The sequence below is a fragment of the Pseudomonas sp. G34 genome, from assembly GCF_031119625.1.
Classification (GTDB): Bacteria; Pseudomonadota; Gammaproteobacteria; order Pseudomonadales; family Pseudomonadaceae; genus Aquipseudomonas.
In genome coordinates, this window is record NZ_JAVHZV010000009.1 from 113,812 (window position 1) to 224,609 (window position 110,798).

At 64.3% G+C, this 110,798-nt stretch carries 109 protein-coding genes and 2 tRNA genes (2 of these 111 only partly in view); 63 read left to right on the forward strand and 48 right to left on the reverse strand.

From position 1 onward, the window contains the following. The 3 genes from QYS36_RS05955 to QYS36_RS05965 all read left to right on the forward strand — a co-directional run. Positions 1–50, forward strand: partial view of a 3-phosphoglycerate kinase gene (locus QYS36_RS05955; RefSeq protein ID WP_308838610.1) — the final stretch only. Its footprint begins 265 nt before the window's first position; the window shows 50 of its 315 coding nt (coding positions 266–315); its start codon lies beyond the left edge, outside the window; it ends in the stop codon at positions 48–50. Positions 51–322: 272 nt separating this feature from the next. Then, a complete protein-coding gene (rarD, locus tag QYS36_RS05960; RefSeq protein ID WP_308838611.1) occupies positions 323–1,225 on the forward strand; it encodes an EamA family transporter RarD in 903 nt (300 codons plus the stop codon). A gap of 95 nt (positions 1,226–1,320) precedes the next feature. Next, positions 1,321–2,673 (forward strand): DEAD/DEAH box helicase, encoded by a 1,353-nt coding sequence (locus QYS36_RS05965; protein ID WP_308838612.1) that lies wholly within the window; start codon positions 1,321–1,323, stop codon positions 2,671–2,673. A gap of 42 nt (positions 2,674–2,715) precedes the next feature. On the opposite strand, the gene QYS36_RS05970 is transcribed toward QYS36_RS05965, so the two are convergent. Beyond that, positions 2,716–3,003 (reverse strand): hypothetical protein, encoded by a 288-nt coding sequence (locus QYS36_RS05970; protein WP_308838613.1) that lies wholly within the window; start codon positions 3,001–3,003, stop codon positions 2,716–2,718. A gap of 74 nt (positions 3,004–3,077) precedes the next feature. Continuing rightward, positions 3,078–4,853, reverse strand: coding sequence for a S8/S53 family peptidase (locus QYS36_RS05975; protein ID WP_308838614.1), 1,776 nt, complete (start codon positions 4,851–4,853; stop codon positions 3,078–3,080). A 154-nt stretch (positions 4,854–5,007) separates the two neighbouring features. Here QYS36_RS05975 and QYS36_RS05980 point away from each other — a divergent pair, with 154 nt between their 5' ends. Together QYS36_RS05980 and QYS36_RS05985 are read left to right on the forward strand one after the other, a co-directional pair. Next, entirely contained in the window at positions 5,008–5,415 is a 408-nt protein-coding gene (locus QYS36_RS05980) for a transcriptional regulator (RefSeq protein ID WP_308838615.1), read from the forward strand. 91 nt (positions 5,416–5,506) lie between these two features. Continuing rightward, positions 5,507–6,229 carry a transporter substrate-binding domain-containing protein gene (locus QYS36_RS05985; protein WP_308838616.1) on the forward strand — a complete coding sequence of 241 codons (723 nt, stop codon included), beginning with the start codon at positions 5,507–5,509 and terminating at the stop codon, positions 6,227–6,229. 9 nt (positions 6,230–6,238) lie between these two features. Here QYS36_RS05985 and QYS36_RS05990 read toward each other — a convergent pair whose 3' ends face one another. Continuing rightward, positions 6,239–8,449 (reverse strand): LTA synthase family protein, encoded by a 2,211-nt coding sequence (locus QYS36_RS05990; RefSeq protein WP_308838617.1) that lies wholly within the window; start codon positions 8,447–8,449, stop codon positions 6,239–6,241. Positions 8,450–8,680: 231 nt separating this feature from the next. Further along, positions 8,681–8,872: a hypothetical protein gene (locus QYS36_RS05995; RefSeq protein WP_170833962.1), complete on the reverse strand. Its 192-nt coding sequence runs from the start codon at positions 8,870–8,872 to the stop codon at positions 8,681–8,683. Positions 8,873–9,028: 156 nt separating this feature from the next. On the opposite strand from QYS36_RS05995, the gene QYS36_RS06000 reads away from it, so the two are divergent. Both QYS36_RS06000 and QYS36_RS06005 read left to right on the forward strand, forming a co-directional pair. After that, a complete protein-coding gene (locus QYS36_RS06000) occupies positions 9,029–9,868 on the forward strand; it encodes a S1-like domain-containing RNA-binding protein (RefSeq protein ID WP_308838618.1) in 840 nt (279 codons plus the stop codon). A gap of 70 nt (positions 9,869–9,938) precedes the next feature. Then, positions 9,939–10,014: transfer RNA gene (locus tag QYS36_RS06005), tRNA-Thr, on the forward strand. A 108-nt stretch (positions 10,015–10,122) separates the two neighbouring features. Here QYS36_RS06005 and QYS36_RS06010 read toward each other — a convergent pair. From QYS36_RS06010 to QYS36_RS06025, 4 genes are all read right to left on the reverse strand, one after another. Then, positions 10,123–11,049 (reverse strand): cation transporter, encoded by a 927-nt coding sequence (locus tag QYS36_RS06010; RefSeq protein ID WP_308838619.1) that lies wholly within the window; start codon positions 11,047–11,049, stop codon positions 10,123–10,125. Between the two features lie 241 nt (positions 11,050–11,290). Continuing rightward, positions 11,291–11,605: an AzlD domain-containing protein gene (locus QYS36_RS06015; protein WP_308838620.1), complete on the reverse strand. Its 315-nt coding sequence runs from the start codon at positions 11,603–11,605 to the stop codon at positions 11,291–11,293. Continuing rightward, positions 11,602–12,315, reverse strand: coding sequence for an AzlC family ABC transporter permease (locus QYS36_RS06020; protein ID WP_308838621.1), 714 nt, complete (start codon positions 12,313–12,315; stop codon positions 11,602–11,604). Before QYS36_RS06020 ends, QYS36_RS06015 begins: the two co-directional genes overlap by 4 nt. Before the next feature lie 137 nt (positions 12,316–12,452). Next, entirely contained in the window at positions 12,453–14,153 is a 1,701-nt protein-coding gene (locus tag QYS36_RS06025; RefSeq protein WP_308838622.1) for an amidase, read from the reverse strand. Between the two features lie 191 nt (positions 14,154–14,344). On the opposite strand from QYS36_RS06025, the gene QYS36_RS06030 reads away from it, so the two are divergent. The 4 genes from QYS36_RS06030 to QYS36_RS06045 all read left to right on the forward strand — a co-directional run bounded on the left by QYS36_RS06030 (position 14,345) and on the right by QYS36_RS06045 (position 17,415). Continuing rightward, a complete protein-coding gene (locus QYS36_RS06030; RefSeq protein WP_308838623.1) occupies positions 14,345–14,917 on the forward strand; it encodes a flavin reductase family protein in 573 nt (190 codons plus the stop codon). Positions 14,918–14,985: 68 nt separating this feature from the next. Continuing rightward, complete coding sequence (locus QYS36_RS06035; protein WP_308838624.1) at positions 14,986–15,330, forward strand: hypothetical protein; 345 nt, start codon at positions 14,986–14,988, stop codon at positions 15,328–15,330. 121 nt (positions 15,331–15,451) lie between these two features. After that, a complete protein-coding gene (locus QYS36_RS06040) occupies positions 15,452–15,763 on the forward strand; it encodes a DUF485 domain-containing protein (RefSeq protein WP_308838625.1) in 312 nt (103 codons plus the stop codon). After that, positions 15,760–17,415 carry a cation acetate symporter gene (locus QYS36_RS06045; protein ID WP_308838626.1) on the forward strand — a complete coding sequence of 552 codons (1,656 nt, stop codon included), beginning with the start codon at positions 15,760–15,762 and terminating at the stop codon, positions 17,413–17,415. Before QYS36_RS06040 ends, QYS36_RS06045 begins: the two co-directional genes overlap by 4 nt. A 962-nt stretch (positions 17,416–18,377) precedes the next feature. Here QYS36_RS06045 and QYS36_RS06050 read toward each other — a convergent pair. The 9 genes from QYS36_RS06050 to QYS36_RS06090 form a co-directional block, all read right to left on the reverse strand. Further along, complete coding sequence (locus QYS36_RS06050) at positions 18,378–19,409, reverse strand: GGDEF domain-containing protein (protein ID WP_308838627.1); 1,032 nt, start codon at positions 19,407–19,409, stop codon at positions 18,378–18,380. 152 nt (positions 19,410–19,561) lie between these two features. Continuing rightward, positions 19,562–19,960, reverse strand: coding sequence for a GNAT family N-acetyltransferase (locus QYS36_RS06055; protein WP_308838628.1), 399 nt, complete (start codon positions 19,958–19,960; stop codon positions 19,562–19,564). 39 nt (positions 19,961–19,999) lie between these two features. Then, entirely contained in the window at positions 20,000–20,332 is a 333-nt protein-coding gene (locus QYS36_RS06060) for a DUF2025 family protein (RefSeq protein WP_308838629.1), read from the reverse strand. A gap of 117 nt (positions 20,333–20,449) precedes the next feature. Beyond that, positions 20,450–20,704, reverse strand: a complete 255-nt coding sequence (locus tag QYS36_RS06065; RefSeq protein WP_308838630.1) for a hypothetical protein — start codon at positions 20,702–20,704, stop codon at positions 20,450–20,452. Positions 20,705–20,818: 114 nt separating this feature from the next. Next, positions 20,819–21,220 (reverse strand): NUDIX domain-containing protein, encoded by a 402-nt coding sequence (locus QYS36_RS06070; RefSeq protein ID WP_308838631.1) that lies wholly within the window; start codon positions 21,218–21,220, stop codon positions 20,819–20,821. Positions 21,221–21,222: 2 nt separating this feature from the next. Beyond that, positions 21,223–21,810 (reverse strand): hypothetical protein, encoded by a 588-nt coding sequence (locus QYS36_RS06075; protein ID WP_308838632.1) that lies wholly within the window; start codon positions 21,808–21,810, stop codon positions 21,223–21,225. Positions 21,811–21,934: 124 nt separating this feature from the next. After that, positions 21,935–22,636, reverse strand: coding sequence for a YebC/PmpR family DNA-binding transcriptional regulator (locus QYS36_RS06080; protein ID WP_308838633.1), 702 nt, complete (start codon positions 22,634–22,636; stop codon positions 21,935–21,937). A 225-nt stretch (positions 22,637–22,861) separates the two neighbouring features. Beyond that, positions 22,862–23,371: a hypothetical protein gene (locus QYS36_RS06085; RefSeq protein WP_308838634.1), complete on the reverse strand. Its 510-nt coding sequence runs from the start codon at positions 23,369–23,371 to the stop codon at positions 22,862–22,864. A gap of 75 nt (positions 23,372–23,446) precedes the next feature. Next, positions 23,447–24,703 (reverse strand): serine hydrolase, encoded by a 1,257-nt coding sequence (locus QYS36_RS06090; protein WP_308838635.1) that lies wholly within the window; start codon positions 24,701–24,703, stop codon positions 23,447–23,449. A 138-nt stretch (positions 24,704–24,841) separates the two neighbouring features. Here QYS36_RS06090 and QYS36_RS06095 point away from each other — a divergent pair, with 138 nt between their 5' ends. Further along, complete coding sequence (locus QYS36_RS06095) at positions 24,842–25,087, forward strand: DUF2789 domain-containing protein (RefSeq protein ID WP_308838636.1); 246 nt, start codon at positions 24,842–24,844, stop codon at positions 25,085–25,087. Between the two features lie 6 nt (positions 25,088–25,093). Here the strand turns inward: QYS36_RS06095 and QYS36_RS06100 are convergent, their stop codons facing one another. Beyond that, positions 25,094–25,282, reverse strand: coding sequence for a hypothetical protein (locus QYS36_RS06100; protein WP_308838637.1), 189 nt, complete (start codon positions 25,280–25,282; stop codon positions 25,094–25,096). A gap of 114 nt (positions 25,283–25,396) precedes the next feature. On the opposite strand from QYS36_RS06100, the gene dgt reads away from it, so the two are divergent. Continuing rightward, the gene (gene dgt, locus QYS36_RS06105; RefSeq protein ID WP_308838638.1) at positions 25,397–26,863 is read left to right on the forward strand and encodes a dGTPase; all 1,467 of its coding nucleotides are present in this window, start codon (positions 25,397–25,399) and stop codon (positions 26,861–26,863) included. A gap of 208 nt (positions 26,864–27,071) precedes the next feature. On the opposite strand, the gene QYS36_RS06110 is transcribed toward dgt, so the two are convergent. Beyond that, positions 27,072–27,806 carry a sulfite exporter TauE/SafE family protein gene (locus tag QYS36_RS06110; protein WP_308838639.1) on the reverse strand — a complete coding sequence of 245 codons (735 nt, stop codon included), beginning with the start codon at positions 27,804–27,806 and terminating at the stop codon, positions 27,072–27,074. Between the two features lie 99 nt (positions 27,807–27,905). Between QYS36_RS06110 and QYS36_RS06115 the strand changes: the two genes are divergently transcribed. Further along, the gene (locus tag QYS36_RS06115) at positions 27,906–28,736 is read left to right on the forward strand and encodes an inositol monophosphatase family protein (protein ID WP_308838640.1); all 831 of its coding nucleotides are present in this window, start codon (positions 27,906–27,908) and stop codon (positions 28,734–28,736) included. A gap of 1 nt (position 28,737) precedes the next feature. Here QYS36_RS06115 and QYS36_RS06120 read toward each other — a convergent pair whose 3' ends face one another. The 4 genes from QYS36_RS06120 to QYS36_RS06135 form a co-directional block, all read right to left on the reverse strand. Continuing rightward, entirely contained in the window at positions 28,738–29,154 is a 417-nt protein-coding gene (locus QYS36_RS06120) for a GFA family protein (protein ID WP_308838641.1), read from the reverse strand. Between the two features lie 33 nt (positions 29,155–29,187). Further along, a complete protein-coding gene (locus tag QYS36_RS06125; protein WP_308838642.1) occupies positions 29,188–30,327 on the reverse strand; it encodes a putative zinc-binding peptidase in 1,140 nt (379 codons plus the stop codon). 139 nt (positions 30,328–30,466) lie between these two features. Next, complete coding sequence (locus tag QYS36_RS06130; RefSeq protein ID WP_070886824.1) at positions 30,467–30,748, reverse strand: peptidylprolyl isomerase; 282 nt, start codon at positions 30,746–30,748, stop codon at positions 30,467–30,469. Positions 30,749–30,863: 115 nt separating this feature from the next. Further along, on the reverse strand, positions 30,864–31,787 hold the full coding sequence (locus tag QYS36_RS06135) for a LysR substrate-binding domain-containing protein (protein WP_308838643.1): 924 nt from the start codon (positions 31,785–31,787) through the stop codon (positions 30,864–30,866). Positions 31,788–31,931: 144 nt separating this feature from the next. Between QYS36_RS06135 and QYS36_RS06140 the strand changes: the two genes are divergently transcribed. Next, positions 31,932–32,195, forward strand: coding sequence for a DUF2798 domain-containing protein (locus QYS36_RS06140; RefSeq protein ID WP_308838644.1), 264 nt, complete (start codon positions 31,932–31,934; stop codon positions 32,193–32,195). A 112-nt stretch (positions 32,196–32,307) separates the two neighbouring features. Further along, positions 32,308–33,351 carry a DUF2167 domain-containing protein gene (locus QYS36_RS06145; protein ID WP_308838645.1) on the forward strand — a complete coding sequence of 348 codons (1,044 nt, stop codon included), beginning with the start codon at positions 32,308–32,310 and terminating at the stop codon, positions 33,349–33,351. Positions 33,352–33,412: 61 nt separating this feature from the next. On the opposite strand, the gene QYS36_RS06150 is transcribed toward QYS36_RS06145, so the two are convergent. From QYS36_RS06150 to stpA, 4 genes are all read right to left on the reverse strand, one after another. Further along, on the reverse strand, positions 33,413–33,973 hold the full coding sequence (locus QYS36_RS06150; protein ID WP_308838646.1) for an MFS transporter permease: 561 nt from the start codon (positions 33,971–33,973) through the stop codon (positions 33,413–33,415). A 145-nt stretch (positions 33,974–34,118) separates the two neighbouring features. Beyond that, a complete protein-coding gene (locus QYS36_RS06155) occupies positions 34,119–34,445 on the reverse strand; it encodes a hypothetical protein (protein WP_308838647.1) in 327 nt (108 codons plus the stop codon). Positions 34,446–34,920: 475 nt separating this feature from the next. After that, positions 34,921–35,820 carry a bestrophin family ion channel gene (locus tag QYS36_RS06160; RefSeq protein ID WP_308838648.1) on the reverse strand — a complete coding sequence of 300 codons (900 nt, stop codon included), beginning with the start codon at positions 35,818–35,820 and terminating at the stop codon, positions 34,921–34,923. An 83-nt stretch (positions 35,821–35,903) separates the two neighbouring features. Then, a complete protein-coding gene (gene stpA, locus QYS36_RS06165; RefSeq protein WP_308838649.1) occupies positions 35,904–37,172 on the reverse strand; it encodes a glucosylglycerol 3-phosphatase in 1,269 nt (422 codons plus the stop codon). Between the two features lie 104 nt (positions 37,173–37,276). On the opposite strand from stpA, the gene QYS36_RS06170 reads away from it, so the two are divergent. Then, complete coding sequence (locus QYS36_RS06170; protein WP_308838650.1) at positions 37,277–38,155, forward strand: CAP domain-containing protein; 879 nt, start codon at positions 37,277–37,279, stop codon at positions 38,153–38,155. 173 nt (positions 38,156–38,328) lie between these two features. Here QYS36_RS06170 and QYS36_RS06175 read toward each other — a convergent pair whose 3' ends face one another. From QYS36_RS06175 to QYS36_RS06195, 5 genes are all read right to left on the reverse strand, one after another. After that, on the reverse strand, positions 38,329–40,215 hold the full coding sequence (locus QYS36_RS06175; protein WP_308838651.1) for a M48 family metallopeptidase: 1,887 nt from the start codon (positions 40,213–40,215) through the stop codon (positions 38,329–38,331). Positions 40,216–40,232: 17 nt separating this feature from the next. Continuing rightward, a complete protein-coding gene (locus QYS36_RS06180) occupies positions 40,233–40,829 on the reverse strand; it encodes a LemA family protein (protein ID WP_308838652.1) in 597 nt (198 codons plus the stop codon). A 104-nt stretch (positions 40,830–40,933) separates the two neighbouring features. Further along, positions 40,934–43,111: a mechanosensitive ion channel family protein gene (locus QYS36_RS06185; RefSeq protein WP_308838940.1), complete on the reverse strand. Its 2,178-nt coding sequence runs from the start codon at positions 43,109–43,111 to the stop codon at positions 40,934–40,936. A gap of 46 nt (positions 43,112–43,157) precedes the next feature. Then, positions 43,158–43,745, reverse strand: a complete 588-nt coding sequence (gene lpcA, locus QYS36_RS06190; protein ID WP_308838653.1) for a D-sedoheptulose 7-phosphate isomerase — start codon at positions 43,743–43,745, stop codon at positions 43,158–43,160. Between the two features lie 7 nt (positions 43,746–43,752). Next, positions 43,753–45,042, reverse strand: a complete 1,290-nt coding sequence (locus QYS36_RS06195; protein ID WP_308838654.1) for a M18 family aminopeptidase — start codon at positions 45,040–45,042, stop codon at positions 43,753–43,755. Between the two features lie 266 nt (positions 45,043–45,308). On the opposite strand from QYS36_RS06195, the gene QYS36_RS06200 reads away from it, so the two are divergent. Both QYS36_RS06200 and QYS36_RS06205 read left to right on the forward strand, forming a co-directional pair. Next, a complete protein-coding gene (locus tag QYS36_RS06200) occupies positions 45,309–45,569 on the forward strand; it encodes a DUF4212 domain-containing protein (RefSeq protein WP_374990422.1) in 261 nt (86 codons plus the stop codon). A gap of 10 nt (positions 45,570–45,579) precedes the next feature. Further along, positions 45,580–47,346 (forward strand): sodium:solute symporter family protein, encoded by a 1,767-nt coding sequence (locus tag QYS36_RS06205; protein WP_308838656.1) that lies wholly within the window; start codon positions 45,580–45,582, stop codon positions 47,344–47,346. A 56-nt stretch (positions 47,347–47,402) separates the two neighbouring features. Here QYS36_RS06205 and QYS36_RS06210 read toward each other — a convergent pair whose 3' ends face one another. Beyond that, positions 47,403–48,116, reverse strand: coding sequence for a 4'-phosphopantetheinyl transferase superfamily protein (locus tag QYS36_RS06210; protein WP_308838657.1), 714 nt, complete (start codon positions 48,114–48,116; stop codon positions 47,403–47,405). A gap of 232 nt (positions 48,117–48,348) precedes the next feature. Here QYS36_RS06210 and QYS36_RS06215 point away from each other — a divergent pair, with 232 nt between their 5' ends. From QYS36_RS06215 to QYS36_RS06235, 5 genes are all read left to right on the forward strand, one after another. Beyond that, the gene (locus QYS36_RS06215) at positions 48,349–48,957 is read left to right on the forward strand and encodes a hypothetical protein (RefSeq protein ID WP_308838658.1); all 609 of its coding nucleotides are present in this window, start codon (positions 48,349–48,351) and stop codon (positions 48,955–48,957) included. Positions 48,958–49,207: 250 nt separating this feature from the next. Beyond that, positions 49,208–49,885: a response regulator gene (locus QYS36_RS06220; RefSeq protein ID WP_308838659.1), complete on the forward strand. Its 678-nt coding sequence runs from the start codon at positions 49,208–49,210 to the stop codon at positions 49,883–49,885. Positions 49,886–49,941: 56 nt separating this feature from the next. Beyond that, on the forward strand, positions 49,942–51,252 hold the full coding sequence (locus tag QYS36_RS06225) for an ATP-binding protein (protein ID WP_308838941.1): 1,311 nt from the start codon (positions 49,942–49,944) through the stop codon (positions 51,250–51,252). Positions 51,253–51,537: 285 nt separating this feature from the next. After that, positions 51,538–52,866 carry a dicarboxylate/amino acid:cation symporter gene (locus QYS36_RS06230; RefSeq protein ID WP_308838660.1) on the forward strand — a complete coding sequence of 443 codons (1,329 nt, stop codon included), beginning with the start codon at positions 51,538–51,540 and terminating at the stop codon, positions 52,864–52,866. A gap of 244 nt (positions 52,867–53,110) precedes the next feature. After that, a complete protein-coding gene (locus QYS36_RS06235) occupies positions 53,111–53,284 on the forward strand; it encodes a hypothetical protein (protein WP_308838661.1) in 174 nt (57 codons plus the stop codon). Positions 53,285–53,493: 209 nt separating this feature from the next. On the opposite strand, the gene QYS36_RS06240 is transcribed toward QYS36_RS06235, so the two are convergent. From QYS36_RS06240 to mobA, 3 genes are all read right to left on the reverse strand, one after another. Continuing rightward, a tRNA-Pro gene (locus tag QYS36_RS06240) sits at positions 53,494–53,570 on the reverse strand. Positions 53,571–53,674: 104 nt separating this feature from the next. Then, positions 53,675–53,896: a YgdI/YgdR family lipoprotein gene (locus tag QYS36_RS06245; protein WP_070886848.1), complete on the reverse strand. Its 222-nt coding sequence runs from the start codon at positions 53,894–53,896 to the stop codon at positions 53,675–53,677. Positions 53,897–54,004: 108 nt separating this feature from the next. Further along, positions 54,005–54,577 (reverse strand): molybdenum cofactor guanylyltransferase MobA, encoded by a 573-nt coding sequence (gene mobA / locus QYS36_RS06250; RefSeq protein WP_308838662.1) that lies wholly within the window; start codon positions 54,575–54,577, stop codon positions 54,005–54,007. Positions 54,578–54,646: 69 nt separating this feature from the next. On the opposite strand from mobA, the gene moaB reads away from it, so the two are divergent. From moaB to QYS36_RS06275, 5 genes are all read left to right on the forward strand, one after another. Beyond that, positions 54,647–55,186 carry a molybdenum cofactor biosynthesis protein B gene (gene moaB, locus QYS36_RS06255; protein ID WP_308838663.1) on the forward strand — a complete coding sequence of 180 codons (540 nt, stop codon included), beginning with the start codon at positions 54,647–54,649 and terminating at the stop codon, positions 55,184–55,186. Continuing rightward, a complete protein-coding gene (gene glp / locus QYS36_RS06260; protein ID WP_308838664.1) occupies positions 55,183–56,394 on the forward strand; it encodes a gephyrin-like molybdotransferase Glp in 1,212 nt (403 codons plus the stop codon). Before moaB ends, glp begins: the two co-directional genes overlap by 4 nt. A gap of 106 nt (positions 56,395–56,500) precedes the next feature. Further along, positions 56,501–57,397, forward strand: a complete 897-nt coding sequence (gene yegS, locus QYS36_RS06265; RefSeq protein WP_308838665.1) for a lipid kinase YegS — start codon at positions 56,501–56,503, stop codon at positions 57,395–57,397. Positions 57,398–57,518: 121 nt separating this feature from the next. Next, a complete protein-coding gene (locus QYS36_RS06270; RefSeq protein WP_308838666.1) occupies positions 57,519–58,448 on the forward strand; it encodes a chemotaxis protein CheV in 930 nt (309 codons plus the stop codon). A gap of 72 nt (positions 58,449–58,520) precedes the next feature. Further along, positions 58,521–59,321, forward strand: a complete 801-nt coding sequence (locus tag QYS36_RS06275) for an MOSC domain-containing protein (protein WP_308838667.1) — start codon at positions 58,521–58,523, stop codon at positions 59,319–59,321. Positions 59,322–59,408: 87 nt separating this feature from the next. Here QYS36_RS06275 and QYS36_RS06280 read toward each other — a convergent pair whose 3' ends face one another. Then, the gene (locus QYS36_RS06280; RefSeq protein ID WP_308838668.1) at positions 59,409–61,334 is read right to left on the reverse strand and encodes a transglycosylase SLT domain-containing protein; all 1,926 of its coding nucleotides are present in this window, start codon (positions 61,332–61,334) and stop codon (positions 59,409–59,411) included. Positions 61,335–61,710: 376 nt separating this feature from the next. On the opposite strand from QYS36_RS06280, the gene QYS36_RS06285 reads away from it, so the two are divergent. Beyond that, on the forward strand, positions 61,711–63,639 hold the full coding sequence (locus QYS36_RS06285; protein WP_308838669.1) for an ATP-binding cassette domain-containing protein: 1,929 nt from the start codon (positions 61,711–61,713) through the stop codon (positions 63,637–63,639). 64 nt (positions 63,640–63,703) lie between these two features. Here the strand turns inward: QYS36_RS06285 and QYS36_RS06290 are convergent, their stop codons facing one another. After that, positions 63,704–64,147, reverse strand: coding sequence for a universal stress protein (locus QYS36_RS06290; RefSeq protein WP_308838670.1), 444 nt, complete (start codon positions 64,145–64,147; stop codon positions 63,704–63,706). An 87-nt stretch (positions 64,148–64,234) separates the two neighbouring features. Here QYS36_RS06290 and QYS36_RS06295 point away from each other — a divergent pair, with 87 nt between their 5' ends. Further along, a complete protein-coding gene (locus QYS36_RS06295; RefSeq protein ID WP_308838671.1) occupies positions 64,235–64,672 on the forward strand; it encodes a hypothetical protein in 438 nt (145 codons plus the stop codon). Between the two features lie 29 nt (positions 64,673–64,701). On the opposite strand, the gene QYS36_RS06300 is transcribed toward QYS36_RS06295, so the two are convergent. After that, on the reverse strand, positions 64,702–65,520 hold the full coding sequence (locus QYS36_RS06300; protein ID WP_308838672.1) for a hypothetical protein: 819 nt from the start codon (positions 65,518–65,520) through the stop codon (positions 64,702–64,704). A gap of 435 nt (positions 65,521–65,955) precedes the next feature. Between QYS36_RS06300 and fadB the strand changes: the two genes are divergently transcribed. From fadB to QYS36_RS06330, 6 genes are all read left to right on the forward strand, one after another. Then, positions 65,956–68,103, forward strand: a complete 2,148-nt coding sequence (gene fadB, locus QYS36_RS06305) for a fatty acid oxidation complex subunit alpha FadB (RefSeq protein ID WP_308838673.1) — start codon at positions 65,956–65,958, stop codon at positions 68,101–68,103. Positions 68,104–68,133: 30 nt separating this feature from the next. Then, a complete protein-coding gene (gene fadA / locus QYS36_RS06310) occupies positions 68,134–69,309 on the forward strand; it encodes an acetyl-CoA C-acyltransferase FadA (RefSeq protein WP_308838674.1) in 1,176 nt (391 codons plus the stop codon). 176 nt (positions 69,310–69,485) lie between these two features. After that, positions 69,486–69,722 carry a DUF1653 domain-containing protein gene (locus QYS36_RS06315; RefSeq protein WP_308838942.1) on the forward strand — a complete coding sequence of 79 codons (237 nt, stop codon included), beginning with the start codon at positions 69,486–69,488 and terminating at the stop codon, positions 69,720–69,722. A 255-nt stretch (positions 69,723–69,977) separates the two neighbouring features. Next, a complete protein-coding gene (gene topA, locus QYS36_RS06320) occupies positions 69,978–72,584 on the forward strand; it encodes a type I DNA topoisomerase (protein WP_308838675.1) in 2,607 nt (868 codons plus the stop codon). A gap of 54 nt (positions 72,585–72,638) precedes the next feature. Beyond that, positions 72,639–73,160, forward strand: a complete 522-nt coding sequence (locus QYS36_RS06325) for a DUF6586 family protein (RefSeq protein WP_308838676.1) — start codon at positions 72,639–72,641, stop codon at positions 73,158–73,160. 106 nt (positions 73,161–73,266) lie between these two features. Continuing rightward, complete coding sequence (locus QYS36_RS06330; protein WP_027910358.1) at positions 73,267–73,506, forward strand: hypothetical protein; 240 nt, start codon at positions 73,267–73,269, stop codon at positions 73,504–73,506. Positions 73,507–73,599: 93 nt separating this feature from the next. Here the strand turns inward: QYS36_RS06330 and sulA are convergent, their stop codons facing one another. Then, positions 73,600–74,055 carry an SOS-induced cell division inhibitor SulA gene (sulA, locus tag QYS36_RS06335; RefSeq protein ID WP_308838677.1) on the reverse strand — a complete coding sequence of 152 codons (456 nt, stop codon included), beginning with the start codon at positions 74,053–74,055 and terminating at the stop codon, positions 73,600–73,602. An 11-nt stretch (positions 74,056–74,066) separates the two neighbouring features. Next, positions 74,067–74,678 carry a transcriptional repressor LexA gene (lexA, locus tag QYS36_RS06340; RefSeq protein WP_192423334.1) on the reverse strand — a complete coding sequence of 204 codons (612 nt, stop codon included), beginning with the start codon at positions 74,676–74,678 and terminating at the stop codon, positions 74,067–74,069. A gap of 260 nt (positions 74,679–74,938) precedes the next feature. Between lexA and QYS36_RS06345 the strand changes: the two genes are divergently transcribed. Continuing rightward, complete coding sequence (locus tag QYS36_RS06345; RefSeq protein WP_308838678.1) at positions 74,939–75,643, forward strand: TetR family transcriptional regulator; 705 nt, start codon at positions 74,939–74,941, stop codon at positions 75,641–75,643. A 177-nt stretch (positions 75,644–75,820) separates the two neighbouring features. Then, a complete protein-coding gene (nagZ, locus tag QYS36_RS06350; RefSeq protein WP_308838943.1) occupies positions 75,821–76,819 on the forward strand; it encodes a beta-N-acetylhexosaminidase in 999 nt (332 codons plus the stop codon). Positions 76,820–77,392: 573 nt separating this feature from the next. On the opposite strand, the gene mfd is transcribed toward nagZ, so the two are convergent. Then, positions 77,393–80,836: a transcription-repair coupling factor gene (gene mfd / locus QYS36_RS06355; protein WP_308838679.1), complete on the reverse strand. Its 3,444-nt coding sequence runs from the start codon at positions 80,834–80,836 to the stop codon at positions 77,393–77,395. Between the two features lie 152 nt (positions 80,837–80,988). Between mfd and QYS36_RS06360 the strand changes: the two genes are divergently transcribed. Next, positions 80,989–82,437: a glyceraldehyde-3-phosphate dehydrogenase gene (locus tag QYS36_RS06360; protein WP_308838680.1), complete on the forward strand. Its 1,449-nt coding sequence runs from the start codon at positions 80,989–80,991 to the stop codon at positions 82,435–82,437. On the opposite strand, the gene QYS36_RS06365 is transcribed toward QYS36_RS06360, so the two are convergent. Further along, positions 82,412–82,690, reverse strand: coding sequence for a hypothetical protein (locus tag QYS36_RS06365; RefSeq protein WP_308838681.1), 279 nt, complete (start codon positions 82,688–82,690; stop codon positions 82,412–82,414). The two genes, QYS36_RS06360 and QYS36_RS06365, sit on opposite strands and share 26 nt — an antisense overlap. Before the next feature lie 139 nt (positions 82,691–82,829). Between QYS36_RS06365 and QYS36_RS06370 the strand changes: the two genes are divergently transcribed. The 9 genes from QYS36_RS06370 (at position 82,830) to sthA (ending at position 91,465) form a co-directional block, all read left to right on the forward strand. Beyond that, entirely contained in the window at positions 82,830–84,167 is a 1,338-nt protein-coding gene (locus tag QYS36_RS06370; RefSeq protein ID WP_308838682.1) for a Na(+)-translocating NADH-quinone reductase subunit A, read from the forward strand. Between the two features lie 3 nt (positions 84,168–84,170). After that, positions 84,171–85,382: an NADH:ubiquinone reductase (Na(+)-transporting) subunit B gene (locus QYS36_RS06375; protein WP_308838683.1), complete on the forward strand. Its 1,212-nt coding sequence runs from the start codon at positions 84,171–84,173 to the stop codon at positions 85,380–85,382. Further along, on the forward strand, positions 85,375–86,163 hold the full coding sequence (locus tag QYS36_RS06380) for a Na(+)-translocating NADH-quinone reductase subunit C (RefSeq protein ID WP_308838684.1): 789 nt from the start codon (positions 85,375–85,377) through the stop codon (positions 86,161–86,163). Before QYS36_RS06375 ends, QYS36_RS06380 begins: the two co-directional genes overlap by 8 nt. A gap of 1 nt (position 86,164) precedes the next feature. Continuing rightward, positions 86,165–86,833, forward strand: coding sequence for an NADH:ubiquinone reductase (Na(+)-transporting) subunit D (locus QYS36_RS06385; RefSeq protein ID WP_274123963.1), 669 nt, complete (start codon positions 86,165–86,167; stop codon positions 86,831–86,833). Next, the gene (gene nqrE / locus QYS36_RS06390) at positions 86,833–87,441 is read left to right on the forward strand and encodes an NADH:ubiquinone reductase (Na(+)-transporting) subunit E (RefSeq protein ID WP_308838685.1); all 609 of its coding nucleotides are present in this window, start codon (positions 86,833–86,835) and stop codon (positions 87,439–87,441) included. Before QYS36_RS06385 ends, nqrE begins: the two co-directional genes overlap by 1 nt. 15 nt (positions 87,442–87,456) lie before the next feature. Beyond that, positions 87,457–88,680: an NADH:ubiquinone reductase (Na(+)-transporting) subunit F gene (gene nqrF, locus QYS36_RS06395; RefSeq protein ID WP_308838686.1), complete on the forward strand. Its 1,224-nt coding sequence runs from the start codon at positions 87,457–87,459 to the stop codon at positions 88,678–88,680. Between the two features lie 2 nt (positions 88,681–88,682). Then, on the forward strand, positions 88,683–89,708 hold the full coding sequence (locus QYS36_RS06400; protein ID WP_308838687.1) for an FAD:protein FMN transferase: 1,026 nt from the start codon (positions 88,683–88,685) through the stop codon (positions 89,706–89,708). A 2-nt stretch (positions 89,709–89,710) separates the two neighbouring features. Beyond that, entirely contained in the window at positions 89,711–89,944 is a 234-nt protein-coding gene (gene nqrM / locus QYS36_RS06405) for a (Na+)-NQR maturation NqrM (protein WP_308838688.1), read from the forward strand. 126 nt (positions 89,945–90,070) lie between these two features. Continuing rightward, the gene (sthA, locus tag QYS36_RS06410; RefSeq protein ID WP_308838689.1) at positions 90,071–91,465 is read left to right on the forward strand and encodes a Si-specific NAD(P)(+) transhydrogenase; all 1,395 of its coding nucleotides are present in this window, start codon (positions 90,071–90,073) and stop codon (positions 91,463–91,465) included. Positions 91,466–91,611: 146 nt separating this feature from the next. Here the strand turns inward: sthA and QYS36_RS06415 are convergent, their stop codons facing one another. From QYS36_RS06415 to QYS36_RS06430, 4 genes are all read right to left on the reverse strand, one after another. Further along, positions 91,612–92,130: an AAA family ATPase gene (locus QYS36_RS06415; protein ID WP_308838690.1), complete on the reverse strand. Its 519-nt coding sequence runs from the start codon at positions 92,128–92,130 to the stop codon at positions 91,612–91,614. Between the two features lie 116 nt (positions 92,131–92,246). Next, entirely contained in the window at positions 92,247–92,966 is a 720-nt protein-coding gene (locus tag QYS36_RS06420; protein ID WP_093501775.1) for a glycerophosphodiester phosphodiesterase, read from the reverse strand. Positions 92,967–92,975: 9 nt separating this feature from the next. Next, positions 92,976–93,272: a phosphodiesterase gene (locus tag QYS36_RS06425; protein ID WP_308838691.1), complete on the reverse strand. Its 297-nt coding sequence runs from the start codon at positions 93,270–93,272 to the stop codon at positions 92,976–92,978. After that, on the reverse strand, positions 93,269–93,841 hold the full coding sequence (locus tag QYS36_RS06430) for a PilZ domain-containing protein (protein ID WP_308838692.1): 573 nt from the start codon (positions 93,839–93,841) through the stop codon (positions 93,269–93,271). Before QYS36_RS06430 ends, QYS36_RS06425 begins: the two co-directional genes overlap by 4 nt. A 95-nt stretch (positions 93,842–93,936) precedes the next feature. Between QYS36_RS06430 and QYS36_RS06435 the strand changes: the two genes are divergently transcribed. The 11 genes from QYS36_RS06435 (at position 93,937) to murB (ending at position 104,106) form a co-directional block, all read left to right on the forward strand. Then, on the forward strand, positions 93,937–95,187 hold the full coding sequence (locus QYS36_RS06435) for a lipoprotein-releasing ABC transporter permease subunit (protein ID WP_308838693.1): 1,251 nt from the start codon (positions 93,937–93,939) through the stop codon (positions 95,185–95,187). Beyond that, complete coding sequence (gene lolD / locus QYS36_RS06440) at positions 95,180–95,884, forward strand: lipoprotein-releasing ABC transporter ATP-binding protein LolD (RefSeq protein WP_308838694.1); 705 nt, start codon at positions 95,180–95,182, stop codon at positions 95,882–95,884. The genes QYS36_RS06435 and lolD overlap by 8 nt, the downstream gene beginning before the upstream one ends. Next, on the forward strand, positions 95,884–97,128 hold the full coding sequence (locus QYS36_RS06445; RefSeq protein WP_308838695.1) for a lipoprotein-releasing ABC transporter permease subunit: 1,245 nt from the start codon (positions 95,884–95,886) through the stop codon (positions 97,126–97,128). Before lolD ends, QYS36_RS06445 begins: the two co-directional genes overlap by 1 nt. Positions 97,129–97,251: 123 nt before the next feature. Further along, positions 97,252–99,474, forward strand: a complete 2,223-nt coding sequence (locus tag QYS36_RS06450) for a DNA internalization-related competence protein ComEC/Rec2 (protein WP_308838696.1) — start codon at positions 97,252–97,254, stop codon at positions 99,472–99,474. Between the two features lie 72 nt (positions 99,475–99,546). Next, the gene (locus QYS36_RS06455) at positions 99,547–100,203 is read left to right on the forward strand and encodes a MotA/TolQ/ExbB proton channel family protein (protein ID WP_308838697.1); all 657 of its coding nucleotides are present in this window, start codon (positions 99,547–99,549) and stop codon (positions 100,201–100,203) included. Beyond that, positions 100,200–100,628, forward strand: a complete 429-nt coding sequence (locus tag QYS36_RS06460) for a biopolymer transporter ExbD (RefSeq protein WP_308838698.1) — start codon at positions 100,200–100,202, stop codon at positions 100,626–100,628. The genes QYS36_RS06455 and QYS36_RS06460 overlap by 4 nt, the downstream gene beginning before the upstream one ends. After that, positions 100,628–101,635 (forward strand): tetraacyldisaccharide 4'-kinase, encoded by a 1,008-nt coding sequence (gene lpxK / locus QYS36_RS06465; RefSeq protein ID WP_308838699.1) that lies wholly within the window; start codon positions 100,628–100,630, stop codon positions 101,633–101,635. The genes QYS36_RS06460 and lpxK overlap by 1 nt, the downstream gene beginning before the upstream one ends. Positions 101,636–101,674: 39 nt before the next feature. Further along, positions 101,675–101,860, forward strand: coding sequence for a Trm112 family protein (locus QYS36_RS06470; protein ID WP_073264637.1), 186 nt, complete (start codon positions 101,675–101,677; stop codon positions 101,858–101,860). Between the two features lies 1 nt (position 101,861). Continuing rightward, the gene (gene kdsB, locus QYS36_RS06475) at positions 101,862–102,626 is read left to right on the forward strand and encodes a 3-deoxy-manno-octulosonate cytidylyltransferase (protein WP_308838700.1); all 765 of its coding nucleotides are present in this window, start codon (positions 101,862–101,864) and stop codon (positions 102,624–102,626) included. After that, positions 102,626–103,090, forward strand: coding sequence for a low molecular weight protein-tyrosine-phosphatase (locus QYS36_RS06480; protein ID WP_308838701.1), 465 nt, complete (start codon positions 102,626–102,628; stop codon positions 103,088–103,090). Before kdsB ends, QYS36_RS06480 begins: the two co-directional genes overlap by 1 nt. Then, the gene (gene murB, locus QYS36_RS06485; RefSeq protein WP_308838702.1) at positions 103,087–104,106 is read left to right on the forward strand and encodes a UDP-N-acetylmuramate dehydrogenase; all 1,020 of its coding nucleotides are present in this window, start codon (positions 103,087–103,089) and stop codon (positions 104,104–104,106) included. The genes QYS36_RS06480 and murB overlap by 4 nt, the downstream gene beginning before the upstream one ends. A 231-nt stretch (positions 104,107–104,337) precedes the next feature. Here murB and rne read toward each other — a convergent pair whose 3' ends face one another. Continuing rightward, complete coding sequence (rne, locus tag QYS36_RS06490; protein WP_308838703.1) at positions 104,338–107,577, reverse strand: ribonuclease E; 3,240 nt, start codon at positions 107,575–107,577, stop codon at positions 104,338–104,340. A gap of 740 nt (positions 107,578–108,317) precedes the next feature. Between rne and rluC the strand changes: the two genes are divergently transcribed. The 3 genes in view from rluC to sppA are tightly spaced (each overlapping or abutting the next) and all read left to right on the forward strand, a layout consistent with a single transcriptional unit that may run on beyond the window. Next, positions 108,318–109,271 (forward strand): 23S rRNA pseudouridine(955/2504/2580) synthase RluC, encoded by a 954-nt coding sequence (gene rluC / locus QYS36_RS06495; RefSeq protein ID WP_308838704.1) that lies wholly within the window; start codon positions 108,318–108,320, stop codon positions 109,269–109,271. Continuing rightward, positions 109,264–109,959: an HAD-IA family hydrolase gene (locus QYS36_RS06500; RefSeq protein ID WP_308838705.1), complete on the forward strand. Its 696-nt coding sequence runs from the start codon at positions 109,264–109,266 to the stop codon at positions 109,957–109,959. Before rluC ends, QYS36_RS06500 begins: the two co-directional genes overlap by 8 nt. Further along, positions 109,949–110,798, forward strand: the 5' portion of a protein-coding gene (sppA, locus tag QYS36_RS06505) for a signal peptide peptidase SppA (protein WP_308838706.1). Its footprint extends 125 nt past the window's final position; the window shows 850 of its 975 coding nt (coding positions 1–850); its start codon is at positions 109,949–109,951; the stop codon falls past the right edge of the window. Before QYS36_RS06500 ends, sppA begins: the two co-directional genes overlap by 11 nt.

Here is a 110,798-nt window from a genome sequence, read left to right on the forward strand (position 1 = left end):
CGCGCAGCATCATCCGCCTGCGCGTGCAGCTTGATTGCCAGCCCCAATAGGCTGATCAGACTAGGGTCAGCCGCCGGACAAATCAACTTAATCGATAGATAAGCGCTGATAATCATCGCTTTTTATCAAGATGCATCCCGCCGGCTCATGAGCCGGCCAGCCGTCACGGCGGCGGCGTGCCGGGTGGATTGTCTAGCGGCCGGCGAACCGTTATGGTGCGCCGCCCATCCGTGCAGCGCCGCGTGGCCCGCGCCGTCGCCGCAGCCCGAACGCCTTGGCGGCTGAACGGCACAGGGCGACTTTCCTAGTTTCGAGGTGCGCGATGACGCTTTCCGGACCCGGCGTGCTGTTCTCTGTCAGCGCCTCGATCCTTTTTGCCCTGATTCCCGGCTACGTACAGATGCTCACGCCGCTGGACGGCTTTCAGGTGTTCGCCCAGCGCGTGCTGTGGTCGATTCCGGCCGTGCTGCTGTTGCTCACCCTGCTGCGCCAATGGCCATTGTTGCTCAGTGCCCTGCAGCGCCTGCGCCGTGAGCCGCTGCTGCTGGCCGCCTTGCCAGTGACGGCGGCGCTGCTCGGCGTGCAGTGGTTCCTGTTCGTTTGGGCGCCGCTGACCGGGCATATGCTCGACGTGTCCCTGGGTTACTTCCTGCTGCCGCTGGCCATGGTGCTGGCTGGCCGGGTGTTCTACGGCGAACGCCTGCGCCCGCTGCAGAGGCTCGCCGTGGCCTGCGCCTTGGCCGGGGTGCTGCATGAGTTGTGGCAGTCCCAGGCATTTTCCTGGGTCACCCTGGTCACCGCGCTGGGCTACCCGCCGTATTTCATGCTGCGCCGCTGGATGCGCCTGGACGCACTGCCGGGGCTGATTCTGGAGATGCTGGTGATGGCGCCCCTGGCGATCTGGCTGATCGTCTACTGGGCGCCGGCCGGCATGTTCGCCGAGTACCCGCGCCTGTGGTGGCTGGTGCCCGGTATGGCGCTGCTGGGCACCATCGCCCTGGCGGTGATGATGGTCTCGTCGCGGCTGCTGCCGCTGGGCCTGTTCGGCATTCTCAGCTATGTGGAGCCGGTGCTGCTGTTTATGGTCAGCCTGGTATTTCTCGGTGAGCAGTTCGATTCCAAGCAGTTCCTCACCTACCTGCCAATCTGGTTGGCGGTGCTGCTGGTGGGCTGGGACAGCGCTCGCCTGCTGATCAAACAGCGGCGCATGCAACGGGCGGCCTGACGGCTTTCGCTGCTTATGCAGAGAAAGCATTCGGCCCCGAGGCGCGAACGCGGTAACCTATGCGGCTGATTTAGCATTTGCATCGAGGTTGCCCCGTGTTTGCCCAATTTGCCCTGCATGAACGCCTGCTCAAAGCCGTCGACGAGCTCAAATTCACCGAGCCCACCCCCGTACAGGCCGCTGCGATTCCTCTGGCGCTGGAAGGCAAGGACCTGCGGGTGATCGCCCAGACGGGGAGCGGCAAGACCGCGGCCTTCGTGCTGCCGATGCTCAACCGCCTGCTCGGTAACGGTAGCTCCAACGCCCGGGTCAGCGTGCGTGCGCTGATTCTGCTGCCGACCCGCGAACTGGCCCAGCAGACCCTCAAGGAAGTCGAGCGCTTCGCCCAGTTCACCTTTCTCAAGGGCGGGCTGATCACCGGCGGCGAAGACTTCAAGGTGCAGGCTGCCATGCTGCGCAAGATCGATATCGTCATCGGCACCCCTGGCCGGCTGATCGAGCATGCCAATGCCGGCAACCTGTTGTTCGACGATGTCGAGGTGCTGGTGCTCGATGAGGCCGACCGCATGCTCGACATGGGGTTTGCCGAAGACGTGCAGCGCCTGGCCGAGATGTGCGGTCGTGAACACCAGACCCTGCTGTTCTCCGCCACCAGCGGTGGCGCGGGCCTGCGTGAAGTGGTCGCCAAGGTATTGCGCGACCCCGAGCACCTGCAGCTCAACCGGGTCAGCGAGCTGGCCGAAGGCACCCGCCAGCAGATCATCACCGCCGACCACAACTACCACAAGGAACAGCTGGTCGAGTGGTTGCTGAGCAACGAGACCTACGACAAGGCGATCATCTTCACCAACACCCGTGCCCAGGCCGACCGCCTGTACGGCAAGCTGGTGGCCAAGGAATTCAAGACCTTCGTGCTGCACGGCGAGAAGGATCAGAAGGACCGCAAGCTGGCCATCGACCGCCTGCGCCAGGGCGCGGTGAAAGTGCTGGTTGCCACTGACGTCGCGGCACGCGGCCTGGATGTCGACGGTCTGGATCTGGTGATCAACTTCGATATGCCGCGCTCGGGCGACGATTACGTGCACCGCACCGGGCGTACCGGCCGGGCCGGTAACGAGGGGCTGGCGATCTCGCTGATCACCCACAACGACTGGAACCTGATGTCGAGTATCGAGCGCTACCTCAAGCAGCGTTTCGAGAAGCGTACCATCAAGGAACACAAGGGCATTTATCAGGGGCCGAAGAACCTCAAGGCCTCGGGCAAGGCCGTGGGTGCCAAGAAGAAAAAGATCGACCCGAAAACCGGCAAGAAGATCGCCAAGAAGCCCGCAGCGAAAACCCCGGCCAAGCGCAACACGGTGAACAAGCCGAAGAGCGATGCGCCGACCCTGGTCAGCCAGGACGGGCTGGCGCCGCTCAAGCGCAAGGCGCCGTCGACCGACGCCTGATCCCGGCAGCGCTTATCGACGGCCACGGCCGTCGGCAAGCGCTCAATCCATCCGTTCCTCCACCTCGCCACCAATCTCTTCCAGTTCCAGCAGGCGCTGATCATAGGCGTCGCAATCGCTGGTGTGCTCGCCGGCGCCTTGCGGCGGCGCCTGCTTGAGCTCCTGGCGCAGCAGCGCCGCCCGCTGCGGGTCGCGCTGGGTGATTTCCTCGATCTTGGCCGCCAGTTCCTGGGCCTTGGCCGTCGCCTCGTCGGCCGTGCAGGCTTGCGCCTGGCCCATCCCGTAGAGGGCCAGAGCCAGGCCGCAAAGCGCTGCGAGGTGTCTGCTCATGCTCGAATCCTCACGTTTGGCAGGGTCAGGTGTGGGCGGTTGAGTGCCTGCCGGTGGTGAAGGTTCAGGGCTTCTTACGGCTTGCTGTCCAGGCTTCTGACGGTCAGATCCAGGGCCTTCTGCATGTCCAGCCGGGCGGAGCGGCCGATGTCCTTGTCGTTCAGGTCGAAGCCGCGCTCCGAGGGCAGGATCGGTGCGGTCAGGTCGTCGGCGTCAGTGGGCTCGAAGTCGAACTCCTCACCGATGGTCATGGCGCTGCGGCGCAGCAGCATGCGCAGCTGATCGGGGTGCAGGTCCGGGTTGATCGACATCAACGCGGCCACCACCCCGGCTACCAGCGGGGTGGCGTAGGAGGTGCCGCAATGCACGCTGCCCTGCTGATTTTCCTCGGCGGTGGAGGCACGCACGCAGGCGGCGGCGGTGATGTCCACGCGGGTGTCGACGTTCGAGGAACTGCGCCGTTTGACGTAGGCCGGGTCGTCCACGGCCACGTCCTTGCGCTCGCTGCGCTGGTGGCCACCGACCACGAACAGCTGCTCGGTGACGAACGAGGAGGGCAGGCGATAGTCGTCGGCACCCGAGAACGAGGCGCCATTGCCGGCGGAGTTGACCACCACCACATCCGGGTGCTCGCGGCGCAGCCACAGGAAGAATTCCTCCAGCAGCTCTTCGTAGCCGCTCATCGCCACGCCGGAGCGCACCAGCGAATCGATTTCGTCGCCATGAATGTTCTTCGCGCCGATGCGGTGAATGCCCCAGCTCCAGTTCAGCACCCGCACGCCGTCCTCGACCAGGTTGACCGAGGCGGCGATGTTGGCGGTGATGCCGGCATCGGAGTTGCGGTCGACGATCACCTCGAAGCCCGGGCCGGCGCCGTCCAGGCCGCGCAGGAAGCCGGTGTTGCCGCCATCGTTCCAGCGCGCGGCGAGGATGCCGGCCACGGTTGAGCCATGGCCATCCGGCTTGTCGGCGTCGCGGCTGTACAGGCGGGTATGTGGCGTGTGGCCCTGGCGCTCGGCGGCGCCGAGGTAGTCCCGGAAGTCCGGGGCATCGAAGTCGACGTTGCGTTCGATCAGGCCGATACGCACCGGCTTGGTGTCGATAGGGGCGCGCTTGGAGGGAATGCGCCGCTGGTAATAGTTGACCGCATCGACGAAGCGGTTGGCCGCCCATTCTTCTTCGCCCAGCTGTTGGTCTGCCGTCGCGCCCGCTGGCGCTTCCTGTTCCTCGGCGGAGGATTCCTCGATCACCACGGCATCGACGCCCAGCTCGCTGCCCAGGCGCAGCACCATGGCGTCACGCTGGATCAGATCCTTGGCCGGCAGCCGTAGCTGATAGGTATTGAGCGGCGCAATCGCGCCGACCACCTCGGCGCCATACTTCCTGGCCAGCGCCTTGGCGGTATCCAGGCCGTGGGCATCTTCCTCGATGACCACACTGACCAGGTCGACATAGGTGTTGAGGCCGTCCATGTTCTCTGCCACTTCGCCTGGCTTGGCGGCCACTACGTGGCTGCCCGCCATCGACAGCCATACCGGGTTGCTCACCTCGTCGCCCTGTTGCAGCCACAGCGGGCCGCTCTGGTAGCGCTTGCTGTCGAGGGTGATGCGCAGCCCATCTCCACGCTTCACGGCGCTGGCGGGCAGCGCCTTGCCATCGAGCAGTACCTGCAGCTGGCCGTCGGATACGCCGCGTGCCGAGAGGCAGAAGGTCTGGCGCTGGGTGTCGAGCACATCTTCGCAGCGATACAGGTGCTTGAGCCGCAGCGGCTCGGCCGCCAGTGCCGATGGTGCGAGGCTCGCCACGAGCAGAGCGCTGAAGACGGGGCGCAGCAGGGGCCGGCGAAGCATGGCGAAGATCCTTTGTGCAGGGGGATGCGCCTCAGACTGGCGGCGCAGGCCTTGGTTCAGGCGGCATTCGGCAGATAGCCCGAACCTTGTTCACGGCGCAGGCGTCACAGCTTGACAGGCGCGCTGAGCGCCGACGATAAAAGGAGACGAGGCGATGACGACTCACCAGCAAACCCACAACTGGGATCTTGTCGAGCGCATGCTCCACGAGGTGCAAAATGGTGCCGGCCAGCCATTCATGCCACGGCGCTGCGCCGAGGAACTGGCAGACGCGCTGCAGCAGGCCGGCAGGCCGATCGACAACCTCGATTCGCTCAAGGCCCAGGCCGATGACTACGAGGCCACGCTGCTCGACGGCGGGTTCATCGCCCCACGCCCCGAGGCCGAGGGCGGCAATGGCGAGAACTTCGTGCTCACCCCGCGCGGGGCTCAGCTGCTGAGCATGATCGACAGTACCTTCCCGGGCGAGGAACACCCCCGTGAAGTGCTCGACCGCCATGGCCTGGCGGCGTTGACCCCCGAGGTGTTCGACGGGCTGGCGCCACGGGCGACGCTGGTCTGATACCCTCCTGCGCCCTGGCTGCCAACTGTGCATGCACGAGCTGACCTGCCAGGCTTATGGGTAGGGTCAGCGCGGCGAGGGCAGGTTTGCAATGAAAGGCTGGGTAATCGGGCTGTTGCTGGTGGTGGCGATCAATGCCAGCGCCGATGAGCTGCGGATCGGCTTCGGAACGCACAAGCCGCCCTATATCTTCGAGGGCGAGCGCAAGGGGCTCGAGTACGACATCGTGGTGGCCGCTGCCCGTGCGGCCGGCATCAGGGTGGTGCCGTCCTACGCGCCGATGGAGCGCCTGCACCGGGCGCTGGGCCGTGGCGAGCTCGACGGCATTGCCACCACGCGCAGCCAGAGCGGGGTGACGAGCTTCTATTCCCAGCCCTATATCCGCTACGACAACGTGGCCGTGGCCTTGAAATCCCGAGGTTACCGGATCGAGCGGATTGCCGATCTGGGCAGCTATTCGGTGCGTGCCTTCCAGCGTGCGCGGGTGCTGCTGGGCGAGGAATTCCAGCGCATGGCCGAGGCCAACCCGCGCTATCACGAAGAAGCCCAGCAGATCGCCCGTAACCGCCTCCTGTACGCCGGCCGGGTAGAGGTGGTGGTCGCCGACCGGCGGATCCTTCGCTACTTCAATCGGGACGTGTATCGCCAGGTGGATGTCAGCCAGCCGCTCACCGAGTACCCACTGTTCCCGCCAACCCCTTACCAGCTGGGGCTGCGTGATCGCTCGATGCGTGATCGTTTCGACCGGGGGCTTGCCGACATCATCGCCAGCGGCGAGTACCAGGCAATCGAACGCCGCTACGCCATGTACTGAACCGCCCCGTCACTGGGTCAGTTCTTCGGGTTCTTCTTCGACCTTGGCAGCCAGCATCTCGGTCTCGATGGGGCGCGTCTCGACGCTGAAATCGCTAATTTCGATGGAGCCCTTGCCTTCGCCGACCAGGTGGAAGGAGAACGCCTTGCGGGTGTCCAGGTTGTCGAAGGCGAAGCTCAGCTGCACTGGCTGGCCTTTCTTCAAGCGCGGTATCTCCGGGACGTTGATCAGCACGTCACGGTCGAATTCCTTGGTCTTCAGGCGCAGCGTGGCGCCGGCTTCACTCATGGACAGCGCATTGATCTTCAGGGTCACGCGGGTTTGCGTGCCCTTGGGCAATTCCAGGTACTGGGCGCCGATCAGGTTGTCGGCCCAGTCATCGCCTGGCGTGGTGCGCAGGCGAATGCGCTCGTTGCTGGCGAACTGCAGCACCTGGTTGCCCTGGCCATCGCTCAGCGAGCGATCCAGCAGCTCGGCGCGCAGGCTCACCTGGCGCGCCGGCTTGCCGCTGACGCGGCCCAGGTACTCGGCGTGCTCGGCGATAAACCCCGGGCTGGCGTAGCGTCGGCAGACCTGCTGGAAGTTGCACTCGGTCAGCGTGCCCTGGCCGTCGTGCTCGCGCAGCAGGCCATTGGTGTAGGAGATGATCTGGCGGCCATGGGCGTAGTCACGCAGCATCGAGCGCCCGGCGATGTCGGCCGGCAACGGCAGGGCCAGGTAGTCGAGAATCGAGGCGGTCAGGTCGATATGCCCATAGACGCCGCCCTTGAGCGACGGCAACTGGGCCTGCTCGGGCGCCAGCATGAGATTGAAACCCCAGGCCGACGCCAGGCGCACGTTCTCGATACCGTGGGATTCGTCGGAGGTCACCACCACCAGGGTGTCGTCGAGCACGCCGCGCTGTTGCAGGCCGTCGAGGAAGTCGCCGATGGCGTCGTCGAGGTAGGCGATGGCGGCTTGCTTGGCACTGCCATGGCGCTCCAGGTAGTCGGCTGGTGCGGAATAGGGCTGGTGCGTGCCGACGGTCAGCAGGGTCAGCATCCATGGGGTCTTCTGCTTGCGCAGGCCATCGACGTAGCTCAGTGCGCCTTCGAAGTACGACCTGTCGTCCATGCCCCAGGCGAAGTCGAGGTACGGCGTGTTGCGGAACCAGTCGCGGCCCAGGGTCTTGTCGAAACCCATGCGCGGCATGATCTGATCCTTGGCCATGAAACGCAGCCCGGCGCCCTGCAGAAAATGCGTGCTGAAACCGTTGTCGCGCAGCTGGGCCGGCAGGCACTGGGCGGCGCGTTCGGCATTGCCCAGCAGCTCAAGGCCCTTGGGCGTTCCCGAGGCCAGCTTGTCGTAGTCGCCACAGAGCATCGCGTAGAGGCCACGAATGGTCTGGTGGGCGTGCAGCACGTAATCGCTGGTGAGCATGCCGCGCTCGGCCCAGGCGCTCAGGCGCGGCATGAGATCAGCCTGATAACCGCTACCGATAGCCTTGCGGCTGGCGTCGATATAGGCGCCGGGAATGCCTTCCAGGGTAATGATCAGCACGTTGCGCGCGCGGCCTGGTTCGCCCAGCAGCGGTGTGCCGTCCATATCCAGGCGGGTCAGGCCGCTGACATCCGGTGGGCTGTTGGGCTGGCCGCGGCTCAGCCAGTCCTCGACGCCCAGCTGGGCGAGGCTGACCCCTTCGGCCAGCCATTTGTGCGGCAGGTTGAACTGCACCCACTGGTCCGCTTCGCTGGGGCTGCGGTACTGGTAGACGGCGTGGGTGGCGAGCAGCGCCAGGGGCGCCAGCAGCCAGGCCAACGAGGGTTTGCGCACCGGCGGCCGAGCGCCGAGCACCAGGAGGAACGCCAGGACCGCCAGGATCGACGCGCCTGCCAGCCAGGGATGGGTAAGGCCGCCGCCCTGGGTCGAGTGGCTGAGGAACTGGGCGTCGGTCAGGTAATGCAGGTCGGCGGGCTCGGGCATGCGGCCCACGGCGCTGACCAGCTCGACGGTGCCGAGGTTGAGCATCACCCAGCCCACCGCCAGCGGAATACCCAGCAACAGCCGGCAACGCAGGGCCAGCCAGAGCAGCAGGCTGCCAATCGCCAGGTCGGAGAGGTAACCGAACGGGTGGGACCAGCCCAGCGAGTAGCGACCGAGCAGTGGCAATGCAATGAACAACACAACCAGTGCCAGCAGAACGCTGGTCGGCCGCTGCAGCCAGGGGCTGAGAGAACGCACGTGTCTTCCTTAAACGATGATCGAGACGATTGCTTTCAGCCGGCCTTCACATCGACGAAGGACGCAGGTGCTGAAAAATCACTGACATCATTTTGAAACATGCGTGTGCTCATCGCCAGCAACAAGCGCTGAAGACGGCGAATAAGTCATTCAAATCATTGCCCGGACGGGCGAGGGGAGGGACTGCCGACCTGGCGCCCGTGGTCAGGCGCTGCAGGTCGATACAGAAAATTACTTTTTGGAAATGGTGATGTGCCGGCTGGCGGGGCCATTGGTCTGGCCGCTGACGCCTTTGGCGATCTCTTGGATCTTGCCGCCAGACTTGAGAAACGCCGCTACTTGAGCGTCGATCGATTCACTGGTTTCCACCGCGGGGGCAGGTTTGGCTTTGCTGTGGGATGCTTTGACGCGCATGACGGTCATATTGCCTACTCGAGTCATCAAGATGGCCGCCCATTGTATCACCGCTGCGCGCTTTACTGTTCATTCGATGACCAATGGGCGAAGCGGCTGGTAGCCGGTCGGGTTTCGCGGCGGCGAGTCGGGTACACTGCCGGCCTGAAAACGAGGGTAGGTACCATGGCTGTTATCGGACGTATGAATTCCTTGCAGGTCGTCAAGCACACCGACTTCGGTCTGTACCTGGACGGCGGGGCGGACGGCGAGATTCTATTGCCCAAGCGTTACATCCCCAAGGACACGCCGAGTGAGGTGGAAGACTGGCTCAACGTCTTCATTTACCTGGACAGTGAAGACAAACTGATCGCCACCACCGACAAGCCCAAGGTGCAGGTCGGCGAGTTCGCCAGCCTCAAGGTCGTCGACATCAACCGTGTCGGCCTGTTTCTCGACTGGGGCCTGCCCAAGGACCTGCTGCTGCCGCACTCGGAAGAAAAGCGCCCGCTGCAGATCGGCGACTACTGCGTGGTGCACGTGTTCGTCGACAAGCGCAGCCGCCGCATCACCGCCACCGCACGGCTGGATCGCTACCTGGACAAGCTGCCGGCCACTTACACGGCAGGCGAAGAAGTTGACCTGCTGGTGGTCGAGCCCACCGACATGGGTTTCAAGGCGATCATCAACGGCAAGCACTGGGGCCTGATCCACAAGAACGAAGTGATCGGCTTCATGCGGCCCGGCATCCGCCAGCCGGGGTTCATCAAGGAAATGCGCAGCGACGGCAAGATCAGCCTCAGCCTGCAACCGGTCGGTCAGCAGGTTGCCGACGGCCTCGGCGAGCAGATCCTGCAGCGCCTGCGTGACAGCGGCGGCGTGCTGGAGTTGAGCGACAAGAGTTCGCCGGAACGCATCAGCGCCATGTTCCGGGTCAGCAAGGGCAACTTCAAGAAAGCCATCGGCGGCCTGTACAAACAGGGTTTGATCAGCATCCATGAAGAACGCATCGAACTGATCAAGTGAGCGGCCGGCGCTGGAGCGGCCAAAAAGCACTTGAGTGGCACGCTTGGGCTGCTGAATAATGCGGCGTCCCGCCGGTGTAGCTCAGTCGGTAGAGCAGCGCACTCGTAACGCGAAGGTCGTAGGTTCGATTCCTATCCCCGGCACCAGTAATGAAGAGCCCGCATCGATTGATGCGGGCTTTTTTTGCGCGGCGAGAACGTCTCTGAACCCCGCAGGCGGCGCCTGTGGCAGCGAACGCAGGGGCAGGCGCGTCGTTACCGAGCCCATTGCGGATCGGTGGTGAAGGCGATGGTCAGCCAGCGGTTGGGGCCGGCGTCGCCAATCGCTTCGCCAATGGCGTCGCGTAGCCGGTCCCAGTCGTCCAGGGTGCGTGCCGGCCAGTCGGCGGGCACGATGAAGTACAGCTCGACCTGCAGCGCGCGCCCCACCTTGGCCACATAGGCTTCGTAGCCGATGAACCCCTCCTGTGCCACCACGGCCTCAGCCACCTCATCGACGTGCAGCTTCAACGCCGGCGGCGTGGCGAGCAGAATATCGGCCAGCGCCTGGCGGATGGTCAGCAGCGGCAAGGGCAGGATCACCAGGCAGATGATCGCCAGCACCGCCGGGTCGACGTAGGGGGCCAGCCAGGCGTACTCGGTACTGGCACTCAGCTCCCCGAGCAAGAAGGCGATCAACAGCGCCAGGGAGATACTGCCGGACATCACCCAGGCTTTGGCATCCAGGGCCACGAAGTCGGAACGGATCGCCCGGTTGGCCCGGAACTCCAGAGCCGCCAGGCTGAAGCAGGCGATGGTCGCCACCAGCGCGTAGATGATCGCAAAGCCGAAATCCAGGGATTTGCCGCCGGCCAGCAGACTGCCGAGCGCATTGATCAGGGCATACAGGGTGACCCCGCAGAGCAGCGTGCCGTTGAGCGCGAGAACCATGGGTTCCAGGTGCCAGAAGCCCATGTTGAAACGTTCGGCAAGGCGGCGGCTGCTTTCGCCCGCAGCGGTGTGCTTGCTGATCAGCGTGGCGACGATCAGCGCCAGGCCGCTCATGCTGGCATCGGCGAGCGAATAGACCCCATCGAAGACGATCGAAAACGACCCCGACAACAGGCCAAAGAGGATACCGCCCCCCGCCAGCAGCAGGGTGACGGCGATTGATAGGCGCAGAATGCCTTGTTCGGTTGCCATGATCACTCACCAGGTACAGGAGCTCGATGCCCGCAGCCGCGCCGCCGCTGGCGTTTCGCAAGGGTAGCGCCCGGCTGCTCGGCCAGGTGCGCAGGCGCCCGGGCATCGGCTGGTTGATAGCTGACGGCCAGTATAGGTTAGTGTTCGTGCATGAAAAATCGGCGAAATAGCAAGCCTTCATTGCGTTTGCGCAATGTATGACCTTGCTCGGGCGATCCTGCGCGGGGCCAGAATGCCGTTACTAGAATCCGGTTTGCCGCACCAGCGCTGCCACCAGGATCCCGGCCGCAATCGCGGCAAGCGGCTTCTTGACCAGCAGCATGACGATGGCGGTGCTCAGCAACGCCAGCCTGGCGCCGTTGTCGCCCTCCAGGGCCAGCGGTGCGAGCAGGGCCACCAGCACCGAGCCGGACATGGCGCTGATGAAGTTCTGGGTTCTCAGGTTGATCGGCACGAAGGACATGACGAACACGCCGCCCCAACGGGTGGCCAGCGTGACCACGGCCATGACGAGCACGACGATCAGGGCGCCGGAACCAGCGGTCTCGAGCATCATGCTTTTTTCTCCATCCACAGTGCGCCGAGCGCACCACCGACCAGGGCGCCGACCACCACATGGCTGTTGCTGGGCAGGTACCAGTAGGCCAGCAGCGACGCGCTGGCGGCGACTGCCCAGATGATCAGGATGCGCAGGTTCTTCTGGCCGCCGACCACCATGGCCAGCAGGAAGCAGCCCATGACCATGTCGAGGCCGAAGCCCACCGGGTCGTCGATGGCGCTACCGAAATAGATGCCCAGCCAGGTACCCAGCAACCAGGCCAGCCAAAGCGCCAGGCCGCCGCCAAGCAGCAGGCCGAGCCCGGGTTTGCCCGCGCCAAAGGCCTGCATCGACATTGCCCAGTTGGCATCGGACGCCACCAGCATGACGCCGTAGCGCTTGGCCGGCGGCAGGCTGCTCAGCCAGGGATAAAGGGTGGCGCCCATCAGCAGGTGGCGGGCGTTGATGGCGAAAACCGTCAGCGCCAGGGGCACCAGCGGTATGTGCGTGCCCCACATATCCAGCGCGGCGAACTGCGAGGCGCCGGCAAATACCAGCGCGCTCATCACCAGGCTGGTTTCGCTGCTGAGCCCGGTTTGCGTGGCGGCCAGGCCGAACGCCAAGCCGAACAGCACAACGAACGCCGAGATCGGCAGGAACTGGCGAAAGCCGTCCCAGGTAAGTGCGGCAGTGAGTGCTTGCAGCTGCTTTTCATCGTGAACGGGCATAACGATCCTGATTGTTGCATTAACACCGCCGGTCGACGGCTTTCCCTATCCATGGTGCAGGTTTCGACAGCTGTTGATCGCCTGCTGGAAGGCACCGGGATTGGCATAGTCTACCAATCCCGTGTGCGCTCGCGCGCTTACAGTGGCGGGGTGCGCGGCGGAATCTGCCGCTTGTTGCCGGTTGCTTCGAAGGCCGCGCCCAGTTGCAGCAGGGCGTTGTCGGCGTAGGCGCGGCCGGCGAAGGTCAGCCCGACCGGCATGCCGATATCGGCCATCACGCCCATCGGTACGGTGACCGTCGGCACGCCCAGGTGGCGAATGGCGAGGTTGCCGTTGGCGACCCAGATGCCGTTGCTCCAGGCGATATCTGCGGACTGCGGATTCACATCCGCATCGGCCGGGCCCACGTCGGCAACGGTGGGGAACAGCACCGCGTCGAGCTTGAGCTCATCCATCCATTGTTCGAGGTCGAGCTGGCGGGTCTTTTCCAGGCCGCGCAGGCCGTCCGGTACGCTGGCGATCTCGTTCCACGGGGTGATGCCGCGTTGGGCCATGCGTACGTACTCGTCCATGCCAGCGGCCAGGTCGTCTTCACGGTTGGGCAGGGTGCCGGGGTCGTGAGGGAAGATCTGCGGGCCGTCGACGTCGGCCAGGCGATTGAGTTGCGGGTCGTTATTGGCGCGCAGGAAGTCATCGAAGGCCCAGCCCGACAGCTCCCACAGCTCGTCATGCAGGAATTGGCGGGAGACCAGGCCGCGGTTGTACACCGTCGGCGCACCGGGGCGGTCGCCCTCGCAGTTGGAGACCAGCGGGAAATCCACCTCGACCACCGTGGCGCCAGCCTGTTCCAGCGCGGCGCGGGCCTGTTCCCACAGCGCGATCACCGAGGCGCGGGTGTGGATGCGTTGCCCGGTCGGGCCGCCGATGCCAGGCTTTTCGCTGCTGCCGGCCAGTTCATCCTTGTTGATGTACATGCGTGGCACGCCAAAGCGCTTGCCCTTGAGCGCATCAGCCCCTGCGGCCAGTTCGAGGTAGGAGGCGGGCCGCACGTCGGACGCTTTCGGGATCGGCACCCAGGGCTGCAGGCGCCACAGATCGCCACGGGTGTCCGGATCGTCGGCCACGACAACGTCGAGGATCTCCAGCAGGTCCGCCATGGTGCGGGCGAAGGGCACGACCACGTCCATGGTCGGGGTCAGCGGCCAGTTGCCGCGCACCGAGATCACCCCACGCGAGGGCGTGTAGGCGCACAGGCCGTTGTTGGAAGCCGGGCCACGACCGCTCGACCAGGTTTCCTCGGCCAGACCAAAGGCAGCAAAGCTCGCCGCGGTGGCGGTGCCAGCCCCGTTGGAGGAGCCCGAGGCGAACGGTGCGGTGAGGTAATTGGCGTTGTAGGGGCTTTCGGCGCGGCCATACACGCCGCGCTGCATGCCGCCATTGGCCATCGGCGGCATATTGGTCTTGCCCAGGCAGATGGCACCGGCGGCGCGCAGGCGCTCGATGGTGAAGGCGTCACGCTGGGCGACCAGGTCCTTGAATGCCGGGCTGCCGGAGGCGGCGGTCAGGCCCTTGACCAGGTAGCTGTCCTTGGCGGTATAGGGAATGCCGTCCAGCGGGCTCAGGGTTTCGCCGCGAGCGCGACGGGCATCGGAGGCTTCGGCCTCCTGCAGTGCATCCGGGTTGCGCACCACCACGGCGTTGAGCCTGGTGTGCGTATCGGCGCCATCATAGGCGTCGACCCGCGCCAGGTAGGCCTTGACCAGTTCGACCGCCGTGGTGCGGCCGCCCTCGAGCGCAGCGCGCAGCTCGGCGATGGAGACTTCGGTTACCTCGAACATGCTGTCACCCCTGATGGCTCGCGGGCAGGCGACGTTGTTTGCGTGCCTCGTGCCCGTTCGAATGGCGGCTCTGGAGCCGGTTCGCGGTCGATTCTAGTGCTACTCGTGCAGAAGAGGCAGCCCCGGGCGTTCAATTTTTTGCACAGCCACGATGTTGTACATTGACGCCTGGATTCCAGTGAGGTGCCGCGATGCACGATTCGATCAAGCCCGTAAGCCTGGACAAGGCTTACCGACTGCTCAGCCACGGCCCGACCGTGCTTGTTTCTGCCCGTCATGCCGGTGTCGATGGGGTGATGGCCGCTGCCTGGGCCTGTGCCCTGGATTTCGAGCCGCCCAAGCTCACCGTGGTGCTCGATAAAAGCACCGCTACACGCGTACTGGTCGAGCGCAGCGGGCAGTTCGTGATCCAGGTGCCCACGGCCGCGCAGCTGGAACTGACCTATCAGGTCGGCTCGCGTAGCCTCAATGATGAGCCCAGCAAGCTGGCCGATAGCGGTGTCGAGCTGATCGCCCTGGGGGATCTGGATCTGCCGTTCGTTGCCGGCTGCTCGGCGTGGCTGGCCTGTCGGCTGATCGACGAGCCGCATAACCAGCAGGCGTACGACTTATTCATCGGCGAGGTCACCGCGGCCTGGGCGGATGAGCGAGTGTTCCGCGACGGCCGCTGGCACTTCGAGGATGCCGAGCCAAGCTGGCGCAGCATTCATCATGTGGCCGGCGGTCACTTTTACGGCATAGGCGAGGTGCTGACCCGCAAATGATCCGTGTCTGGCGTTGTCTCAGGCAGACATGCAGCGCAGGCGCATCGGCGCCGTGATTGGAGTTCGCGATGAAAACAATGATTGGTCTTACCCTGGCGCTGGCCGTTCTGGCCTGTGGCGCTGCAGCGGTGGCGGACGAGCGGGCGCCGCAAACCATCCGGGTGATTCCCAAGGCTTATGTAAGCCCAGGGGCGAGTGGCAGCGTCGACACTTATGAGCGCCAGGAGCGCTACAACCTCTATGGCGGCCAGCGCATACCGCAGGGCATCGATTCGCGCCGCTATGAAAGCGGGCAACGCAGCTCGACGTTCGAGACCCGTGGCGGTATTCGCCAGAGCACCGAATACCCGAATGGCTACGAAGTGCAGCGTTATCCGGGGCAGGGCACGCAGCAGTACCAGCAGCGGCGCTAGACGCCAAGCATTAGACTTTGGTCTAGAAAGCCGGGGGCTTCGACTAAGGTCGTCTGTTGCAAGTTGAGCGCTGACATAGAGTTATCCGTACCAGCATCCTGCTGTGGAGGATAACAATAAAATGAACGACAGCATTTACCGGCGGATCGAGCAAAGTCCGCGCTTCCGGGAGCTAGTAGCCAAGCGCGAGCGATTCGCCTGGATACTCTCCGCCATCATGCTCGGCATCTACGTCGGCTTCATTCTGCTCATCGCTTTCGTGCCCGGTTGGCTCGGTACCCGCATCAACCCGGATTCGCCGATCACCTGGGGTATCCCCGTCGGCGTCGGCGTGATCCTTTCCGCCTTCGTGCTGACCGGCATCTACGTGCGCCGCGCCAACAGCGAATTCGACAACCTGAACCAGGCGATCCTGGACGAGGTGGGCAAATGATCGGCCGTATTCTCTCCACGTTGGCCTTGATGGCCCTGGCCCCCGCATTGTGGGCCGATGCGCTGGCCGGCGAAGTGCAGAAGCAGGCGGTCAATACGCCTGCCATCCTGATGTTCCTGGCCTTCGTCGGTGGCACCCTGTGCATCACCTACTGGGCCTCCAAGCGCAGCAAGTCGACGTCCGATTTCTATACCGCAGGCGGCGGTATCACCGGCTTCCAGAATGGTCTGGCGATCGCTGGCGATTACATGTCGGCAGCTTCCTTCCTGGGTATTTCCGCGCTGGTGTTCACCTCCGGCTACGACGGCCTGATCTACTCGATCGGCTTCCTGGTCGGCTGGCCGGTGATCCTCTTCCTGATCGCCGAGCGCCTGCGCAACCTGGGCAAATACACCTTCGCCGACGTGGCGTCCTATCGCCTCAAGCAGAAGGAAATCCGCACCCTGTCGGCCAGTGGCTCGCTGGTGGTGGTGGCCTTCTACCTGATCGCGCAAATGGTCGGCGCCGGCAAGCTGATCCAGTTGCTGTTCGGCCTCGACTACCACGTGGCGGTGGTGCTGGTCGGCATCCTGATGGTGATGTACGTGCTGTTCGGCGGCATGTTGGCCACCACCTGGGTGCAGATCATCAAGGCGGTGCTGCTGCTCTCCGGCGCCTCGTTCATGGCCTTCATGGTGATGAAGCACGTCGGCTTCAACTTCAACACGCTGTTCACCGAAGCGATCAAGGTTCACGCCAACGGCGAAGCCATCATGAGCCCGGGCGGCCTGGTCAAGGATCCGATCTCGGCGATTTCCCTCGGCCTCGCGCTGATGTTTGGTACGGCTGGTCTGCCGCACATCCTCATGCGCTTCTTCACCGTGGGTGATGCCAAGGAAGCCCGCAAATCGGTGTTCTACGCCACCGGTTTCATCGGCTACTTCTACATCCTGACCTTCATCATCGGCTTTGGCGCGATTCTGCTGGTGAGCACCAACCCGGCCTTCAAGGACGCTGCCGGCGCGCTGCTGGGCGGCAACAACATGGCGGCGGTGCACCTGGCCAACGCGGTGGGTGGCAGCATCTTCCTGGGCTTCATCTCGGCCGTGGCCTTCGCCACCATCCTTGCGGTGGTAGCCGGCCTGACCCTGGCGGGCGCCTCGGCGGTATCCCACGACCTGTATGCCAGCGTGATCAAGAAGGGCAACGTCAACGAGAAGGATGAGCTGCGGGTTTCGAAGATCACCACCGTGTGCCTGGGTGTCCTGGCCATCGGCCTGGGCATTCTCTTCGAGAAGCAGAACATCGCCTTCATGGTGGGCCTGGCCTTCTCCATCGCAGCGAGCTGTAACTTCCCGGTGCTGTTCCTTTCCATGTACTGGAAAAACCTGACCACCCGCGGGGCGATGATCGGCGGCTGGCTGGGCCTGATCACGGCCGTGGTGTTGATGGTGCTCGGCCCGACCATCTGGGTCTCGGTACTCGGCCACGAGAAGGCGATCTTCCCGTACGAATACCCGGCGCTGTTCTCGATCGCCGTTGCCTTCATCGGTATCTGGTTCTTCTCGATCACCGACAAGTCCAAGGCGGCCGAAGGGGAGCGCGCGTTGTTCCTGCCGCAATTCGTGCGTTCGCACACCGGCCTGGGGGCCAGTGGCGCTTCGGCTCACTGATTGCGCACCGGGTAAACGAAGGGGCGGCCTGCGGGTCGCCCCTTTTTTTTGGTTATTCGCATTTGCGCATGGAGGATGCACTTGATACCGGACTGGCAAGTTTGTGTGCGTATCACTTACTGGCTTGGCGCTATCCATTACCGCGTCTACTGAACCATTGTGTTTCGCCCCTTACGGGCGCCACACCTTGATTCGCTTCGCTCACCCTTCGGGCCAGCCTGCGGCTGTTACTGCGCTTCGCTACGTCTCTTTGCTTGCCCAAGAAAGGTGTGCCAAAGAAGGGCACCCCGACATCCGGGGTTCGCTGCGCGAAACTTGATTCGCTGTGCTCACCCTACGGGCCAGCCTTTCGGCTGTTACTCCGCTTCGCTGCGTTTCCTCGCTCCGGCGCCGCTCCGGGGGGCGGCTTACATGGACCATCCTTGGCCCATTAAGCCTCTCGCCGCATCCATGCGGCTCGCTCCCCTACGCAACACCTCCACTCGGCCTCCTGAAGGGGACTTGGGCGTCGTCTGCGAGATCGGGCTTCAAGAGCAAAAGCCAAACGCTACCGACTTTGATCTTGCGCAGATGTCGCAAGCTCGCGACATGGTCCCCTTCAGGAGGCCGAGTGGAATCACCGTGGAAGGGGTTGAGCGACATGGATGTCGCGAGAGCCGCGATGGGCCAGGGATGGCCCTTCGCGGCGTGCCCCTGGAGCGGTGATGGAAGGAGGGAACCCCGGCGCAGCCGGGGCCGTATGTAGGGGTGTGTTTCTTTGCTTACTTTCTTTGCACAAGCAAAGAAAGTGAGTCGCCCGTAAGGGGCGAAACCCACCCAGCCAGGCGGCGTGCTGATGGAGAGTGCCAAGTCATCGACAGCGAACACTTATTTGCCAGTCCCGGGGGCGGGCTGATGGCCTGGCCGGACAGGCTCGCCGGGCTTGGGGGCGGCGTGGAGTGGAGAGTCTGCTGCCGCCTTCGCTAGGCCAATGCCGCCACCTGGTAGGTGTCGATATGGATGCGGTTGCGCCCGGCGCGCTTGGCTTCGTAAAGCTGATGGTCAGCGCGTTGCAGCCAGTCCTGCCAGCGTTCGTTGGCGTACAGCACGGCGCCGCCCATCGACACCGTGACCGGCCCGCCCGGGCTCTTCAGATGCTCGGCGATCTGCGCCTGCAACTGCAGGGCAGCGGCGCGCAGGCCCTTTTCGTTGGTGTTGCTCAGCAGCAGCAGAAACTCTTCACCGCCAAAGCGGAACAGCCGGTCTTCATGGCGGAAACAGCGATTGGTCAGCGCGACGAAACTCACCAGCACCTGGTCGCCCACCGCATGGCCGAAGCGGTCGTTGACCTGCTTGAAATGGTCCATGTCGATGACCAGCACGGCGCTGCTGATCTGATGGCGACGCTTGTTGGCGACGGCGATCTTCAGCTCCTGATCCATCATCCGGCGGTTACGGGCGCCGGTGAGTGCGTCGCGGGTTGCCCAGGACTGCAGCTGCTTGCGCTGGTAGCTCGCGCGCTGGGCGAAGATGAAACTGAGGATACTGGATAGCATCGCGGTGACGATGAACGACAGCATCTGGTAATCGCTTTCGAATACCGTGCCCGGTATCAGCCGCGAATAGGCCACCAAGGCGACCAGTACCGCGGCGGTCGCCAGCAGCGCCAGCAGCGGTGGCACCATGAAGAAGTTGAGAAGGATCAGTGGATAGATCCAGAACAGGCCGTTGATGCCCAGCTTGATGACGATCAGCGTGGCGCACAGGGAGGCGACGACCATCAGGCACAGGCCAGGCTTGCGCGTGTCGCCGGTTCGCCAGGCGTAGCCCATGGCAAACAGGGTCGACAGCACGATGATGGTGTCGGCGATACCGACCGCGTAGCTGCCTTGCGACAGGCGATAGACGGCGTAAGGCGAGATACCGAGTACCCCGAAGAACCCCGTCAGGGTGATGATGGAGAGCTGGAAGTCCTTGCGCAAACGCGCCAGTACACGCTTGAAACGTCTGCCCATGGCCTATTGTTCTCATTGGTCGCGCGGTCGCCTGGCAGCAGTGCTCGCTTGTCGATAGCGCTCGCGTCCATTGTAGTGGGCCATGGGTGCGGCAAGGGCTAGCGCGAAGCGAGGTGGCTTGAATACCCCGTCACATTACCCCTTATGAGATATCAACGTGCCATGACGTTCAATATCTTTTTCATTTTGTAACGCCGCAAACGTTGCGCCAGGGCTTCTGGCGGTTGATCGCAGGGTTCGAAGCCCTGGCGCTGGTAGAACGGCTGCAGATCCGGGTGGCAGAACAGCCAGACCGGTGTGTCGATGGCTTGCAGGGCGCGCTCGATCAGCGCGCTGGCCACGCCCTGGCGGCGCTGCTCGGCATCGACCAGCAGGCTGGTCAGCCACTGGCCGTGAGCCATGGGCTGCAGGCACAGGGCGGCGATGATCTGGGGGCGTTCGGCCACCCATACCTGGTGGGCCGCCCGGGTGCGCATGGCCGAGCGCTGGCTGCGGTAGAACTTGTCGGCCAGGGGGCGCAGGTGGTCGGGCAGGCAGCGAAACTCGGTCATCGAAGGGCGGCAGTGGCGGGCGGGGCGCCAGTCTACGTTTCAGGCGCGGCGTTGCAACAGGCGTACGGCACTGATTTCCGGCAGGTCATCACGGCGCAGGTAAACCCGCAGCGGTTCGCTGATGGCCAGGCGCTCGTCGATGCGCAGCTCGACCAGCAGGCGCAGGCGCTCGCGCTTGAGCGTCATCAGCGCGCTGTTGTCCGCGGCATGCCAAACGAACTCGCTGGCCGGGGTGATGCTGTCTTCGGCGACGTCCAGGCCAAACGAGTCCTCGCTGAAACGGACGATATGCCGACCGCTCTTGCGGTTGAAGCCGACGAAACCTTGCAACTGGTCGGCAGCGGCGCAGATGCCGGCAGAGGTGATAGCCATGGTGAGCCCTCGCGAGAATGGAGCGGCTCAGGCTAAGGGTTGGGTTGGCAACGGCGTTGCCGTGGATCAATGAATCGGTGACAGGCGCGCTGCGCTGCTGCCGCAGGGGCTGGCTGATCAGCCTTCCGGCAATACGCGCGGCTGCGGGCCGACATCGCGGATCGAATTCGACACCCGGTAATTGGGCGCCTGCAGGGCGCTGCGAATCTTCTCGTAATCCTCGTACGGCAGGCCGCTGCGGCTGAGCATCTCCAGGGCGAACTGCTTGATCTCGGCGTCGGTATAGGGGCGTTCGGCGGCCGACTGCGGGGTGGCGCAGCCGGCAAGCGCGAGGGTAACAAGGGTGAGCAGAACGAGCAGTGAACGTTGCATGGCGGGCACCTGTAAGCGAGACCTTTGATAGCTCATAGGCTATTGGCTGGCCGCGTGGCGCAGAAATCATTCACTTCGATAGTGGCTATCGGTGCCCGAGAGGCCGAGATGTGCTCAGTCGTGCGGCCAGAGCAGCGGCAGTACATGCAGGCGCAGCAGCGGCGCCAGGTCGTCACCGCGCGGGTCTTCAGCTGCCAGCCAGCGCAGCTCCTCGAGCTCGGCCGCTGGCGCAACCGGGTGGCAGAGGGCGGCGCGAAAGATATCGGCCTCGACGCGGGTATCGGCTTCGTTGGCGGCCGTTTCGTTGAAGTGGCCCAGGGGCGTGAACGCCGCCTGGGGTAGCTGCAGGTTGAGCTCTTCATCGAGCTCGCGGGCCAGGGTCTGCAGGGCGCTTTCGGCGGCTTCGCGTTTGCCGCCCGGCAGCATGAACATCCGGGTGCCGCGTTTGCGCACCAGCAGCAGGCGGCCCGCATCGTCGAGCAGGCAGGCGGCTGCGATGTTCAGGGTGCGCGACATGCTCAGCGCAGGTGGCGGGGCGGGGTGTCGAGCAGGCCGACCTTGACTGCCATCAGCGGCGAGTTGTTGATCCACACGTCGTCGATGACGATGGTGCGGCCAATGTCTTCCTTGTCGGCGGCTACCAGCAGGTAGTAGGTGCCGTCTTCCGGCGCCTCACCATCCCAGCCCATGCTGGTCATGCCGATCACCGTGGAGGGGCGGGCCGGCTTGTTGGGGATTACCGTGCCGTAGGCGTCCATCAGCACCGCACGGGGCTTCAGGGCGAACTTGTTGATACCCAGGCAGGTGTGGTCACACAGCGAGTTGACATTGAGGCGGTAGCGCTCACCCTGCTTGAGCTTCAGGGAGTAGACGCGGTAATTGGACAGCGAGCTGCCGAACTGCATGTTGGCATCGCTGGCCAGGCCACGAGGCACTTTGCTGTTCGGGTCGAGGGGCAGCGGCACGACCTGGGCGTTGTGAATCGCCTCCAGGTTGCTGCGCACGATGCTGTCCTGGTCGGCCGGGAGTGGTGCCGGCGACGGTTGTGGGGCGCTGCTGCAAGCTCCGAGCATAAGGCAGGCGGCGAGAATGAGGGACTTGTGCACGATGAAGCTCCTGTAAGGCTGTGTTCCGCTTTGCCATTGATCGGCAAAGAAGGAAGCCGGACAGTATACCGGGTTATTGCGGCAATACCGTGATCGATTGCCGCAATTCGCCGCTTCGGCCCGATTAGCCGGCGAGCCCCACGTAGACGTTCTGTACGTCGTCGTGGTTGTCGATGGCTTCCAGGAAGGCTTCGACTTCTTCGCGTTGTTCGGGGGTCAGGCTGGTAACCGGGTTCTTCGGGCGGTAGCCCAGGTTGGCCGAGTTGACGGTAAAGCCTTGCTCGGGCAGGGCGCGGCTGACCAGGTCGAGGTCGGTCGCCTCGGTGATGAACAGGGTGTTGCCTTCGTCGGCCTCGTCGAAGTCCTGGGCGCCGGCTTCGATGGCGGCAAGCTCAGGGTCGGCGGCGCTGTCGCTGGAGGCTTCGATCAGCCCGACATGGTCGAAATCCCAGGCCACCGAGCCGCTGCCGCCCAGCTGGCCCTTGCGGAACAGCACACGGATCTCGGCCACGGTGCGGTTGACGTTGTCGGTCAGGCACTCGACGATCAGCGGCACCTGATGGGGGGCGAACCCTTCATAGGTGGTGCGCTCGAAGTTGACCGTCTCGCCGCTCAGGCCGGCGCCTTTCTTGATGGCGCGATCGAGGGTGTCCTTGGGCATCGAGGCTTTCTTGGCCTGGTGGATGGCCAGACGCAGCTTGGGGTTCATGTCCGGATCGGCGCCATTGCGCGCGGCGACCATGATCTCCTTGACCAGGCGACCGAAAATCTTGCCCCTGGCGTTGGCGGCGGCTTCTTTAGGTTTGGCTTTCCACTGGGCGCCCATGTCTGTTCTCTCGGCTGTGCGGATGATGGCGTGGCGCAGCCTTCAGGTGACCGGAACAGGCTGTGCGACGAATTAGGGTGGCAGATTTTAATGCCTTGGCGCGCTGCTGGCACCGACAAATCACATTTTACTGCTACCCGGCACCCATCGCGCAGGGCCGTGCTGCCACAAAACGCTCGGCGCGGGCCGGCTGCGGCGCAATCGCCACGACGCGCCGAGAGCCGCTCAGGGCATCTGCACCAGTTGGTCGACCAGTTCCAGGGCTTTCTCGAACGAGGGGTAGCCACTCTTGGCGACATCCAGTTCGGCGTAGTCGGCGCGGTATTCTTCGGCGCGGATCGGGTCGGCTTCATCGACCAGGTAGGGCTGCGACCAGATCCGATAGAGCAGCGCCACGGCGTAGGGCTGCTGCTTGTCGGCGGCGGCTTCCAGCTTGCCGAGCACCTCCTCGGTCTGCGGGCCCTCGCGGATCATCAGAATCGCCTGGTAGAACTCCACCTCGCCACGCTCGTCCTCGCTTGCGGCACGGCGCAGCAGGGCATTGGCCAGCTCATGGCTCTCCAGGTCGCCGGACATCACCAGCATCTTGGCCTGCAACATGTCGTTCTGGTACAGCAGCTGACGTTCGCGGCAGCTGTCGCCGCTCAGCGGCTCGTCGCAGGTGGTCGGTGAGGCACAGCCCGCGAGCATCAGGCTCAGCAGCAGGCAGCCAACGCCGTGTCGGCGATCAATCATAGGTATCCCCCAGGCAAATCTGATGTATCGACCCGCGTGCCGCCTTCAGGTTCGGCTCGCCGGTGTTTTTCGGTTTCAGCGCAGCGCATCGACCGCGGCGCCGATGAAGGCGTAGGTTTCCATTTCCCGTTTGTCCATCTCGGGTTTCGGCCAGGTGCTCCACACCACCGCCACCACCTTCTCCCTGGGGTTGATGTACAGGAACTGGCCAAAGATGCCCTGGGCCTCGAAGGCGCCACCGCCGTGGTTCGGCAAAGCGCCAGCGCCAACCGGAAACAGCCACCACTGGTAGCCATAGCCCAGCGCGTATTCGCCGTCGTACAGCTTGCCCGGCTCCAGGTGCGAGCCTGGTGCGGCGCGGGTGGCACGTTGCAGCCAGCCGGCCGGCAGAATGCGTTCACCGTCGATCACCCCGTCAGCGAGGATGAACTGGCCGAAGCGGCCGTAATCGCGCAGGGTCGCCGACAGGCCGCTGCTGCCGATCTCCTGACCGGCGCGGCTGTCGAGCTGCCAGAAGGCGTCACGCTCCATGCCCAGGCGCGCCCAGATGCGCTCGGAGAGATAATCGCTGGCGGTCATGCCGGTCGCCGCGCGCACCAGTTCGCTCTGCAGGTGCGATTCGCCGGTGCTGTAGTTGAACGTGGTGCCCGGCGCTTGTGCCCGCTTCAGGCCGGACATCTGCTTGAGCAGGGCGCCAGGGTTGTTGGCCAACTGCAGCTCGAACATGCGGCGCCGGTCCGATTGCGGGTCGCGGTAGGTTTCGTCCCAGGCCACCCCGGAGCTCATCTGCAGCACCTGTTCGATGCTCACGCCATCGTAGGCGCCGCCCTTGAGCTGCGGCAGATAGCGGGTGATCGGTTCGTTCACGCTGGCGATCTTGCCCTGCTGCACGGCGGCGCCGATCAGCGTCGAGGAGATCGACTTGACCACGCTGAAGGACGTCCAGCGCGTACTCGCGTCGTTGCCCATGGCGTAGCGTTCCAGCGCCACCTGGCCGTCCTTGAGAATCAGCAGGCCGCTGACCTGGTTGCGCCGCATGAATGCATCGACGCCCAGGCGCTGGCCGTCAGCCTGGTACTCGACGGCCACTTCACTGCGCGTCGGCAGCGGATAGACCTGTGGCCCGCGGGGCACGGTGCGGGTGAAGAAGAGCTCGTCCATATGCCGGTAGGTGCCGGCCTGGTAAGCCTGGGGCAGCTCGTAGAGATCCTGCGCCCGACCCATGCGCTCCGGCTTGTCGGCAGGCGGCGTCGGTGCGCTGCTGCAGGCGCCGAGCAGCAGGGCGATGGCGGTTGGGATAAAGGCGCTGCGGCAGTATTGGACGGTGCTCATGGGGCGTCCCCAGGGAATGGTCGATCGCTCAACCATAGCCGATAACCGCCTCACGCAGCGCGCTTGCCTTGCGGCCGAGAGGTTGAACTGTCGTTTGCGGGCGCGGCTCTACACAGCACCTACCTGATGGAGAACCCCATGGAACTGCCCAACAAAGACCTTGGTACCCTGTTCGAGCAACTGGGACTGCCGTCCGACCCCGCCAGTATCGATGCCTTCATCGCCAAGCATTACCCGCTGCCCGACGATGTGAAGGTGTCCGAGGCGCAATTCTGGAACCAGGCCCAGGCCACCTTCCTCAAGGACGAACTGCTGGAAGATGCCGAATGGGCGCCAGTGGTCGACGAGCTCAACGTGCGCCTGCACCAGAACAAGCCCGCCTGAGGCGCATCACGACGTCGTCAGGCGCTGCAGTTCGCGCCTGACCATGGCCGCATACTCCGGCGGCGAGAGCCGGTACAGCTCGCTGGCCACCCAGGTCAGCCAGCCTGCGCCAAGGCTGGCCTGGCGATCCAGCAGGCGCTGGGCTTCGGCGCTAGCCTGCGCAGCATGGTGCTGGTGGAAGTCGGCGCGCTTCATGAAAGTCTCTTGCTGATTGGCACGATGCGCCCATTGTCCCCGGCCTCGGGTGCTTGGTAAACCGGGCGCTGCGCGTTAGGCTCGCGGCTTGGATGCCAGATCGAGAGCCGGACGATGCCTGCAGCGGTGAATTTCAAACAGCGAATCTGCGCGTTGCGCCCTGGTGATCAGGCCGGCGGCGATATCGATCTGCTGTATGCCTTCGAAAGTGACCGCGGGCGGATCATCAACTCCGCGGCCATTCGCCGCCTGCAGCAGCGCACCCAGGTGTTTCCCCTGGAACGTAATGCCGCGGTGCGCAGCCGCCTGACCCATTCCATGGAGGTGCAGCAGACCGGGCGCTTCATCGTCCGCACGCTGTACGCCCAACTGGGCGAGCGAGCCGCCGACTACGGCCTGGATGGCCTGCAGGGCGCCCTGGAAAGCCTGGTGGAAATGACCTGCCTGATGCACGACATCGGCAACCCGCCGTTCGGGCATTTTGGCGAGTTCGCCATCGGCGAGTGGTTCGAGCGAGCCCTCGACGGGCTGTTCGCCATCGCCGTGCCGCAACACGTGGCCGACCCCGAGCTGCAGGCACGCATGCGCGCCGATCTGCGCAACTTCGAGGGCAACGCCCAGGCCGTACGTCTGGTGGTAAGCCTGCAGCGCCTGCGGCTGACCTACACCCAGACCGCCGGCCTGCTCAAGTACCTGCGCCCGGCCTATCAGCCCAGGCCCGGCAAGGGCACGGCCGGTGCCTACCTGAACAAGAAGCCCGGTTTCTATCTCTGCGAAGAGGGCTTCGTTGCCGAGTTGCAGCAGGTGCTCGGCCAGGCGCCCGGTACCCGCCATCCGGTGGCCTACATCATGGAGGCGGCCGATGACATCTCCTATTGCCTGGCCGATATCGAGGATTCGGTAGAGAAGGGCATTCTCAGCGTCACCGAGCTGGCGCCGCTGCTGGTGTCGACCTTCGCGAAGCTGCAATCCCCGGACACGCCGATTCCCGGCTCGCCGCAGTCCTTTCGCGGTCTGGTCGAGCAGGCCCTGCAACGCTATGACCAGGAAGAGATCAACAAGGCCGGCGAGTTCTTCGTCAAGCTGCGGGTCAGCATGATCCACCCGCTGGTGCAGCACGCCGCGCGGCAGTTCATCGACAATATCGAAGCGGTGCATGCCGGCACCCTGGATCGTGCGCTGATCGAGGATGACAGCCTGCCCCACGCCATCGTGCAGACCTTCAAGGATGTGGCGATGGCCCGGGTGTTCTGCCACCGCGAGGTGGAAACCCTGCAGTTGCAGGGTCACCGCATCATCCAGGGCTTGCTGGACAGCTACGGTGCCTTGCTACGGGTCGATGCCCAGACCTTCACCGAACTGACCGAAGGCAACTGCCGTCGTGAGGCCTATTTGCAGATGCTGGTGCGCCGCCTGCCCAGCCAGCTGATCAAGGCCTATCGCCAGGCCGTGCGCGAGTGCGGCGAAGCGGATCGCGCGGCCTGGGAGTTCTACCACCGTTGCCGGCTGGTGCAGGATTTCATCAGCGGCATGACCGACCAGCATGCCCATGACGAGTACCGCACGCTGTTCGCGCTGTAGGCGCGATTTGGCTAGAGCCTGTTCTTGATCTTTCCAGGTTCGTTGATTTTGGCAGTTAGGTGGCGGGAGCGGTCATCGGCGCAGTGCCTGTGGGAGCGGGCCATGCCCGCGATTTTTCGCGCGCATGGCGCGCTCCCACAGTGGATCGGCGAACGGCTGCTATTGCCTTGTACCTGCCTCTTTTAGGCTAATAACCGTTAACAGGTTCTTAGATGTTCTTCCAGATCAGCTGCAGCCCGGCCAGCAGCATGCCCAGCCGGGCGATGCGGTAGAACCAGGTGTGGTTGATCCGCGATTGCAGCCACAGGCCCGTCCATACGCCCAGCGGCACGACGGGAGCGAGCATCAGGCTGAGCAGCAGGTTTTCCCGGCTGAACTGGCCGAGCCAGGTGTAGGGAATCAGCTTCATGGCGTTGGTCAGCAAGAAGAACAGGTTGATGGTCGCCACGTAGCGTAGCTTGTCCAGCTGCTGGGGTAGCAGGTGCATCATCACCGGCGGCCCGCCGGCGTGGGCGACGAAGCTGGTGAAGCCGGCAATCGAGGAGAGGATGAGGCCGCGTTTGGGTTGCAACGGGCGCGGTTTGCTGTCGGCCCTGAATAGGCCCAGGAGCACGAAGGATATGGCGATGACGCCGATCAGCAGGCCGATCAGGTTCTCGTTGAGCAACTCGAAGGTCAGCGAGCCGATGACGATGCCGATCAGTGCGCCTGGCAGCATGACCCTGAGGTTGGCCACATCCCATTTGCCCCAGTAGGCCTTGAGCCCGACCACGTCAGCCAGGCAAAGGATCGGCAGCATCACCGCCACCGCCTGCATCGGCGAGGTGGCCAGGGCCAGCAGCGGTACGGCGATGCCGCCCAGGGCACCGCCAAAGCCGCCCTTGGACAGGCCGGTGAGAAACACGGCAGGAATGGCGAACAACAGCAGGTCGGCGAGGGTCATTGCAACAGCGCTCATTCAGCGAGTGCGCAGGGTAGAGGCTGTGGCCGCTGCCTCGCAAGCCAGCCGATCACCTCATCTGATTCGGGAGCATCTACCCCCATGGCCGATTTCCAGCAGCCCAGCCTCGACGGTGAACAGCTCGACGCCCGCTATGCGTTCGCCAAACGGGTGGCGAAGGAGGCGGCCGAACGGGCCATGGCCTTCTACGTTCGGCGCGCCAGCCTCGCCGTGGCGCACAAGGGCGACGATCTTCAGGATGTGGTGAGCATCGCCGATCAGCAGGTGGAGGCGTTCATTCGTGGCGAGCTGGCCCGCCACTTTCCAGACGACGGCATCGTCGGCGAGGAGGGCGGCAGTGATGGGCTGCAGGCGCGCTGCATCTGGGTTATCGACCCCATCGACGGTACTGCCTGTTTTCTCAATGGCCTGCACAACTGGTGCGTGTCCATCGGCCTGCTGGTGGACGGTGAGCCCCTGCTCGGCGCGATAGCCGATCCCAACCACGACGAGCTGTTCCATGGCGTGGTCGGGCGCGGCGCCTTCGTCAACGACACCCCGTTGCAGGCCCACGCCGCCAACCATGTGCGTGAAGGGCTGGTCGGCGTCGGCACCACCCATCGCCCCGGCAAGGAGCACTTTCTGCCATTCATCAGCCGCCTGCTCGACGAGGGCGGCATGTTCGTGCGCAACGGCTCCGGCGCACTGATGACCGCCTACGTGGCTGCCGGGCGCCTGATCGGCTACTACGAAACCCACCTGAAAAGCTGGGACTGCCTGGCCGGCCTGGTACTGGTACGCGAGGCCGGAGGGCGCTGCAACGATTTCCTGCGTGGCGATGGTCTACTCGGCGGCAATCCGTACCTGGTCGCCGCCCCTGGCGTCTATGAGCAACTGGCGGCGATGATCGGGCCGTCCCTGGACGCGCCGTGAATCAACCCTGCTCGAACTCGGCGAACACCTGCTCGCCGGTCAGCTCGCGGGTCTGGTTGGCGAAGCAGTAGTACGCCGGTCTGGATTCGACGAAGATCTGGCTGTCGAACTGCCAGTCGTCATACCCATCGAGCAGGCCGACCGGCACCGCATGGTGGCCATTGCTTTTCAAACGATAGAACAGGTGGCTGCCGCACTGGCCGCAGAAGCCGCGCTCGGCCCAGTCCGAGGAGTCATGGATGCGCACCTGCTGCTCGCCGCGCAGCTGCGTCAATTGTCCTTCGGCCACCAGCAGCGGGCCGCCGCCCCATTTGCGGCAGGTGGCGCAGTGGCAGGCGCTGACGCTTGGGTTGGTGATGCGCAGGGTCAGGCTGACGGCGCCACACAGGCAGCTGCCGTGTCTGTCTAGATGAGTCATACAGGGTTCTCCTTGAACGTGGCCGTCAGGCCATCACGTGATGGGCGAGGCCGCCTCGACGACCCGATGAATGAACTGCAGTTTGCCGACTACCGCGGCGGACAACACGAAAGGATAGACATCCTTGTGGCCCATGCTGCGCGCCAGCTCGTTGAGCATGGCGGCGAGCTCGATCCAGGCATTGATGAACTGCAAGAACTCTTGCGCCTGGGGATCGTCCGGGTCGTACAGCGCAGCCTTGGTGAAGGGGCGGAACTCCAGCTCCACGTCGCCGGCACGCATGCCGAAGCTCAGGGCGGTATCCAGGGTATCCATCATGTGCAGGTAGTGGGCCCAGGTTTCGGCCCAGTCTTCCCAGGGATGCATGGTGGCGTAGGCACTGACGAACGACGCCTGCCAGTCGGCCGGCGCGCCCCGTTCATAGTGGCGTTGCAGGGCCGCGCGGTAATCGGCGCGTTCGTCACCGAACAGCCGGCGGTAATCGTCGAGCCAGGCGCTGCCGGCGATCAGCCGGTCCCAATAGTAGTGGCCGACTTCGTGGCGGAAGTGCCCGAGCAGGGTGCGATAGGGTTCGTGCAGCTGGATGCGCGTCTGCTCGCGCACATCATCGTCGGCTTCGGCGATGTTCAGGGTGATCAGGCCGCTGGCATGCCCGGTCATCGGTGGCTGGCCGTTGAGATCCGGGCCGAGGAAGTCGAAGGCCAGGCCGCGGTTGAAATCGGCGTATTTGCTGAGCAGCGGCAGGCCCAGGTTGAGCAGTTGCGCGACCAGCCGGCGCTTGGCCATTTCCAGGCGCGCCCAGCGTTGTTCATTGCCGGGGATCGACAAGTCGGGAATGGTGCGGTTGAGCTGGCAGGCGATGCACAGCTGCGCATCGCTGGCGTGCGGCAGCAGCCAGTTGCAGCCGGCGGCGGTATGCAGGTTGGCGCAGCGTCGGTAGGCTCGGGCGTCGCCTTCGATACGCCAGCTTTGCGCATCGCCCTGGCTCAGGGTCACCACCCGGCCGCGTTCGGGCTCGTAGCCCAATGGCGATTGGCACGCCAGGCACTGGCTGTTGCGAAAAAAGATCGGTTGGCCGCAGGTGCATCTGCCCAGGGCTTTCTGACTGGGCGTGCGAGTTTGCTTGGCCGAGTCGCCAATGCGCAGGCCAAGGGCCTGGAAGAACCGGTTCATGTGAGGGCCTCGCCCACGCGGATTGACGCAGCGATAGAGTGTAGGCAACGCCGGGGGTTCAGGGCTTTTCGACAGCAGGTGAGCAGACGTGCTGCGATGCAAGCGCCTGATGCCATTGCGGCACCAGGCGCGGCGTGAATCAGTCCTGGCGGCTGGTCACTTCGAGCAGGTGATAGCCGAACTGGGTCTTCACCGGGCCCTGCACCACGTTGACCGGGGCGCTGAACACGACAGTGTCGAATTCCTTGACCATCTGGCCGGGGCCGAACGAGCCGAGGTTGCCGCCGTCACGGCTGGACGGGCAGCTGGAGTTGTCCTTGGCGACCTGGGCGAAATCGGCACCGCCTTCGATGGCAGCTTTCAGTTCGTTGCACTTCTCTTCGGTGGCAACCAGGATGTGGCGGGCAGTGGCTTTGGCCATGGGAAAACACTCCGTTCAAATGAGCTGCCGAGCCTACCGGATTCGCCCTGCGATTCAAATCACTTGAGCCTCGACGAGAGCTCGGCAGCGAGTGCCGATTGCACCGCAGCCTGGGCTAAGGCCGCCAGTCGTCCCGCAGGTTCTGGGCTACATGGTCGACGAACGCGCGCACCTTGGGCGTCAGCTCGTAGCGGTCGCGCACGCACAGGTAGTAGTCGAGTGGTTCGATCAGGGCCTGGCCATCGGCTCTCCCAGACTCGACGAACAGCTGCTGCAACTGCCCGCTGGCCAGCAGCGGTTCGGCGACGAAGGCAGCCAGGCGGGTGATGCCGCCACCGTTGACCGCCGCTCTGGCGAGCACATCGATATCGTCGCTGATCAGGGCGACGCGAATCGGCGCCTCGAAACGCACGCCGTCACGTACGAAGCGCCAGGGCATCAGGCGGCCATCCACCGCGACCTTGAAGGCCAGGCAGGCGTGCTCGCGCAGTGCTTCGGGGGAGTCCGGCACGCCGGCCTTGTGCAGGTAAGCGGGCGAGGCGCAGTAGATCGACGGCACGCTGGCGATATGTCGCGCCACCAGGCCGTCCTCGAGCTGCTGAGGAATGCGGATGCTGATATCCACCGATTCCTGGATGTGGTTGACGCTGCGGTCCGTGGTGCTGAGTTCGCAGGCGATGCGCGGATAACGGGCAGTGAAGGCCGGTAGCATCGGCGCCAGCACATAGCGCCCGAAGGCGGCGCTGGCGGCAATGCGCAGGCGGCCCTGGGGATGGTCATGCTGCAGGGTGGCGTTGCTGCGCGCCAGTTCCAGGTCGCGCAGCACGTTGCGCACCTGGGCGAAGTACAGCTCGCCGCTTTCGGTCAGTGCCAGGCTGCGGGTGGTACGGGTGAGCAGGCGAATGCCCAGGGAGGCCTCCAGCCGGGCGATGTTCTGGCTCGCCGCCGCCGCGCTGATGCCCAGCAGGCGCGCACCAGCGGCAATGCTGCCGCTTTCCACCGCCTTCACGAAGCTCTCGATGCCGCGCAGGGTATCCATGCTCAATCTTTCTACTGATCATTGAATTGATAAGTTTTGCTTGGTACTGACCTTATCCGCAGTGCGCTACACAGGGCAACGGGGTGCCGGGATAATCGCCGCTCTCGCCGTATGCCAACGGCGCTCAATCAAAGGACTTTGCCAATGCCCGAATCCATATTCAGCCCCAGCCGAACACGCTGGAAACTGCCGGCCAAGCTAGCGCCGGTGGCATTCGCCTTTTTCATGTCGAGCATCATGGCGTTTCTCATGTGCCTGGTGATCACTGCCACCAACCGCGGCCTGAGTGACGGGTACCTGAGCGCGGTGTTGGAGGCTTACCGCCTGGCCATGCCGGTGGCATTCGTCTGCGTGATGGGCGTTCGCCCGGTGGTCATCTGGTTGGTGCGGCTCACCGTCAGGGTATGAATGAGCGTGCGGAATGTGAGATGTATCCAAAAATTACAGTGAGTTACTAAATAATTCCGCGATGAATGCTAGGCTGGCGCACCGAAATTCAGCCGCTCTCATGGAGTTACAGATGTTCTACAAGGAATTGTTACTGGCCGGCATGCTGTCGGCCGTCGCCCCGTTGAGCTGGGCCACTCAGGCGTCAGACGCCCAGGACGTGCAGGAAACCACGGCCTCGCAAGTGGCTGAAGGTGAGCCCCTCAGCGAGGCGCAATTTCTCGACAGCCTCAATTTCCGCTCCGGCAAGGTGGTGGTCGGCGATAACCTGGCAACCCTGAACCTGCCCGACAACATGGTGTTTCTCAATGGCGACGATGCCGAGCGCGTGTTGGTCGAAGCCTGGGGCAACCCGCCGGATGAACAGCTGCCGCTGGGCATGATTCTGCCCAAGGGGGTGTCGCCCCTGGCCGATGAGTCCTGGGCGGTGACCGTCGAGTACGAGGAAAGCGGCTATGTGTCCGACGAGGACGCTGCGGATATCGATTACAGCGACATGCTCAAGGACCTGCAGGACGGCGCCAAGGCCGACAACGAGTGGCGCGCCGAAAACGGCTACGAGCCCATCGCCATCGTCGGTTGGGCCTCGGCGCCGCACTACGATGCCGCGGGCAAGAAACTGCACTGGGCCAAGGAAGTGAAGTTCGGCGACAGTGACGAGCACATCCTCAACTACAACATCCGCGTGCTGGGCCGCAAAGGCGTGCTGGTGCTCAACTTCATCGCCGGCATGCACCAGCTGCCACAGATCGAGCAGAACGTTCCGGCGGTGCTGGCCATGACCGACTTCAACGATGGCAATCGCTACGCCGACTTCAACCCGGACCTCGATGAGGTTGCCGCCTATGGCCTCGGCGCGTTGATCGCCGGCAAGGCCGCTGCCAAGGTTGGCCTGTTCGCCGCGGCCCTGGTGCTGCTGAAAAAACTGTGGATTCTGCCCGTGTTGCTGATCGGCTGGGTATGGCGACGCATCACCAGCAAGAAATCCGAGCCGCAGCCGGCGCCGATCGAGCCTCGGGTGCAGCCGCAGGCCCCGGCCGAGCGTGCCGCGAACGAGCCGCCGCCGCCGGTATCCAGCGTGATGGATCTCAACAACCCGCCTGACGACAAGAAATAGCCTCGTTGGGCCCCGGCATCGACCGGGGCCTTTGCATTTCAGCGCCCGGGCTGTCCGCCGCTTACAGGAACATGGCGATGGCGATGAACAGCCAGAGCAGGATGCCGGGCAGCATGCACAGCCAGTTGGCCAGGCTCAAGCGGTTGTTCTCTTCGCCCGCGCTGTCGCCACTGGCCAGGTTGGCCTGGTGCTGGATGGTTGCCAGCGGCCAGGCGGTCACCAGGGTGGTCGCGGCCAGCAGCACGATGTCCATCAGCGGATTGCCAAAGCTCTCGACGCGGGAAAGCCCGTTGCCGACGAAGACCAGCACGATGTACGCCCAGGCGATGGCACTGTATTTCCACTCCCCGAGACCCTTGGCCAGCAGCTGACCCTGGATCAGCCGGCACAGCGAATGGATGAAGAAGATATGAAAGATCGAGCGCGCGGCCGGGCTGATCTTCTTCGGTAGCATGCTGGCGCGCTGGCGATCCCAGTGCTTGTATGCCCAATAGATCGAGTAGAAACCAAGGGTGAAGAAATACAGCAGGTACAACTTGCCGGTGGCGGTGACGAAGAAGGTGTTGCTGGCGCGCTCCCGGGGCAGGAGATCGGCGCTGGGGGGCTGATAGATATTGTCCATTCTGGTGTCTCGCAGGCACTGTCAGGGTGAGTTCGCCAGGCGAACGGCTCCTCCAGGAGCGCGAGCGATTTTACCGGGTGTTTGCAGAATGTGACATGTCACCAGCCTGGGAAGGTGGGCCATGGCGGCCCACCGGGTGAGGTGCTCAGCAGTAGGTGTCGAGCAGTTCCTGCTTCTGGGCGCGAGGGCGGGCCCAGTCGTGTTGCAGGGTGTTCAATACGTTGCCGATGAAGTGGCGGTCGGCGGCAGCGCGGCGGCCAACGTAGCCCTGGCCGCGGCGGTAGGTGCGCAGGCGGGTGCGCATGTTCGGCCGTTGGCTGACGAACTCCTGTTCCGGCTGATCCGCCGGCAGGCGGTCGATACGTACTTCACCCGATTCGCATACCCACAGGATGTGGTTGTGCAGGCTGTCCTTGTGCTGGGAGAACAGCTGGGCGAGCTCGTCGATGGTCGGTTGCTGATTCAGGTTCATGGCGTTACCCCTTCATTCTCTGATCTGTCTAGGGCGACCGCTGCAGTGCGGCCGTCATTGCCCGTGGCGTTTGAGTGCTGCCAGCTGCCGTGTAGTGATGCGTGAGTATCGCTACGCAGCGGCGGCCAACCGAGGTCGAGGTTGCCGGAGGGAGATCAGCGAAGACGGGGCCGGATGCAGGTGATCCGCAGGATCAGCCACAGGCATCATGACAATGTCTCGCTAACGCTCTCGTCCTGGCAGGACGCTCGACTTCATCAATCTGCCTTGTGGGCAGTACATATCGTGGAACGCTCGGCTGGTATTACCGAGCTTGCCCAAGTGCCCTTGTCAGGGCTCCCGTCAGGGGAGGCAAGTCCATCATGCAAAAGCGCGGAGGGGGCGTCAATAGTTTTGTAGTGATTTTTTTATAGCACTACAAAAAAGCTTCGGATCCCTTGCAAGGCGTCTGGCACGCCGAAAAATGACCCTCTGGTCACTCGGCGAGAAGACGTCCGTCGCGCTCGCGCTGAGCATCGCGTTGCATCGATTCGAGGTTCTTTTCGATGGTTTCGCACAGCGCGTCCATCTGGATCTGGTGCTCGCTGGCCTGGAACGGGCTCTGCAGGTCGCTGCCTACCCGCTCGATCGCCAGCAGCATGAAGCCGACTACCGTCGAGGCCAGCGGCGTGTACCACTCCAGGCTCTCCACCAGGCCGATCGGGACGATCACGCAGAACATGGTGATGAACAGGCGCGGGAAGTACACGTAGGGGTAGGGCAGCGGGGTGTTGGCAATACGTTCCAGACCGCCCTGGCAGTTGGACACGTCGACCAGCGTCGACTCCAGGCGGGTAAGGCGAATGCTGTCCAGGCGGCCCGCCTTGTATTCGCTGGCCAGCATGGCCGCGGAGCCGTTGAGAATATCGTTGGGAAAATTGTTGGTGGTGCCGCGTCGCTCGAACTCCTCGGCCGCGACGAAGGCGCGCACCTCGTCGTCGCAGGGCTGGTTACGCAAGCTGGCGGACAGGCTTCGGATGTAGGCGACATGGCGGCGCAGCAGCACCACTTTGACGGGGTTGCTGCCTTCATGGTCGTCGATCAGGGTCAGCACCTGGCGGGCCAGGCTGCGCGAGCTGTTGATCAGCGCACCCCAGATGGTGCGTGCCTCCCACCAACGGTTGTAGGCGCTGCTGTTGCGAAAACTGATCAGCACCACCAGGGCCGAGCCGAGCAGGGTCAGCGGCATGGAGGGCAGGCTGATCTTGCGTTCGAGAAACAGCATGTAGTCGACCGTGACGATGATGTCCCAGATCAGCAGCCAGAACAGCGACCAGCCGACATAGCCGAAGGTCTTGAGAAGGTAGCGATAACCACGGGTAAAAGATCGCGTCACGTGGAGTTCTCCGCGAGCAAGGAAGGCGAAAGCGCAGAAGTTCGAACGTGGGGGCGGATGAAAGGTTCGCCGGGGCCGGTGAATCAGCCTCGTTGGCGCGCCGTTGCCAACGCGCCGAAGAACGCGACGTACTGGCGCGGGCCATCGGTGAAGAGGGTGCTCAGGCGCAGCGGATCATCGGCATCGCTGATCCCGGCCAGTGCCGGCCAGGGGGCGTCTGGGTGGTCGCGCAGGTAGTCGGCGTCGACGCCGGGGCGCTGCACTTCGCCGCGGCTGCTGTCGACGTACAGCACCAGGTTGTGCTGCCCGAAGGCCTTGCCCAGTTCCTGCACCAGGGTAAGGAAACCGCGGTCGCTGCCGCCGCGCAGCCAGTGGCTGCTGCCATCAGCGGCCGTGGCGGGCGAGCTGGTCAGGGTGTCGCCAACGCCGACCAGGCGCGGCATGTGGCGGGGCTCGAAACGCTCGACCGCCAGTTGCAGCAGTGCCTCGAGGCTGGCCGGTGCCTGGCGCACGTTGAAGTCTCGGCCCAACGGATAGGTGCCGGTACGCTGCCCGTAGTAGCGGTTGAGGATCACCAGCACCCCGGCTTCCTTGACGGCGCCGCGCAGCATCAGTTGCAGGTCGGTAGTGCCGGCCGCGCTGCCTTGCGCCGGCCGCAGGCGTTCGCGGCCGTCGCCGTCACGGCCGAGATTGGGGGCGTAGTGGACGAAGAACGACTGCGCCAGTCCCTGCGCAGCCGCGTTGTCGAGCAACGCTTGCAGGAGCGCGGCGCCGTCGGCCTGCAGGTGCGCATACAGCGCCGGCTGGTCGCGCCAGTGGTGGTGGAAGGCGTTGAGGTTGAGCGTGGGCGACACCGGGTTGTCGAGTACGCTGCTGGCCAATAGCCGATCGATAGCGCTGGCGGCCAGGTTGTAGGGCGCCTGTTGCAGCAGCGTCTGCAGTGATGCGTTCAGGTGGGCGGGCGCCGCGGCGAGAAACGCCAGTTCGGCGGCGCTGACACCCGGATGGGCGATCCGCCCGTAACGGTCCTGCACCTGCACGCCACCGGCTGCCAGCCCGGGCAGATACAGGCCCTGTTGCTGGCAGCGCTGGGCGTTGCCGATGGCGCGCTCGACCAGGCCGTTCACCCCGCGGCTGCCGATGTGTTCACCATTGGTCAGCACCTGGAAGTGGCCATCCAGGGCGCGGGCGGCCTGCAGGTAGACGGTCTCCAGGGTGCGGCTGAGGGGATCGCGCACCAGGTCCATGCACACGCCATCCAGATCCTGGATGATCAGCAGGTTTTCGCTGCCGGCGAGGGTGTCGAGTAGAGAACTGGGGTCGAGCGAGTACGCGGTTTCGGTCACAATCATGGGCCCGAGTCTAACGCGGTTCCACCCGCTGGGGCGATTGGCTGAAGCATTTGGCCCAAGTGGTTGTCCATCAGATTGGCAGAGCGGATTGAGAGGAAGCACGGATGAATGATTCACCCAAGCGGGTTCGGCAGATCGTCGCGGCAGCGTTGCTGCTTTGCGCGAGTGCCGCAGGGACTGCGAGGGGCGATGAAGCCACGCAATTGACCAAGTTGATCAACAGCTATCGCGAGGCGGGGCAGGGCTGTGGTGGGCAAGCCAGCCCGGCGGCCGGCCCCTTGGCGCCCGACCGGCGCCTGGCCGGGCAGCAGGTCAATTCATCCGAGCAGCTGCAGCAGGCCCTGCAACAGGCCGGCTACCAGGCCGCGGCCGTGCAGCTGATCCGTGTCACCGGCCCCGATACGCCCGAGGCGGCCATGGCCATGCTGCAGCAGTCGTACTGCAAGCAGCTGCAGGATGCACAATTCGCCGATATCGGCGTGCTGCACGAAGGCAACAGCTGGCAGGTGGTGCTTGGTCGCGCGCTGCTACCGGCGCGCCTGGGTGACTGGCAGGAGGAGGGCAAGGCGATTCTCGAGGCGGTCAACCAGGCCCGGGGTACGCCGCGCCAATGCGGCGATCAGCCGTTCGATGCGGCCGAGCCGTTGAGCTGGAGCGATGCCCTCGGCCAGGCAGCCCTGGCCCACAGCCGCGACATGGCGATGAACAGCCTGTTCAGCCACCAGGGCAGTGATCGCAGCCTGGTCGGCGCCCGTGCGACCGCAGCCGGCTACACCTGGACGGTGATTGGCGAGAACATCGCCGCCGGCCAGGGGCGTGCCCAGCAGGTGGTCGAGGGCTGGCTGGCCAGCCCGTCGCACTGCTACAACCTGATGAACCCGGACTTCCACGAAATGGGCGCGGCCTATGCCAGCAACCCGCAGAGCCAGGCGACCATCTACTGGACCCAGGTGTTTGGCGCGGCAGGGCGCTCGGGGCTCTAGGCGGGTTTGATCTTGTGTTGTTGATGGGCTGGCGTAGATCTGCGCCCAGCCACATTACCTGTGGGAGCGGGCGGGAACGCCCCGGATGAACAACCTACTGAGAGATCACACCTAGTCCATGCCCGCGATTTCGCGCGCATGGCGCGCTCCCACAATAGATTTCCCTTAAAACCTTAAGCCTGACGATCACTCAACAGTGGCGGCATCGGGCAATCCAGGGTGTCGGCGACGGCGCGCATCAATTCCGCTTCGCTGGCACTGATACGCCCGTCGTGCTCGATGCAGCGAGCCATGGCCTTGAGCAATTGAGGCTTTTGCAGCGGGCGCATCTGGTTGAGGCGGTTGAGCGCGTCGTTCAGCTCGCTGATCCCGGCGCGGGGCTGTTCAACAAACGGTCGGGCGCTGAACGGCAGGGTACTCCAGGCCGCCAGGAAGGCCTCGCTGGCCGCCTGCTCGGAGGTATTGCCCGCACGCGCCAGCGCCGTCAGTAGCACGCAGCTCTCATTACCCAGCGCGGCCAACGGCAGGCGACCCTGCACGGAGCGCTGCATGCCCAGGTTGCGTTCGACGATGCGCAGCAGCGCCCATTCCATGAAGCCCAGTTGCCCGGTGCTGATCAGCAGGGTGCCGACATCGCGCTTGAGGCTGACGAAGTCCTGAGGCTCGAGTTGCTTGAGCGCGGGAATGATCAATTCCAGCAGCGGCAGGCGGCGCCCGGCGGGCAACTGTTGCAGCGGCGCGGCAAGTTCCAGCAAGCGGTCGGCCAGCAGTGGCGGCAGGTTGGCCTGCATCCAGGTCATGCGCTGCTGGCGGGTGCCGTCGTCGGTGCCGAGCAAAAGGCCGTAGAGAATCGCCAGGGCGCCATGCGGGTCGTGGGCGGCGCTACGCAGGTGCTCATCGATCTGCGCCAGGCTTTCGCGGGCTTCTTCCAGGTGCACGGGTTGTGGCTCGCCGATGCTGGCGATGGCGGCGTTTGCGGCGGCGGCGCTGAAGCCTGCGACAGCCTCCTGCCGAGGCGCGGTGGGCGCCGCCGGTGATTCGAACACTTCGTCGCCGAGCACCACGCCTTGCCAGTCCGGGTCGATGCGGCGGATGCGCTCTTCCAGCGGTGGGTGGGTGGCCATCATCTTGCTCAGGGCCAGGCCCTGGCCGAAGTACATGTGGCTGTATTCGGCGGCGTGGCTGGCTTCCAGGCGCGAGCCGGCGCCCAGTTTCTTCAACGCACCGGCAATGCCATTGGGGTTGCGGGTGTACTGCACGGCCGAGGCGTCGGCGAGGAATTCACGCTGGCGGCTGACCGCGGCCTTGATCAGATTGCCGAAAAAGGTCCCGGCGTAGCCGATCACCAGCAGCGCCAGGCCGACCACCATCACCAGTGCGACGACATTGCCACGGCCCTTGTCGTCCGAACGGCTGGAGGCGCGGGCTCCTCCGCTATGGCCGACGCCGCGCATCAGCAGTTCGCCGATCAGGCCGAGCAGCAGGATGCCGTTCAGCACCGCCACCAGGCGGGTATTGAGGCGCATGTCGCCATGCAGGATGTGGCTGAATTCGTGGGCGATCACCCCCTGCAGCTCATCGCGGTTGAGCCGTTCGATGGCGCCGCGGGTCACGCCGATCACCGCGTTCTGGGGGCGCAGCCCGGCGGCGAAGGCGTTGATGCCAGGTTCTTCGAGCAGGTAAACCGGCGGTACCGGCACGCCGGCGGCCAGGGCCATCTCCTCAACCACATTGAGCACACGCTGTTCGTGCAGGCCCTCGGGCTTGAGGTTGAGCAGGCGCCCGCCCAGGCGCTCGGCGACCACCTTGCCACCGGCGCGCAATTGCACGGCCTTGAATGCCCAGCCGAGGATCACCACGCCGACCACCACCGCGGCCACGCTGAACAGCAGTTCCTTGCTCAGCGCCTCAAGGCTGTAGTTGCCGTATTGGTAAACCTGCCAGGCAACGGCGATCACCAGCGTGGTGCTGAGCACCAGGGTCACCACCGCCAGAATCAGCAGGATCACCAGGCGTGAGGTATTACGCCTGGCGCGATCCTGATGCTCGAAGAAATCCATCCGCTAGGCCCCTGTGCTCAGAAGGCGACTTTGGGCGCGTCCTGAATCGCCGCGCTGTCGGCGAACTCCAGCAGTGCCGCATCGCTGCCGTGGCCGAAGGCGCCTGCCAGCACCACCGGCGGGAAGCTCTGGCGGTAAGCGTTGTAGGCGGTGACCGCATCGTTGTAGGCCTGGCGGGCGAAGGCCACCTTGTTCTCGGTGCTGGAGAGTTCTTCGCTGAGTTGCTGCATGTTCTGCGAGGCCTTGAGGTCCGGGTAGGCCTCGACGGTCACGTTGAGGCGGCCCATGGCATTCTTCAGCACGCCCTCGGCATTGGCCAGCAGGTTCATGCTCTGCGCATCGCCGGGGTTCTGCGAAGCCTGCTTGAGGCCTTCGACCGCGCCGTTACGGGCGGCGATCACTGCCTCGAGGGTTTCCCGCTCGTGGGCCAGGTAGGCCTTGGCGGTTTCCACCAGGTTGGGGATCAGGTCGTAGCGGCGCTTGAGTTGCACCTCGATCTGCGCGAAGCCGTTCTGGTAACGGTTGCGCAGGCTGACCAGGCGGTTGTAGACGCTGATCACGTAGAAGACCACCACGACCAGTACGGCGATGATGATAAGGGTGGAGAGATCCATGAGATGTCCCTATCGGTTGTGAGCGTGGCCGCATGGTAACGGAAAGTGCAGAGCCTTGGGCGCCCCAGGGGCGGGCAGCCCGTGGGGATGTGCGGTGGTTCCGGTTACTGGGCGTCGGGCTTGCTCGGGCTGGGCGCCGTCATCTGGATGGTCAGGCGCGGCGTTGCCAGGCTCAGGCCGGACTCGTCCAGGTGGCGCTTGAGCGCCAGGTTGAAGGCCCGTGACACCTCCCACTGGCGGATCGGCGCGGTCTTGAAGCGCGCGCGCAGCACGGCGTTGCCGGACTCGAAGCTCTCCACGCCCTGGATCTCCAGGGGCGACCAGATGTTGCGGCGCATCAGCACGTCGTTGCGCAGCTCGGTGGCCACCTCGCGCAGCAGCTTGATGGCCTCGTCGATGTTCATGTCGTGGGGCACCGCGACGCGAAAGATGGCGTAGCCGAATTCGCGCGAGTAGTTCTTGATGCTCTTGATCTCGCTGAACGGGATGGTGTGCACGATGCCGTCGATGTCGCGCAGGCGCACGGTGCGGATGGTCAGGCCCTCGACGGTGCCCAGGTGGCCGCCGACGTCGACGTAGTCGTCGATGGCCAGGGAGTCTTCGATGATGATGAACAGGCCGGTGATCAGGTCCGCCACCAGCGATTGCGCACCGAAGCCGATGGCCAGGCCGATCACCCCGGCACCGGCCAACAGCGGCGTGACGTTCATGCCCATGTTGGCCAGGGCGACGATGGCCGCGATGATGAAGATGCTGACGAACAGCACGTTGCGGATCAGCGGCATCATGGTCTGCGCGCGGGCGTTGGTCTGGCCCTTGCGCGAGCGGGTCAGGGCGTGGTGCACCGCGGTGTCGGCGAGGATCCACACCAGCCAGCCGCAGGCCAGGGTGGCGCCCAGGCCGATCAGCTTGAGGCTGATCTCGTGGCCGTCGCCCTCGGCGAAACGGATCAGCGACAATCCCCACACCCGCAGGCCCAGCTCGATGAACAGCAGCCAGATGGCCAGGCTGAGCATGGTGTGGAAGAAGTTCTGGAAACGCTCGAAATACGCGGCATGCCGGCGGTGGCGCGAGCGGCTGCGGAACAGCCGCCGCCTGATCAAGCCGTTGATGACCATGCAGGTCACCAGCAGCACGGTGCACACCAGCGACTGGCGGAAGGCGGTGCTGGTGTCACCCGCGGACACGAAGGTGGCCGACAGCGAGATGGCCACCAGGGCCAGGGCCGGCAGGTACCAGAAGCTGCCGAGCAGCTCCACGGTTTCACTGATGCCGCGCTGCCTGAGGCGGCGCGCCAGGGGCTGGTTGCGGATCAGGTGGGCGATCGGGCGGCGAAAGCGCAGGATGAACAGGCCGGTGCACAGCGCCGCCAACACGTTGGTCAGGGTCGCCGTGGTGTGCGCCAGGTTGGCGCCGAGGCTGGCGACCAGACGTGGATCGTTGAGCGCCTCGCCAAAGGCGGCGAAGCTGCCGATCAGCCACAGCGGGCGAAACGCGCGGCGGCGCAGGATGTTCAGGGCGGTGCGCCGGTGCGGCCCGTCGAGCAGCGAGAAGGCGATCACGCAGATGGCCGAGAAGCAGGTGCCCACCACCAGGGCATAGGCCAGCACCATGGCCAGGTCGCGACCCAGTGAGGCAGGCAGCACGTAGCTCAGGTAGCCGGTGATCAGCAGGGCGGCGAACCAGGGGCCGAGCTTGCGCAGGGCGAAGCGCAGCAGGTCGCTGGGACGCGGGTTCTGCGGCAGCTCCTCGGCCAGCCCGAAGCGCAGGCGCACTTGGTGGCTGAGGGCGCGTAGCCCGAAGGCCAGCAGGCTCCAGATGCCGATGATCAGGGCGAAATTGCTGATCAGGGCGAAGCGCTCGCCCGCCTCGGGCAGCAGCGCCGCCAGCTCGCTGCGGCTGCGCGACAGCTCCAGTTGCCAGCGCGCCAGGGGGCTGTGGTCACCGGAGAACTGGCTTTCGATACCGGTCAGCGTATTGCCGATCAGTCCCAGCACACCGTCGTGGCTCTCGGGTTGGGCCTTCTGGGTGGTGTCGCGCAGGGTCTTCAGGTCATTGAGCAGCTGCGCACGCTGCTTGTCGTTTTCCAGCGACTGGATCACTTCGTCGAGGGAGCGATCCAGTGGCTGATCCGCCTGGGGCTGGGCGCTGGATTCACTGCTGCTGCCGAACAGGGTGGGGATGCCCGCCGCCTGGGCAGACGAGCAGACGAGGGCCAGTAAGGTAAGCAACAGCAGGCGGCGCAGCAGGGCGTTGAAGCAGATCACGCGCGAACTCTCCATCACGCGGGTGAGTATCATGGCGGCGCCAGGCGACGCCGCCCCGGGCTCAGGCGTAGTTTTCCGGGCTGAGACGGCGCTCGACCAGTTCGATGAGGATATGGATGACCTTGATGTGCAGTTCCTGGGTGCGATCGGCGAAATCGCCGCCCGGCGCGCAGATGCACACGTCGGCCAGGCTTTCCAGCAGCGAGCCGGGCTTGCCGGTCAGGGCGATGACCTTGATGCCCAGGGCTTTGGCGGCTTCGGCGGCCTTGACCACGTTGGGGCTCTTGCCGCTGGTGCTGATGGCCAGCAGCACATCGCCTTCGCGGCCGTGGGACTCCACGTAGCGCGAGAAGATGTGGTCGTAACCGAAATCGTTGGCCACGCAGCTGATGTGGCTGGCGTCGCTGATCGATACCGCCGCGATGCCCGGGCGGTTCTTGCGATAACGCCCGGTCAGTTCCTCGGCGAAGTGCATGGCATCGCACATCGAACCGCCGTTGCCGCAGGAAAAGGCCTTGCCCTTGGCTTCGAAACTGTTCACCAGCAGGTCGCCGGCGCGTTCGATATTGGCCAGCGTCTGCTCGCTGCCGATAAAGGCATCGAGGGCGCGCTGGGCTTCGATCAGGCTGTTGCGGATATGTTCGATCATGGTCGCCTCAGGGCAGGTCATGGCTGTTATAGAAGGCGCCGAGTACTTTCACCAGATGCGCCAGATCCTGGCTGCCGGCCAGTTCGCGAATCGAGTGCATGGCGAAGGTCGGCAGGCCGATATCCACGGTGCGCACGCCGAGCTGGCTGGCGGTGATCGGGCCGATGGTCGAGCCACAACCCATGTCGCTGCGGGTCACGAAGCTCTGTACCGGCACTTCGTTTTCCAGGCACAGGTGGCGGAAGAAGCCGGCGGTTTCGCTGTTGGTGGCGTAGCGCTGGTTGCTGTTGATCTTGATCACCGGGCCGGCGTTGAGCTTGGGCCCGTGGTTGCCGTCGTGCTTGGCTTCATAGTTGGGGTGCACGCCGTGGGCGTTGTCGGCCGAGACCAGCAGTGAGCGCTGAATGGTGCGCACGAAGTCGTCGCCCTGGGGCAGCACACGGCGCAGCACCTGCTCGAGCATCGGGCCGTCGGCGCCGCACGCCGAGCTGGAGCCGACCTCCTCGTGATCGGTGCACACCAGCACGCAGGTTTCCTCGTCACCGGCGTCGAGCAGCGCCTGCAGGCCGGCGTAGCAGGACAGCAGGTTGTCGAGGCGCGCACTGGCGATGAAGTCCTGGTTGAGGCCCACCACCGCGGCGCTCTGGGTGTCGTAGAAGCTCAGCTCGTAGTCGAGCACCGCATCGGCGTTGAAATCGTGCTCCATGGCCAGCTGCTCGCTGAGCAGGGCGCGGAAGTCTGCGCCTTCTGCACCCGCGAGTTGAGCAAGGATAGGCGGCAGCTCGTTCTGCGCGTTGATCGCCCAGCCCTGGTTGGCTTCACGGTTGAGGTGAATGGCCAGGCTGGGGATCACGGCGATGGGCTGGTAGAAGTCGATCAGCGCGCTTTCCACCTTGCCGTCGCGGCGGTAGGTCACCCGCCCGGCGAGCGACAGATCGCGGTCGAACCAGGGCGCCAGCAGGGCACCGCCATACACCTCGACGCCGAGCTGGAAGTAGCCCTGGCGCTGCAGCTCGGGGTTGGGCTTGACGCGCAGGCAGGGGCTGTCGGTATGGGCGCCGACCAGGCGCACGCCACCCTCGACCGGCGAGCGGGTGCCGAGCTTGAAGGCAATGATCGAGGAATCGTTGCGGGTCACGTAATAGCGGCCACCGGCTTCGGTGTGCCAGGGCGCGCGCTCGTCGAGCTGGCGGTAACCGGCGGCTTCGAGGCGCATGGCCAGGCTGCTGGTGGCATGGAAGGGGGTAGGGGAGGCGTTGAGAAAGTCGAGCAGGCCTTGATTCAAATCTTCGCGCATGGGGCACTCCGGACGGCAATCTGCCGAGTTTATCGGATTTGCCCTGGCGGCGGTGGGACGCGATGCGTTCGGCCACTGTGGTCACATTCTGTCACGACTTCGTCGAGCCCCCGAGTCCGGCGCAGTCGGCTGCCAGGCCCGGTCTAGCAGGGCCTCCTTGCACCGCGCGCCTGGTCATGCGACTAAAGTCGAACAGCGGGGTGGTGCAAGGCTGCTAGCTTCAAAATGCCATTAGAACAATAACAACCCGAGGAAAAATCATGGCCATGTCCAAGCAAGAGGCCGCCACGGCCTATTGGAAGGAGAACCTGCGGCTGATGCTCTGGCTGCTGGTGATCTGGTTCGCCGTCTCGTTCGGCTGCGGCGTGCTCTTCGTCGATCAGCTGAACACCCTCAACGCCTTCGGTTTCCCCCTGGGATTCTGGTTCGCCCAGCAAGGCTCCATCTACGTGTTCGTGCTCGAGATCTTCTTCTACGTCTGGAAGATGAATCGCCTCGATCGCAAGTACAACGTCCACGAAGAATGAGGCCGCGAACATGAGTACGCAATTTCTGATCTACCTGTTCGTCGGGGCTACCTTCGCGCTCTATATCGGTATCGCGCTATGGACACGTGCCGGCTCCACCAGTGAGTACTACGTGGCCAGCAAGGGCGTCCACCCGGTGCTCAATGGCATGGCCACCGGCGCGGACTGGATGTCGGCGGCGTCCTTCATCTCCATGGCCGGCATCATCGCCTTCGCCGGGTATGACGGCTCGGTCTACCTGATGGGCTGGACTGGCGGTTACGTGCTGCTGGCCATGTGCCTGGCGCCGTACCTGCGCAAATTCGGCAAATTCACCGTGCCGGAGTTCATCGGCACCCGCTACTACTCGCAGACCGCACGCATGGTTGCAGTGGTGTGCGTGATCTTCATTTCCTTCACTTACGTGGCTGGGCAGATGCGCGGGGTTGGCATCGTCTTTTCGCGTTACCTGGAAGTGAGCATCGAAACCGGCGTGGTCATCGGCATGGCCATCGTGTTCTTCTATTCCGTGCTCGGCGGCATGAAGGGCATCACCTATACCCAGGTGGCGCAATACTGCGTGATGATCTTCGCCTACATGGTGCCGGCGATCTTCATCTCGATCATGATCACCGGCAACCCGATCCCGCAACTGGGCTTCGGCAGCGAGGTCACCGGTACCGGCCAGAGCGTGCTCGAGCGGCTCAACGGGCTGGGCGCGGAGCTGGGCTTCACGCCGTACACCGATGGCAGCAAGTCGACCACCGACGTGTTCTTCATCACCATGGCGCTGATGGTCGGCACCGCCGGCCTGCCGCACGTGATCGTGCGCTTCTTCACCACGCCGACGGTCAAGGACGCGCGCAAGTCGGCGGGCTATGCCCTGCTGTTCATCGCCGTGCTGTACACCACCGCACCCGCGGTGGCGGCCTTCGCCCGCACCAACCTGCTGACCAGCATTCCCAATACCAGCTACGAGGAGGCGCCAGCCTGGTTCAAGACCTGGGAGAGCTCGGGGCTGATCGGCTGGCTGGACAAGAACAACGACGGTGTCATCCAGTACGGCCCGGGCGCCGCGTTCGCCGGCAAGCCGACCTACAGCGCCGAGCGTGGCGATGTCGGCCAGCGCATGCTCACCAATGAGCCGACCGCGGCGGGTAACGAGCTGTACGTCGACAACGACATCATGGTGCTGGCCAACCCGGAAATCGCCGGCCTGCCGGGCTGGGTGATCGCGCTGATCGCCGCTGGTGGCCTGGCGGCGGCCTTGTCCACGGCGGCCGGTTTGCTGCTGGTCATTTCCACGTCGATTTCCCATGACCTGCTCAAGAGCAACCTGATGCCGACCATCAGCGAGAAGAAGGAGCTCCTGGCTGCGCGCATCGCCGCGGGCCTGGCGGTGGTGATTGCCGGTCTGTTCGGCATCTACCCGCCGGGCTTCGTCGCCCAGGTGGTGGCATTCGCCTTCGGGCTGGCGGCCGCCTCGTTCTTCCCGGCCATCGTCATGGGTATCTTCTACAAACGCATGAACAAGGAAGGGGCGATTGCTGGGATGATCGTGGGCCTCACGTTCACTTTCTCGTACATCATCTACTTCAAGTTCATCAACCCGACGGCGACCGCCAATGACTGGTGGTTCGGCATCTCCCCGGAAGGCATCGGCACCCTGGGGATGATCTTCAACTTCCTCGTGGCCTTCGTGGTATCGCGCATGACTGCGCCACCACCGGAGCACATCCAGCACCTGGTCGAGGACATTCGTGTTCCCCGTGGCGCTGGCGCTGCAGTCGATCACTGATAGCGGGAGCAAAGCAAAACCAGGCGCCGCAACCGGCGCCTGGTTTTTTTATGCGCTCAGTTGGCGATCGGCACCAGGCTCAGCAGGCGGTCGGCAACCCTGCTGTACAGCCCCGTCAACTGGCTGCCGGCCGGCCAGTCGGGGCCCAGCGACTGCAGCAGGCGCAGGGTCGCGGTGCGTTGCGGCGCATCGATGCTCAGCAGCTCGGCCTCGTGGAAGTAAAAGCGTGTGAGCACCAGGGGATAGAGCGCCTTGAACAGGCTTTCCTTGAGCGAAAAGGTCAGGCTGATCCGCCAGGCACGCTCCTGCGCGGCAAGGCCTTCGAGGCGCTGCATTTCCGCGGCGGTGAGAATTTCCCCGGCCAGCCGTTCGGCCCGTTCGCAGGACAGTTGTTGCTCGACATCCAACCCCAGGCCTTGCCAGTGCTGCCGCGGTGCAACGATGGCGGCCGCCCATTGCTGGCCGTGGGTGATCGAGCCGCTGACCTGAGCGGGCCATTGCGGCGCGCGGTCAGCGCCCACTGCCGGCACGCTGGCAATGCCGGTAACGCGCCGCAGCGCCTCGCGTGCGCAGACCCGCCCGGCCAGGTGTTCGGCCTGGCGCTTGGCCACGGCCTGGATCGGCGTCACGCCGGCTCGGGGGAAATCGTTCTGATCCAGCAGGGCCGGGTCGAACGAGGTGCTGATCAGTTGCACGCCGGGCAGCGCCTGGGCGAAGGGCCAGTCAGCGTTCAGCGGTGTGCAGCAGCGGGGCAGGTAGATCTCGGTCATGGCCGGCATTCTGCCGCGCCGGCCGGCCGCTTACCAGCGGGCACGTCGGGCATGGCCGGCAGCTTGCGGGCGATCTTGGCGGCCGCACTGGTGGGGCACGTGGCAATCCGGGCGGGTAGCGCGCCCGTCGTTCAGGTGAGGTTCAGCAAGGGTTCAGGAGGGGTTCAGTCACCGTCAGGCAGGATGATTCTCGAGTTTTTCATTAACCCACTGCCATTCGAGAGGCATCTCCATGAAAGCGACTCTGACCAAACTGGCTCTGGCAACTTCCCTGGTATTCGGCGCGGCGGCCACTGCCCACGCCGACAACAATTTCGCTGGTTTCACCTGGGGCCAGACCAGCAACAACATCCAGAAGTCCTCGGCGTTGAACGCCAACCTGGGCAACCCGAACTTCGACAGCGTGATCAACAACGAAAGCACCTGGGGCGTGCGTGCCGGTCAGCAGAACGACGTCGGCCGCTACTACGCCACCTATGAATACATCTCCGGCAGCAACGATGGCCTCAAGCTGCGCCAGCAGAACTTGCTCGGCAGCTACGACGCCTTCCTGCCGCTGAACGAGAACGGCACCAAGCTGTTCGGTGGTGGCACGCTGGGCCTGGTCAAGCTGGAGCAGAACAGCCCGGGTGTCTCGCGTGACACCAATGTCGGGTATGCTGCCGGCTTGCAGGCGGGCTTGCTGCAGGAAGTCAACGAGAACGCCTCCATCGAAGGCGGCTACCGTTACCTGCGCACCAATGCCAGCACCGAATTCGCCCCGCAGGGCGAAGGCAAGGTCGGCTCCCTGGATCTGCATAGCAGCGGGCAGTGGTATCTGGGTGCCAACTACAAGTTCTAACTCACCATAATCAGCTGCGCGTCGGCCCTGCGGCGTTAAAAGTAGGCTCGGAAAGCCGCTTGCGGCTAACGCACTTCAGTGCGGCTCCGGAGGAGCGAGCGAAGCGAGTAGTGCTCATGTACAACAGTACAGTCGCCCGCGACTCCGACCGCTCCTTGCCTACTTTTGCCTTGCAGGGCTCTAGCTCGCAAGATTATTAAATCAATGGTTTGAGTTTCTTGCCGTTTCATAACGAAGAGGGCATGCAACGATGAAATTGCTGGTCGTGGAAGATGAGGCGCTGCTGCGTCACCATCTGTATACCCGACTCGGCGAACAGGGCCACGTGGTGGACGCGGTCGCCAACGCCGAAGAGGCGCTGTATCGCGTCGATGAATATCACCATGACCTGGCAGTGATCGATCTCGGTCTGCCAGGTATCAGCGGGCTGGATCTGATCCGTCAGCTGCGCAGCCGCGACAAGACCTTCCCCATATTGATTCTCACCGCCCGCGGCAACTGGCAGGACAAGGTCGAAGGCCTGGCCTCCGGCGCTGACGACTATGTCGTCAAACCCTTCCAGTTCGAAGAGCTGGAAGCCCGTCTCAACGCCCTGTTGCGCCGCTCCTCCGGTTTTATCCAGTCGACCATCGAAGCGGGCCCCTTGCTGCTCGACATGAACCGCAAGCAGGCTCTCATCGATGGCGCGAGCATGGGCCTGACCGCCTACGAGTACCGCATCCTCGAGTACCTGATGCGCCACCATCAGCAGGTGGTGCCCAAGGAGCGTCTGATCGAGCAGCTGTACCCCGATGACGAGGAGCGCGATCCCAACGTGATCGAAGTGCTGGTCGGTCGCCTGCGTCGCAAACTGGAAAGCTGTAACGGCTTCAAGCCGATCGAAACGGTACGCGGCCAGGGCTATCTGTTCACCGAGCGCTGCCGGTGATTGCAGCCCTGCGGCAATTGAAACGGCGCTGGGTTTCGTCCCTGCGTCTGCGCCTGATGTTCGGCTACACGGTTATCGCCGTGTTGTTCATGCTGGCGCTGTTGCCGGCCTTGCGCGGCGCATTTCTGATCGCCCTGGAAAAATCCGTCGAGAAGCGCCTGGCCGCCGATACCGGTGCGCTGATCTCTGCCGCCCGTACCGACGATGGCAAGCTGCGCATGCCCAGCAAGTTGCCCGATGAGGAGTTCGACCTGCCCGATGCCCAACTGCTGGGCTTCATCTATGACCGCGACGGCCAGCTGGTGTGGCAATCGCCGTCGACCCGGGATATGTCCGTGTCCTACCTGCCGCGCTATGATGGGCGCGGCGACGAGCTGCTGCGCACCACCGACCGCCAGGGCCGCGAATTCTACATCTATGACGTGGAGATCAAGCTGCTGCGTGGCCAGGACGCGGCGTTCAGCATCGTCACCATGCAGCCGGCCAGCGAAACCCAGGCCCTGTACGACGATTTCATGAAGCAGCTGTATCTCTGGCTCGGCTGCGCGCTGGTGCTGCTGTTGGGGCTGTTGTGGTTCGGGCTGACCTGGGGCTTTCGCAGCCTGCGCGGTTTGCGCGAGGAACTGGACGACGTGGAGAGCGGTGCCCGTGAGCGGCTGAGCGACGAGCACCCGCGCGAGTTGCTGCGCCTTACCGGCTCGCTGAACCGCCTGCTCGACAGCGAACGTCAGCAGCGCGAACGTTACCGGCATTCCCTGGATGACCTGGCGCATAGCCTGAAGACACCGCTGTCGGTGCTGCAGGGCGCCACCGAAGTGATTGCCGCCAAGCCGGAAAACCGCGAGCAGGTGCACATCCTGCAGGCGCAGATCGAGCGCATGAGCCAGCAGATCGGCTATCAGCTGCAGCGCGCCAGCTTGCGCAAAAGCGGCCTGGTCCGTCACCGGGTGCCGCTGGCGAAGGTGGTGGACAACCTCTGCGAGGCGCTCGACAAGGTGTATCGCGACAAGCAGGTCGATGTTCAGCGGCAGTTCGACGCCTGGCTGGAAATCCCCATGGAGCGCGCCTCGCTCCTCGAATTGCTCGGCAATCTGCTGGAGAACGCCTACCGCCTGTGCCTGGGCCAGGTGCGGATCAGCGCCACCATCGCCGATGGCGCCTGCCATCTCTGCGTCGAAGACGACGGCCCGGGCGTGCCGGTGGATCAGCGCGAACGCATTCTTCGTCGTGGCGAGCGTCTCGATGCCCAGCATCCGGGCCAGGGGATCGGCACTGCCGTGGTCAAGGACATCATCGAGAGCTACGACGGCGAGCTGTTTCTCGAAGACTCCGAGCTGGGTGGGGCGGCGTTCCACGTGCGGATCTGAGCGGCGCATCGGCGATCTTGGTGGGATTCCGCCACGCGCTTGGTGGGCCCCGTGCGGAAAACCGCCATTGGCCTGCAAAGGCAGCCGGTTTTCATCCTTAAAAACACCTTGAATCAAAGGTTTATCCTCTTTTTCTTTGTATGGCATGACGCTTGCTCTTTCAGTCGCAAGCTCGCTTGACGCGCGCCGATAACAAATCCCTCCAGGTCAGGAGGGTTTGCGCCTAAACAAGAAAAGTGGTGCGGACGTTGCTGGATGTCATTGCCGCGCCCAAGAGGATTCACCATGACTGCCACAACGAATGACGTTGTCCGTCAACCGTTCTACAAGATGCTCTATGTCCAGGTGCTGGCTGCCATCACCCTCGGCATCATTCTCGGTCACTTCTATCCCGAAACCGGCGTTGCCCTCAAACCGCTTGGCGATGGTTTCGTCAAGCTGATCAAGATGGTCATCGCGCCCATCATCTTTTGCACCGTAGTCAGCGGCATCGCCGGCATGCAGGACATGAAGGCCGTCGGCAAGACCGGCGGCTACGCGCTCATGTACTTCGAGATCGTTTCCACCATCGCCCTGATCATCGGCCTGGTGGTCGTCAACGTGGTGCAGCCGGGCGTTGGCATGCACGTCGATCCGAGCACCCTGGATGCCAGCAAGATCGCTGCCTATGCCCAGGCGGGCGAGGCGCAGACCACCATCGGCTTCCTGCTCAACGTGATTCCGTCCACCGTGGTCGGTGCCTTTGCCAACGGCGACATCCTGCAGGTGCTGTTCTTCTCGGTGATCTTCGCCTTCGCCCTGCAGCGCATGGGTGAGTTCGGTCGCCCGGTGCTCGAGTTCATCGATCGCATCGCTCACGTCATGTTCGGCATCATCAACATGATCATGAAGCTCGCGCCCATCGGTGCCTTCGGTGCCATGGCCTTCACCATCGGTCAGTACGGTGTCGGTTCGCTGGTCCAGCTGGGCCAGCTGATGCTGTGCTTCTACATCACCTGCTTCTTCTTCGTGCTCGTCGTGCTCGGCGGCATCTGCCGTGCCCACGGCTTCAGCGTGCTGCGCCTGATCCGCTATATCCGTGAAGAGCTGATGATCGTGCTGGGTACCTCGTCGTCGGAGTCGGCGCTGCCGCGCATGCTGACCAAGATGGAGAAACTCGGTGCCAACAAGTCGGTCGTCGGCCTGGTGATTCCCACCGGCTACTCCTTCAACCTCGACGGCACCTCGATCTACCTGACCATGGCCGCGGTGTTCATCGCCCAGGCCACCGATACGCCGATGGACATCACCCACCAGATCACCCTGTTGCTGGTGCTGCTGGTGGCCTCCAAAGGTGCTGCTGGGGTGACCGGTAGTGGCTTCATCGTGCTGGCCGCCACCCTGTCCGCCGTTGGCCACCTGCCGGTTGCCGGCCTGGCGCTGATCCTGGGTATCGACCGCTTCATGTCCGAAGCCCGCGCCCTGACCAACCTGGTGGGTAACGGCGTGGCCACCATTGTGGTCGCCAAGTGGTGCAAGGAGCTGGACGAAGACACCCTGCAGCGCGAGCTGGCTTCCGGCGGTCGTCCGGAGGTGCTGGCCGTGCCTGCCGATAGCGCTGGCAAGGTTTCCTGATACCGATGTCGTCGACCTTCCCGCTCAGGGAAGGTCATCTGCCCGCCCTCGTGGCGGGCTTTTTTATGGGCGATTGAACTGCAGCAAGGCTGGCACTTGGCCGTTAGGTAACCTGTGCTATTGAGCCAGGCTGCGTTCGGTATGAGGATTTTCCTGCAGTCAGCGTTTCGCGAGGCCGATGGTGTTTTGCTGCGTAGCGCTGCTCATTACTCCAACGAACGGTGAGGTTTCCATGAAATACGGCATGAAGAAAACCCGCTCACGCAGCGTGAAGCTGGCCGCAGTTCTGCTCGCGGGTATCGCATTCAGCGGCACCGCCAGTGCCTGGACGTTCGAGCATGGCTGGAGCTGCCAGAACAAGTGGTACCAGATGGGCCTGATCGAGCTTATCGCCTGCGGTGGCGGTGGCGAGGGCTGAACCGCACACGATCGGCCCGCGATGTTCCGGCTGCCGAGGTTTCCCCAGTGGCCCGCCCGCGAGCGGGCTTTTTCATGCCGTACAGGAATCAGCCATATGGTTGGCGAACGCGCTGTCAGCCGCAAGGCTCGAGATGCGGATGGTTTCGGGCGAGATGGGGAGGGGCCAAAACGAAAAAACCGGCCACGAGGGCCGGTTTTTCTGGGATTTGGTCGGAGAGACAGGATTCGAACCTGCGACCTTCTCGTCCCGAACGAGACGCGCTACCAAGCTGCGCTACACTCCGAATTCGCCAAATTCTACTCAAAAACTTTTGCAACACAAGGGGTTAGCAAAAATTTTTAATCGGGGCGCCGCGCTTGGCGTGCGCCCCCCAGAACAGCGGGGCGCTTACAGCTCCTTGACGGTACGAACCTGATCCTTGTTGACCTTGGTGCGCTTGCCGTCCAGCTGCTCGAACTCGTAGAAGCCGGTGTCATCGTCAAAGTCAGGACGATCTACAGTCTGGATTTCACGGCCATCGTTGAGGGTGATCACCGATGGCGTGGAGCAGCCAGCCAGGGTAACCAGGCCGAGGGCGAGTAGAAACGCAGCGGTAGTCCGTTGCTTCATGGCATGTCTCCTTAAAGTCGAAGCTGAGTGATTACCTTGGCTCAGACGGGTACACCGCGACCAAGTTCCACCCTATTTATCCACCCGGGGCGGCCTTACCGCAAGCGTTCAGCCGAGCAGGTCGGCTGAGTTGAGGTTGCTCAGGCGCGGATCGTCGGCCTCGCAAGGCAGCGCAGCGGGATCGTGCGCCCGTAGCCAGCGCTGGGTGCTGCGCTCGCCGGCCTGCCACGCTTGCTCCAGCGACGGCAGCAGGCGGCGAGGGATGACGGCGAACAGCGGCTCCCAGTAGCCGGCGCGTTGCGCCATCACCGGGCGATCCCCAGCCAGGGTCAGCAGGTCCTCGATCAGCACACGGTCGACCCGCGGGGCGTCGCAGGGCAGCACCAGCAGCAGCGGATGACGGGCGACCTGCAGGGCTGCGCGGATACCGGCGAGCGGGCCGGGAAAGTCGGCACTGTCGTCACCGACCAGGCGGTCGGCGTAGGCCCCATAGGCCTGCTGGTTGCGGTTGCAGGAAATGATCAGGTCGTCGGTGAGTGGCCGCACCACCTCGTGCAGCCAGGCGATCATCGGTCGCGCCCGCCAGTGCACCAGGCCCTTGTCCAGGCCGCCCATGCGTTGCCCTCGGCCACCGGCGAGGAGGACCACGGAAAGGCTTTGCGGTGGGGCTGCAATGGGCATGGCAAGGGGCTCCGAGGGTGGCGCTGTGGTATAACACCGGCCATTGTTGACGACAACTGGAAGCCTGCCATGAGCCACAAGGCCGATGCGCCATTCGTGCCCCTGAATATCGCCGTACTGACGGTCAGCGATACCCGTACGCTGGAAACCGATACCTCCGGGCAACTCTTCGTCGATCGCCTGAAAGCCGCAGGCCATAACCTCGCCGAGCGGGTGCTGCTCAAGGACGACCTGTACAGGATCCGCGCCCAGGTCGCCACCTGGATCGCCGAGGACGTGGTGCAGGTGGTGTTGATCACCGGCGGTACCGGCTTCACCGGCCGTGACAGCACCCCGGAAGCGGTGGCCTGCCTGCTCGACAAGCAGGTCGACGGCTTCGGCGAGCTGTTCCGGCAGATCTCCACCGCCGATATCGGCACCTCGACCATTCAGTCCCGGGCGCTGGCCGGCCTGGCCAACGGCACCCTGGTGTGCTGCCTGCCGGGCTCGACCAATGCCTGCCGCACCGGCTGGGACGGCATCCTCGCCGAACAGCTCGACGCGCGCCACCGTCCCTGCAACTTCGTGCCGCACCTGAAACGCGCGGCGCCCTGCGAGAGCCGCGGATGAGCGAGCAGCATGCGCCGCTGATGCCGGTGGAGCAGGCACTGGCTCGGCTGCTGGAGCTGGCCGAGGCCACGCCGATCACCGAGCAGGAGATGGTCGACCTGGCCGCAGCCGATGGCCGGGTGCTGGCCGAGCCGATGGTCGCCGGCCTTGACCTGCCGCCCTGGCCGAACAGCGCCATGGACGGCTACGCGCTGCGCCTGGCCGACTGGCAGGGCGAGGCGCTGCCGGTCAGCCAGCGCATCCTCGCCGGCATGGCGCCCGACCCGCTGCAGCCCGGCACCTGCGCGCGCATCTTCACCGGTGCCCCGGTTCCGCAAGGCGCCGATACGGTCGAGATGCAGGAGAACGTCAGTGTCGGCGACGACGGCCGCGTGCATTTCAAGCAGGCGCTGCAGCTGGCGCAGAACATTCGTCCCCAGGGCCAGGAAAACCGCAAGGGCGAGACCCTGCTGGCTGCCGGTACGCGCCTGGGCCCAATCGAACTGGGGCTGGCGGCATCCATTGGCCTCGCCAGGCTGCCGGTGCGGCGTCGGCCGCGGGTGGCGGTGCTGTCCACCGGCGACGAGCTGGTCGAACCTGGTCACGGCCTGGGCCCGGGGCAGATCTACAACAGCAACCGCTATCTGCTGGTCGCCTGGCTGCAGCGCCTGGGCTGCGAGGTCATCGACGCCGGCATCCTGCCCGATGATCTCGAGCGCACGCGCCAGGCCCTCGGAGAACTGGATGATGTCGACCTGATCCTGTCCACTGGCGGGGTGTCGGTGGGCGAGGCGGATTTTCTCGGCATCGCCCTGCGTGAGGCCGGCGAGCTGGCGCTGTGGAAGCTCGCCATCAAGCCGGGCAAGCCGCTGACCGTCGGCGAGTTCCGCGCTCGCCCGGTCATCGGCTTGCCAGGTAATCCGGCCTCGACGCTGGTGACCTTCGGCCTGCTGGCGCGCCCCTATCTGCTGCGCCGCCTGGGTGTGCACAAGGTCGAGCCCCTGGGCTTCCCGGTGCCGGCGGGTTTTACCTGGGGCAAACCGGGCAAGCGCCGCGAGTTCCTGCGCGCGCGCCTCGAGAACGGCCGCGTGGTGCCATACTCGAACCAGAGCTCCGGCGTGCTGCGCAGCGCTGCCTGGGCCGAGGGGCTGGCACAGGTGCTGGAAGGCACCACCCTCGCCGAGGGCGACCTGGTGCAGTTCATTCCGATGAGCGAACTGCTCGGCTGAAGCGTAGGGGCGGCAGGCTGCGAACCAATGACGGCGAGCGTGATTATTTCGCTCGCGTGTTGTCTGGATAAGCAGCCCTGTCTTCAATCCCGTTTCCGGAGCCGTTATGCAAGAGCGTAAAGCGCTGTTGATCCTTCATGGTAAGCAGTCCCTCAACGATGAGGTGCGCACTGCGGTGGCCAGCCAGCGTGAGCGCGGCTGGGATCTCGCCGTGCGGCTCACCTGGGAGGCGGGCGATGCCCAGCGCCTGGTCGGCGAGGCTCTGCAGGCGGGCTACCCGACCCTGATCGCCGGCGGCGGCGACGGCACCCTGCGTGACGTCGCCGAAGCCATGGCCAAGGCCGAAACCGATGCCAGCCTGGTGTTGCTGCCGCTGGGAACCGCCAATGATTTTGCCCATGCGGCAGGCATACCGCTGACGCCCGCCGATGCGCTGGCGCTGCTCGATACGCCCGCGCAGCCGATCGACCTCGGCGAGGTCGATGGCGAGCTGTTCCTGAATATGGCTACGGGGGGCTTCGGCTCCAACATCACGGCCAATACCTCCGAGGATCTCAAGCGTTTCCTGGGTGGGGCGGCTTACATGCTCACCGGCCTGACCCGCTTTGCCGAAGTACGCTCGGCCTTTGGTCGCTTCAAGGGCCCGGATTTCCAGTGGGAGGGCGATTTCCTCGCCCTGGGCATCGGCAATGGCCGGCAGGCCGGCGGCGGGCACGTGCTGTGCCCCCACGCCCGGGTGAACGACGGTTTGCTGGACGTGTGCATCGTGCCGGCCGCCCACGACGTGGTCGGCACCCTGGGCACGCTGCTGTCCGGCGGCCTGAAGGGCATCGAAGGCGTGGCGATCAGCGCGCGCGTGCCCTGGCTGGAAATCGATGCCCCGGAGGGCCTGGACCTGAACCTCGATGGCGAGCCGCGTGGTGGGAATCGTCTACGCTTTGCTGCAAGGCCCCAGGCGCTGCGCCTGCATTTGCCGGAGCACTCACCTTTGCTGCGCGACTGATCGGCTGGTGCTGGTGTAGCGCCGCGCGCTGGTGCAAGATGGCGTTGCGCCATGCCGCCTACAGTAATTGCACGACTGGCCGATAGCTTCATACGAACACTACGCCTCACAGGAGCGAATAATGGCCGGTATTCTCGACACCGTTGATCAACGGACGCAGCTGGTAGGCGAGAACCGCCTGGAAATTCTGATGTTCCGTCTGGCGGGCCGGCAGCTGTTTGCCATCAACGTGTTCAAGGTGCAGGAAGTGCTGCACATGCCCAAGCTGACCTTGATGCCGCATCGCCATCGTTTCGTCTGCGGGGTGATTCACCTGCGTGGCCAGACCCTGCCGGTCATCGATCTGTCCCAGGCCATCGGCATGCGGCCGATCGTGCCGGATGAGCGCAGCACCATCATCGTCACCGAGTACAACCGCTCGATCCAGGCGTTCCTGGTCGGCGGCGTCGACCGCATCATGAACCTCAACTGGGAGTCCATCCTGCCACCGCCGGGTGGAGCAGGGCGTCAGCATTACCTGACGGCGATCACCAAGGTCGATGACCAGTTGGTGGAAATCATCGACGTGGAAAAGGTGCTGGCCGAGATCGTGCCCTACGACACGCGCATTTCCGGTGACCGTCTGGCCGATCCGCTGCTGGAAAAAGCCCGTGGTCGTGAAGTGCTACTGGTCGATGACTCCAGCGTGGCCCTGGCGCAGTTGCGCGATACCCTGTCCCAGCTCGGCATGAAAATGCACGTCGCCACCGACGGGCTCAAAGGCCTGCACATGCTCAAGGCCTGGGCAGACGCCGGCGAGGTCATCACCGACAAGCTGCTGATGATGTTCACCGACGCCGAAATGCCGGAAATGGACGGCTACCGGCTGACCACCGAGGTGCGTCAGGACCCGCGCCTGCGTGACCTGTACGTGGTGCTGCACACCTCGTTGTCCGGCAGTTTCAACGACGCCATGGTCAAGAAGGTGGGCTGCGACAACTTCCTGTCCAAGTTCCAGCCCGACAAGCTGGTGGATGTTATTCGTCAGCGTCTTGCCCTGGACGAAAAGTAACGCGCTGGCGGCTTGAGCCATCACGGCGGTTTGCGTATAACCGCCGTTTCGCTCACCTCAGGACGCCGCGCCATGCACCTCTCCGCGCTGTACCGCTTCCCCCTCAAGTCCGCCATGGGTGAATCCCTGCCCAGCCTGCAGCTCGACGGCCTGGGCGTGGCCGGTGATCGGCGCTGGATGTTCGCGGACGCGGAAACCGGGCGGTTCATGACGCAACGCACCTTCCCTCGGATGAGCCAGCTGCAGGCGCGCTGGAATGCCGCTGGCGGCCTGACTCTCGAGGCGCCCGGCATGCCGGCGTTGCAGGTGGCGTTGCCGGAGCCGGACCAGGCGCTGCGCGGTGTAATCATCTGGCGCGATACCCTGCGGGTGCCGGATGCCGGCGACGAAGCCGCTGCCTGGGGCAGCGAATTGCTGGGCAAGGCCTGCCGCCTGGTGCACGTGCCGGCGGAGCGGGCGCGTTTTATCGAAGGCAACGTCAATGGCGACGAGAAGGTCGGTTTCGCCGACGGCTTCCCGCTGCTGTTGATCGGCCAGGCCTCCTTGGACGACCTGGTGGCCAGGGTCGGCCGTCCGCTGGAGATGCTGCGCTTTCGCCCCAACCTGGTGGTGCAGGGCAGCGAGCCCTATGCCGAGGACAACTGGAAGCGCATCCGCATCGGCGATGTCGAGTTCACCCTCGCCAAGCGCTGCTCGCGTTGTGTGATCACCACCATCGACCCGCAGACCGGTGAGCGCAGTGCCGACCGCGAGCCGTTGACCACCCTGCGCAGCTATCGCCAGGGCGAAGACGGCATCCTGTTCGGGCAGAACCTGATCAACCACGGCAGCGGCGAGCTGCAGGTCGGCATGGCGGTCGAGGTAGTGGCTTAGGTCACTATGCTGGGTAGCCCGGGTCGAGCGCAGCGACACCCGGGGCGATTGCCTCGGATGCCGATAGGAAGACGCGATGCAGCGCCTCTACTGATCGAAGTAACGCTCGTGCCAGCCCACCAGCGGCTGTGGCGCGTTGAGCTTGTCGCCGTAGATCACCGCATAGGACAGCACGTTCTGCACGTACTGGCGGGTTTCGTTGAACGGAATGTTCTCCACCCACACGTCATAGGACAGGTGATCGGCGCCGCGCAGCCACTGCCGCACGCGCCCAGGCCCGGCGTTGTAGGCGGCCGACGCGAGCACCCGGTTGCCGTTGAACTGGCCATAGATCTGGCTCAGGTAGGCGGCACCCAGCTGGATGTTGACGCTGGGCAGCAGGGCATTGTTGGGGTTGCTCAAAGGAATGCCGAACTTGCGCGCGGTTTCCTTGGCGGTGGCGGGCATCACCTGCATCAGGCCCATGGCGCCGACGGGGGATTTGGCGTCGGCCATGAAGCCGCTTTCCTGGCGGGTGATGGCGAACACCCAGCTCGAGTGCAGGCCGCGTTTCTTGGCCTCCGCGGTCAGTGGCTCGCGATGGGCCATGGGGAAGCGGATATCCAGGTCATCCCAGTATTTGGCCTGGCTGATGGTGCGGATCGCCGGGAAATACCACTGCATGTCGTAGGCCAGGCGCGCCTGGGCAACCAGCTCGTCGCGGTCGAAATGGCGGCTGGCGTGATACCACTCGCGGCGACCTTCGACGATCTGACCGCGGTCGTGGAATTCCATGGCGCGGCGGATGCCCGGCGCATTGCGTACCTTCTTGATCACCGCGGGGCTCAGTTGCAGCGGTGCGTTCTTCAGGAAATAGGGCTCCTTGACCTGATCGGCGGCCATGAACCCGTAGAAGTCGCGCTCCTTGGCCAGCTCGTGGAACAGCGGCTGGGCGGCCTTGCTGTTCGGTTGCGCCAGTTGCAGGCTGCGCGCCTGCCAGTAGCGCCAGCGGTTGGTGCTGGCCAGGGACTCGGGCATGCGGCTGATCAGCTTGTGGGCTTCGTCCCAGCGGCCCAGGCGCAGCAGCAGGCGAGCACGCCATTCGCTGACGGTGTCGTCGCGCAGGTTGGGATCGTATTTGGCCATCACCTCGAGGGCGCGCGGGTCGAAGCGGCGCGCCAGGGTCAGGCCGATCTGGTTGGCGATGGCGACCTTTTCCTGCTCGGAAAAGCGCATGCGCTGCGAGTAGCCCTCGAGCAGGCTCAGGGCCTGTTCCGGATCCTGGCGGGCGAGGCGGCGCAGGCCGAGGCTGACCACATCGCCCATGGCGTCGTCGGCCGGCGTGAAGCGTGCGGTCTGGGTGAGCATCTGCGGTTTCTGGGCGACGTCGACGAGCAACTTGCCGTGGTTGCTCAGGGTTGGCAGATCCTTGCTCAGAAAGGTCGCCAGGCTGTAGTTGCGCGCTTCAGCGGCCAGCTTGGTGCGCTGCCAGCGGCGTTGTTCGGTCAGTTGGCCTTCGGCGGCCCAGCGGTCGAACAGGCGGTCACAGGCTTCGGGCTGGGATTTGCCGACCAGCCAGAGTTTCTCGGCGGTGGCATAACCTTCGGCGGTCTGGCCCTGGGCCAGCTGGCGCTGGCCATTCAGGCAATCGAGTTCGGTGAAGTTCAGCCCCGGGTCGTAGTAGTTGGCGAAGGTCTGCCATTCGCCACGCTCGGCCAGCCAGCGCAGCCAGCGCAATTTCATCCAGCTGGCCTGGGGCAGGTCGCCGTGGGCGGCGAGGAAGCCTTCGATTTCCTGGTTGCTGGCCGACTTCAGGCGGGCGGTCAGCTCGTCGTAGGCCAGGTAGGGAGTCAGCGGATAGTCGCGCAACGCGCTGGCGTAGCGCTGGTAAGGCCCCTTGTCGCCCTTGGCGAGCGCCGCCTTGGCTTCGTCGTAGTACTGGCGCTGCTGCTGCAGGCTGGCGGCCTGGCTGAGCGTGGAGGTGGCGGCGCAAAGGATCAGGCAGGACAGCAGACTGGGCAAACGACAGCGCATGGCTCTTCCGGGGTCATCTCGTGAGCGGGCGCGACCTGGCTGATGCCGGTCGCCTGATGTGCCCTTGGGGCGGTTACCGGTGTGCGCCGCGGCGATACGGGCATCGTCCGGCGCGGCGGCGGCAATGGTCGCTAGCTTAGCCTTTTGCCGGCGTGCCGCGAAAGGGCCGCTGGTGCCTGGCGCATGTCTGTTTATGTCACATCGATGGCCGGTGCCGAGGCTGACAGACGCCGACGGTCTTCTCGGTTAGAATACGCGCCCGTTTTTGGCTGGCGCACGCGTCGGCCAGATCAGTTTTCGTGGTCGGCAGCAGCGAGCCCCAGGTCGCGCCCCAGGCTTTCGCCCACCACTCCCGTGTATTGTCGAGGCAACCCTGATGACCCTGCTCAAGTTCACCGATGTTTCCCTGGCCTTTGGCGCCATGCCGCTGCTGGACAAGGTGTCTTGGCAGATCGCCCGCGGCGAGCGGGTGTGCATCATCGGCCGTAACGGCACCGGCAAGTCGAGCATGCTCAAGCTGGTCAATGACCAGCAGAAGCCCGACGATGGCGCGATCTGGCGTGCGCCGGGGCTGAAGATCGGCGAGTTGCCCCAGGAGTTGCCGGTGGCCGATGGCCGCACGGTATTCGACGTGGTTGCCCAGGGCCTCGATGGCGTTGGCGAGCTGCTTGCCCAGTACCATCACCTGGCGCAGAACTGCGTGACCGAGGACGACCTCAACAAGCTCATGCACGTGCAGCAGGAGCTGGAGGCAAAGGACGGCTGGCGCCTGCAGCAACTGGTCGACAGCACCCTGAGCCGCCTGCAGTTGCCGGCCGACAAGACCCTGGCCGAGCTTTCCGGCGGTTGGCGCCGGCGCGTGCTGCTGGCCCAGGCGCTGGTCAGCGAACCCGATCTGCTGCTGCTCGACGAGCCGACCAACCACCTGGACATCGGCGCCATTGCCTGGCTCGAAGAAGCCATCAAGGAATTCCAGGGCGCGGTGCTGTTCATCACCCACGACCGGGCCTTCCTGCAGAGCCTGGCCACGCGCATTCTCGAGCTGGATCGCGGCGGGCTGATCGACTGGAACGGCGATTACGCCAGCTTCCTGGTGCACAAGGAGGCCGCCCTGGCCGCCGAAGAAACCGCCAATGCGCTGTTCGACAAGAAGCTGGCCCAGGAAGAAGTGTGGATCCGCCAGGGCATCAAGGCCCGTCGCACCCGTAACGAAGGCCGCGTGCGTGCCCTGAAGGCCTTGCGTGTGGAGCGCAGCGAGCGTCGCGAGCGCACCGGCAAGGCCAATATCCAGCTGGACGTGGCGGACAAGTCCGGCAAGCAGGTGATGGTGCTGGAGAACGTCAGCTTCGCCCATCCGGGCGGCCCGCTGCTGATCAAGGATTTCTCCATGGTGCTGCAGCGCGGTGATCGTATCGGCCTGCTTGGCGCCAACGGTACCGGCAAGACCACGCTGCTCAAGTTGATGCTCGACGGCTTGCAGCCGACCGCCGGCAAGGTGGAGCAGGGCACCAAGATCGAGGTGGCCTACTTCGATCAGCTGCGGCACCAGCTCGATGTGGAAAAGACCGTCATCGACAATATTTCCGAAGGCCGCGATTTCATCGAGATCGATGGCCAGAACCGCCACGTGCTGAGCTACCTGGGCGATTTCCTGTTCAGCCCGCAACGCGCGCGCACGCCGGTCAAGGCGTTGTCCGGCGGTGAGCGTGCCCGCCTGCTGCTGGCCAAGCTGTTCAGCAAGCCGGCCAACCTGCTGGTGCTCGACGAGCCGACCAACGACCTCGACGTGGAAACCCTGGAGCTGCTCGAGGAAGTGCTGGCGAACTTCAAGGGCACCGTGCTGATGGTCAGCCACGACCGGGCCTTCCTCGACAACGTGGTGACCAGCACCCTGGTTTTCCAAGGCGAGGGCAAGGTGCGCGAATACGTCGGCGGTTATCAGGACTGGCTGCGCCAGGGCGGCTCACCGCGCCTGCTCGGCGTCGGCGAAAGCAAGTCGGGCAAGGCCGAGCTGAACTCGGCGATCGTCGAAACGGCCGTGGCCGAAGCGCCGCCCGCCGAGGCTGCAGCGGCTGCGCCAGCGGCGAAGAAGAAGCTCAGCTACAAGCACCAGCGTGAACTGGACGCCATGCCGGAGCAGATCGATGCCGCCGAGCAGGCGATTGCCGCCCTGGAAGCACAGATCGCCGATCCGGCCTTCTATCAGCAGTCGGGCGAGCAGACGGCGGTGGTGCTGGCGCAATTGCAGGCCAGGCAGGAAGAACTGGATCGTTTGGTCGAGCGCTGGGCTGAGCTGGAAGGCTGATACCCATCCGCTGAGCTGAAAACGCCGGGCGTTTGCCCGGCGTTGGTCGCCTTGCCGCAGGGGATCAGGCCGAGGGTTTCTTGAGGCTCACTGCCAGTACGTCGCACGGCGCGCCATGCAGCACGTCGTTGGCGGTGGAGCCGAGCAGCAGGGCCAGGCCATGGCGGCCGTGGCTGCCGACGATGATCAGGTCGCAGTGCTGTTCGGCGGCCAGGCGGTGAATTTCCTGGCGCGGCTGGCCGTAGGCCAGGTGGCGGCTTTCTGCGCTGAGCTGCGGGTATTTGACGGCAAACGCGTCGAGGCGCTCCTTGGCTTGTTCGAACTGCTGCTGTTGCAGCATCGACAGGTCCATCGGCACGTCGCCACCGAAGGCCATGGCCATGGGTTCGACGATGTGTACCACGGAGAGTTTGGCCTGGGTGCTGCCGGCCAGAGCCTGGGCGCGCTTCATTACCGGGTCGCACTCCTCGGTCAGATCGACGGCGACCAGAATGTGCTGGTAGGACATGGGGTGTCTCCTTACAAGGGTGACCAGTGATTTCAAGTATGGCTGGTTTGAGCATTTACCACAGGTTGCGCAGTCGAGATAGAAATTATGACGGGATGGATCGTTCTGGCCCTACTGGTCCTGGCCCTCAGCCCGCTGGTCTGGCTGGTGCCATCGCGGCGCCAGCGCGGTCAGATGGACGTGCGCATGCAGGCGCGGCGCCTGGGCCTGGCGATGCAGCTGGCCCGCGAGGAGTGGCCGTACTGGCTGGCCAAGACGCCGCCCAACCCCTGCCCGCAATACCACCATCCACGGCCCCGCGGGCGCCAGGACAGCTGGTGCTACTGGCAGCGCGAGCCGGGCCAGTGGCTGAACAAATGGCAGGAGCCCTGCGCCGACACGGCACTGGCCGCACAGCTCGCCACCCTGCCGGCCGACGTCTACAAGGCCGAGGCCACGCCGCAGATGATCGCGCTGTTCTGGGGCGAGCGTGCGCAGCCCGAGTCGCTGCCGGCGATCGCCGCCTTTCTCAAGGGCCAGGCCTGACCCGGCTGTCGAGCCGGCGTCGCACTGGCTCATGACGCGCTGCCCGATTGCGCGTACAGCGCGTCGACGTCCGCCAGGCTGCGGATGATGCTGTCCGAATACTTGCTGACCAGAAAGGGCACGCTCTTCTCGTTGTAATTGCGCAGCGAACTCTCGATATATCGCCACTTGGTCGCCACGCCATCGAGCGTGGTGTTGACCGCCGCACTGTTGGCTGCCTGGTTGCGCAGCGCCGCCAGGCGCGTGGCAAAGTCGCCGACCAATTCCTCGATGGGCCGCTCGCTGCTGTCTGCGGAGAAGCTCGCGCCCACCGAAGCGCTGCGCGCGGCGTAGTTCACGGCGATGCTCTGCATCAACAGGCTGAGCTGCCGGACGGCGCTGGCCTGCTCGCTGACGGCGCTGCCATCCATGGGTTGCAGCGCTTCGTAAAGCGCCTGGGCGGTCGCCAGTACCTGACGGTTGCGCGAGGCCATGTCCGCGACCGGCTGCAGATCCGTGTAGCCCTGTTTTTGCAGGGCTGTCATCAAGCTCGTCAACTCCAGGTCGTAGGCTTGCCATTGCTCCTGCAGCTGGCCTTGCAGGCGCGCGGCACCTGCGTCGGGCAGGTTCGCCAGCTTACCCAGCTGCTCGCGTGCGCGCTGGCGGGAGGCATCGATCATTCGCGCATAGCGCTGGTCGCCTTCCATGCCGTTGTACATGTAGAAGTCGCCCAGGCTTTTCTGGGCGGCAAGATGGAAGTTCTGCAGGTGCTGGAGGTCGCCAGTGGTGTTGGCGGATACCGCCATGGGTATCAGCAGGGCAGCAAGCAGAAGGGCACGCGGAGAGAAGGTACGCAAGTGAGTGGGCATGCGGGAACCTCGGTGTAGTCGCTCGTTCTTGTTGTTTTTGGGCATTCGGTGGCAGCCGAATGGGCGCGACTCTACCCGTGCCCCGGGGTTTTGGCTAGCGCTGGCGAACGGGCCGGCGGCGCCTGCCGAATGATGGGATATCGACGCTGATGATAGGCTTTTCGCGACGGGCCAGCGTGACTGTATGGTCTGCGTAGTGCTTGCCGCACCTGGCTACATAACGCCAATTGACAATCGCAGGCTTTTCCGTGAAGGTGTGCTCACCCAAATCAAACGGGCGTATGAATTGAGTGTTTGCCTTGCCGGCAGTGCCCAATTCAGTCCGAATACCGCATCGGTGGGTAGCAGATTTTCGTCTACGTTGTCTGGTGGCGTGAGTCAGCCTGTTGGCTCCGGTGTGTACTGTTCAGATTCCCTTAGCGTGGAGATCAGTTGATGATTTACGAAGGTAAAGCCATCACGGTTAAGGCTCTTGAAAGCGGCATCGTCGAACTCAAGTTCGACCTCAAGGGTGAGTCCGTCAACAAATTCAATCGTCTGACCTTGAGCGAGCTGCGCCAGAGCGTCGATGCGATCAAGGCCGACGCCTCGATCAAGGGCGTGATCGTCAGCAGCGGCAAGGACGTGTTCATCGTCGGCGCCGACATCACCGAGTTCGTCGACAACTTCAAACTGCCCGAAGAGCAGCTGGTTGCCAGTAGCCTGGAAGCCAACAAGATCTTCAGCGATTTCGAAGACCTGAACGTACCCACCGTGGTCGCCATCAACGGCATCGCCCTGGGTGGCGGCCTGGAAATGTGCCTGGCTGCCGACTACCGGATCATGGCCGAGGGCGCCAAGATCGGCCTGCCCGAAGTCAAGCTGGGTATCTACCCGGGCTTCGGCGGCACCGTGCGCCTGCCACGCCTGATCGGTACCGACAACGCGGTCGAGTGGATCGCCTCCGGCAAGGAAAACCGCGCCGAGGAAGCCCTCAAGGTCGGTGCAGTAGACGCCGTGGTCAGCGCTGACAAGCTGCAGGCCGGTGCCCTGGACCTGATCAAGCGCGCCATCTCCGGCGAGCTCGACTACCAGGCCAAGCGCCAACCCAAGCTGGAAAAGCTCAAGCTCAACGCCATCGAGCAGATGATGGCCTTCGAGACTGCCAAGGGGTTCGTCGCCGGCCAGGCCGGCCCGAACTACCCGGCGCCGGTCGAAGCGATCAAGACCATCCAGAAGGCCGCCAACTTCGGCCGCGACAAGGCCCTGGAAGTCGAAGCAGCCGGGTTCGCCAAGCTGGCCAAGACCTCGGTCGCCGAGAGCCTGATCGGCCTGTTCCTCAATGACCAGGAACTGAAGAAGAAGGCCAAGGCTCACGACGCCATCGCTCACGGCGTGAAACTGGCTGCGGTACTGGGTGCCGGCATCATGGGCGGCGGCATCGCCTATCAGTCGGCTTCCAAGGGCACGCCGATCCTGATGAAGGACATTCGCGAAGAAGGCATCAAGATGGGCCTGAACGAGGCCTCCAAGCTGCTCGGCAAGCGCGTCGAGAAAGGTCGCATGACCACCGCGCAGATGGCCGAGTCGCTGAGCGCCATCCGTCCGACCATGTCCTACGGTGATTTCGGTCACGTCGACATCGTCGTCGAAGCCGTGGTCGAGAACCCCAAGGTCAAGCAGGCCGTGCTGGCCGAGGTCGAGGCTGCAGTCAAGGAGGGCACCATCCTGGCGTCCAACACCTCGACCATTTCCATCAGCCTGCTGGCCAAGGCCCTCAAGCGCCCGGAAAACTTCGTCGGCATGCACTTCTTCAACCCGGTGCACATGATGCCCCTGGTCGAAGTCATCCGCGGCGAGAAATCCAGTGACGAGGCGGTGGCCACCACCGTGGCGTACGCCAAGAAGATGGGCAAGAACCCGATCGTGGTCAACGACTGCCCGGGCTTTCTGGTCAACCGCGTGCTGTTCCCGTATTTCGGCGGCTTCTCCAAGTTGCTGAGCTTCGGTGTCGACTTCGCCCGTATCGACAAGGTCATGGAGCGGTTCGGCTGGCCCATGGGCCCGGCCTACCTGTCCGACGTGGTCGGCATCGACACCGGCCACCATGGCCGCGACGTGATGGCCGAGGGCTTCCCGGATCGCATGGCGGTGGAAGGCCGTACCGCGGTCGACGTGATGTACGAAGCCAACCGCCTGGGCCAGAAGAACGGCAAGGGCTTCTACGCCTACGAGACCGACAAGCGCGGCAAGCCGAAGAAGGTCAGCGACCCCGAGGCCTACGAGCTGCTCAAGCCGATCGTGGCCGAGCAGCGCGAGCTGAGCGATGACGACATCATCAACATCATGATGATCCCGCTGTGCCTGGAAACCGTGCGCTGCCTGGAGGATGGCATCGTCGAGAGCGCCGCCGAGGCCGACATGGGCCTGATCTACGGTATCGGTTTCCCGCCCTTCCGTGGGGGGGCGCTGCGTTACATCGACAGCGTCGGGGTTGCCGAATTCGTGGCCCTGGCCGACAAGTACGCCGATCTGGGTGCGCTGTATCAGCCGACCGAGAAACTGCGTGAAATGGCCAAAAACGGCCAGACCTTCTTTGGTTAATCGCGCAACGATTGGAGCGAGAGTGAATTTATGAGCCTGAATCCAAGAGATGCAGTCATCGTCGACTTCGGCCGTACCCCGATGGGACGTTCCAAGGGCGGCATGCACCGTAATACCCGCGCCGAAACGATGTCGGCGCAACTGATCAGCAAACTGCTGGAGCGCAACGACAAGGTCGACCCCAAAGAAGTCGAAGACGTCATCTGGGGTTGCGTCAACCAGACCTTGGAGCAGGGCTGGAACATCGCGCGCATGGCGTCGCTGATGACCCAGATCCCGCACACCAGTGCCGGCCAAACCGTCAGCCGCCTGTGTGGCTCGTCGATGAGCGCGCTGCACACCGCCGTGCAGGCCATCCAGACCGGCAACGGCGATGTGTTCGTGGTCGGCGGCGTCGAGCACATGGGCCACGTCGGCATGATGCATGGCGTCGACCCGAACCCGCACCTGTCGCTGTATGCCGCCAAGGCCTCCGGCATGATGGGCCTGACCGCCGAGATGCTGGGCAAGATGCACGGCATCACCCGCGAAGCCCAGGACCAGTTCGGCGTGCGCTCCCACCAGCTGGCCCACAAGGCCACGCTGGAAGGCAAGTTCAAGGACGAGATCATCCCGCTGCAGGGCTACGACGAGAACGGCTTCCTCAAGGTCTTCGACTACGACGAAACCATTCGCCCGGAAACCACCCTGGAAAGCCTGGCCAACCTCAAGCCGGCCTTCAACCCCAAGGGCGGCACCGTGACGGCGGGTACTTCCTCGCAGATCACCGATGGCGCCTCCTGCATGATCGTCATGAGCGCCCAGCGCGCCCAGGACCTGGGCATCCAGCCGATGGCCGTGGTGCGTGCCATGGCCGTGGCCGGTGTGGATCCGGCGATCATGGGCTACGGCCCGGTACCCTCGACCCAGAAGGCGCTCAAGCGTGCCGGCCTGACCATCGATGACATCGATTTCGTCGAGCTCAACGAGGCCTTCGCCGCCCAGGCCCTGCCTGTGCTCAAGGACCTCAAGCTGCTCGACAAGATGGAAGAGAAGGTCAACCTGCACGGCGGCGCCATCGCCCTGGGTCACCCGTTCGGTTGTTCCGGGGCGCGTATCTCCGGTACCCTGCTCAACGTGATGAAGCAGAACAACGGCACCTTCGGCGTGGCGACCATGTGCGTTGGCCTGGGTCAGGGCATCACCACGGTGTTCGAACGCATCTAAGAATCCGCCGCCACCTTTGAACGGATTCGCGGTACCTGTTGCACAACCGGGGCTTCTGCCCCGGTTTTTGTTTTTAGGAGCCTGCCTTGTTGCATGGGGCAGCCTGGTTCGGCCCGTGGCACGAAATGCCGGCCGACCTTTCTATCGAACGAAAAATATTTCCAGGAAATTGAATGATGTCGCTGCAACCCGGTCTCTACCGTCATTACAAAGGCCCCGAGTACCGTGTGCTGGGCGTGGCCAGGCACTCGGAGAGCGAAGAGGAAGTGGTCGTCTACCAGGCGCTGTATGGCGAGTTCGGCCTTTGGGTACGGCCGCTGGCGATGTTTACCAGTGAGGTCGAACTGGACGGCGAGCGGGTTCCACGCTTTGCTTTGGTCGAGGCCGAGGCAAGCGTTCTCTACCATCCCTGAGCGCACTTCAGGAAGCGCTCGCCCTTGACCTTGCCTTGACCGCCACTATATATAGCGGGGCCAAAGCTGATCGCAGGGCGATCGGGATCGTGTAAAACGCCACTCCGATCCGCGGCAGCACCACGCTTTTTGCGTCCGCTCTATCGAGCGAGCGCCTTCATCGTCGACGTGACAGGCGTCGACTCGATACGCCCAACAGTGTTTTCAGGCGCCTGGTCGCCATTCACCTACCGAATTTCAGGAATTTTCCAATCCATGGGTAAATCGCTGGTCATCGTGGAATCCCCGGCCAAGGCCAAGACCATCAACAAGTACCTGGGCAGCCAGTACGTGGTGAAGTCGAGCATCGGCCATATCCGCGACCTGCCCACCAGCGGCGGGGCGGCTACCAAGGAACCTGCCAAGCGTGGCAAGGCAGCAGCAGGCGAAGCGCCGGCGCTGTCGCCGAAGGAAAAGGCCAAGCGCCAACTGTTCGCGCGCATGGGTGTCGACCCGGAGCACGGCTGGAAAGCCAAGTACGAGATCCTGCCCGGCAAGGAAAAGGTGGTCGAGGAATTGCGCCGCCTGGCCAAGGAAGCCGACACCATCTATCTCGCGACCGACTTGGATAGAGAGGGGGAGGCGATCGCCTGGCACCTGCGCGAGTCCATCGGTGGCGATGACAGCCGCTACAAGCGCGTGGTGTTCAACGAGATCACCAAGAAGGCCATCCAGGAGGCGTTTTCCGCCCCGGGCGAGCTGGATATCAACCGGGTCAACGCCCAGCAGGCGCGTCGTTTCCTCGACCGCGTGGTGGGCTACATGGTCTCGCCGCTGCTGTGGGCGAAGATCGCCCGCGGCCTGTCGGCCGGCCGTGTGCAGTCGGTAGCGGTGAAGCTGGTGGTCGAGCGCGAAAAGGAAATCCGCGCCTTCGTGCCCGAAGAGTATTGGGAAGTGCACGCCGACCTCGGCACCGCCAAGGACGCCCAGGTGCGTTTCGAAGTGGTTCGCGAAAGTGGCGCTGCCTTCAAGCCGTTGAACGAAGCCCAGGCCATGGCCGCGCTGGCGACCCTCAAGGCGTCGAGCTACAGCGTTGCCAAGCGCGAGGACAAGCCGACCAGCAGCAAGCCGTCGGCGCCGTTCATCACCTCCACCCTGCAGCAGGCGGCCAGCACGCGCCTGGGCTTCGGGGTGAAGAAGACCATGATGATGGCCCAGCGGCTCTACGAGGCCGGCTACATCACCTACATGCGTACCGACTCGACCAACCTGTCGGCCGACGCCATCGAGATGGTGCGCGGCTTCATCGACAGCGAGTACGGCAGCAAATACCTGCCGGAGAAGCCGAACTTCTACTCCAGCAAGGAAGGCGCCCAAGAGGCGCACGAGGCGATCCGTCCCTCCGACGTCAACCTGCGGCCGACCCAGCTGTCCGGCATGGAGCGCGACGCCGAGCGCCTGTATGAGCTGATCTGGCGCCAGTTCGTGGCCTGCCAGATGCCGCCGGCCGAGTACCTGTCGACCACCGTCACGGTCAACGCCGCGCAGTTCGAGCTGCGTGCCAAGGGCCGCATCCTCAAGTTCGATGGTTACACCCGTGCCCAGCCGCAGATGAGCAAGCCGGGCGACGATGCCGTGCTGCCGGAAATGAAGGAGCGCGAGTCGCTCAAGCTGATCAAGCTCGACCCCAGCCAGCATTTCACCAAGCCACCGGCGCGTTACTCGGAAGCCAGCCTGGTCAAGGAAATGGAAAAGCGTGGGATCGGCCGTCCGTCCACCTACGCGGCGATCATTTCCACCATCCAGGATCGCGGCTACGTGGCGCTGCATAACCGTCGCTTCTATTCCGAGAAGATGGGCGACATCGTTACCGAGCGCCTCAGCGAAAGCTTCTCCGACCTGATGGACTACGGCTTCACCGCCGGCATGGAAGAGAACCTCGATGACGTGGCCCAGGGCGAGCGCGAGTGGAAACACCTGCTCGACGAGTTCTATGGCGACTTCAAGAAAAAGCTCGAAGTGGCTGCCGACGGTGACAACGGCATGCGTGCCAACACGCCGACGCCGACCGACATTCCCTGCCGCGAATGCGGCCGGCACATGATGATTCGTACCGCCTCCACGGGCGTGTTCCTGGGCTGCTCGGGCTACGCCCTGCCGCCGAAAGAGCGCTGCAAGGCCACGGTCAACCTGGTGCCGGGCGACGAGATCGCCGCCGATGACGAGGGCGAGTCGGAGTCGCGCGTGCTGCTCGGCAAGCATCGCTGCCCGATCTGCGCCACCGCGATGGACGCCTACCTGCTGGATGAAACCCGCAAGCTGCATATCTGCGGTAACAACCCGGACTGCGCCGGTTACGAAATCGAGCAGGGTCAGTTCCGCATCAAGGGCTACGAAGGCCCGAGCCTGGAATGCGACAAGTGCGGCAGCCAGATGCAGCTCAAGACCGGCCGTTTCGGCAAGTTCTTCGGCTGCACCAACAGCGAATGCAAGAACACCCGCAAGTTGCTGCGCAATGGCGAGCCCGCGCCACCCAAGATGGACGCGGTGAAGATGCCGGAGCTCAAGTGCGAGAAGGTCGATGACACCTACGTACTGCGCGACGGTGCGTCGGGGCTGTTCCTGGCTGCCAGCCAGTTCCCGAAAAACCGCGAAACCCGTGCACCGCTGGTGCTCGAGCTGCTGCCGCACAAGGACGAGATCGATCCGAAGTACCACTTCCTGTTCGATGCGCCGGCCAAGGATCCCGAAGGCCGTGCGGCGGTCATCCGTTACAGCCGCAAGACCAAGGAGCAGTACGTGCAGACCGAAGTGGACGGCAAGCCAACCGGCTGGAAAGCGTTCTACGACGGCGGCAAGTGGAAGGTCGAAGACAAGCGTTGATCAGCGCCCGGCACGCTCTCCTGGAGCGTGCCTGACGTTCTCTGGAGAGTGCATATGGCTGGTGAACTGTATACCCGCACCAATCAGAAGATTTTCTACGCCGGGCTCTGCCTGGAGTCCTGGCGCAAGGCCGAAGAGGGCCGGGCGATGAATGCCCAGGCACTGGTGCAGGCCGAGCGCGAGGCCACCCTGTTTCATCTGTACGGCGCGTTGCTGGGGCTGTGCCATGAGATCGCCGGCTTCTATCGCCTGGCCAATAGCAGCGCTGCGCGTGCCGAGCTGCTGCTGGATCGCCAGAATCTCAGCGCGGCGCCAAGCCCTGAGCTGGCGGAGCTGGTCGAGCTGGCCGAGAACCGGCACACCTGGCTGGGGCAGCTTTTGGCCGCTCACGCCGAGCTGTTCAAGCCGCCACGTGCGCCGCGGGAGCCGAAGGGTGAGCCTGGCGCCGCTGGGCTTATCGAGGCCGTGAGCGTTGACCAGGAGCCAGCGCCGCTTGCGCGCGAAACCCTGGAAAACTGGCGGCAGGAACTCAAGGCGCTGGCCCAGCGCTTTCGTGTCGGGCTCAGCGAGTGGTAAACACGCCGCTCGATTGAGCGCCCGTTCGGCAATTGGCGGCTTTTTCGCCAAGCGATCAGCCAGGCTGGCTGTTACACTGGGCAGCCTTTCGTGGAGAACCCGAGTTATGCCTACGTCTTTCCTTGAAATCGTCGAATTGCCCGATGGGCGCATCGCCCTGCGTCGAGCCGACGATGAGGAAGCACTGGTGGTGCTGGACTTCTCGGAAGATGCCAAGGCGTTCCTGCAGGGCCAGCATGTCGAGGTCGCCAAGGCGATGCTCAATGTCGGCGTGCAGATGGCCGGTCGGATGGCAGAGGGTGATTTCGAGCACGAGGAAGACGAGCAACCGCGCGTTCTTCACTGACAGGCATTCGCCTGAGCGAACGCAGAAAAACAAAAGGCCAGCTTATTCGCTGGCCTTTTGCTTTTCTGCTCGACGGTTAGCCGACGGCAGATCTCAACCCAGGCTGATGTTCAGGCTTTGCGCCTTGCCGGTGCGCGCCGCTGCTTCCAGCTGCTGCCGTGCGTGCTGGGGCAGGGGGTGCAGCCAGCTGACCACGGTGTGGCTACGGCCAAGCTTCAAGGCTTCCTGGGCCAGTTGCAGCGGGCTCTGGTTGTGGCGTGGCTGCAGCAGCAGGATACGCTCACGGTTAAGACCGGCGTCGCGCAGCCAGCTCTGGGTCAGGCTGGCGGGCGGGGCGATCAGGGTCAGCCAGCGTTCGTCATCCTTCTCGCTCAGTTCCCGCAGCATGGGCGCCAGTAGCGTCAGGCAATGCCCGGCGGCACCACGCAGCGACACCTCGCTGAAGGTGTCTTCCTGGCTTGCTGGATCCTCTACGACTGCGATGGTCGAGGCCAGAAAGGCATCGAACAGGGGCAGCTGGTTACGGCTCAACGACTGGGGGAACTGCATGACGCCTCCAATTAGCGGCGGATGACGCCGACACTCAAACCTTCGATGATCAGATCCTGCTCTTCCAGGTTCACTTCGATCGGCGCGAACTCCGGGTTTTCCGCCAGCAGCCAGACGGTATTGCCTTCACGCTTGAAGCGCTTGACCGTCACTTCGTCGTCGATGCGCGCCACCACCACCTGGCCGTTGCGAGCCTCACTGGTGGTATGCACGGCGAGCAGGTCGCCATCGATGATGCCGATGTCCTTCATGCTCATGCCGCGTACACGCAGCAGGTAGTCGGCCTTGGGGCGGAAGAAGTCCGGGTTGATCCGGCAGGCCTCTTCGATGTGCTGCTGCGCCAGGATGGGTGCGCCGGCGGCGACACGGCCAATCACCGGCAGCCCGTCTTCTTCGTCCTGATTGGGCTCGAAACCCGGAATGCGAATGCCGCGCGAAGCGCCCGGGGTCATCTCGATGGCACCCTTGCGGGCCAGCGCCTTGAGGTGTTCCTCGGCCGCGTTGGGCGACTTGAAGCCCAGGGCCTGAGCGATCTCCGCACGGGTTGGCGGGTAGCCGTTGTCTTCCAGGCACTGCTTGATGAAGGCGAGAATTTCGCCTTGGCGGGGCGTCAGCTTGATCATGTGGGGCGCTCTGGCTTTTTATACAGTGACTGGGATTATATACAGTAAACCGTGCTTGGCAATCGCTTGATGGCAGCGGCGTGCCGATAGGGGCAGGGCAGCGGATGGGCGGTTGCCCGCTTCGCGCGGGCGACGATGCCGAGGTAGTGTGCGACGCTATCGCCAAATGATGACCGAGCATCCAGAATACGCCTTGCGCGACTTGACAGTGGCACGCGCTGAAACGTATGTTTCAAACACTTGTTTGTCTGGTGGAAGTCATGGCGCAATCGGAAACCGTTGAACGCATTCTCGACGCGGCGGAGCAGTTGTTCGCGGAGAAGGGCTTTGCCGAAACGTCGCTGCGCCTGATCACCAGCAAGGCCGGGGTCAACCTGGCTGCCGTCAATTACCATTTCGGCTCCAAGAAGGCCTTGATTCAGGCGGTGTTCTCGCGCTTTCTCGGGCCTTTCTGCAGCAGCCTCGAGCGCGAGCTGGACAAGCGCCAGAGCAAGCCGGGGGTCACCTTCAGCCTCGAGGAGCTGCTCGAGCTGCTGGTCGAGCAGGCCCTGGCGGTCAAGCCGCGCAGCGGTAACGACCTGTCGATCTTCATGCGTTTGCTGGGTCTGGCGTTCAGCCAGAGCCAGGGTCACCTGCGCAAGTACCTCGAAGAGGTCTACGGCAAGGTATTTCGCCGCTACATGTACCTGGTGCACGAGGCGGCACCCGGCATTCCGCCCCTGGAACTGTTCTGGCGCGTGCACTTCATGCTCGGCGCCGCGGCTTTCAGCATGTCCGGTATCAAGGCGCTGCGGGCCATGGCCGAGAGCGACTTTGGCGTCGACACCTCGATCGAGCAGGTGATGCGCCTGATGGTGCCGTTCCTGGCGGCCGGCATGCGTTCGGAAAGCGCGGTGACCGATCCGCGTCTGGCCACTGCACAGCTCATCCCGCGCCACAAAAGCGCTGCCGTCACCAAGCCCTGAGCCGGGGCAGCGCTTGCCCGCTGGTCTTGGCTGCCCCTAAGCTAGCGGCCTTTGACCTAATTGCTTTATGCGCTGCATGGCCCGGTACGGGCGGCCGGGAACTCCGGGCTGCGCCACTGTCCCATGGCCGTTGGGCGTGAAGCTTCTATTCAAGGAATATCCGTTGTGACGACTCCCCTGTATGGCTCCCTGATGGTGGACATCGCCGGTACCTGGCTGACCGCCGAGGATCGCCAGTTGCTGCGCCAGCCCGAGGTCGGCGGCCTGATCATCTTCGCCCGCAATATCGAGAGCCCGCGACAGGTGCGTGAATTGTGCCAGTCCATCCGTGCGCTGCGTCCCGACCTGCTCCTGGCGGTGGACCAGGAAGGTGGGCGGGTGCAGCGCCTGCGTCAGGGCTTCGTGAAACTGCCGGCGATGCGGGCGATCGCCGGTTGCGCCGATGCAGAAAACTTGGCGCGCCAGTGCGGCTGGTTGATGGCCACCGAAGTGCTGGCGGTGGGGCTGGACCTGAGCTTTGCGCCGGTGCTGGATCTGGATCACGGGCGCAGTGCGGTGGTCGGCCACCGCGCCTTCGAGGGCGATCCCGAGCGGGCCACGCAACTGGCGGGTGCCTTTATCCGCGGCATGGCGGAGGCGGGCATGGCCGCCACGGGCAAGCATTTTCCCGGTCACGGCTGGGCCGAGGCCGATTCCCACGTGGCGATTCCCCTGGATGAGCGCAGCCTGGAAGAAATTCGCCAGAAGGATCTGCGCCCGTTCGCCGCGCTGAGTCGCGACCTGGCCGCGGTGATGCCGGCCCACGTCATCTACCCGCAGGTCGACAGCCAGCCGGCCGGCTTTTCGCGCCGCTGGCTGCAGGACATTCTGCGCGGCGAGCTGGGCTTCGAGGGGGTGATCTTCAGCGATGACCTGTCGATGGCCGGCGCCCATGTGGTCGGCGATGCCGCCAGCCGCATCGAGGCCGCGCTGAGCGCCGGCTGCGACATGGGCCTGGTGTGCAATGACCGGGCGGCGGCGGAGCTGGCTTTGTCGGCGGCGCAGCGCCTCGAGGTCGTGGCGCCCAAGGGATTGGCGCGTATGCGTCGGCGCGCTTTTCCGGGCGTTGACTACCGCCAGGATCCGCGCTGGGCGCAGGCACTCTCGGCGCTGCGCACGGCGCAGTTGGTGGAGTGAGGGGCGGCGGGCTGGCCGCAAAGTGGCGGTAGCGGCCTTTCGTAGGGTGGACGACGCTTCATCCGTCCACCGCTCTGCGATCGCAATGGTGGACAAAAAGAGCGTTGTCCACCCTACGGTGGGAGCGACCGCTTCTGCCTTGTAGCAGCCGTTATAGGGCAACAATCAGGCTCGGCGTATTGGTTCGCCAGGGCCACGCTATAAATGATCAGGGCCGCATAAGCGGCCCTGATCGTTCTGTGGGAGCGGGCATTTGACTCGATTTATCGAGCTGGCTGCATAGTGGCGATAGCGGCCTGTCGTAGGGTGGACGACGCCTCACCTACGCGGCCCGACCCGTCCACCGCTCTGCGATCGCAATGGTGGATGAAAAGAGCGTCATCCACCCTACGGCTGAAGCCCACCCTGCCCAAGATGCGCGGCTGTAGGCTGTAGGGTGGGCTTCAGCCCACCAAATCGAACGTCCGCTTTTGCCTTGTAGCAGCCGTTATAGGGCAACAAGCAGGCTCGGCGTATCGGTTCGCCAGGGCCGTGTCATAAACGATAAGGGCCGCATAGCGGCCCTGATCGTTTTCAGCTCTTGACCGTCGCCAACAGCCGCTCAAGCAGCGCTTCCAGGGTATTGAAGCGTTCCTCGGCGCGTTCCATCGGCACCGAGAAGCGGAACAGCGTGGCGCCTTCGAACTTGTAGCGGTTCGGCGCGCTCTGGATCAGCTTGATCAGCGTCAGTGGATCGACCGGGGTTTCCGCGGCGAACTCGATGCGCCCGCCCTGCGGCCCGGCATCGATCTTCTTGATGCCCAGCCGTTCGGCCTGCAGCTTCATCAGCGTGATGCGCACCAGGTTCTTGGTCGGCTCGGGCAGCAGGCCGAAACGGTCAATCATCTCCACCTGCAGTTCCTTGAGGCCGTCCTCGTCGCTGGCGTTGGCGATGCGTTTGTAGAGAATCAGGCGCGCGTGTACATCCGGCAGGTAGTCCTCGGGGATCAGCGCCGGTACCCGCAGGTTGATCTCCGGGCCACCGCCCAGGGGCTGGTCGAGATTGGGCTGCTCGCCCTTGCGGATCGACTTGACCGCACGTTCGAGCATTTCCATGTACAGGGTGAAGCCGACTGCCTGGATCTGCCCGCTCTGGCCGTCGCCGAGCAGTTCGCCGGCGCCGCGGATTTCCAGGTCGTGGGTGGCCAGCACGAAGCCGGCACCCAGGTCCTGAGCATTGGCGATGGCTTCCAGGCGCTTTTGCGCGTCGTCGGTCATCTGTTTGCGTGGCGGTGTCAGCAGGTAGGCGTAGGCCTGGTGGTGGCTGCGGCCGACGCGCCCGCGCAGCTGGTGCAGCTGGGCCAGGCCGAACTTGTCGGCGCGCTCGATGATGATGGTGTTGGCGCTCGGTACGTCGATGCCGGTCTCGATGATGGTCGAGGCGATCAGCACGTTGAAGCGCTTGTGGTAGAAGTCGCCCATCACCTGTTCCAGTTCGCGCTCGTGCATCTGCCCGTGGCCGATGCCGATGCGCGCCTCGGGCACCAGTTCGGCCAGGTCGGCGGCGCACTTCTCGATGCTCTTCACGTCGTTGTGCAGGTAATACACCTGGCCGCCGCGCAGCAGCTCGCGCAGCAGCGCCTCCTTGATGGTCGGCTTGTTCTGCTCCATGACGAAGGTGCGCACCGACAGGCGCCGCGCCGGCGGCGTGGCGATGATCGACAGGTCGCGCATGCCCGATACCGCCATGTTCAAGGTGCGCGGAATCGGCGTGGCGGTCAGGGTGAGGATGTCCACTTCGCTGCGCAGGGCCTTGAGGACTTCCTTCTGGCGTACGCCAAAACGGTGTTCCTCGTCGATGATCACCAGGCCCAGGTTCTTGATCTTGACGTCATCCTGCAACAGCTTGTGGGTGCCGATGATGATGTCGATCTTGCCCTCGGCCAGTTGCTCGATGGCGGCGCTGACTTCCTTGGCGCTCTTGAAGCGGCTCATCACCTCGACGGTTACCGGCCAGTCGGCGAAGCGGTCGCGGAAGCTGTTGTAGTGCTGCTGGGCGAGCAGGGTGGTGGGCACCAGGATGGCCACCTGCTTGCCGCCATGCACGGCGATGAACGCCGCGCGCATGGCCACTTCGGTCTTGCCGAAGCCGACGTCGCCGCACACCAGGCGATCCATCGGTTTGGCGGCGAGCATGTCCTCGCGCACCGCCTCGATGGCGCTCTGCTGATCCGGCGTCTCCTCGAACGGGAAGCCGGCGCTGAAGGTTTCGTAATCGGCCTTCGGGTCCCTGAACGCATAGCCTTCGCGGGCGGCGCGGCGTGCATAGATGTCGAGCAACTCGGCGGCGACGTCGCGCACCTGCTCGGCGGCCTTGCGCTTGGCCTTCTGCCAGGTTTCCGAGCCCAGTCGGTGCAGCGGCGCCAGGGCGTCGTCGCTGCCGGTGTAGCGGGCGATCAGGTGCAGGCTGGCCACCGGCACGTAGAGCTTGGCTTCCTCGGCGTACATCAGGGCGAGGAATTCGGCGGCCTGGCCGTCGAACTCCATGGTCACCAGGCCCAGGTAGCGGCCCACGCCATGGTCGATATGCACCACCGGTGCGCCTTCGCGCAGCTCGGTGAGGTTCTTGATCACGTTGTCGCCGGCATCGCGGGTCTTTTCGCGGCGGCGGCGCTGCATGATGCGCTGGCCGAACAGCGGGCTTTCCGCGATCAGCGCTATGTTCTCCAACTGCAGGCCTTCATCGAGTGGCGCGATGGTGATGCCCAGGCGCTCCTGGCTGGCGCAGAACTGCGGCCAACCGTCGACTTCCTTCGGCTTGAGCTTGAGGCGCGCAAGCAGTTCCAGGAGCACTTCACGACGCCCGGCGGATTCGGCGCAGAACAGCACGCGGCCTGGGTATTCCTCGATGAAGCGGCGCAGCGCAGCCAATGGTTCGCTGGTTTTCGCCTGGATGGCCAGGTCGGGCAGGGCGCTGGCCTCGAAACGGGTGCGGCCAACGCCTGGCTCGACATCGTCAGCGCTCACCACCACACGCGGCCAGTCCTTCAGGCGGGCGAAGCAGTCCTCGACCGGCAGGAAGATGTCGGTCGGTGGCAGCAGCGGCCGCTCGGGATCGACGCGGCGCTCCTCGTAGCGGTTACGGGCGTCCGTCCAGAACTGCTCGGCAGCCTTTTCGATACCGGGCAGCGAGAACACCTGGGTGTCCTGGGGCAGGTAGTCGAAGAGGGTGGCGGTCTCCTCGAAGAACAGCGGCAGGTAGTACTCGATACCGGCGGGGGTGATGCCGGTGGACAGGTCCTGGTAGATCGGGCAGCGGCGGAAGTCGACGTCGAAGCGTTCGCGGAAGCGGCCACGGAAATCGGTGACGGCCTTTTTCTCCAGCGGAAACTCGCGGGCCGGCAGCAGCTTGATCGACTCGACCTTGTCGATCGAGCGCTGGGTCTCCGGGTCGAAGGTGCGCAGGGTTTCGATCTCGTCGTCGAACAGGTCGATACGAAACGGCTGCTTGCTGCCCATCGGGAACAGGTCGATCAGCGCGCCGCGCACGGTGAATTCGCCATGCTCGTAGACGGTGTCGACATAGCGATAACCGGTGGCTTCCAGGCGCGCGCGCATGTCATCGACATTGATGCGCTGACCGACATCCAGCACCAGGCTGCTACCGAGCAGAAAGCGCCTGGGTGCGAGGCGATGCAGCGCGGTGGTGATCGGCACCACCAGAATGCCGTGCTTGAGCTCCGGCAGGCGGTACAGCGCGGCGATGCGCTGGGAGATGATGTCCTGGTGCGGCGAGAACAGGTCGTAGGGCAGGGTTTCCCAGTCCGGGAAGTGCAGCACGGGCAGCTCTGGCGCAAAGAAGCTCAGTTCCTGCTCCAGGCGCTCGGCGCTCTGGCTGTCGGCGGTGAGCAGCAGGGTGAAACGTTTGGCGGAGTTGGCCGCCTCGGCGATGGCCAGGCTCAGCGCGGCACCGGGCAGGTTGCCCCAGTGTTGTTTACCGGCGGTGGCCGGCAAGGACGGCAGACGCAGTACAGGCACGGGTGGCTCGCGATTGGTAACGATTTGGCCCCCGATTGTAACTATCCGCGAGGATGGCTGTCAGTGTTTCGACCGCTGCAGATTGCCGACCCCTGGCTGGGTCGTCATAATGTAGCCCCTTTTTTCAGCCCCTACATGTGGAAGGTATTGCCGTGACTCAGAAGCCCGACCAGTGTCTTGGTGAATGGATTGACCGTGAAGCTCTCGCCGAGGCGATGATTCCGCTGATTGGTCAGCTGTACCGCAACAACAACGTGGTGCTGTCGATCCATGGCCGCAGCCTGATCAACCGCTCGGTCATCGAGATTCTCAAGGCGCATCGCTTCGCCCGTCACCGTCAGGCTGATCAGGATGGCCTGGCCGTTCATGATTCCTACGCCGTGCTCAAGGCCATGAGCGAGCTCAAGCTGGGCGCTGCGTCCGTCGACCTGGGCAAGATGGTCGGCAAGTTCAAGGCTGAAGGTAACGGCCGCAGCATCGAGCAGTTCGTCAAGGACGAGCTGGCCGACGTCGCCAACCAGCAGAACGCGTCGCCACGCAAGGGCACCGACGTTGTCCTTTATGGTTTCGGCCGTATCGGTCGTCTGCTGGCACGCATCCTGATCGAGCACACCGGTGGCGGCGACGGCCTGCGTCTGCGCGCCATCGTCGTGCGCAAGGGCGCCGAGAACGACCTGGTCAAGCGCGCCAGCCTGCTGCGCCGCGACTCGGTGCACGGCAAGTTCAATGGCACCATCACCATTGATGAAGAGAACAGCACCCTGACCGCCAACGGCAACCTGATCCAGGTGATCTACGCCAAGGACCCGTCGGCCATCGACTACACCCAGTACGGCATCAAGGATGCGCTGCTGGTCGACAACACCGGGGTATGGCGTGATGCCGACGGCCTCGGCCAGCACCTCAAGTGCCCGGGCGTCGACCGCGTGATCCTGACCGCACCGGGCAAGGGCGCGCTGAAGAACATCGTGCATGGCATCAACCATGGCGAAATCACTGCCGATGACAAGATCATCTCGGCCGCCTCTTGCACCACCAACGCCATCGTGCCGGTGCTCAAGGCGGTCAATGACCAGTACGGCATCGTCAATGGTCACGTCGAGACCGTCCACTCGTACACCAACGACCAGAACCTGATCGACAACTTCCACAAGGGCAGCCGTCGTGGCCGTAGCGCCGCGCTGAACATGGTCATCACCGAAACCGGTGCGGCCACTGCTGCTGCCAAGGCGCTGCCGGTGCTCAAGGGCAAGCTGACCGGCAACGCGATTCGCGTGCCGACGCCGAACGTGTCGATGGCGATTCTCAACCTGAACCTGGAGAAGGCCTGCAGCCGCGAAGAAATCAACGAGTACCTGCGCCAGATGGCCATGCACTCGGACCTGCAGAAGCAGATCGATTTCGTCAGTTCCCAGGAAGTGGTGTCCACCGACTTCGTCGGCTCGCGTCACGCTGGCGTGGTCGATGCCGAAGCCACCATCGCCAACGACAACCGCGTCGTGCTGTACGTCTGGTACGACAACGAGTTTGGCTACAGCTGCCAGGTGATTCGCGTGATGGAAGAAATGGCCGGGGTCAACCCGCCTGCGTTCCCGCGCTGACATCGGCTCGGTCGCGGTCGAGCAACTCGGCCGGTGATCGTGCAGCTTGATCGATGCCTTCGTCCCTGGACGGGGGCATCGTCGTTTTGGCCGGGCGAGTTTCGCGGGCAGCCTTGATCCGACGGTCGGCCCGGCCCCAGTCTCGCGCGGGTCGTCGCGCGGCGTAGAGCGCCGGGCTCAGCGGCCCGTTGTCGCGTCCTGTAACGGAAATGGCAAAAAAGACAAGCGCTTGGGTGGCGTCGAGTTGACGCACGTCTTTATAATCCCGGCGATTTGTTATCTACGTTCGACATCCTTACGTGCCAATTGCGACGCCTTTGGTACACGGGCGTCATTTGCTTCACGTTCGAACGTACTTCTAAAAGCTCTAAAACCAGTGGTTAGGCAAACCTATGATCAAAATAAAACATGGGCTCGACTTGCCGATAACAGGCGCACCGGCGCAGCAAATCGAAGCGGCCAGGCCAGTGCGAAGCGTTGCCGTCATAGGCTTCGATTATCAGGGCATGAAGCCCACCATGTCGGTACAGGTGGGTGACCGGGTCAAGTTGGGGCAGGTTCTTTTTGTCGACAAGAAGAACGAGGGAGTGAGCTACACCGCGCCTGGCGCCGGTGTGGTCAGCGCCATTCACCGCGGTGAGAAGCGTGTACTGCAATCGGTGGTCATCGAGCTCGATGGCGACGAGCAGGAGACCTTTGCCCAGTACGCGCCCGAGCAGCTCGCCAGCCTGGACGCCGCCCTGGTACGCGAAAACCTGCAGCGCTCGGGCCTGTGGACCGCGCTGCGTACCCGCCCGTTCAGCAAGGTGCCGGCTGTCGATGCGGTGCCCAGCTCGATCTTCGTCAGCGCGATCGATACCCACCCGCTGGCTGCCGACCCTGCCGTGATCATTGCCGAGCAGGCCGCCGATTTCGAAAATGGCCTCAAGGTGCTCGTGCGCCTGGCCCCGGTATTCCTGTGCAAGGCCGCGGGCGTCAGCCTGGCGGGCGAGGGCGTTGCCGGCGTGACCAGCGAAGCCTTCGCCGGGCCGCACCCGGCTGGCCTGCCTGGCACGCACATCCACTTCCTCGACCCGGTCAGCACCAGCAAGAGCGTCTGGACCATCAATTACCAGGACGTGATCGCCGCCGGCAAGTTGTTCGCCACTGGCCAGCTGTCCGTCGAGCGTGTGGTGGCCCTGGGTGGCCCGGTGGTCGAGCGTCCGCGCCTGCTGCGCACCCGCCTGGGTGCCAACCTCAGCGAGCTGACCGCGGGCGAGCTGGTTCCCGGCAACAACCGCGTGGTTTCCGGCTCGCTGCTCGGCGGCCGCGTCGCCCGCGGCGCCTGCGATTACCTGGGCCGCTATCACCTGCAGGTGTCCTGCCTGCAGGAAGGCAACGAGCGCGAGGTGATGCACTACCTGCGCGCCGGCGTGAACAAGCATTCGGTGATGAACATCTTCGTTTCCAAGTTCAATGCCGCCAAGCGCTTCGCCTTTTCCACCAGCACCAACGGCAGCCCACGCGCCATGGTTCCGGTCGGCAACTACGAGGCGGTGATGCCGCTGGACATCCTGCCCACCCAGTTGCTGCGTTACCTGATCGTCGGCGACACGGAAATGGCCCAGAAGCTCGGCTGCCTCGAACTCGACGAGGAAGACCTGGCCCTGTGTACCTACGTGTGTGCCGGTAAATATGAATATGGCCCGATCCTGCGGGACAACCTCAGCCGTATCGAAAAGGAGGGTTAACTCGTGGGTATTCGTGCATTCCTCGACAAGATCGAGCACAACTTCGAGAAGGGCGGCAAGTACGAGAAGTGGTACGCGCTCTACGAAGCCGTGGACACCTTCTTCTATCGCCCCGCCAGCGTCACCAAGACCACCGCCCATGTGCGTGACGGCATCGACCTCAAACGCATCATGATCACCGTCTGGGCCTGTACCTTTCCGGCCATGTTCTTCGGCATGTGGAACACCGGTTACCAGGCCAACCTGATCTTCGCCCAGAACCCCGAGCTGCTGGCGGCGCAGGATGGCTGGCGCTTCGGGCTGATCGGCTCGCTGGCGGGCTTCGACCCCAACAGCCTGTGGGACAACTTCATCCAGGGGGCGGCCTACTTCCTGCCCGTGTATGCGGTGACCTTCATCGTCGGTGGCTTCTGGGAGGTGCTGTTCGCCTCCATCCGTCGCCACGAGGTCAACGAAGGCTTCTTCGTCACCTCCGTGCTGTTCGCCCTGATTCTGCCGCCCAGCATTCCGCTGTGGCAGGTGGCCCTGGGCATCAGCTTCGGCGTGGTGATCGGCAAGGAAGTGTTCGGCGGTACCGGCAAGAACTTCCTCAACCCGGCGCTGACCGGCCGTGCCTTCCTGTTCTTCGCCTACCCGGCGCAGATGTCCGGTGACGCGGTGTGGACGGCGGTGGACGGTTTTGCCGGCGCCACCTCGTTGAGCCTGGCCTCCTCGGGCGGCATCGACAACGTCATCAACAATGGCGTGACCTGGATGGACGCCTTCATCGGCACCATGCATGGCTCGATCGGCGAGACCAGCACCCTGGCCATTCTGATCGGTGGTGCGGTGCTGCTGTTCACCAAGATCGCCTCCTGGCGCATCGTCAGCGGTGTGATGATCGGCATGATCGGCCTGAGCACCCTGTTCAATGCCATCGGTTCCGAGACCAACCCGATGTTCGCCATGCCGTGGTACTGGCACCTGGTGGTCGGCGGTTTCGCCTTCGGCATGATCTTCATGGCCACCGATCCGGTTTCGGCATCGATGACCAATACCGGCAAATGGATCTTCGGCATTCTCATCGGTGTGATGGTGGTGCTGATTCGTGTCGTCAACCCGGCGTTCCCCGAGGGCATGATGCTGGCGATCCTGTTTGCCAATCTGTTCGCACCGCTGATCGACCATTTCGTCGTACAGGCCAATATCAAGCGGAGGCTGGCACGCAATGTCTAGTCAAAAAGAATCCACCGCCCGCACGTTGCTCGTGGCGTTGCTGGTCTGTCTGGTTTGTTCGGTATTCGTGGCCGGTGCCGCGGTGGCGCTCAAGCCCACCCAGCTGGAAAACCGCCTGCTGGACAAGCAGCGCAGTATCCTGGCGATTGCCGGGCTGGGTAATCCGAACATGCCGGGCTCGGCGGTTCGCGCCATGTTCGAGACCACCATCCAGGCGCGCCTGGTCGATCTGGAAACCGGCAAGTTCTCCGACAAGTTCGACCCGGTGACCTTCGAGCCCCTGGCAGCCGCCAAGGACCCTGAACTGTCGCGCCGTCTGTCGGCCAGCGAGGACATCGCCTCGATTCGTCGCCTGGAGCGCTACACCACTGTTTACATCGTGGAAAAGGACGGTCAGCTCGACACCGTGATCCTGCCGGTTCGCGGCTATGGCCTGTGGTCGACCCTGCATGGCTTCATCGCCCTCAAGGGCGATCTCAACACGGTGGTCGGCATGGGCTTCTATCAGCACGCCGAAACCCCCGGTCTGGGTGGCGAGGTCGACAATCCGAAATGGACCGGCCAATGGCCAGGCAAGAAGATTTACGATGAGAACGGCGAGCTGCAGATTCAGGTCGTCAAGGGCAGCGTTAACCCGCAGAGCCCGGATGCGATTCACCAGGTCGACGGCCTGGCGGGCGCCACACTAACCGGTAACGGCGTGGATCATCTGCTCAAGTTCTGGCTCGGCCAGGACGGTCTTGGTCCGTTTATCGCTAACCTGCGCGCAGGGGAGGCTTGATATGGCACAGCCAACTATCAAAGACGTATTGCTCAACCCGATTTTCAACAACAATCCGATCGGCCTGCAGATCCTCGGTATCTGCTCTGCGCTGGCGGTCACGTCGAACCTGAAGACCGCGCTGGTGATGTCGGTGGCGCTGACCCTGGTGACCGGGTTCTCCAACCTGTTCATCTCGATGATCCGCAGCCAGATCCCGGGCTCGATCCGCATGATCGTGCAGATGGTGATCATCGCCTCGCTGGTGATCCTGGTCGACCAGTTGCTCAAGGCCTTTGCCTTCAGCCTGTCCAAACAGTTGTCGGTGTTCGTCGGCCTGATCATCACCAACTGTATCGTGATGGGCCGTGCCGAAGCCTTCGCCATGCAGAACCCACCGGTGCTGTCGTTCTTCGACGGTATCGGTAACGGTCTGGGCTACAGCGCCATGCTGATCGCCCTGGGCATCATCCGTGAGCTGTTCGGCGCCGGCAAACTGATGGGCTACACCATCATTCCGGTGGTCAACGACGGTGGCTGGTACCAGCCCAACGGCATGCTGCTGCTGCCGCCTTCGGCGTTCTTCCTGATCGGCCTGTTCATCTGGGGCATCCGGGTATGGAAAACCGACCAGGTCGAGAAGCAAGACTTCAAGATGGCGCCTCAGGTTTCCAATAAGGAGGCCTACTGATGGAACATTACATCAGCCTGTTCGTGCGGGCGGTGTTCGTCGAGAACATGGCCCTGGCGTTCTTCCTGGGCATGTGTACCTTCATCGCCATCTCCAAGAAGGTGGAAACCGCCATCGGTCTGGGCGTGGCCGTTATCGTGGTGCTCGGCATCACCATGCCGGTCAACAACCTGATCTACGCCAACCTGCTCAAGGACGGCGCGCTGGCCTGGGCCGGCCTGCCGGACGTGGACCTGAGCTTCCTGGGCCTGTTGACCTTCATCGGGGTGATCGCGGCCATCGTGCAGATCCTGGAAATGACCCTGGACAAGTACGTACCCGCGCTCTACAACGCGCTGGGTGTGTTCCTGCCATTGATCACCGTGAACTGCGCCATCATGGGTGGCTCGCTGTTCATGGTCGAGCGCGACTACAACCTGGCCGAGAGCACGGTCTATGGCGTGGGTGCCGGGGTCTCCTGGGCGCTGGCCATCGCCGCGTTGGCCGGTATTCGCGAAAAGCTCAAGTACAGTGACGTGCCGGCGGGTCTGCAAGGGCTGGGCATCACGTTTATCACCATCGGTCTCATGTCGCTGGGCTTCATGTCCTTCTCCGGCGTGCAGCTTTAAGGGTGGGATGAAGGGATGAATTACGAAGTATTTATCGCGATCGGCATGTTCACCGGCATCGTCCTGGCGCTGGTGCTGATCATCATGGCGGCACGCGCCAAGCTGGTCTCCAGCGGCGACGTGAACATCGAAATCAACGGCGAAAAGACCATCACGGTGCCGGCGGGCGGCAAGCTGCTGCAGACGCTGGCGGCCAACAACATCTTCCTCTCGTCCGCCTGTGGCGGCGGTGGCACCTGCGCGCAGTGCAAGTGCATCATCGAGGAGGGCGGCGGCGAGATGCTGTCTACCGAGGAATCGCACTTCACCAAGCGCGAGGCTCGCGAGGGCTGGCGCCTGTCCTGCCAGGCTTCGGTCAAGCAGGACATGAAGATCGAAGTGCCCGAAGAGGTGTTCGGCGTCAAGAAGTGGGAGTGCACCGTCGAGTCCAACCCCAACGTGGCGACCTTCATCAAGGAGCTCACGCTGCGTCTGCCGGAAGGCGAGAACGTCGACTTCCGCGCCGGTGGCTACGTGCAGCTGGAGTGCCCGCCCCACGAAGTGCACTACAAGGACTTCGACATCCAGGAGGAGTATCGCGGCGACTGGGACAAGTTCAACCAGTGGAAGTACGTGTCCAAGGTCAACGAGACGGTGATTCGTGCCTACTCCATGGCCAATTACCCGGAAGAGCGCGGCCTGGTCAAGTTCAACATCCGTATCGCCTCGCCACCACCGGGCAAGGATCATCTGCCGCCCGGCCAGATGTCGTCCTATGTGTTCAGCCTCAAGCCCGGTGACAAGATCACCGTGTACGGACCCTTCGGTGAGTTCTTCGCCAAGGATACCGACGCCGAGATGATCTTCATCGGCGGTGGTGCCGGCATGGCGCCGATGCGCTCGCACATCTTCGACCAGCTCAAGCGCCTGAAGTCGACCCGCAAGATCAGCTTCTGGTACGGCGCGCGTTCCATGCGCGAATCCTTCTACAACGAGGAATACGACCAGCTGCAGGCCGAGAACCCGAACTTCCAGTGGCACCTGGCGCTGTCCGACCCGCAGCCGGAAGACAACTGGACGGGCCTCACCGGCTTCATCCACAACGTGCTCTACGAGAACTACCTCAAGGATCACCCGGCACCGGAAGACTGCGAGTTCTACATGTGTGGTCCACCCATGATGAACGCCGCCGTGATCAAGATGCTCACCGACCTGGGTGTGGAGTCGGAGAACATCCTGCTCGACGACTTCGGCGGTTAAGCATGAGGTTAGCGGTACTCCAGCCCGTTATCGCTGTCGCCCTGGCGGCAGCCCTAACGGGCTGCTTGCATTCAGACAAGATCGAAAGCTTTGGCGGCCCGACCATGGGCAGCACCTATTCGGTGAAATACGTACGGGCCGAAGGGGTCGCCCCCAAGGCCGAACTGCAGGCGGCGACCGAGGCGATTCTCGCCGAGGTCGACGAGCAGATGTCCACGTACCGGGCCGACTCGGCGATCGAGATCTTCAACCGTGCCCCGGCGGGCAACTGCCAGGACATGCCGAACGGCGTGCTGGAGCTGGTCGCCGCGGGCAATCGCCTGCACGAGGATAGTGGCGGTGCCTTCGACCTGACCCTGGAACCGCTGCTCGACCTCTGGGGCTTCGGGCCCAAGGGCAAGGGCGAGGCGGTGCCCAGCGACGAGCAGTTGGCGCAGGTGCGCCAGCGCGTGGGGCAGGGGCATCTGCGCATCGACGGCCAGCGCCTGTGCAAGGACGCCGACGTGCAGGTCGACTTCAACAGCATCGCCGCCGGCTACGCGGTCGACAGGATCATCGCCCGCCTCGGTGAGCTCGGCGTGCGCAGCTATCTGGTGGAAGCCACCGGTGAGCTCAAGGCGGCGGGGCGCAAGCCCGACGGCAGCCACTGGCGCATCGGTCTGGAGGCGCCGCGTGACGATGAGCGCGTGGCCCAGCGGATTCTGCAGCTCGACGGCTACGGCATTTCGACCTCTGGCGACTACCGCAACTACTTCGAAGAGAACGGTCAGCGCTATTCCCACACCCTGGATCCAGGTAGCGGCAGGCCGGTCAATCACAAGTTGGCAGCGGTAACCGTGGCAGATCCATCGACCCTTCGCGCCGATGGCTTGTCCACTCTATTGATGGTGCTCGGGCCTGAAGCAGGCAAGCTGTTCGCCGAGCGGCATCAGATTGCGGCATTTTTCGTGACCCGCGAAGGCGAGGGTTTCGTCACAGAAAGTACGCCTCAATTCGAGCAGCTATTCGCTGCGGGAGAAGAGCAATGACAATGACATTCTTGATCGTATTCATGGTCATGGCGCTGGTGGTGGCCATGATGGCCGTCGGTGTAATGGCCGGCCGCAAGCCCATCGCCGGTTCCTGTGGCGGCATCGCCAACCTGGGGATCGAAAAGGAATGCTCGATCTGCGGCGGTGACCGCCAGAAGTGCGAGGAAGTCAGCGGCGATCCGCAGGACGCCGGCGACGCGGGCGTGCAGCGCTTCGACCCGAACAAGCGCTGATCGCCAATCGGCGTTGGGGGCGTTACCCTAGGCGCCTTTGCAACACGTTGCGTGCCAGGCCGCCTGTTCGGCCTGGTTCTGCCGATAACGCGCGATAAGCGTTACGGCGTGATCTGAGGAGTAAACATGGCGGTCTACAACTACGATGTCGTGGTATTGGGTTCCGGCCCGGCGGGTGAAGGGGCGGCGATGAACGCGGCCAAGGCCGGCCGCAAGGTGGCGGTGGTCGACGACCGTCGCGAAGTGGGCGGCAACTGCACCCACCTGGGCACCATCCCGTCCAAGGCGCTGCGCCACTCGGTGCGGCAGATCATGCAGTTCAACACCAACCCCATGTTCCGCCAGATCGGTGAGCCGCGCTGGTTCTCCTTCCCTGACGTGCTGAAAAGCGCCGAGCGGGTGATCGCCAAGCAGGTCACCTCGCGCACCGGCTACTACGCGCGCAACCGTATCGACGTGTTCTTCGGTACCGGCAGCTTCGCCGACGAGCAGACCATCGAAGTGGTCTGCCCCAACGGCGTGGTGGAAACCCTGTCGGCCAAGCAGGTGATCATCGCCACCGGCTCGCGCCCGTATCGCCCGGCGGATGTCGACTTCAACCACCCGCGCGTCTATGACAGCGACACCATCCTGACCTTGAGCCACACCCCACGCCGCCTGATCATCTATGGCGCCGGGGTGATCGGCAGCGAATACGCCTCGATCTTCAGCGGCCTGGGCGTGCTGGTCGACCTGATCGACAACCGTGACCAGTTGCTGAGCTTCCTCGATTCGGAAATCTCCGACGCCCTGAGCTATCACCTGCGCAACAACAACGTGCTGATTCGCCACAACGAAGAGTACGAGCGCATCGAGGGCCTGGACAACGGCGTGATCCTGCACCTGAAGTCCGGCAAGAAGATCAAGGCCGATGCCCTGCTGTGGTGTAACGGCCGTACCGGCAACACCGACAAGCTGGGCCTGGAAAACATCGGCATCAACGTCAACAGCCGTGGCCAGGTGCAGGTCGACGAGCATTACCGCACCGAAGTCCCCAACATCTATGCTGCCGGCGACGTCATCGGCTGGCCGAGCCTGGCCAGTGCGGCGGCCGACCAGGGTCGTTCGGCGGCGGGCAGCATCGTCGACAACGGCAGTTGGCGGATCGTCGACGACATCCCCACCGGCATCTACACCATTCCCGAAATCAGTTCGATCGGCAAGAACGAGCACGAGCTGACCAAGGCCAAGATCCCCTACGAAGTCGGCAAGGCGTTCTTCAAGAGCATGGCGCGGGCGCAGATCTCCCACGAGCCGGTGGGCATGCTGAAGATCCTCTTCCACCGCGAGACCCTGGAAGTGCTCGGCGTGCACTGCTTCGGTTACCAGGCCTCGGAGATCGTGCACATCGGCCAGGCGATCATGAACCAGAAGGGCGAGGCGAATACCCTCAAGTACTTCGTCAACACCACCTTCAACTACCCGACCATGGCCGAGGCTTACCGGGTGGCAGCGTTCGACGGGCTCAACCGGCTTTTTTGAGCGGCTCCGGCCGGCGGCCTGAGCCGGTCGGGGATCCGTTCGCCGACTCCCGCGACTGGCGCTGGCCAAACCGCGAGAGCGTCTGAGCAGGCCAGAAGACCGATCCCTTGTGGATCGGTTTTTTTATGGGCGGTGCCAGGTCGGTTTCAGCTGCGGGCTTGCAGAGAGGCCGCCACGTGCTCGCCAAGCAGCGCCAGTGCCGCCTGCACCGATAGCCGGGCGGTATCGAGGGTCAATGGCGCATGCGCCCAGGGCTGGTACTCATGGGCCATGACCGATTGCCAGCCGGGTACCCGCAGCCCGGGCACGTCGCTGACTCTCGACTCCACGCGCTGGCGATGCTGAGCGCTGTCCGAGCAGATGATCTGCACGTTCAACAGGGCGCATCCGGCCTTTGCTGCGGTGTCAGCCCAGGCCTGGCGGCTTTGCGCGACCGGGTTGACGCAATCGGCGATCACATGGCGGCCCGCCTTGAGGTTGTCCAGGGCAATGGGGTTGGCCACCTGGTAGCCGCTGGCGTCGACGTCCTGCCTGAGCGCGCCACTGTTGCGCAATGCCTGCTCGATGCTGTCGATGCGCAGGTACACGGCCTTTAGATCAGCAGGCAGGGCTTTGGCGAGGGTGGTCTTGCCGGTGCCGGGCAGGCCACTGAAGACGATCAGCATGTTCGATCCTTCTGATTCTTGAGCAGCACTCAGGCTTATGTGGGAACGGGCCATGCCCGTGATTTCGCGCGCATGGCGCGCTCCCACATGTTGCATAAGTCACCGCGCTACTGCGCTTAGCCGCGCAATGTGCTGACGGCGATACCGGGAAAGTCGGTGATGATGCTGTCGGCACCGAAGTCGGCGAGGCGGCGCATCAGGGCGGGTTCGTTGACCGTCCACACCGACACGTGCAGGCCGGCTTTCTGCGCCTTGAGCAGGCGTTCCGGGGTGCACAGCGTCCAGTTCAGGGCCAGCAGGTCGCAGCCGTAGTTGCGCGCCACCTTGATCGGGTCCAGCCAGGCGTATTCGGCGACCAGGCCGCGGCCCAGGTGGGGAGTCAGGCGCTGGGCGGCGCTCAGCACTTCGCGGGAGCTGGAGGTGATGGTGATCTTGTCGTCCAGGCCAAAGCGCCGGCTGAGCAGGGCGATGGCCTCCACGGTGCGAGCGGCGCGCACCTTGGAGGCGCTCTTGACCTCCAGTTGCCAATGTTCGAAATCGCACTGCTCGAACAATTCGCTCAGCCGTGGAATCGGGCAGGGGTGGCGCCAGCCCGGGCCGCCGCGGCGGGCATCGTAGTGCACCAGTTCGGCGGCATCGTGCTCGACCACCTTGCCGCGCTGGCCGGTGGTGCGCTTGAGCGTTGGGTCATGGATGACCATCAGCTCGCCGTCGCGCGACAGGTGCAGGTCCAGTTCGCAGCGGCGCACGCCGTGCTCCAGGCACTGCTGAAAGCTGACCAGGGTATTTTCCGGGGCTTCGCCCTTGGCGCCGCGATGGCCGTAGATCAGGGTCACGGTTGCTCCTTACTCGGTGGCGGTGGTGCGCGGTTGCAGGTGGCGCACGCTGTTGATCACATGGTCGTATTCGAAGTAGACGCTGAATTCGCGGTAGTCCCAGCGGGTGATCGGCGGCTTGCCGACCGCGGGGTGTTCTTCATCGGCGAGGCCGAAGCGCTCCAGTACCGCACGCTTCGACTGGCCCTTTTGTGGCAGGTCGGTGAGGTCGGCGCCTTGCTGGCCGATGGGAATCGTCAGGGTGTCGGCCTGGGCTGCCAGGGGCAGCAAGAAGATCAGCGAAAGCAGCAGTCGGGACGGGTTCACGTGAGTTCCTCGCGGGCCTGGCGGCGCTCCTGCGCCTGACGCTGCAGGATATGCCGGGCCAGCAGCTGGCGCTGTGCGTCAGTCAGCGCTTCGAACTCGGCACCGATCTCGAACTGCCCCTCACGCTCGTTGCAGTGCAGCACCTTGGCGCGCAGCAACAGGCCGAGCGCCTGGGGCATCAGCACCATCTTCATGGCCAGGTGGCTGTCGACCGTTACCGGTTGTGGGTGAAGAAAACTGATGCCGCCCTCGGACAGGGTGACCCGCTTGGGCGGGCCGATATCGCGCAACAGGCTCTGGGCCATGGCCTGGCCGAGCAGGTCGATGCGTTTGTTGACCACCTTGAGGTAGCCCGCCAGGGTGCGGTCGCGCTCGCTGATGTTGCGCAGCAGGTGCTGGGATTCGAAATCCAGCAGATGCAGTTCGCTGAGCAGGTTGAACAGCGGCGAGGCGTCGTGAAGCTCGTCACCGGCCAGGGCTTCGGCGCCGGCCAATGGGGTGAAATCCAGTGCGATCGTGTCCTCGATACGGTAGTATTCGCGGCGATCATTTTCGTCTTGAGTCGACATGGCGAACCCATGGCAGCAGTGGTGGTCAGAGTGTAAGGCCGCTCGCCAGGCCCCGCCACAAGGACGTTTCTCTTTCCCTCGAACAAGCGCCCCACATGTTCAGACCCCTGTCCGTTTTTCTCGGTACGCGCTACACGCGGGCCAAGCGTCGCAACCACTTCGTTTCGTTCATTTCCCTGACCTCGATGATCGGGCTGGCACTCGGCGTGCTGGTGATGATCCTGGTGCTGTCGGTGATGAACGGCTTCGACCATGAAATGCGCACCCGGGTGCTGGGCATGGTGCCCCACGCGACCATCGAGAGCGCCACGCCGATCACCGACTGGCAGCGCCTGGCCGACCGCGCGCTGAAGAACCCGCAGGTGCTCGCCGTGGCGCCGTTCAGCCAGATGCAGGGCCTGCTGACCAACGACGGCAAGGTGCAGAAGGTGCTGATCAACGCCGTGGATCCGGTCGAGGAGCCCAAGGTGTCGATCATCGGCGACTTCTTCCGCCAGGGCCGTCTCGAGGATCTGCAGCCCGGCAGCTTCGGCATCGTCATCGGCGACAAGGCAGCCGACAAGCTCGGTGTCGGCCTGGGCGACAAGATCACCTTCGTGGCGCCGGAAGTCACCGTCACCCCGGGCGGCGTATTTCCGCGCCTGAAGCGTTTTACCGTGGTCGGCATCTTTCATGTCGGCGCCGGTGAAATCGACGGTTTCATGGCCATGACCCATGTCCAGGATCTGGCCCGCCTGCAGCGTCACAAGCCAGATCAGGTGCAGGGCATCCGCCTCAAGTTCGCCGACCTGTTCCAGGCGCCGCGCACTGCCTGGCAGCTGGCCCAGAGCTTTGGCCAGGATGATTACCTGGCCCGCGACTGGACGCGCACCCATGGCAACCTGTACCAGGCGATCCGCATGGAGAAGGCCATGATCGGTCTGCTCCTGCTGCTGATCGTCGCGGTAGCGGCCTTCAACATCATTTCCACCCTGGTGATGGTGGTCACCGACAAGAAGGGCGATATCGCCATCCTGCGTACCCTCGGTGCCACGCCCATGCAGATCATGGCCACCTTCATGGTGCAGGGCACGGTGATCGGCGTGATCGGCACCCTCATCGGCGCGGTGCTGGGCATTCTCGCGGCGCTGAACATCAGCGCCATCATCGCTGGCGTCGAGCGCCTGCTCGGTTTCAAGTTTCTCAATGCCGATGTGTATTTCATCGACTACCTGCCGTCGCAGCTGATGCTCGCCGACGTGGTGCAGGTCTGTGGTGCGGCATTGGTGTTGAGTTTCCTCGCTACTCTTTATCCGGCCTGGCGCGCGGCGCGCACCCAGCCCGCGGAGGCATTACGTTATGAGTGATCCGGTCGTGCAGGCGCAGGCGAATGCCGTGCTCAGCTGCCGCAACCTGAGCAAGCGCTACGAAGAAGGCCCGCAATCGGTCGTGGTGCTCGACGACCTGCAGCTGGAGCTGTTTCCCGGCGAGCGCGTGGCCATCGTCGGCAGTTCCGGTTCCGGCAAAAGCACGCTGCTGAACATGCTTGGCGGCCTGGATACGCCGAGCAGCGGCAGCGTGTGGCTGGCCGGTGAGCAGCTGTCGGCGCTCAACGAAAAGCAGCGCGGCCTGCTGCGCAACCGCGCGCTGGGCTTCGTCTACCAGTTTCACCACCTGCTGGCTGAATTCACCGCCCTGGAAAACGTCTGCATGCCGCTGCTGATCGGCAAGACGCCGATCAGTGAGGCGCGCCAGCGCGCCACCGAGCTGCTCGAACGCGTCGGCCTTGGCCATCGCCTGAGCCACAAGCCGGCAGAGTTGTCCGGTGGTGAGCGTCAGCGCGTGGCGATTGCCCGGGCCCTGGTCAACCGCCCTGGCCTGGTGCTGCTCGACGAGCCTACCGGCAACCTCGACAACCACACTGCCCAAGGCATCCAGGAGTTGATGCGTGAGCTCAGCAGCCAGTCGCAGACTGCCTTCCTGATCGTCACCCATGACCTGCAGCTGGCACGGCAGATGGACCGGGTGCTGAGCCTGGAAGACGGCAAGCTGGTGCGCGCCTGATGTTTCGCCCGCTGAGTGTCTTCATCGGCCTGCGTTACACCCGCGCCAAGCGCCGCAATCACTTCATCTCGTTCATTTCCCTGACCTCGATGATCGGCCTGTCCCTGGGGGTGCTGGCGATGATCGTGGTGCTCTCGGTGATGAACGGCTTTCACCGCGAAATGAGCTCACGCATCCTCGGCATGGTGCCCCACGCGACCATCGCCGGCGCGCCAGCCCTGGCCGACTGGCAGGCGCCGGCCAAGGTCGCGCTGCAGAATCCGCAGGTCGAGGCGGCCGTGCCGTTCGCTGAGCTGGAGGGCATGCTCTCCTACCGCGGCGTGATGCAGCCGATCCAGCTGCACGGCATCGACCCGGCGCTCGAACCCAAGGTTTCGATCATTGGCGATCATATGGTGCAGGGTCGTCTGAGCGATCTGCGCGAGGGCGAGTACGGAGTGATCATCGGTGAAATCACCGCGCGGCGCTTCCAGCTGCAGATCGGTGATCGTCTGGCCCTGATCGTGCCGGAGGTCAGTTCGGTACCTGGCGGTATCACGCCGCGCATGCAGCGCCTCAACGTGGTCGGCATCTTCAAGGTCGGCGCCGATCTGGACAGCTCCCTGGCATTGATCAACGTCGCCGACGCGGCGCAGATCCAGCGCCTCGACCCGGGTTCGGTGCAGAGCATTCGCCTCAAGCTCAAGAACCTGTACCAGTCGCCCCAGGTTGCCGCTGCGATTGCTGCGCAGCTGGGCGAGGGCTACCACGCCAGCGACTGGACGCAGACCCAGGGCAGCCTGTTCAGCGCCATGAAAATGGAAAAGACCATGATTGGTCTGCTGCTGCTGCTGATCGTCGCGGTGGCCGCCTTCAACATCATCGCCACGCTGATCATGGTGGTCGCCGACAAGGGCGCCGATATCGCCATCCTGCGCACCCTGGGCGCCACGCCGCGGCAGATCATGGGCATCTTCATGGTGCAGGGCACGGTGATCGGCGTGATCGGCACCCTGATCGGCGGCGTGCTCGGCGTGCTGGCCGCGCTCAACGTCAGCGAGCTGGTGGGCTGGCTGGAGCGGGTCAGTGGCCAGCACGTGTTCAGCTCCGACGTGTACTTCATCAGCACCTTGCCGTCGGAGCTGCAGGTCGCCGACGTGGTGCTGATCTGCAGCGCCGCGCTGACCCTGAGCTTCCTCGCCACGCTGTATCCGTCCTGGCGCGCGTCGCGTACCCAGCCGGCCGAGGCATTGCGTTACGAATGACGGCCGCCGCGTCGTCATCAGCCTGCTAGGCTCGAAAGGCCGCTATGAAAATAGCGGCCTTGTGCTTTCTGCCCCTTTGATTCCACAAGCGGGACGCCCATGGACGGGACGCGAACAGGCGACTTGCGCAGCGCGTTACTGGCACTGGCCGCCGGCCTTGTGCTGCTGCGCTTTGTGCCGCAACTGCCAGCTACCTCGCTGCTGCTGGCGTGCGCGCTGCTGGGGCTGATCCTCCTGCCGTTTCGCAGTTACCTGATCGGCCTGTTCCTGCTCGGGTTCAGCTGGGCGTGCCTGTCGGCCCAATGGGCGCTGGACGATCGCCTCGATCCGGCCCTGGACGGCCGCACGCTGTGGCTGCAGGGCAGGGTGGTGGACCTGCCGGATGTGCGTGAAGGCGTGGTGCGCTTCCACTTGGCCGCAGCGCAGTCGCGCCGGGCCGAGTTGCCGCGCTTGTTGCGTCTGGCGTGGTACGACGGGCCGCCGATGCGCGCCGGTGAGGTGTGGCGCCTGGCGGTAAACCTCAAGCGGCCCCATGGCTTGGTCAACCCGCAGTCCTTCGATTACGAGGCCTGGCTGCTGGCGCAACGTATCGGCGGCGTCGGCACCATCAAGTCCGGCCAGCGCCTGCAGGAGGCCGGCGGCAGCACGGCATGGCGCGACCGGCTGCGTCAGCGCCTGTTGAGCGAGGATCCTCACGGCCGTGCCGGTGGGCTGGCGGCGCTGGTGCTCGGCGATGGTTCGGGGCTCTCGGTCGACGATTGGCGTGTGCTGCAACACACCGGCACGGTGCACCTGATGGTCATTTCCGGCACGCATGTGACCTTGGTGGCCGGCATGTTCTACGGTCTGGTGTTCTGGCTGGCGCGCCTGGGCTGGTGGCCGCGCGCCGTGCCCTGGTTGCCGGTGGCCTGCCTGTTGGGCTTTGCCTCCGCGCTCGGCTACAGCCTGCTGGCGGGCTTCGAAGTGCCGGTGCAGCGCGCCTGTACGATGATCGGCCTGGTGCTGTTGTGGCGCTGGCGGTTTCGCCACCTGGGCGTCAGCCTGCCATTGCTGATGGCCATGACGGCCGTGCTGGTGCTCGAGCCGCTGGCGGTGCTGCAGCCCGGCTTCTGGTTGTCGTTCGGCGCCGTGGCGCTGCTGGTGCTGATCTTCGCGGCGCGTCTTGGCCGCTGGAGCGGGTGGCGCACCCTTGTCCGTGCCCAGTGGGCCATGGCCCTGGGCTTGCTGCCGATGATGCTGGCCCTGGGCCTGCCGATCAGCCTCAGCAGCCCGCTGGCCAACCTGATCGCCGTGCCCTGGGTCGGCTTCGCGGTGCTGCCGTCGACCTTGCTGGGGACGCTGCTGCTGCCCGTGCCCTGGCTGGGCGAGGCATTGCTGTGGTGGTCAGGCCTGGCCCTGGACGGACTGTTCCGCCTGCTGGCGGCGATTGCCGAGGGGCTGCCGGCCTGGCTGCCCGGCGCCTTGCCGCTATGGAGCTGGTTACTGCTGGCACTGGGGGTGCTGTTCATCCTGCTGCCCAGCGGTGTGCCGCTTCGCGGGCTGGGCGTGATTCTGCTGCTGCCGGCGCTGTTCACCCCGGTGCAGCGGCCGGCCGAGCAGCACGCCGAGGTGTGGATGCTAGATGTCGGCCAGGGCCTGTCGATGCTGGTGCTCACCCGGCGCCACGCACTGCTCTACGACGCCGGCGCCCGCTTTGGTGATTTCGATATCGGCGAGCGTGTGGTGCTGCCCTCGCTGCGCGCGCTGGATGTGCGAGCACTGGACATGCTGCTGATCAGCCACGCCGACAACGACCATTCCGGCGGCGCCGAAGCGGTGGCCCGCGGCCTGCCGATCAGCCGTGTCGTCAGCGGCGACGTTGCCGCGCTGCCGGCGGTGCTCGGTGCCGAGCCGTGTGGCGAGCAGCGCTGGAACTGGGATGGCGTGCAGTTCAGCACCTGGCGCTGGGCCGCGGCCAGTGACAGCAATCAGTCGTCCTGCGTGTTGATGATTGAGGCCGCCGGTGAGCGCATGCTGCTGACCGGCGATATCGACACCCCCGCCGAGCGCGCGCTGATCGACAGCGGCCGCGACCTGCAGGCGCACTGGCTGTTGGCGCCCCATCACGGCAGCCGCAGTTCGTCGTCCTGGGCGCTGCTCAAGGCGGTGCAGCCTCGAGCGGTGCTGTATTCGCGTGGCAAGCACAACGCCTACGGGCATCCGCATCCGACCGTGGTCTCCCGTTATGAGGCCGTCAATGCCCGGGCCTACGACAGCGTCGAAACCGGCGCACTGCGCATCGACCTCGGTGCTTTCGGCGAGCCCTTCGCACTGCGAGAAATACCGCGTTTCTGGCGGGAAAAATGAGAACCGCAACCGTCGGCGACACCACGCCCCTATGCTAGAGTGGCGCCACTTTTGCGAAGGGGATTTGCCACCGTGTGGGAACTGGTTAAAGCTGGCGGCTGGGTGATGCTGCCGATCATTCTGTGTTCAATCGCCGCCCTGGGCATCGTTGCCGAGCGCTTGTGGACGCTGCGCGTCAGCCGTGTCACGCCACCCCAGTTACTGGGCCAGGTGTGGCGCTGGATCAAGGACAAGCAACTCAACAACCAGAAGCTCAAGGAGCTGCGCGCCGACTCGCCGCTGGGTGAAATCCTCGCCGCCGGCCTGGCCAACTCCAAGCACGGCCGCGAGATCATGAAGGAGTGCATCGAGGAGGCCGCCGCCCGTGTGGTCCACGAGATGGAGCGCTACCTCAATGCCCTGGGCACCATCGCCGGCATCACGCCGTTGCTGGGCCTGCTGGGTACGGTGATCGCCATGATCGACATCTTCGGCTCCTTCGTGGGCGGCAGCACCGCCAACCCGGCGTTGCTCGCCGGCGGCATCTCCAAGGCCCTGATCACCACCGCATCGGGCCTGGCCGTGGCCATTCCGGCGCTGTTCTTCCACCGTTTCCTGCAGCGCCGCGTCGACGAGTTGGTGGTGGGCATGGAACAGGAAGCGATCAAGCTGGTGGAAATGGTCCAGGGCGAGCGTGACGTCGACCTGGCCGACGAGCCCAAGCCGGCCAAGGGGAGCAAGAAGGCGTGAAGTTCAGACGTAGACAGCGCGAGCAGGTCGAGATCAATCTCGCCTCGCTGATCGACGTGGTGTTCATCCTGCTGCTGTTTTTCGTGGTGACCACTACCTTTACCCGGGAAACCCGCATGCAGGTCGATCTCCCCGAGGCGGCCAGCGGTACGCCGCCCGAGCAGAGCGAGCTCAAGCTGCTGGAAGTGGTGATCTCCCCGGATGGTGCGTTCTCGCTCAATGGCCAGGCGCTGGTCAAGAGTGATCTGGACACCCTGATGGCCGCGCTGCAGAAGGAGTCTGGTGGTGACAACAGCCTGCCGCTGACCATCAGCGCCGATGCCAAGACCAGCCACCAGTCGGTGGTCACGGCCATGGACGCCGCCGGCAAGCTGGGCTTCGCCCACCTGCGCATCACCACGGTCGAGACCCAGGCCGCGCCCTGATGGCGAGCCTCTCCGACCGCCTGCTGCGGGCCTGGTACCAGGGGCACCCGGCACTGGCGCTGCTACGCCCGCTGGAGGCGCTGTACCGTAGCGTGGTAGCAGGCAAGCGCGCGCGCTTCCTGGCGGGCGACGGCGAGATTTATCGCGCGCCGGTGCCGCTGATCGTGGTGGGCAACATCACCGTGGGGGGCACCGGCAAGACCCCGCTGATTCTCTGGCTGGTCGAACAGTGCCAGGCCCGTGGCCTGCGTGTCGGCGTGATCAGCCGCGGTTATGGCGCCAAGCCGCCGAGCCTGCCCTGGCGGGTTCGTGCCGAGCACAGTGCCGAGCAGGCGGGGGACGAGCCGTTGCTGATCGTGCAGCGCAGCGGTGTGCCGCTGATGATCGACCCGGACCGCGGTCGTGCCGCTCGCGCCTTGCTGGCCGAGGAGCCGCTGGATCTGCTGCTCAGTGATGATGGCCTGCAGCACTACCGCCTGGCTCGTGATGTGGAGCTGGTGCTGATCGATGCCGCACGCGGCCTGGGCAATGCCCGCTGCCTGCCGGCCGGGCCGTTGCGCGAGCCGGCCGAGCGCCTGCAGAGCGTGGATGCCTGCCTTTATAACGGTGCACCCGAGGATCCACCCGGTGGCTATGCCTTCAGCCTGGTGCCCAGCGCGCTGATCAACCTGCGCAGCGGCGAGCGCCGTCCACTCGATCATTTCCCGCCCGGGCAGGCCGTGCATGCGGTCGCCGGTATCGGCAACCCACAGCGTTTCTTCGCGACCCTCGAGGCGCTACACTGGCGGCCTGTCGCGCATGCCTTCGCCGATCACGCCGCCTACAGCGCCGAGCTGCTGAATTTCTCGCCGGCGCTGCCGTTGGTGATGACCGAGAAGGACGCGGTGAAATGCCGGCCCTTCGCGCCTGATGACTGGTGGTATCTGGCCGTCGATGCTCAGCCCTCTGCGGCGTTCCGGGCCTGGTTCGATGCTTGCCTGGTGCGTCTGCTGGGCGAGCGGCAGTAACCGCGTCACGCGTTTACCTCTTGTCTTCAAGGATTTCCCATGGACCCGAAACTGCTCGATATCCTGGCCTGCCCGATCACCAAGGGCCCGCTCAAACTCAGCCAGGACAAGACCGAACTGATCAGCAAAGGCGCCGGTGTGGCCTATCCGGTTCGTGATGGCATTCCGGTGATGCTGGAAAGCGAAGCCCGCACCCTCACCGACGACGAACGCCTGGACAAGTGACATGAGCAACGCCTTTACCGTGGTGATTCCGGCGCGTTATGCGTCCACACGCCTGCCGGGCAAACCGCTGCAGGACATCGCTGGCAAACCGATGGTCCAGCACGTCTGGGAGCAGGCCTGCAAAAGCAGCGCAAGCCAGGTGGTGATCGCCACCGACGATGCGCGCATCGTCGAGGCCTGCCAGGCTTTCGGTGCCAAGGTGCTGCTGACCCGCGTCGACCACAACTCCGGCACCGACCGCCTGGCTGAAGTGGCTGCTGCCCTGGGCCTGGCTGCCGATGCCATCGTGGTCAACGTGCAGGGCGACGAGCCGCTGGTGCCGCCAGCGATCATCGACCAGGTGGCTGCCAACCTGGCCGGCAACCCCCAGGCGGGCATCGCCACCCTGGCCGAGCCCATCGACGATGTCGCTGCGCTGTTCAATCCCAATGTGGTCAAGGTCGCCAGCGATCTGAATGGCCTGGCGCTGACCTTCAGCCGCGCGCCGCTGCCCTGGGCGCGTGATGCTTTCGCTGCCGATCGCGACAGTTTGCCGGCAGGCGTTCCCTATCGCCGGCATATCGGTATCTACGCCTACCGCGCCGGCTTCCTGCAGGACTTCGTCGCCTGGGGCCCGTGCTGGCTGGAAAACACCGAGTGCCTGGAGCAGCTGCGCGCGCTCTGGCACGGTGTGCGCATCCATGTCGCCGATGCGCTGGAAGCGCCGCCCGCGGGTGTCGACACCCGGGAAGACCTCGAGCGTGTGCGCCGGTTGCTGGGCGCCTGATGCGCGTTCTGTTCGTTTGCCTGGGTAACATCTGCCGCTCACCCACTGCCGAGGCGATTTTTCGCCAGCGGCTGCAGCAGGCCGGGTTGGCCGAGCGTATCGAAGTCGACTCCGCCGGCACCGGCGACTGGCACGTCGGCAAGGCGCCGGACTCGCGGACTCAGGAAGCTGCCAAGCGGCGTGGTTATGACCTGTCCAGCCTGCGCGGTCGCCAGGTTTCGGTCGATGATTTCGCGCGGTTCGACCTGGTTCTGGCCATGGATATCGCCAACCTTGGCGATCTGCAGCGATTGCGCCCGGTCCAGGCCAAGGGCGAGCTGGATCTGTATCTGCGCCGTTTCGGCCTGGCCGAAGACGAGGTGCCGGATCCGTATTACGGCGGCAGCGAAGGCTTCGAGCAGGTGCTGGACCTGCTCGAGCAGGCCAGCGATGCCTTGCTGGCCGAACTCAAGGGGCGGTTATGAGCCTGCAGGTTCGCGCTGCTGTATCGCTCAAGGCCCACAACACCTTCGGCGTGGACGTGGCGGCGCGCTACTTTGCCGAGGCGGATGACGATCAGCAGGTGCGCCAGGCGCTCGACGCTGCTCGCCAGCGACAGGTGCCATTGCTGGTGCTGGGCGGTGGTAGCAACCTGCTGCTGACCGCCGATGTCGACGCCTTTGTGCTGCGCATGGCCAGCCGCGGTATTCGCCTGTTGGCCGACGACGGCCAGCGCGTGGAGATCGAGGCGGAGGCCGGCGAGCCCTGGCACCCGTTCGTGCAGTGGACCTTGCAGCAAGGCTTTGCCGGGCTGGAAAACCTCAGCTTGATCCCCGGTACGGTCGGCGCTTCGCCGGTGCAGAACATCGGCGCCTACGGCGTCGAACTGAAGGATTGTTTCCTCGGCCTGACGGCGCTGGATCGGCGCAGCGGCGAGATCCGCGAGTTCGATCTGCAGGCGTGCGCCTTCGCCTATCGCGACAGCCGCTTCAAGCGTGAAATCGGGCGCTGGATCATCCTGCGCGTACGCTTCGTCCTGAGCCGCAATGCAGCGCTGCATCTCGATTACGGCCCGGTGCGTCAACGCCTGGCGGAGCAGGGCATCGAGTCGCCGAACGCCAGTGATGTCAGTCGGGCCATCTGCGCCATCCGCAGCGAGAAGCTGCCGGACCCTGCCGTGCTCGGCAATGCCGGCAGTTTCTTCAAGAATCCGCTGGTGCCGGCCGAGCTGGCGCAGCGCCTGCAGGCCGAATACTCCGACCTGGTGGCCTATCCCCAGGCAGACGGCCAGGTAAAGCTGGCAGCCGGCTGGCTGATCGAAAAGGCTGGCTGGAAGGGCTACCGTGACGGCGACGCCGGCGTGCACCGGCTACAGGCCCTGGTGCTGGTCAACCATGGCAACGCGACGGGGCAGCAGCTGCTCGGCCTGGCGCAGCGCATTCAGGCGGATATCGCCGAACGCTTTGGCGTAAGCCTGGAAATAGAGCCGAACGTGCTCTGACTCCTCTGCGTAGCCCCGTCCCATGGCGGGGCTCGCATCTCCCTTGTCCCCGGGTATCGCTGCGCTCAACCGCGGGCTACATCGCGCCTGTCCGTGCGCTGAGTGCGGCTTCTCGTAGCCTGGGTTGAGCGCAGCGATACCCAGGTCGGTCCAGCCGACAGACCAAGTCTCGAATCGCAGGCAATAAAAAAGGGATGCCGAAGCATCCCTTGGTCTTTTGCGTGTTACCTATCAGGCTTGCGGCTTGGGCGCATCCTGATCACGCTGAGCGCTTTCGTCGACCGGAGTAACGATAACCTCGGCTTGCTCGGCTTGCTCGGCTGGCGCGCTGGCCGGCTGAGTGTCGGCAACGGCTTCGTTCTCAACTGCCGGAGCAGTTTCCACGACCGCTGCAGCCGGAGCAGCCTTGGCGGCCTCTTCAGCTTCGCGCGCCAGGCGCTCTTCTTCACGCTTGCGGCGACGGACTTCACGCGGGTCGTTCGGCGCACGGCCGTTGCTTGCCACCGGTGCGGCGGCGGCAACTGGCTCTTCAGCTACCGGAGCTTCTGCCGCTGCTTCTTGCACTGCCGGAGCAGCTTGGGGAGCCGTGAAGGTGGTCTCGGCGACCGGTGCTTCGATGCTCTCTGTTTCGGCAGCAGGCGTTTCAGCGGCAGGCGCTTCAGTAGCCGGCGTTTCAGCAACAGGTGCTTCGACAGCCACTGCTTCGCTGACCGCTTCAGCAACCACGGGCGCTTCCTGCGGTGCGGCTTCGAATGCCGGCGCGGAAGCGCGAGGGCGTTCGATTTCCGGCAGCGCTTCGATCACTGCATCGGCACGCTCGGCAACTGCTTCGGCCGGGGCCTCGGCAACGGCGGGAGCTGCTTCTACCGGAGCTGCGTCGGCCGGTGCTTGTACCGCTTGCTCGGCTTCGACAGCGACCGCTGCCTGCTGGGCAGCGACAGGTTCGGCGGCTTCGGCAGCGACAGGTGCGCTGGCTTCGGCTGCTGGCTGCTGCTCGGCAGGCTGCTCGGTTTCCGCGATGACGGCAGCAACGGTGGCGGCAGCGGCGATGCTTGCAGCCGCTACCGGCTCTTCGTTGTTGTCGTCACTGCCTTCGATCGGGTTGCCGTCGGCATCACGCTGACGTTCACGACGATTGCTGCGGCGACGCTGGCCACGGGAGCGGCGACGTGGGCGATCACCACCTTCGTTACCGTCCTGATCGTCGTCCTGCTGCTCTTCGTTGTTCAGCACTTCTTCTTCAGCGCTGTCGGCCTGCGCCTGCTCGGCACGTGGCTGACGCTCTTCACGGGGCTGGCGTGGCTGACGCGGTTCGCGTTGCGGGCGCTCGGCACGGGTTTCTTCGCCGACGACAGCAGCATTTTCGTTCTGCGCTTCGGCGTCCAGCGGGGCACGCAGTTCACGCGGCTGACGCTCTTCACGCGGGCGACGCTCGCGACGGTTTTCCTGGCCTTCACGGGGCGGGCGGGACTGGCGCACTTCCTGAGGCTCGCGAACCTCCACGTTCTCACGTGGCTGGCGCTCTTCACGCGGCGCGCGTGGTTGACGCTCTTCACGTGGGGCGCGTTCTTCACGAGGTGCGCGCTCTTCACGGGCGGCACGATCCTCGCGCGGCGCGCGTTCTTCGCGTGGCTTGCGGTCATCGTCGCGGCGGTTGCCACGGTTGCGGTTCTGCTGGCGACCGTTACGGCGCTCGTCGCCGCGCGGCTGACGCTCGCCCGGCTTCTTCTCGACCACGGTCGGCTTCTGCGGCTCTTCGGCGCTGGCGAACAGGCCCACCAGGGATTTCACCAGGCCTTTGAACAGGCCGCCGGTGGGTGCTGCAGCGGCTGCAACCGGGGCGGCTGGAGCGACTTCAGTGACCGGAGCTGGCGCACTGCGCGGCGGTGCGGCCTTGATGGCGGCTTCCTGGCGAACCAGGGTGCGGGTAGCGGCTGCCGGTTTTTCTTCCTCGACTTCGACCGTGGCCATTTCGTAGCTGGTCTGGGTGCTCTGGGCTTCCGGGCTGTCGTCACGGATGCGCTGCACTTCGAAGTGCGGGGTTTCCAGGTGATCGTTCGGCAGGATGACGATGCGCGCACGGGTGCGCAGTTCGATCTTGGTGATCGAGTTGCGCTTCTCGTTGAGCAGGAAGGCGGCGACCGGGATTGGCACCTGGGCACGTACTTCCGCGGTACGGTCTTTCAGGGCTTCTTCTTCGATCAGGCGCAGAATCGCCAGGGACAGCGACTCGACGTCACGGATGATGCCTTGACCGTTGCAGCGCGGGCAGACGATGCCGCTGCTTTCGCCCAGGGACGGGCGCAGGCGCTGACGGGACATTTCTAGCAGGCCGAAGCGCGAGATGCGGCCGACCTGCACGCGGGCGCGGTCAGCTTCCAGGGCTTCACGTACTTTCTCTTCGACGGCGCGCTGGTTCTTGGCCGGCGTCATGTCGATGAAGTCGATGACGATCAGGCCGCCGATGTCACGCAGGCGCAGCTGGCGGGCGATTTCTTCGGCGGCTTCCAGGTTGGTCTGCAGCGCGGTTTCTTCGATGTCGCTGCCTTTGGTAGCGCGCGCCGAGTTGATGTCGATGGACACCAGGGCTTCGGTCGGGTCGATGTAGATCGAACCGCCGGACGGCAGTTTCACTTCACGCTGGAAGGCGGTTTCGATCTGGCTTTCGATCTGGAAGCGGTTGAACAGCGGCACGCTGTCTTCGTACAGCTTGATCTTGCTGGCGTACTGCGGCATTACCTGGCGGATGAAGGTCAGGGCTTCTTCCTGGGCTTCGACGCTGTCGACCAGTACTTCGCCGATGTCCTGGCGCAGGTAGTCGCGGATGGCGCGGATGATGACGTTGCTTTCCTGGTAGATCAGGAACGGGGCAGGGCGGTCCTGGGAAGCTTCCTTGATGGCGCTCCACAGTTGCAGCAGGTAGTCGAGGTCCCACTGCATTTCTTCGCTGCTGCGGCCCAGGCCGGCGGTGCGCACGATCAGGCCCATGTCGTTGGGGATGTCGAGGCCGTTCAGCGCTTCACGCAGTTCGTTGCGCTCTTCACCTTCGATGCGGCGGCTGATGCCACCGGCACGCGGGTTGTTGGGCATCAGTACCAGGTAACGACCGGCGAGGCTGATGAAGGTGGTCAGGGCTGCGCCCTTGTTGCCACGCTCTTCTTTCTCGACCTGAACGATGACTTCCTGGCCTTCCTTGAGCACGTCCTTGATGTTGACGCGGCCTTCGGGGGCCTTGCTGAAGTATTCGCGGGAGATTTCTTTGAGGGGGAGGAAGCCGTGACGCTCGGAGCCGAAGTCGACGAATGCCGCTTCGAGGCTGGGTTCTACGCGGGTAATGCGACCTTTGTAGATGTTGGATTTCTTCTGTACACGGGCCCCGGACTCGATGTCCAGGTCGTACAGGCGCTGGCCATCTACCAGCGCAACACGCAACTCTTCGGGTTGAGTTGCGTTAATCAGCATTCTTTTCATGTGGTACCAGTGGTTTCCGGTGCTGCCGGAAGCCGCGTTAGGCACACACGACGCTCAGGGTCGGTGTCAGGTGCGTCAGAAGCGGGCGTAAATCGCTTCATTGTCTAGCGGCAGCAGCCAGTTGTGCTGGGCCGCGACGGACGTCTCCTGCTTGCTGTATGTGACAGAAAGCACTCAGAACTCGCTGGCGATCGGCTAAGCATGGCCTGCTGCGTTAAACCGGCTTGGAGTGCTCGTTTACATCCGTAAACTTCGCGTCTTTGCCTGCCTCGAAATGGAGGCTGTGACTAACGTAGCGTCTTGCATGGCGCTAACTTGCGAGACCGTAAACAGGTTCTCAGTCAGGAGGAGGAATCAAGGGTCGGTAGCGGACGATATGAAGCGTCTCTGATAAAGCTTTTTGCTACGCAGGCCGACCGTTGTGCATCTCCACCCTACACGTATCGCTGAAAATCGGGTGCCGCTCACGAAAATCCGCAGCGGGTTGGCATTACCGCGACCGTCCAATTGGGCAGGTCACGCATCTGTGTCTCAGGCCTTATTTCCGGGTTTCTCGAGCAGCCATGCCGGCCTATTGCTCGCTGAGATGCCCGTCGGACGGCCTTACGTCCTGAATGGGTTGCTCGATTCGCGATGGCGGTTTGGCAACATCCGCGAATCAGGCCGCTTTTGGCGGCATTCGCGACTATAGCAGCAATGATTAAGTGCTTCAAATGCATAAAAATTGTATGATCGCCGGCATGACGACACCTACTCCCCCAACCTCCGGCGTCCAGCTGCTCGAGGTCGCGCCTGAGCTTGCTGGTCAGCGCATCGACAACTTCCTTCGCAATCAACTCAAGGGCGTTCCCAAGACCCTGATCTACCGCATCCTGCGCAAGGGTGAGGTGCGGGTCAACAAGGGTCGCATCAAGCCCGAGTACAAGCTGCAGGCCGGTGATATCGTGCGGGTTCCGCCGCTGCGCCTGGCCGAGCGCGACGAGCCCGAGCCGCTGGCCCAGGGCCTGTTGCAACGCCTGGAAGCGGCCATCGTTTACGAAGACAAGGCGCTGATCGTGCTCAACAAGCCGGCCGGTATCGCCGTGCATGGCGGCAGTGGCCTGAATTACGGGGTGATCGAGGCGTTTCGCCAGCTGCGCCCGGACGCCAAGGATCTGGAACTGGTGCACCGCCTGGACCGCGATACCTCGGGCCTGTTGATGATCGCCAAGAAGCGCAGCATGCTGCGTCACCTGCACGAGCAATTGCGCGGCGACGGGGTCGACAAGCGCTACATGGCGCTGGTGCGTGGCCACTGGGCGACCGCCAAGAAGCAGATCAATGCGCCGTTGCTCAAGAGCAACCTGCGTTCCGGCGAACGCATGGTCGAGGTCAACCCCGAAGGCAAGGAAGCGCTGACCCTGTTCCGCGTGCTGCGCCGTTTCGGCGAGTTCGCCACCCTGGTCGAGGCCAAGCCGGTCACCGGCCGCACCCACCAGATTCGCGTGCATGCCCAATACGGCGGGCACTGCATCGCCGGTGACAGCAAATACGGGGATGACGACTTCAGCCGCGAGATTCGCGAACTGGGCGGCAAGCGCCTGTTTTTGCATGCCTACGAGCTGAACATCCCGTTGCCCGAGGGTGGCGTGCTGAAACTCGAGGCGCCGGTCGACGAGGTGTGGGCGCGCACCGTGGAGCGCCTGAGTGCGTGACTACAGGCTGCTGATCTTCGACTGGGATGGCACCCTGGTCGACTCCATCGCCCGCATCGTCACTGCCATGCACCAGGCCTCCGATCTGTGCGGCCTGCCGCGGCGCAGTGACGAGGCGGTCAAGGGCATCATCGGCCTGGCGCTGCCCCAGGCGATCACCACGCTTTATCCGGAACTCGACGAAGCGGCGCACGTCGAACGCTTCCATGCCAGCTACAGCGACTGCTACGTGGCCCTGGACCAGACGCCTTCGGCGTTCTTTGCCGGTGTCGAGCAGAGCCTGGCGGGCTTCCGTGAGCAGGGTTACCAATTGGCGGTTGCCACCGGCAAGAGCCGACGTGGCCTGCAGCGGATTCTCGATACGCTGGGCTGGCAGGACTATTTCGATATCACCCGCTGCGCCGATGAAACGGCCAGCAAGCCCGATCCGCGGATGCTGCACGAGATTCTGCAGCACTGCGGGGTAACGGCCGAGCAGGCGCTGATGGTCGGCGATTCGTCGTTCGACCTGCTGATGGCACAGCGCGCGGGTATGGATTCGGTGGCGGTAGGCTATGGTGCGCAGACGCTGGAGGCATTGCGCCTGTACGAGCCGAAGTTGTCGATCGAGCATTTCATGCAATTGAGTACCTGGCTGAGCTGCAGGGTAGCCGAGACCCGAACCGAGGAGTGTGAGCATGTGGGGTGAGAGAAAGACGTCGTCGGTCTCCGAGAGCGACCCGAAGAGCTGGAAGCTCCTCGAAAAGACCTTGCTGGCCAGTGTCCACGAGCAGCGCCGGTCGCGCCGCTGGGGCATCTTCTTCAAGCTGCTGACCTTCATTTACCTGTTTGGCGCCCTGGCGCTGTTCTCGCCGCTGATCAGCACCCAGAGCGGCAGCAGCTCGCCGCACACCGCGGTCATCGAGGTGCGTGGCATGATCGCCGACAAGGAAGCCGCCAGTGCCGACAACATCGTTGGCAGCCTGCGCGCGGCCTTCAAGGACTCCAACACCAAGGGCGTGATCCTGCGCATCAACAGCCCGGGCGGCAGCCCGGTGCAGTCGGGTTACGTGTACGACGAAATCCGCCGCCTGCGTGGTGAGCATCCGGACATCAAGGTCTACGCGGTGATTTCCGACCTCGGCGCTTCGGGTGCTTACTACATCGCCAGTGCCGCCGACCAGATCTACGCCGACAAGGCCAGCCTGGTGGGTTCCATCGGTGTCACGGCGGCCAGTTTCGGCTTCGTGGACACCATGGAGAAACTCGGCGTCGAGCGACGCGTGTACACCTCGGGTGAACACAAGGCGTTTCTCGATCCGTTCCAGCCGCAGAAGCCGGAAGAGGCGGCGTTCTGGAAAACCGTGCTGGAAACCACCCACAAGCAGTTCATCGACAGCGTCAAGAAGGGGCGTGGCGATCGCCTCAAGGATGCCGAGCATCCCGAGCTGTTCTCCGGCCTGATCTGGTCCGGCGAGCAGGCCCTGAGCCTCGGCCTGATCGATGCACTGGGCAGCACCAGCTATGTGGCCCGCGAGGTGATCGGCC

Coding starts and splice junctions, on each gene's coding strand:
- QYS36_RS06170 (WP_308838650.1), top strand. CDS start 37,277: ATGAATGATTCACCCAAGCGGGTTCGGCAGATCGTCGCGGCAGCGTTG.
- QYS36_RS06110 (WP_308838639.1), bottom strand. CDS start 27,806: ATGACCCTCGCCGACCTGCTGTTGTTCGCCATTCCTGCCGTGTTTCTC.
- QYS36_RS06090 (WP_308838635.1), bottom strand. CDS start 24,703: ATGAGCACCGTCCAATACTGCCGCAGCGCCTTTATCCCAACCGCCATC.
- QYS36_RS06270 (WP_308838666.1), top strand. CDS start 57,519: ATGGCCGGTATTCTCGACACCGTTGATCAACGGACGCAGCTGGTAGGC.
- QYS36_RS06015 (WP_308838620.1), bottom strand. CDS start 11,605: ATGATGCTCGAGACCGCTGGTTCCGGCGCCCTGATCGTCGTGCTCGTC.
- QYS36_RS06235 (WP_308838661.1), top strand. CDS start 53,111: ATGAAGAAAACCCGCTCACGCAGCGTGAAGCTGGCCGCAGTTCTGCTC.
- QYS36_RS06100 (WP_308838637.1), bottom strand. CDS start 25,282: ATGAAGCGCGCCGACTTCCACCAGCACCATGCTGCGCAGGCTAGCGCC.
- QYS36_RS06345 (WP_308838678.1), top strand. CDS start 74,939: ATGGCGCAATCGGAAACCGTTGAACGCATTCTCGACGCGGCGGAGCAG.
- QYS36_RS06140 (WP_308838644.1), top strand. CDS start 31,932: ATGCCCGAATCCATATTCAGCCCCAGCCGAACACGCTGGAAACTGCCG.
- dgt (WP_308838638.1), top strand. CDS start 25,397: ATGCCTGCAGCGGTGAATTTCAAACAGCGAATCTGCGCGTTGCGCCCT.
- nqrM (WP_308838688.1), top strand. CDS start 89,711: ATGACATTCTTGATCGTATTCATGGTCATGGCGCTGGTGGTGGCCATG.
- QYS36_RS06445 (WP_308838695.1), top strand. CDS start 95,884: ATGTTTCGCCCGCTGAGTGTCTTCATCGGCCTGCGTTACACCCGCGCC.
- moaB (WP_308838663.1), top strand. CDS start 54,647: ATGAGCCACAAGGCCGATGCGCCATTCGTGCCCCTGAATATCGCCGTA.
- QYS36_RS06120 (WP_308838641.1), bottom strand. CDS start 29,154: ATGACTCATCTAGACAGACACGGCAGCTGCCTGTGTGGCGCCGTCAGC.
- QYS36_RS06125 (WP_308838642.1), bottom strand. CDS start 30,327: ATGAACCGGTTCTTCCAGGCCCTTGGCCTGCGCATTGGCGACTCGGCC.
- QYS36_RS06200 (WP_374990422.1), top strand. CDS start 45,309: ATGTCCAAGCAAGAGGCCGCCACGGCCTATTGGAAGGAGAACCTGCGG.
- QYS36_RS06155 (WP_308838647.1), bottom strand. CDS start 34,445: ATGAACCTGAATCAGCAACCGACCATCGACGAGCTCGCCCAGCTGTTC.
- QYS36_RS06290 (WP_308838670.1), bottom strand. CDS start 64,147: ATGTCCTACCAGCACATTCTGGTCGCCGTCGATCTGACCGAGGAGTGC.
- QYS36_RS06135 (WP_308838643.1), bottom strand. CDS start 31,787: ATGGATACCCTGCGCGGCATCGAGAGCTTCGTGAAGGCGGTGGAAAGC.
- QYS36_RS06230 (WP_308838660.1), top strand. CDS start 51,538: ATGACTGCCACAACGAATGACGTTGTCCGTCAACCGTTCTACAAGATG.
- QYS36_RS06080 (WP_308838633.1), bottom strand. CDS start 22,636: ATGGGCGCCCAGTGGAAAGCCAAACCTAAAGAAGCCGCCGCCAACGCC.
- QYS36_RS06145 (WP_308838645.1), top strand. CDS start 32,308: ATGTTCTACAAGGAATTGTTACTGGCCGGCATGCTGTCGGCCGTCGCC.
- QYS36_RS06050 (WP_308838627.1), bottom strand. CDS start 19,409: ATGGGCAGACGTTTCAAGCGTGTACTGGCGCGTTTGCGCAAGGACTTC.
- QYS36_RS06180 (WP_308838652.1), bottom strand. CDS start 40,829: ATGGATCTCTCCACCCTTATCATCATCGCCGTACTGGTCGTGGTGGTC.
- QYS36_RS06245 (WP_070886848.1), bottom strand. CDS start 53,896: ATGAAGCAACGGACTACCGCTGCGTTTCTACTCGCCCTCGGCCTGGTT.
- stpA (WP_308838649.1), bottom strand. CDS start 37,172: ATGATTGTGACCGAAACCGCGTACTCGCTCGACCCCAGTTCTCTACTC.
- QYS36_RS06295 (WP_308838671.1), top strand. CDS start 64,235: ATGACGGGATGGATCGTTCTGGCCCTACTGGTCCTGGCCCTCAGCCCG.
- QYS36_RS05985 (WP_308838616.1), top strand. CDS start 5,507: ATGAAAGGCTGGGTAATCGGGCTGTTGCTGGTGGTGGCGATCAATGCC.
- QYS36_RS06435 (WP_308838693.1), top strand. CDS start 93,937: ATGTTCAGACCCCTGTCCGTTTTTCTCGGTACGCGCTACACGCGGGCC.
- QYS36_RS06185 (WP_308838940.1), bottom strand. CDS start 43,111: ATGGAGAGTTCGCGCGTGATCTGCTTCAACGCCCTGCTGCGCCGCCTG.
- QYS36_RS06285 (WP_308838669.1), top strand. CDS start 61,711: ATGACCCTGCTCAAGTTCACCGATGTTTCCCTGGCCTTTGGCGCCATG.
- QYS36_RS06400 (WP_308838687.1), top strand. CDS start 88,683: ATGAGGTTAGCGGTACTCCAGCCCGTTATCGCTGTCGCCCTGGCGGCA.
- QYS36_RS05980 (WP_308838615.1), top strand. CDS start 5,008: ATGACGACTCACCAGCAAACCCACAACTGGGATCTTGTCGAGCGCATG.
- QYS36_RS06480 (WP_308838701.1), top strand. CDS start 102,626: ATGCGCGTTCTGTTCGTTTGCCTGGGTAACATCTGCCGCTCACCCACT.
- QYS36_RS06085 (WP_308838634.1), bottom strand. CDS start 23,371: ATGATTGATCGCCGACACGGCGTTGGCTGCCTGCTGCTGAGCCTGATG.
- nqrF (WP_308838686.1), top strand. CDS start 87,457: ATGAATTACGAAGTATTTATCGCGATCGGCATGTTCACCGGCATCGTC.
- sulA (WP_308838677.1), bottom strand. CDS start 74,055: ATGCAGTTCCCCCAGTCGTTGAGCCGTAACCAGCTGCCCCTGTTCGAT.
- lpxK (WP_308838699.1), top strand. CDS start 100,628: ATGGCGAGCCTCTCCGACCGCCTGCTGCGGGCCTGGTACCAGGGGCAC.
- QYS36_RS06115 (WP_308838640.1), top strand. CDS start 27,906: ATGGCCGATTTCCAGCAGCCCAGCCTCGACGGTGAACAGCTCGACGCC.
- QYS36_RS06220 (WP_308838659.1), top strand. CDS start 49,208: ATGAAATTGCTGGTCGTGGAAGATGAGGCGCTGCTGCGTCACCATCTG.
- fadA (WP_308838674.1), top strand. CDS start 68,134: ATGAGCCTGAATCCAAGAGATGCAGTCATCGTCGACTTCGGCCGTACC.
- QYS36_RS06380 (WP_308838684.1), top strand. CDS start 85,375: ATGTCTAGTCAAAAAGAATCCACCGCCCGCACGTTGCTCGTGGCGTTG.
- QYS36_RS06130 (WP_070886824.1), bottom strand. CDS start 30,748: ATGGCCAAAGCCACTGCCCGCCACATCCTGGTTGCCACCGAAGAGAAG.
- QYS36_RS06370 (WP_308838682.1), top strand. CDS start 82,830: ATGATCAAAATAAAACATGGGCTCGACTTGCCGATAACAGGCGCACCG.
- QYS36_RS06325 (WP_308838676.1), top strand. CDS start 72,639: ATGGCTGGTGAACTGTATACCCGCACCAATCAGAAGATTTTCTACGCC.
- QYS36_RS06030 (WP_308838623.1), top strand. CDS start 14,345: ATGCACGATTCGATCAAGCCCGTAAGCCTGGACAAGGCTTACCGACTG.
- QYS36_RS06225 (WP_308838941.1), top strand. CDS start 49,942: ATGTTCGGCTACACGGTTATCGCCGTGTTGTTCATGCTGGCGCTGTTG.
- QYS36_RS06065 (WP_308838630.1), bottom strand. CDS start 20,704: ATGCAACGTTCACTGCTCGTTCTGCTCACCCTTGTTACCCTCGCGCTT.
- mobA (WP_308838662.1), bottom strand. CDS start 54,577: ATGCCCATTGCAGCCCCACCGCAAAGCCTTTCCGTGGTCCTCCTCGCC.
- QYS36_RS06055 (WP_308838628.1), bottom strand. CDS start 19,960: ATGACCGAGTTTCGCTGCCTGCCCGACCACCTGCGCCCCCTGGCCGAC.
- lpcA (WP_308838653.1), bottom strand. CDS start 43,745: ATGATCGAACATATCCGCAACAGCCTGATCGAAGCCCAGCGCGCCCTC.
- rarD (WP_308838611.1), top strand. CDS start 323: ATGACGCTTTCCGGACCCGGCGTGCTGTTCTCTGTCAGCGCCTCGATC.
- QYS36_RS06415 (WP_308838690.1), bottom strand. CDS start 92,130: ATGCTGATCGTCTTCAGTGGCCTGCCCGGCACCGGCAAGACCACCCTC.
- QYS36_RS05975 (WP_308838614.1), bottom strand. CDS start 4,853: ATGCTTCGCCGGCCCCTGCTGCGCCCCGTCTTCAGCGCTCTGCTCGTG.
- QYS36_RS06210 (WP_308838657.1), bottom strand. CDS start 48,116: ATGACCGAGATCTACCTGCCCCGCTGCTGCACACCGCTGAACGCTGAC.
- kdsB (WP_308838700.1), top strand. CDS start 101,862: ATGAGCAACGCCTTTACCGTGGTGATTCCGGCGCGTTATGCGTCCACA.
- QYS36_RS06035 (WP_308838624.1), top strand. CDS start 14,986: ATGAAAACAATGATTGGTCTTACCCTGGCGCTGGCCGTTCTGGCCTGT.
- QYS36_RS06070 (WP_308838631.1), bottom strand. CDS start 21,220: ATGTCGCGCACCCTGAACATCGCAGCCGCCTGCCTGCTCGACGATGCG.
- QYS36_RS06385 (WP_274123963.1), top strand. CDS start 86,165: ATGGCACAGCCAACTATCAAAGACGTATTGCTCAACCCGATTTTCAAC.
- rne (WP_308838703.1), bottom strand. CDS start 107,577: ATGAAAAGAATGCTGATTAACGCAACTCAACCCGAAGAGTTGCGTGTT.
- QYS36_RS06020 (WP_308838621.1), bottom strand. CDS start 12,315: ATGCCCGTTCACGATGAAAAGCAGCTGCAAGCACTCACTGCCGCACTT.
- lexA (WP_192423334.1), bottom strand. CDS start 74,678: ATGATCAAGCTGACGCCCCGCCAAGGCGAAATTCTCGCCTTCATCAAG.
- QYS36_RS06040 (WP_308838625.1), top strand. CDS start 15,452: ATGAACGACAGCATTTACCGGCGGATCGAGCAAAGTCCGCGCTTCCGG.
- topA (WP_308838675.1), top strand. CDS start 69,978: ATGGGTAAATCGCTGGTCATCGTGGAATCCCCGGCCAAGGCCAAGACC.
- QYS36_RS06010 (WP_308838619.1), bottom strand. CDS start 11,049: ATGGCAACCGAACAAGGCATTCTGCGCCTATCAATCGCCGTCACCCTG.
- QYS36_RS06300 (WP_308838672.1), bottom strand. CDS start 65,520: ATGCCCACTCACTTGCGTACCTTCTCTCCGCGTGCCCTTCTGCTTGCT.
- QYS36_RS06060 (WP_308838629.1), bottom strand. CDS start 20,332: ATGGCTATCACCTCTGCCGGCATCTGCGCCGCTGCCGACCAGTTGCAA.
- sthA (WP_308838689.1), top strand. CDS start 90,071: ATGGCGGTCTACAACTACGATGTCGTGGTATTGGGTTCCGGCCCGGCG.
- QYS36_RS06150 (WP_308838646.1), bottom strand. CDS start 33,973: ATGGACAATATCTATCAGCCCCCCAGCGCCGATCTCCTGCCCCGGGAG.
- QYS36_RS06470 (WP_073264637.1), top strand. CDS start 101,675: ATGGACCCGAAACTGCTCGATATCCTGGCCTGCCCGATCACCAAGGGC.
- yegS (WP_308838665.1), top strand. CDS start 56,501: ATGCAAGAGCGTAAAGCGCTGTTGATCCTTCATGGTAAGCAGTCCCTC.
- rluC (WP_308838704.1), top strand. CDS start 108,318: ATGACGACACCTACTCCCCCAACCTCCGGCGTCCAGCTGCTCGAGGTC.
- nqrE (WP_308838685.1), top strand. CDS start 86,833: ATGGAACATTACATCAGCCTGTTCGTGCGGGCGGTGTTCGTCGAGAAC.
- QYS36_RS06000 (WP_308838618.1), top strand. CDS start 9,029: ATGGCTGTTATCGGACGTATGAATTCCTTGCAGGTCGTCAAGCACACC.
- QYS36_RS06315 (WP_308838942.1), top strand. CDS start 69,486: ATGTCGCTGCAACCCGGTCTCTACCGTCATTACAAAGGCCCCGAGTAC.
- QYS36_RS06275 (WP_308838667.1), top strand. CDS start 58,521: ATGCACCTCTCCGCGCTGTACCGCTTCCCCCTCAAGTCCGCCATGGGT.
- QYS36_RS06175 (WP_308838651.1), bottom strand. CDS start 40,215: ATGGATTTCTTCGAGCATCAGGATCGCGCCAGGCGTAATACCTCACGC.
- glp (WP_308838664.1), top strand. CDS start 55,183: ATGAGCGAGCAGCATGCGCCGCTGATGCCGGTGGAGCAGGCACTGGCT.
- QYS36_RS06025 (WP_308838622.1), bottom strand. CDS start 14,153: ATGTTCGAGGTAACCGAAGTCTCCATCGCCGAGCTGCGCGCTGCGCTC.
- lolD (WP_308838694.1), top strand. CDS start 95,180: ATGAGTGATCCGGTCGTGCAGGCGCAGGCGAATGCCGTGCTCAGCTGC.
- QYS36_RS06215 (WP_308838658.1), top strand. CDS start 48,349: ATGAAAGCGACTCTGACCAAACTGGCTCTGGCAACTTCCCTGGTATTC.
- QYS36_RS06095 (WP_308838636.1), top strand. CDS start 24,842: ATGGAACTGCCCAACAAAGACCTTGGTACCCTGTTCGAGCAACTGGGA.
- QYS36_RS06330 (WP_027910358.1), top strand. CDS start 73,267: ATGCCTACGTCTTTCCTTGAAATCGTCGAATTGCCCGATGGGCGCATC.
- QYS36_RS06045 (WP_308838626.1), top strand. CDS start 15,760: ATGATCGGCCGTATTCTCTCCACGTTGGCCTTGATGGCCCTGGCCCCC.
- QYS36_RS05970 (WP_308838613.1), bottom strand. CDS start 3,003: ATGAGCAGACACCTCGCAGCGCTTTGCGGCCTGGCTCTGGCCCTCTAC.
- QYS36_RS05995 (WP_170833962.1), bottom strand. CDS start 8,872: ATGACCGTCATGCGCGTCAAAGCATCCCACAGCAAAGCCAAACCTGCC.
- QYS36_RS06195 (WP_308838654.1), bottom strand. CDS start 45,042: ATGCGCGAAGATTTGAATCAAGGCCTGCTCGACTTTCTCAACGCCTCC.
- QYS36_RS06430 (WP_308838692.1), bottom strand. CDS start 93,841: ATGTCGACTCAAGACGAAAATGATCGCCGCGAATACTACCGTATCGAG.
- murB (WP_308838702.1), top strand. CDS start 103,087: ATGAGCCTGCAGGTTCGCGCTGCTGTATCGCTCAAGGCCCACAACACC.
- QYS36_RS06280 (WP_308838668.1), bottom strand. CDS start 61,334: ATGCGCTGTCGTTTGCCCAGTCTGCTGTCCTGCCTGATCCTTTGCGCC.
- QYS36_RS06205 (WP_308838656.1), top strand. CDS start 45,580: ATGAGTACGCAATTTCTGATCTACCTGTTCGTCGGGGCTACCTTCGCG.
- fadB (WP_308838673.1), top strand. CDS start 65,956: ATGATTTACGAAGGTAAAGCCATCACGGTTAAGGCTCTTGAAAGCGGC.